Here is a 113,403-nt window from a genome sequence, read left to right as displayed (position 1 = left end):
GGTGTCGGCCCCGGACAGCGCTACGGCTACCGGGTGCACGGGCCCTGGGCCCCGGCGGCCGGCGACCGCTGCAACCCGGCGAAGCTCCTCCTCGACCCCTACGCCACCGCGGTGGACGGCCAGATCGACAACCACCCCTCGCTGTACGAGCGTGCCCCGCACGGCCCCGACCCCTCCGACAGCGCCGGACACACCATGCTCGGCGTGGTGACCGACCCGGCCTTCGACTGGGGCGACGACACCCGGCCCGGCCGCCCCTACTCCGACACCGTGATCTACGAGGCCCACGTCAAGGGCCTCACCCGCACCCACCCCGACGTCCCCGCCGAACTCCGGGGCACCTACGCCGGACTGGCGCACCCCGCGGTGGTCGGGCACCTCACCTCGCTGGGCGTCACCGCCGTGGAGCTGATGCCGGTCCACCAGTTCGTCCAGGACGGCGTGCTGCAGGGCCGTGGCCTGGCCAACTACTGGGGCTACAACACCATCGGCTTCTTCGCCCCGCACAACGCCTACGCCGCCCGCGGCACCCGCGGTCAACAGGTCACCGAGTTCAAGGAGATGGTGAAGACCCTGCACGCGGCCGGCCTGGAGGTGATCCTCGACGTCGTCTACAACCACACCGCCGAGGGCAACGAGAAGGGCCCCACCCTCTCCTTCCGGGGCATCGACAACTCCTCGTACTACCGCCTGGTGGACGGCGACTGGCGCCACTACTACGACACCACCGGCACCGGCAACAGCCTGCTGATGCGCCACCCCTACGTCCTCCAGCTGATCATGGACTCGCTCAGGTACTGGGTCACCGAGATGCACGTCGACGGCTTCCGCTTCGACCTCGCGGCCACCCTGGCCCGGCAGTTCCACGAGGTCGACCGGCTGTCCGCGTTCTTCGACCTCATCCAGCAGGACCCCGTGATCAGCCGCGTCAAGCTGATCGCCGAACCCTGGGACGTGGGCGAGGGCGGTTACCAGGTGGGCAACTTCCCCCCGCTGTGGTCGGAGTGGAACGGCCTGTACCGGGACGCCGTACGGGACTTCTGGCGCGGGGAGGAACACACCCTCGGCGAGTTCGCCTCCCGGCTGACCGGCTCCTCCGACCTGTACGCGCACCACAGGCGCCGCCCCCGCGCCAGCGTCAACTTCGTCACCGCGCACGACGGCTTCACCCTGCGCGACCTCGTCTCGTACAACGACAAGCACAACGAGGCCAACGGCGAGGGCAACCGGGACGGCGAGAGCGTCAACCGGTCCTGGAACTGCGGCGCCGAGGGCGCCACCCGCGACCCGGCCGTGCTCGAACTGCGCGCCCGCCAGCAGCGCAACTTCCTCGCCACCCTGCTGCTGTCCCAGGGCATCCCGATGCTCTCCCACGGCGACGAACTGGGCCGCACCCAGCGCGGCAACAACAACGCCTACTGCCAGGACAACGAGACCAGCTGGATCGACTGGCGGCTCACCGGCGAACAGCGCGACCTGCTGGACTTCACCCGGAGGCTGATCGCGCTGCGCCTCGCCCACCCCGTACTGCGCCGCCGCCGTTTCTTCCGGGGCGAGACCGTGCGCCACGCCGACCAGCCGCTGCCCGACCTGGTGTGGCTGCTGCCCGACGCGCGGGAGATGACCGGCGACGACTGGCGGCGCTCCGACGCCCACTCGGTCGGCGTGTTCCTCAACGGCGACGCCATCGCCGAACCCGGCCCGCGCGGCCGGCGCCTGGTCGACGACTCCTTCCTGCTGCTGCTCAACAGCCACTGGGAGCCCGTCCGCTTCCGGCTGCCGGACGCCTCCTACGGCGAACGCTGGACGGCCCTGATCGACACCGTCGACCCGGAGGGCGTCCCCGACGAGGCGGAGCACAAGGCGGCCACCACCCTCACCGTGGGCCCCCGGGGCCTGGTCCTGCTGTCCCGTCCGTCCCGCACGGCACGCTGACCGGCGGGACCGCACCCGGTGTCAGCGCTCGCGGCGTGACGTCACCGTGAACTGGGCACCCTCGTTGTCGCGGAGCACGGCCTCGTCGGCGCCCAGGGACAGCACGCTGCCGCCGTGCCGCTCGGCGGCGCGGGCGCAGGCGGCCACGTCCCGCACCGCGAAGTGCACCTGCCAGTGCGGCCGGATCGCCGGGTCGGGAGCCGACTCCGCCGCCCCCGACTCGATCCGCGCCACCACGTCCCCGCCGCTGCGCAGCACCACTTCCTCGCCCTCGTACTCCACCTCGACACAGCCCGGCTTGTCGGACGCCCAGTCGAAGACCCCGCCGTAGAAGATCGCGGCGTCGAAGGCGTCACGGGTGTGCAGCCGGACGAACGCGAGCTGGGCACGGCGCCAGGTGGGCCAGTCGCTGAACAGCTCGCCCTCCCAGACCCCGAACGTCGCCCCGTCCCGGTCGGCCAGCAGCGCCGCGCGCCCGGGCGGCAGGGAGATCGGGCCGACCGCCGCGGTGCCGCCGCGCTCCTGCACCCGCGCCGCGGCCTCGTCGGCGCTGCGCACCGCGAAGTACGGCGTCCACGCCACCGCCATCTGCCACATGCCGGCGACCCCGGCGATCCCGGCCACCGGCCGGCCCTCGGACAGGGCGATGCGGAACCGGTCGCCGAGGCGCACCGGACGCCACTTCCAGCCCAGCACCGCCCCGTAGAACTCCTCGGTCGTCTTTATGTCACGGCTGGTCAGGCTCACCCAACAGGGCGCCCCGAACACGGAGTGCGTCGAGAAGACGTCCGTCGCGCCGGCGGGGGAGGGCATGTCGTGGTTCATGGCAGTCGCGTCCTGATCTCGTCGGCCTGGCAGCCACCCGGAGGGCACCAGTGTCCGCCGGGTACCCCTCCGGGCGCCTGCCGAGTACCCCGGCGGCGGCACCGAAACGGAAGGCCCCACCGCCCCGGGCCACCCCAGTGGCGCAGGGCGGCCCCAGTGGCGACGATGGATGGATCGGACACTGGGTGAAGGCACTCAAGCACTATGCGAAGGCACCACGAGAGCGGCACACCGGACCCGGAGGTGACCATGCCCACGGACGGGGGCGCGGACCGCATCCTCCAGCTGGAGGAAGAGGTACAGCAGCTGAAGGACGCGGTCGTCTCGCACGCGGTGGTGGACCAGGCGATCGGCATGGTCGTCGCGCTCGGGCGGGTCTCGCCCGACCAGGGCTGGACCGTGCTGAAGGAGGTCTCCCAGCGCACGAACATCAAGCTGCGCAACGTGGCCGACCTGATCCTCGTCTGGGGGCGCACCGGGCTCCTGCCGGCGGAGGTGCGGACGGTGCTGGAGGAGGTCCTGGACCGGCTCGGCCCCACCCAGATCCCGGGCGCGCCGCCGGAGGACTGACGCGCCCCGCCGGAGGACTGACGCGCCCCGCGGAGCCCGCCCGGCTCAGCCGGTCTCGGTGAGCAGTTCCTCGCGCAGCTGGGTGAAACAGCTGTTGAGCAGCCGGGAGACGTGCATCTGCGAGATGCCGAGCTGTTCGGCGATGCCGCTCTGCGTCATTCCCCGGAAGAACCGCAGGTAGAGGATGATCCGCTCACGCTCCGGCAGCGCCTCCAGACAGGGGCGTACCGCCACCCGGTCGACGACGGTGTCGTAGGCCGGGTCGGGGCCGCCGATCGCGTCGCCCAGGGCGTAACCGTCGGTGCCCGGCATCTCCGCCTCCAGCGACAGGGCGGAGAAGCACTCCAGGGCCTCCATCCCGGTGCGCACCTCGCTCTCGGTCAGCCGGGTGTGCGCGGCGATCTCGGCGACCGTGGGAGAGTGGCCCGGAGTGGTCTGCGCCAGCTCCTTCGCCGCGTGCCGCACACGGTTGCGCAGGTCCTGGACCCGGCGCGGCACGTGCAGCGTCCACATGTGGTCGCGGAAGTGGCGCTTGATCTCGCCGGTGACGGTCGGCACGGCGTACGCCTCGAAGGCGTTGCCGCGCGCCGGGTCGTAGTGGTCCACGGCCTTGACCAGACCGAGGGCCGCCACCTGGTACAGATCCTCCAGGGCCTCACCGCGGCCCCGGAAACGGACGGCGATGCGCTCGGCCATGGGCAGCCAGGCCGTGACCAGCGCGTCACGCAGCATCCTGCGTTCGGGTCCTTCGGGCAGCCGGGCCAGGCGCGCGAAGTCCCCTGCCGTGTCGGGGGCGTCGTCGTGGGAGTGCTGCTTCCTGGGACTGACGGTACGCATCACGCGCACCTCCCTGAGCGGGGTGCCGAATGGACAGAACCCGTGGGAAGAGGCGGCTCGGACCACGACAGGCCCGCGGCCGGCGAAGCGGTTCCCACGGACGTGCCTCCTGTCCGAAGCACTGAGAGTCCCCTTCCCCGTGGTCCGTCATTCCAAAACTTTTCCCGGAATTCGGTGGGGGAAATTGCCGGAGGGTGCACGGTGGGAAATCAAGTGAATTCATGGCGTGAAATTCCCCGCGGCGGGGCGGATGGCTCCGGGGCGGTCCGTCCCCACCGTCGCGGACCGCCCGGACGGCGCGCCGGTGATCACGGCGCCGGACGTGATGTGCGGCACGCCCTCGCCGGCCGTCGGCCGGCCGGCCGGGGGATTCCTCCAGCGCAGCGCTTGATCGCCGATCAGCTCGGGCGAACTGCCTGACCACAGCGCATTCCGCTCATTTGACAGTGCGCCGAGGCCGCAGATAGGAAGCATCGGACAGAAGTCGAGAGGTGCACTGTGTACGAGCCGAACGTGGTCGGGGACTGGCAGGAGTACGACGAGCATGCCGGTCTGCGGGTCCGCGTCCACCGTCTGGAATCCGGCGAACCGCCGAAGGGACGGGACGACGCCGCCGAGGGGCTGACGTACTTCAGTGTCCGCGTGACCGTCGAGAATCGCGGCGACCGGCCTTTCTGCATTCACGTCGAGGACGGCCAGATCGACGTACGGACCGGTCCAGACGGTGAGAGCGCGTTCATCGACTGGCGCAACTCGCAATTCATCGAGGGCTTCGACGTCTACCCGCTGCGCCGCGCCACCGCCGTCCTCTACGCCGCCGGTCCCGAGGCGGCCCTGAGCCAGGTCGACGTCCAGGTCCAGCTGCGCGTCGACGAGGAGTGGGCCGGGCGCCGGCTGTGGGCGGGCGGCATCGGCGTGCACGAGGGGTCCGCGGGGGCGCCCGCGGGCGCGTGCCGGGACAGCCTCGCCCAGCAGGTGAGCGTCTTCCTGCAGGAACAGGCGGAGGAAGGCACCGCCTGAGCGCCGCGTCAGTGCGGGATGCCGTCGATGATCTCGCGGGCGCCCTGACGCAGCAGCGCCACGGCGACCGAGGTGCCGAGCGTGGCCGGGTCGAGCCGTCCCGCCCACTCGTGCGCGTTCAGCCGGGTCTTGCCGTCCGGGGTGAAGACACACGCCCGCAGGGACAGTTCGCCGCCGCGGTCCACCCGTGCGTAGCCGGCGATCGGGCTGTTGCAGTGCCCCTGCAGCACGTGCAGGAACATGCGTTCGGCGGCGGCCTCGCGATGGGTGTCCGGGTGGCCGAGGGCGCCGACCGCGTCGATCAGGCCGGTGTCGCCCTCACGGCACTGCAGTGCGAGGATGCCCGCGCCGATGGGCGGCATCATGGCCTCGGGGGAGAGCACCTCGCTGATCACGTCGGTGCGGCCGATCCGTTCCAGGCCGGAGACCGCCAGCAGCAGGGCGTCCGCCTCCCCGGCCGCGAGCTTCTCCAGCCGCCGGTTGGCGTTGCCGCGCAGCGGTACGCACGTCAGGTGCGGATGGGTGGCGGCCAGTTGGGCGACCCGGCGCACCGAGGAGGTGCCGATCCGGGTGCCGGGCGCGAGTTCGTCCAGGGTGAGGCCGTCCGGGTGCACGAGGGCGTCGCGGATGTCGTCCCGCTCCAGGAACGCGGCGAACACCGTGCCCGCCGGGAGCGGCCGGTCGGCGGGCACGTCCTTGACGCAGTGCACGGCGACGTCCGCCTCACCGGCGAGCAGCGCGGCGTCCACCTCCTTGGTGAACGCGCCCTTGCCCTCCACCTTCGACAGATCGCCGAGCCACTTGTCCCCGGTCGTCTTCACCGGTACGACCTCGGTGCGCACACCGGGACGGGCGGCGGCCAGCTCGGCCCGGACGCGCTCCACCTGGGCGAGCGCCATGGGCGAGTCGCGGGAGACGATGCGGATCAGTTCGGGGGCGGACATGCCGACACGATAGACCTTCGAAGGGCCCGCCCGGGCCGGGACGCCGAACGGCGCCCCGGCGTCAACGAGCCGTGTGCGTTCAGGCGTTCGGGTCGAACGGGATGCCGGAGGGCTTGGCCGCGGCGAGGTGGGAGGCGAAGCTGCCGTCCTTCAGCCCGAAGTGGGCGCTGCCGAAGTCGTACGAGCTGAGCTTGTCACGCAGTCCCGCCGGGTAGCCGTTCCAGCCGACCAGCGCCGGGTACTGCCAGCTGCCCCTGTGGTTCTCCGGCGGCTCGTCGCCCGAGCCGGCGAGGCGGAAGCAGTGGGTGCCGATGCCGTCCTTGTGGTACACGATCTTCGGATGCGTGCCGTCGAAGCGGACCGCCGACCGTGCGTGGACCGTGAACGAACCGTGGTTGGACGTCGAGACGTACTGGACGGTGTCGTTCTGCACCCACACCACGACGTGCTCCCAGTCGTGGCGGTGGCCCCCGAGGCTGGTGCCCGGCAGGGCCTGGTCCTTCTCGAAGTACAGGCCGTAGACGACGGCGCACCAGCCGTTGTTGCACTTGGCGCGGGAGTAGCCGTTGGTGTTGTCCAGGTCCGAGGCGTCACGGCAGTTGCCGTTGAGGGCGCCGGTCGGGTTGAGGCCGGTGTTGACGGAGCCGTCCGGGCCGATCGCCGCCGTCGGGTAGCAGCCGTCGGTGTCGTAGTCGTAGGCGGGCTGGTACGTCCGCTCCAGGGCGTCCGCGTTGGCCGGCAGGGCGGGCGGGGGTGCGGCGAAGGCGGTGGCGGGGAAGGCGATGACGAGCGCGGCCGCGCCGGCCAGGCCGGTCAGCCATCTCCTGCGGTGCGTTCGGAACGTGCTCGACGGCACTGCGTCCTCCTCATGGTCCGGGCGCAGCCAACGGCTGTGGGGGAATGGGGAGTTCAGCATTCCGGCTGGACGTATACATGCCAAGAGGGTGCAGGCGTACCGCTGGTGAAGCGCGGCCCAACACTCGCCGCGCCGGGTTCCGGATCGGGCCGGGTCGCCCGGAATGCCGGCCGCCGCCTCCTCGGGCGCGAGGTGCGGTCCCGGGCGCGGCCGGGACGGTTGCCGCGGTGTCGCCCCGGCGGCCGGGGGTGTGGGCGATTGATTGAGTTACGCAATGAGATGGTAAAGTGCGGTGCATGTCCACACCCGACGTCCCCGCCCCCGAGGAAGTGGCCGAGATCGAGCGCGCGCTCCACCGCCTCACCTATCTGAGCACGCGCGCACGTCAGCACGAGCGGCTGATGGCCCTGGCGGGTGTGCCGCTGGACCGGGCCGCCGTCGCGCTGCTGCGGCAGATGGCGGACACCGAGCCGATGCGGCCGGGGGAGCTGGCCGCCCGGCTGGGAGTGGAGGCCTCGCACGTCACGCGCACGGTGCAGCAGCTGCAGAAGACCGGCCATGTCACCCGCGTCCCGGACCCCGACGACCGCCGAGCCCAGCGCATCGAGCTCACCGAGGCCGGCCGGGAGGCCATCGCCCGGATCCGGGAGGCGGGGGTCCGGGGCATGCAGGTGGCCCTGGCCGACTGGTCGCCCGACGACCTGCGACAGCTCGCCGCCCTCTTCCACCGCATGGTGGACGACTTCCTCGCCCACGCCGCCGAGGAGCCGGAACCCGCCCGCGGTACCTGACGGCAGGCGTTCCGGGCGCTCGGGGCCGGTTTCGTCCGGCGCTCATCGTGCGTCCGGCTCGCGCGTCCTCGGCGGGGCCGGGGCCGGGGCGGGCTCACGCAGTCCCCACAGCAGCAGACGGCCCAGCAGGGGCAGGGCGATCAGGGGGAGCAGGGCCGTGCGGAGGGAGGTCGTGTCGGCCAAGGCGCCGAGGACGGGTGCCGACAGGCCGCCGACACTCACCGCCAGACCCAGGGTGACCCCGCTCGCCGTGCCGATCCGCCGGGGAAGGTAGTCCTGGCCGAGGGTGAGGTGCAGGGAGAAGGGCACGTACAGGCCCGCCGACGCCAGCGCCACGCACCCGTACACCGCGGGCCCCGGCACCAGCGCCACTCCGGCGACCGCGAGCACGGTCAGCGCGTACGAACGGCGCACCACCGTCAGCCTGCCGTACCGCTCGGCGAGCCGGCCCCCGGCCACCGTGCCCGCCGCCCCGCCGGCGTAGAGCACGCACAGCGCGGCCGTGCCGGCCGCCTCGCCGCCCCCGGTGCGCTCACGGACGTACAGCGAGACGAACGCGCTCAGCCCGACGAAGACGACCGACCGGCAGGCCACGGCGCCGGACAGGCGCAGGAAGGACGGCCAGTCGTCCCGCCCGGCCGGGACCGGGGCACCCGCGCCGCCCGCGCCGGGCCCCGCCGACCGTACGACCGCCGCGCACAGCGCCGCGCCCACCAGGGCCGGGACCACCAGCAGGGGAGAGGCGCGCAGCCCGCCCGTCGCGGCCACGGCGGCGACCAGCAGCGGCGCCAGGGCGAAACCCACGTTGCCGCCCAGGGAGAAGCGGCCCATCGCCGTATGGCTGCCGGCGGCCGCCGCGCGCGCCGCACGCGCGGCCTCCGGGTGGTAGGCGGCGACACCCGCTCCCGACACGGCGACCACCGCCAGCGTCAGCGCGTAGGAACCGGTGACCCCGCTGAGGGCGACACCGGTCCCGGCGGCCAGCGCGCTCACCGGCAGCAGCCACGGCATCGCCCACCGGTCGGTGAGCGCCCCGAACAGCGGCTGCACCAGCGACGACAGCAGGGAGGCGGCCAGGACGACCCCCGAGGCGGCGGCGTACGAGTAGGCGCGCTCGGCGACGAAGTACGGCACCAGGGCGGCCACGGCTCCCTGGTACACGTCCACACAGGCGTGTGCGACGGACATCAGCGCGATGGGGCGACGGCGGCCCACGGAGAGGAGATCTGCGGTCACCCCGCGATCCTCCGCGGGCGTCCGCCCGTCCCGCTTCCGTTAATCTGCCGACTTGTGTCGTACATCCGCCACGATCCGACCGCCCCCACCCGCGCACGGCACCTGTCCGCGGGGGAGCGGATCGACGCCCACCGGCACGACGACCACCAGATCGTCTACGCGGGCTCCGGCGTCGTCGAGGTGACCACCGACGCCGGCACCTGGTTCGCGCCCGGCACCCGCGCCATCTGGGTGCCCGCCGGGACCGTGCACGCCCACCGGGCGCACGGCAGGCTGGAGCTGTACCTGGTCGGGCTGCCCGCCGACGACAACCCGCCGGCCCTGGACTCCCCGGCCGTGCTCGCCGTCGGCCCGCTGCTGCGCGAGCTGATCCTCGCGTACACCCGCGACCCCGCCGACGACAGCCCCGAACGCGGTCGCCTGCTCACCGTGCTGCGGGACCAGCTGCGTGTCTCGCCCCAGCAGCCCCTGAAGCTGCCCGCGCCCGCCGACCCGCGGCTGGCCGCGGTGTGCGCGCTCGTCCACGCCGACCCGGCCGACGGGCGCACCCTGGCCGACCTCGGTGCGGCGGCCGGTGTCGGCGAACGCACCCTCAGCAGGCTCTTCCGCCACGAGTTCGGCATGACGTTCCCGCAGTGGCGCACCCAGTCGCGGCTCTACCACGCCCTGCGGATGCTGGCCGACGGACTGCCGGTGACGACCGTCGCGCACCGCTGCGGCTGGGCCTCCGCCAGCGCGTTCATCGACGTCTTCCGCCGCTCCCTGGGCTACACGCCGGGCGTGCACCGGCGGCGGTCCTGACGGGTCCGGAACCCGTCCGCCCCGCCACTACTTACCGTCGGGTAATATCGCGCGGCAGGTCATCAGAGGAGGAACCGTGTCCCGGTCCGAACGCTCGCCCCTGCTGCTCGCCGGCCTGCTGGCCGCCGCGGGCACCGCCCACTTCGCCGCCCCCCGGTGGTTCGACCACACCGTGCCGCGCTCCCTGCCCGGCTCGCCCCGGACCTGGACCTACGCCAGCGGCGCCGTCGAACTCGCGCTGGCCGCCGGGCTGGCGCTGCCCCGCACCCGCAAGGCCGCCGCACTGGCCGCGGCGGCCTTCTTCGTCGGCGTGTTCCCCGCCAACGTGAAGATGGCCGTCGACTGGCGGCACCGCCCCGCCCCGCAGAAGGCCGCGGCCCTCGGCCGGCTGCCCCTGCAGGTGCCGCTGGTGCTGTGGGCGCGCGGCGTCGCCAAGGGCGCGGAGGGCCGGTCGTGAGCGGGCGGGTGGAGAAGGGCGACACGGCTCCGGACTTCGCGCTCCCGGACGAGACCGGCACCGTCCGCCGGCTCTCGGAGCTGCTCGCCGAGGGGCCGGTGGTGCTGTTCTTCTACCCGGCCGCGCTGAGCCCCGGCTGCACCGCGCAGGCCTGCCGCTTCCGCGACCTCGCCGCCGAGTTCGCCGCGGTGGGCGCGCGGCCGGTGGGCATCAGCTCGGACGCCGTCGAACGGCAGGCGGAGTTCGCCGGACGGCACTCCCTCGGCATGCCCCTGCTGTCCGACGCCGACGGCACGGTCCGTGAGCGGTTCGGCGTGAAGCGGGGGATCGCCCTGGCGCCGACGAAACGGGCCACCTTCGTCATCGGCCGGGACCGCACCGTCCTGGAGGTCGTGCGCAGCGAACTGCGGATGAACACCCACGCGGACCGGGCGCTCGCCGCGCTCCGCGATCGCACCCCCTAGCCCGCCGGGGCACCCGGCCGCGGTTGAGAGCGGATGGCGATGGGCCGATGCTGGACCAATGGAAGATGCCTCCGCCGCGGTGGTCGTCGATGCCCGCGGCACCGTGACGGGGTGGAGCGAGGGCGCCCGGAGGCTGACCGGGTTCCCCACCGACGAGGCCGTGGGCCGCGGCGTGCGGGAACTGCTCGCCGGGGACGCGCCGCCCGGCACCCCGCCCGTGCCCTCCGGAACCGTTGCGGTGCGGCACCGCGATGGCCGTCTCGTACCGCTCCGGCTGACGGTCTGCCCCGTCTCCGGCGCGGGGGAGGCACCGAGCGGGTACGTGATCACCGCAGAGCCGGCCGAGTCCGCCGGACCGGCCGAGAGGTCGCTGGCGGGTCGGGCATTCCAGCAGGCGTCCCTGGCGGTGTCCGTCCTCGACGCCGAGCAGCGCTTCGTACGGCTCAACGACGCCGCCTGCGAGGTACTGGGCGGGCCCGAGGAGAGCCTGCTCGGACGGACCTACCTCGACACCGTGGGGCGGAGCGAACAAGCCCGCGGCGTCGACCGGCAGCTGCGCCGGGTCGCCGAGACCGGCGAGCCCCTGCACCACGAGAGCTTCGGCCGGGCGCCCTCCAGCTCCCGGGGCCATGCCTGGAACATCGAGATGTGGCCGGTGCGCGACCTCACCGGCGAGGTGGTCGGCACCGCGATGGCGGGCCTGGACAGCACCGAGCAGTACTACGCCCGACACCGGCTGGCGCTGCTGAACGAGGCCGCCACCGCCATCGGCACCACCCTGGACGTCGTACGCACCGCCGAGGAGCTCGTGGAACTCCTCGTGCCGACGCTCGCCGACTACGCCGCCGTCGACCTCTTCGACTGGGTCCTCCACGCCGACGAACCCCCGGTCCGGCCGGACACCGGGGTCGTACTGCGCCGGGTGGCGCACGGTTCCGCCGCCGAGGGCGCCCCCGAGGCGGCCGTGCGCCTCGGCCAGACGGACGTCTACCCGCCCTCCTCCCCGCCCGCGCGGGCGCTGCGCGAGTGCAGGGCGGTGCTCGCCCGCGCCGGCGAGCCGGACTTCGACCGGTGGATGGCCGAGCGCGGCGCCCCCGAGTGCGTCGCCGGCGTCCACTCGCTGCTGGCCGTGCCGCTGCGCGCCCGCGGCACCACCCTCGGCGTCGCGGTCGCCCTCCGCAACGTCCACCCCGAGGGGTACGCCGACGACGACGCCGCGCTCGCCGAGGAACTCGCCAGCCGCGCCGCCGTCTGTGTCGACAACGCCCGCCGCTTCGCCCGCGAACGCACCACCGCGCTGACGCTCCAGCGCAGCCTGCTGCCCAGGGAGCTGCCCGGCCAGGCCGCCGTCGAGGTCGCCCACCGCTATCTGCCCTCCGGGTCGGCGGCCGGCATCGGCGGCGACTGGTTCGACGTGATCCCGCTGGCCGGCAGCCGGGTCGCCCTGGTCGTGGGCGACGTCGTCGGCCACGGCATCCCCTCCACGGCCACCATGGGCCGGCTGTGCACGGCCGTACGCACCCTCGCCGACGTGGACCTCCCGCCCGACGAACTCCTCACCCACCTCGACGACCTGGTCACCCATCTCGCCTCCGACGACCGCGACGACGTCGGCGAACTCGGCGCCACCTGCCTGTACGCGGTCTACGACCCGGTCTCGCGCTTCCTCAGCGTGGCCGCCGCCGGGCATCCCCCGCCCGCCCTCGTCCTGCCCGACGGCACCTGCCGGCTCATCTCCGTGAACGCGGGCCCGCCGCTGGGTGTGGGAGGGCTGCCGTTCGAGGCGACGGAGCTCCAGCTGCCCGAGGGCTCCGTCGTCGCCCTCTACACCGACGGCCTGATCGAGGACCGCGACCGCGACATCGACCGTGCCACCGACGAGCTGCGCCGTGCCCTGTCGGTGCCCGCCGACTCGCTGGAGTCCCTGTGCGACGGCGTGCTGAAGGACGTACTGCCGAAGGAGCCCGGCGACGACGTGGCGCTGCTCCTGGCCCGCACCCGGGCCCTGGGCGCCGACCGGGTCGCCACCAGGAACGTGCCGCCGGACCCCGAGGAGGTGGCCGCCGCCCGGCAGTGGACCACCGACATGCTCACTGTGTGGGGACTGGACGAGATCGCCTTCATCACCGAACTCGTCGTCAGCGAACTGGTCACCAACGCCATCCGGTACGGCGCGCCGCCCATCCAGCTGCGGCTGATCCGCGACCGCACCCTCATCTGCGAGGTCGCCGACGCCAGCTCCACCTCACCGCATCTGCGCCGCGCCCACGTCTACGACGAGGGCGGCCGCGGACTGCTGCTGGTGGCCCAGCTCACCCAGCGCTGGGGCAGCCGCCAGACGGACGGCGGCAAGACGATCTGGGCGGAACAGCCGCTGCCGCAGCCCTGATCCGCCGCCCGGTCCCCGTCGGGCCCGGCCCCGGCACCGGGTCAGAACTCCTCGTGCACCTCCGGGTCCCCGCCGATCCGCCGGTGGGCGCGGTCGGCGATCGTCCGCATCTGGGCGGCGTCCAGTTCGAAGCCGAAGACGTCGAGGTTCGCGCGCTGCCGCCCCGGATCGGACGACTTGGGGACGGGGAGCACGCCCAGCTGGACGTGCCAGCGCAGCACCGCCTGGGCCGGGGTGACCCCGTGCGCCTCGGCGACGGCGGCCACGGCCAGGTCGTCCAGGAGCGTCGAGCCGCGGCCGAGCGGGCTCCAGCTCTCGACCAGCACGCCCTTGTCGGCGTGGTACGCGCGCAGTTCCTCCTGCGGGAAGAAGGGATGCAGCTCGATCTGGTTGACCGAGGGCAGCACCCCGGTCTCCTTCTCCAGCCGCTCGATGTGGGCGGGCGTGAAGTTGGAGACGCCGATCGACCGGACCAGGCCGTCCTCCCGCAGCCTGATCATGGCCTTCCAGGAGTCGACGTACCTGTCGACGCGGGGGAGCGGCCAGTGGATCAGGTAGAGGTCGACGTACTCCAGGCCGAGCCGGGCGCGGGACTCCTCGAAGGAGGCGAGGGTCTCCTCGTAGCCGTGGTGCCGGCCCGGGAGCTTCGTCGTCACGACGATCTCCTCGCGCGGGACGCCGGCCCGGGCCACGGCACGCCCGACACCGGTCTCGTTGCGGTAGTTGGCCGCCGTGTCGACGAGGCGGTAGCCCATCTGCAGGGCCTCGGCCACCGCCCGCTCCGCCTCGGCGTCGTCCATCGGCCAGGTGCCCAGGCCCAGGGCGGGGATCGTGGTGCCGTCGTTGAGGGTGTGACTCGGGATGCTGCTCACCAGGGTGCCTTCCCGTTGACAGTGTCGTCCTCCCAGCGTCGGGGACGAGGGGGTCAATGATCAACCGGACGGGTAGGGAGACCGGTGGTGACGACCGACGGAATGGGGGACGCATGACGACGCGCAGGGACGGCACGGGGGAGGGCACGGCGGTGGAGGTGCGTCCGGCGGCCGGGCACATCGGGGCCGAGATCACCGGCGTCGACCTCGCCGGCGATCTCGACGACGCCGTGACCGCCGCCATCAGGGCGGCGGTGCTCCGCTGGAAGGTGGTGTTCTTCCGCGGACAGCGCCTCGACCACGCCGGACACGTGGCGCTGGCCCGCCGGTTCGGCGAACCGGTCGTGCTGCCCCGGCGCGGCAGGGCCTCGCCGGCGGACTTCCCCGAGATCGAGACCACCGCCGACCGGCTGGAGCTCGGCGGACGCTTCGGCATGGAGCACGACGAGTGGCTGCGGCGCCGCCGTCACACCCTGCTGCGCGGCTGGCACTGCGACCACGGCGCCCGCGTCGACCCGCCGGCCGCGACGATCCTGCGCGCCGAGACCGTCCCGCCCTACGGCGGCGACACCACCTGGTCGAACCTGGCCGCGGCGTACGCCGGACTCTCCGCCCCGGTGCGGGAGTTCGCCGACCGGCTGCGCGCCGAGCACCGGCTGGGGGTCGGCTACCAGCCCCGCCCCGGCGACGACGCCTACCTGCGCCACCTGCTGGACCGTCAGACCGCCTCGGAGCACCCCCTGGTGCGCGTCCACCCGGAGACCGGGGAGCGGTTGCTGTTCGTCAACGGCTACTACGTCGAGCAGATCACCGGTCTGTCCCGCCCCGAGAGCGCGGCCGTCCTGGAGATGCTGCTGGAGCAGGCGACCCGGCCCGAGTACACCGTGCGGTTCCGCTGGGAGCCGGGCAGCGTGGCGTTCTGGGACAACCGGGCCACCATCCATCTGGCCCCGGGCGACACGGCCCACCTCGACCATCCGCGGATCATGCACCGGGTGATGCTCGCCGGTGACGTCCCGGTCGGCGTGGACGGACGGCCCTCGCGGCCGGTCACCGGTACCGCGCCGGGCCGCTGGTAGCGGTCCCGCGCCGGCATGAGGACCTCGGCACCAGGACCGGGTGGCCGGTCCGCCCGCCACCCTCACTCGAACTCGCTCGAACTCACTCGAACCGCGAGACGTCGCCCGCGCCTCGTCGTACGATCTCCGCCTCGCCGCCCGAGAAGTCGATCACCGTGGTCGGCTCGGTGCCGCAGTCGCCGGAGTCGAGCACCGCGTCCACCTGGTGGTCGAGCAGGTCCTTGATCTCCCAGCCCTGGGTCATCGGCTCGTCCTCGCCGGGCAGCAGCAGGGTGCTGGACAGCAGGGGCTCACCGAGTTCGGCCAGCAGGGCCTGGGTGACGACGTGGTCCGGGATGCGCACGCCGACCGTCTTCTTCTTGGGGTGCAGCAGCATCCGCGGCACCTCCTTCGTCGCGGGCAGGATGAACGTGTAGCTGCCCGGGGTCGACGCCTTCACCGCGCGGAACACGTCGTTGTCGATCCGTACGAACTGGCCGAGCTGCGCGAAGTCCCGGCACATCAGGGTGAAGTGGTGCCGGTCGTCCAGCTTGCGGATCGTGCGGATCCGGTCGATGCCGGCCCGGCTGCCCAGACGGCAGCCGAGTGCGTAGCAGGAGTCCGTGGGGTACGCGACCAGGGCGTCGGAGCGGATGCTCTCGGCGACCTGCGCGATGGTGCGCGGCTGGGGGTTGTCGGGGTGCACGTCGAAGTACTTCGCCATTCACCGAGCTTATGCCGCCCGCACGCGAGGACCGCGCACGCCGTCCCGGAGGCACGGTGCGCCGACGCGCCGGGATGAGCCGCGCGCACGGGTGAGGTAACGTCCCTGACCTGGGCGAAGACGGGTGAATGAGGGGAAGGCCGAGGTGGCAGGCCGTAGGGACGGAATCCGGCGGACGCCGGCGGCGGCCGGGGAGCATCCGGTGTGGGCGCGGGAACTGCTCGAGCATCTGCGTCCGGCCGGGCGTGACGTCGGCCGGGTCGTCGACTGGCTGGCCGCCACCGCGCACGCGGAGGTGTCCCTCCAGGACGCCGCCGGCACACTGCTCGCCGGGGCCCGGCTGCCGCTGGACGACTCCCTCGTCGCCGGCATCGGCTCCGGCCGGATCGCCTCCGCCGCCTGGGAGGGGGAGGGGCGCCATGTGCGCCTGGTGAAGATCGGACACCCCTCGGGGACCTGCGTGCTGGCCGTCTCCCGCGAGGCCCCCTTCGACCGGCACGCCTCCGACGTCGTCACGCACACCGCCCAGGTGATCGAACTCCTGCTGACCGCCCACGAGACCACCGCCGCCGGACACCGGCTGCGGCGGGCCACCGCCGATCTGCGCCTCGCGATCCTGCAGCTGCTCATGGTCGAGGACACCGTCGCCGCCCGCCGGGTCGCCGCCGGACTCTGGCCCGGCCTGCTCGACGCCGACACGGCCTGCGTCTACGTCGTCGAGTCCGCGCCCGCCCTGCGCGACCGGCTCGCCGCGGAGTGCCTGGACACCACGCGGGAGGAGGCGCTGGTCGTGCGCTGCCCGGCGATGGACGGGCACGTGATCGTCGTCAGCCCCCGCGAGGCCACCGCCGGCGAGCTGCGGTCGCTGGTCGCACGGCACCCGGACACCTTCCTCGGCGGCAGCGTGTGGCAGAGCCTCGCCCGTACCGCCACCGCGTACGGGCAGGCCGTCAGCGCCCTGGCGGTGGCGCGCTTCCGCGCCGACAAGACGGCCGTGTACGCCGAACGCACCCACCCGGAGCGGCTGATGGACCCCGCCGCGCTGCGCGGCTGGGCGGCCCGGGTGCTGCGCCCGCTCGACGCGCTGCCGCACCACACCCGCGCCGAACTCCTCGCCACCACCCGCCTCGGCCTGGAGTTCACCGCCGTCAACACCGCCAAGATCCTCGGCGTCAGCCGCAACACCGTGCGGGCCCGCATGGAGCGCGTCGAGACCATGCTCGGCGTGGACTTCGACGACGTCACCGTCCGCGCCGTGGTGCACCTGGCGCTCCACACCCAGATCAACCTCCTGGACGGGCAGGCGGGCGGCGACCCCGCGGCGCCCTCCCCGGGCCTCGCCGGCCTGCTGGCCGGCCCCGCCCTCGGCGGCTGGGCGCGGGAGCTGCTGGGGAGGCTGGAGGGGGACACCCGGAACGTGCGCCGCACCCTGTGCACCTGGATCGCCGCCGGGGGCAACGCCGAGCGGGCCGCGCAGAGCCTGGGCGTGCACGCCCAGACCGTGCGTGAGCACGTGCGCAGCGCCGAACCGGTCCTGGAACGCCAGTTGCTGGCCACCGGGGCCGACCTGTACGAGGTCGTGCTGGCCCATCTGGCGGTGGGTGACCTGGAACAGCCGGTGCTCACGGACGGGTGAACCGGGCCTTTCGGACTCAGTTGTGCACGGATGAGCCCTCCGGCGGCCACAGCGGGCATCGGTGCGCTACACAGCACCGCTCCGCAGCGCATAGTTTCGGCACACGGCGGGGGCACGACCGGAACGGGGGACCGGTCGCGCCCCGGCCCTTTTTGTCGCCGTGTGCCTTCGGCGGGGACGGGTACCCGACCGCCGCTGTGGAGGCCCGCGCCCCGGCACCGTGCGCCGGAGCGGGCGGGCCCGTAACGAGCACCGCGACGAGGAGGCCCGGATGACCAGCGAGACGGAGACCGGCGGCGTCACCGGCACGCAGGACAAGGACTACAACCTGATCTGGTACGTCGAGGCGTGCCTGAGCAACGCACTGCGCCTGGAGAGCTACATCCAGGACGCCGAGCGCGCCAAGGACACCGAGGTCGCCGATCTGTTCCGCAAGGCCCAGGCGGACAGCCGCAAGGGCGCGGAACTCGGCAAGGGGCTGCTGCGCGCCCGCCTGAACGGCGGCTGAGCACGCCGCTTCGCGAGGGCCCGGCCGCCGCGCACGACCGCGGCGGCCGGGCCCGTGCCGTCGCGGGCCGCCTCCCGCGCACGGCCTGACGCAACCGGCGGCTCCCCGAGTCGCCGACCGCGGTGATGCGCGGCAGCATGACCCTCGTACGCGCCACCGCGGGGGGTCGAGCAGCTCAAGGAGCCCACGATCATGACGGACGTTTCGAGCCGGGGCCCCGCTCCGGGCGACGACCGCAAGGTACTCACCAACCGGCAGGGCCATCCGGTCTACGACAACCAGAACCAGCGCACCGTCGGCTCCCGCGGCCCGGCCACGCTGGAGAACTACCAGTTCCTGGAGAAGATCAGCCACTTCGACCGGGAGCGCATCCCCGAACGCGTGGTGCACGCCCGCGGCGTCACCGCGTACGGATACTTCGAGGCGTACGGGAAGTGGGGCGACGAGCCCGTCTCCCGCTACACCCGCGCCAAGCTCTTCCAGGAGCAGGGCAAGCGCACCGACCTGGCCGTCCGCTTCTCCACCGTCATCGGCGGACGCGACTCCTCCGAGGCCGCCCGCGACCCCCGCGGCTTCGCGGTGAAGTTCTACACCGAGGACGGCAACTGGGACCTCGTCGGCAACAACCTGGGCGTCTTCTTCATCCGGGACGCGATCAAGTTCCCGGACGTCATTCACGCCCTCAAGCCCGACCCGGTCACCTTCGAGCAGCAGCCGCGCCGCATCTTCGACTTCATGTCGCAGACGCCCGAGTCGATGCACATGCTGGTCAACCTGTTCAGCCCGCGCGGCATCCCGGCGGACTACCGCCACATGCAGGGCTTCGGCGTGAACACCTACAAATGGGTCAACACCGAGGGCGACACCAAGCTGGTCAAGTACCACTGGATGCCCAAGCAGGGCGTGCGCAGCATGACCGCCGAGGACGCGGCGAACGTCCAGGCGGACGGACTCGGCCACGCCACCAAGGACCTGTACGAGGCGGTGGAGCGCGGCGAGTACCCCGAGTGGGAACTGCTCGTCCAGATGATGGACGACCACGACCACCCCGAGCTGGACTTCGACCCGCTGGACGACACCAAGACCTGGCCCGAGCAGGACTTCCCGCCCAAGCCGGTGGGCCGCATGGTGCTGAACCGGATGCCGGAGAACTTCTTCGCCGAGAACGAGCAGATCTCCTTCGGCACCGGCGTCCTCGTCGACGGACTGGACTTCTCCGACGACAAGATGCTCGTCGGCCGGACCTTCTCCTACAGCGACACCCAGCGCCACCGGGTCGGCCCGAACTACCTCCAGCTGCCGGTCAACCAGGCCAAGCACGCGGACGTGCGCACCAACCAGCGCGACGGGCAGATGACGTACCGCCAGGACAGCGCGGGCGAGAACCCGAGCGTGAACTACGAGCCGTCGATCACCGGCGGTCTGCGCGAGGGCCAGTACCCGACGCACGACGAGCAGGGCCCGGAGATCCGCGGCCGGCTCACCCGCGCGCGCATCGAACGCACCAACGACTACCTGCAGGCGGGCCAGCGGTACCTGCTGATGGAGGACTGGGAGCGCGACGACCTGGTGATGAACTTCGTCGATCTGATCTCCCAGTGCGACCGGCCGGTCCAGGAGCGCATGGTGTGGCACTTCCTGCTGGTCGAGAACGACCTCGGCCGCAGGGTCGGCGAGGGCCTCGGGATCATGCCGGAGGACGTCGCCCACCTGGAGCCCCTGGCGAGCCAGGACCTCACCGAGGAGGACCGCAAGCGGCTGGCCAGCCTCGGCGACAACCCGCCCCGCGACGTGCAGGGACTCACCATGACCCACTGCGTCCCCGACGAACGGCACGTGGTGACCCGCTAGAGACGGTCCGCCGACCGCGCCACCGCGAGCGCCTGCTCGGCGTAACCGCGCCCGAACAGCACGGCGTGCACCAGCAGCGGGAACAGCTGGTGCACGCCGACGCGCGTCCGCCACCCGCCGGCGAGCGGCGCCACCTCCCGGTAGCCGTCCAGCACCGCGTCCAGATGGGGGCAGCCGAAGAGGGCGAGCATCGCCAGGTCGGTCTCCCGGTGCCCGCCGTGGGCGGCCGGGTCGATCAGCCGGACGTGTCCGTCGGCGCCCCAGAGCACATTGCCGTTCCACAGGTCGCCGTGCAGCCGCGCGGGCGGTTCGGCGGGCCCGGAGAGCTCCGGCAGCCGCTCACAGACCCGCTCGACGACGCCCGCCTCACCGGTGGTGACGGTGCCGTCGTCGACCGCCCGGCGCAGATACGGCAGCACCCGGTGCCCGGCGTACCAGCCGGGCCAGTCGTCCCCGGTGACGTTGCGCATCGGGGCGAGCCCGATGAACGCCTCCACCGGGCCGCCGGGCGGCGGCGCCCCGAAGGCCGGCGCGCCGGCGGCGTGCAGCGCGGCCAGCTCCCGGCCGAACCGCAGCGCCGCCTCCCGGCCGGGCGGCCCCTGCGCCACCCGGTCGACGACCAGCCGGTGCGCGTCGTGACCGTGCACCGCCGGTACCCGCACCGTCCCGGTCCCGGCCAGCCAGCGCAGCCCCGCCGCCTCGGCGCGCACGGCCCCCGCCCCGTCGGCGCTCTTGACGACCACCACCCGGCCGTCGTCGAGGACGGCCTCGGCGAGTGAGCCGGACAGCGTACGCACACCGGTCACCGCCCGCCCGGTGAACCGGGCCGCCACGGCCCCGGGCCCGTCACCGTCCCGGGCGGCCGGACCGGGAGGGAAGCTCATGGGCGGACTCCTCACGTACGGGTGCGCGGGCGAGCGGTCGTGCCCAGGATACGAACTCCCCGCACGCCCGCGTTCGCCGTCGGCCGGTCACGCGGGACGGTGAAATCCCGGCCCCCGCCGATCGAAGGAAACCGCGCCGGGGGAGCACTCGGAGCATGACGAGTTCATCGTTCCAGCGCACCCTCACCCTGCCCGCCGCGCTGTGCGAGCAGGCCGCACAGCATCTGGAGCAGGCCGCCCGGCGGACCGTCGACGGCGCCGGAATCCCGCTGAAGGCGTTCCGCGCGGCCGCCGACAGCGACTACACCCTCCCGGTGTCCGTGGTGGAGCAGGCGGCGGGCTGCCTGCTGGTCCTGGCCACGGAGACCGCCCAGACCGTACGGCCCTCGGTCCTGCGCACCACCATCGGCGTCGCCCTGTGCCTGCGCGACGCCGTCCAGGCCGTCCACCGGCCCGCGCTCACCACCCGCTTCTGGTGAGGGCGCGCCGAATGGTCCCCGCCCGGCGGGGAACCCGGCGCACCTCCACCACCCACATCTCCAGGAGAAGGCATGAGTCTGTTGCGCGTCCTCGGCCGGCCGATGCTGGCGTCGATGTTCGTCGCGGGCGGACTGGATTCCGTCCGCAACCCCCAGAACGTCGCCCCGATCGCCGAGTCCGTCGTGAAGCCCCTCACCGACCGCGTCGCGGTGCTGCCGGACCGCACCGAGGACGCCGTGCGCCTCAGCGGCGCCGTCCAGGTCGTGGGCGGGCTGCTGCTGGCCACCGGACGTCTGTCCCGCCCGGCCGCGCTCGCGGTCGCCGCCACGCTCGTGCCCACGACGCTGGCCGCCCACCGCTTCTGGGAGGAGGAGGACCCCGGTCAGCGCATGCAGCAGCGCATCCACTTCCTGAAGAACCTGTCCATGCTCGGCGGCCTGCTGATCGCCGCCGACGACACCGGCGCGGCCCCCTCGCTGCTCTGGCGGAGCCGGCACGCCGCCCATGATCTGCGCCGCGACGCCCACCTCGTACGCCGGTCCGTCCGGGCCGGGGCCGGACCCGCCGCGGCGGCCGGCCGGGTCCGGGCCAAGCTGTCCTGCTGACCCGCCGGACCGCGTTAGCTCCCCGGAGGCGGGGGGACTCGTGGGCGGGTGGCCCCGGCCGGGTGCCACCACGAACCGGAGGTGAAGGACATGGGACACGGAGGCAACGTCATCGACGAACTGGTGACCGATCACCGGGAGGTCGAGGAACTCTTCGGCAAGATCGAGGAACTGCCGCCGGGCCACAAGGACCGCAAGACGTACGCCGACCAGGTCACCATCGAGCTGATCCGGCACTCGGTGGCCGAGGAGGCGTACCTCTACCCGGCCGTGCGGGAGCACGTGGAGAACGGGGACGCGCTGGCCGATCGTGAGCTCGAGGACCACGCCACGGCCGAGCGGACGATGAAGGACCTGGAGGGCTGCGACGCGGGCGACGCCGAGTTCGACCGGCTCATCGGCATGCTGATGAGCGAGATCCGGGAGCACATCGCCGACGAGGAGCAGAACCTGTTCCCGATGCTGCGCGCCGCCTGCTCCCCGGAGCAGCTCGACCGGCTCGGCGACAAGGTCCGGCAGGCGAAGAAGACGGCCCCGACCCGGCCGCACCCGGCCGCCCCGGACAAGCCCCCGGCGAACAAGCTGCTGGCACCGGGCGCCGGGATGGTGGACCGGGTCCGGGACGCGCTGAGCGGACGCGGAAAGCTCGGCTGACGCGGGGGCGCGGAAGGGGCATGGGGTGGGGCCCGTCACCACGGTGACGGGCCCCACCCCATGCCCGTCCCCGGCCGCTGTGAGCAACCACACTCACACCCCAAGTCCCCCGCGTCACCGCCCTTTTGACGCCCGCATCCCCATGATCCCCGGCCGCTCGGAAACGACTCGGCGGTCCCTTCTGCCACGATGGGCCGCGCCCTGTCCGGGTGACGGGAGCCGCCGCGCAGCGCAGCCGGCGTTCCGCTTCCCGCGCCCCCTCCGCTGAGTCCTTCGACTCGTCCTCCCGAGTGGCGCCCCTGTGTCTTCCCCGCCCACCCCTGCCCAGCCCGAGTCCCGCTCGCCCTGGCGCTCCCTGCGGCACCGCAGCATGCGTTGGTGGTCCGTCGCGAACTTCGTGTCCAACGCCGGTACGTGGATGCAGCTCACGGTGCAGAACCTGCTGGTCCTCCAGATCACCGGGTCCGCCGCCGCCACGGGTCTGTCCATGTCCGTGCAGGCCGCCCCGGCCCTGCTCATGAGCGTCCTCGGCGGCGCGGCGGTCGACCGCTGGCCGCGGAAGCTGACGGCCGCCGTCAGCCAGGCGCTGCTGGCCGTGATCGCGTTCACCACGGCCACCCTGGTGGCGCTGGACCGGCTCGACATGACGTCCCTGATGGTGCTGGCCGCCGTCACCGGCGTCGTCGCCACCGTCGACAACCCGGCGTGCGCCCTGCTGGGCAACGACCTCGTCCCCGCCGAGGACGTGCCCTCCGCCATCGGCGTGGGCGCGCTGGTGTTCAACGCGGGCCGGCTCGCGGGCGCCGCGCTCGCCGGGGTGACGGTCGGGTTCCTCGGCACGGCCGCCGCCTACTTCGCCAACGGGTTCTCCTTCCTCTTCGTGACCGCGGTCATCCCGTTCCTGCGCCCGGCGGCAGGGGCGGTCCGGCACGTCGTCGAGAAGGGCGGGAAGAGCAAGCGCCCGCAGCCCGCCATGACCGTCCGCGAGGGGATCGCCTTCTTCGCCCGCCGCCCGCGGCTGCTCGCGCTCGCCGGGGTGACCGGCGTCAGCGCGGTCTTCGGCCGCAACTACGGGCTCACGCTCGCCGTCCTGGTCACCGGACCGCTCGCGGGCGGAGCCGGGGCGTTCGGCACGGTGTCCACCGTCCTCGCGGTCGGCGGCATCCTCGGCGCGGTGCTCGGCGCACGGCTGCGCCGGCCGTCCGTGCGGCTGGTCGGCGCCCTCGCGGCGACGGGCGCGCTGCTGCAGGTGGTGGCGGGGATGTCACCGTCGCTGGCCGTGCTGCTGGTGCTGGTGCTGCCCATGGCCGTCGTCGAGTCCGTCTCCGACACCGCCGGAACGGCCGTCCTGCAGACCGACCCGCCCGCCCACCTGCGTGGACGCGTGCTCGGCGTCTGGGGAAGCATCGGCACCGTGTGGAGCCTGGGCGGCCCGCCCGCCCTGGGCCTCCTCATGGAACTGGCCGGCCCGCGCGGCGCCCTGATCACCGGCGGTCTGATCATCGCCGCGTCGATCGCGGCAGGCCACCTCCTCCACACCCGCCGCACTCAGGCCCCGGTGATTCTCCGCCGGGCCACCCTGGAAACAGCGGCGTGACAACCAGCCCCTCCGGCGTTTGAGGAGCGGGGTCCGGGGCAGAGCCCCAGGTCGGGACGGGAAGGGGCGGCGGGGGCGAAGAACCTCCCCGCCCCACCCCCGCTCACCCGTCCGGCGCCCGAAGGGCCACCGCCGCCGCCTCAGCCGCCCGCCGGGCCAGCGCGGTCGTGGACCGCCCGTCCAGATACGGCAGCACCACCGCCTGCCCGCCCCAGGAACGCAACACCTCTGCCTCCGGCAGCTCCTGCACGGAGTAGTCCCCGCCCTTCACCCACACATCGGGCCGCAACCGCCCCAGCACCGCCTCGGGCGTGTCCTCCTCGAAGACCACCACCGCGTCCACGCTCCCCAGCGCCGCCAGCACCCTCGCCCGGTCCGCCACCGGCGTCAGCGGCCGCCCCGCCCCCTTCCGCCGCGTGACCGACGCATCGGAGTTCAGGCACACGATCAGACAGTCACCGACCCGCCGCGCGCTCTCCAGCAGCCCGACGTGTCCCGCGTGCACCAGATCGAAGCAGCCCCCCGTGGCGACCACCGTCCCTCCGCGCGCCCGCACCCCCTCCGCCAGCTCGAACGCGTCGGCGGCCGGATCGTGCGCGGGACCGGGCACGGCCGGCGCGTGCCACAGCTCCGGGTTCCCCGCCCCGCCCGCCGCGACGAACGCCGCCGCCTCGGCGACCGCCCGCTGCAGCGCCTCCTCCGGCAGCAGCCCGTCGGCCAGCGCCGCGACCGTCGTCGCCGCGAAGCAGTCACCTGCGCCGCACGGATCCCCGTCCGCCCGGAACGGCGCCGGGATCAGCATCGGCGTACCCCCGCCGGGCCGGGTCAGCAGCACCCCGCGGTCCCCGAGCGTCACCGCGACCCCCGCCGCCCGCCAGCGCTCCGCCAGTTCCGTCCCGCGCGCGGCGAAGGCGCCCAGCGACACGCCGGACACCCCCGGCGCCCCCGGCGCACCCGCGCACAGGGCGACCGCCTCCGCCGCGTTGGGCGTGACGAGGCGCGCCCCCGGTACCGGCGGGTCGCCCTTGGGATGCGGGTCCCACACCAGGGGGGTGCGCCGGGCCGCGTCCGCCAGATGCGGACGCACGGCCCCCGCGGTGTGCCGTCCGTAGTCCGCGACGAGGACGGCGTGCGCGCCCGCGAGCGCCTCGCGCACCGCCTCGTCCGGCTCGCCCGGCGTCCCGCCGCCCCGGTCGATGCGCACCACGGGCCGCCCGCCCGCCAGCACCCGCGTCTTCACCGGCAGCGTGCCGTGCAGCGGCAGCTCCAGCAGCCGGACCCGGCCGCCGAGCTCCCGGCGCACGGCCTCGCTGGCCGGGTCGTCGCCGAGCGCGGTCACCAGCACCACGTCCCGGCCGCCGCGGGCCGCGAGCGCGGCGGCCAGCCCGGCCCCGCCCGGATGCCGGCGGTCACCGGTGACGTCGACGACCGGGGCGGGCGCGTCCGGGGCCAGCCGGGTCGCGACCCCCTCGATGTCCTCGTCGAGCAGGACGTCCCCCACCACCACCAGCGGCTTCGGGCCGGTCATGACATCCTCCCGGGGACGGTCGCCGCACTCCGAGCGAGCGGCGCGGCCACGGCGGCGTCGAAACACTCGCAGAGCAGGTGCACGGCGACCAGATGCGTCTCCTGGACGGTCGCGGTGCTGCCCGCCGCCACGCACAGCGCCTCGTCCGCGGCCTCCGCCAGCGGGTTCGGGCCGGGCCCGGTGAGCGCCCAGACCCGCAGCCCGGCCCGCCGGGCCGTCACCGCCGCCGCGATCAGATTGGCGCTGCGTCCCGAGGTGGACAGCAGCATCAGCACGTCGCCGGGGCGCCCGTGTGCGGTCACCTGGCGGGCGTAGACGTGGTCGAAGCCGTAGTCGTTGCCGATGGCGGTGACGCTGGAGGTCTCCGCGTGCAGGGCGAGCGCCGAGTAGGCGCGCCGCTCCCGGCGGTAACGGCCGACCAGCTCGGCGGTCAGGTGCTGGGCCTGGGCGGCGCTGCCGCCGTTGCCGGCGGCCAGCAGCCGTCCGCCGTCGGTGAGGACGGCGGCGAGGCGCCCGCCCCAGTCGGCGATCCGGGGCAGGCCGCTCCGGCGGAAGCCGTCGAGGGCCTCCTGGAGCGACCGGCAGTGCAGTTGGGCGGCGTCGAGCGCGGGGTGTTCGGTCATGGTGTTCCGGGCGTGCCGCCTCGGGGGGACGACGGCGGGACCCGCACCTCCTTCCAGGGTCGGGCACCGGCGGGTCAGCCGGTTCCGGTCGCGGCGGGCTCGGCGTCGAGGACCTCGCAGTACGCCTCCTCGGTGGCCGCGGCGATCAGCGGCCAGCCGTAGCGGCTGAGCACCCGGCGGCGGCCGGCCGCCCCGCAGACCCGACGGGCCGCCGGATCGGCGAGCAGGCCGGCCACGGCCCGGGCCAGTGCCTCGGGGTCGCCGGGCGGCACCAGCCGGCCGGTGCCGGGATCGGCGACCGTGTCGAGCTGACCGCCGACCGCGGTGGCCACCACCGGACGGCCGCAGGCCATGGCCTCCAGCGGGACGATCCCGAAGGGCTCGTAGTCGGCGGGGCACAGCACCACGTCGGCGGAGCGCAGCAGCGCCGGCACCCGCCCGGCGTCCACCCCGCCGGTGAACCGGACCCGGTCGGCGACCCCGGCGTCCCGCGCGACGCCGCGCAGCCGGCGCACCTCCGGGTCGTCGTCGAGGCGGTCCGCGGGGGGACCGCCGACCACCAGCAGCTCGGTGCCGGGCAGCCGGGCCAGCGCGGCCAGCGACACCGCGGCGCCCTTGCGCGGCACCAGCCGCCCGAGCTGCACCAGCCGGTACCGGAACGGGCCGCGCGGCGCGACCGGGCCCACCGGCGTGAACCGGTCCGTGTCGACGCCGCACGGCACGACGCCGATCCGGTGCGCCGGCACACCCATCCGGATCAGCTCGGCGACCTCGTCCCGGCAGGTGGCGACGACCCGGTCGCAGCCCAGCCCCACCTCGATCTCGCAGCCGATCCGTTCCGGCGGACTGGTGTCGGCGAGCCGCTGGTGCCGGCGCTTCACCGTGCCCAGCGCGTGGTACGTGTGCAGCAGGGGCAGCCCCAGCTCCCGGGCCGCCCCCAGCGAGGCCAGCCCCGACATCCAGTAGTGCGAGTGCGCCACGTCCGGGGGGCGCGCCCGCCACGCCCGGGCCAGCAGGCGCCCGAACTCGCCCATGTACGGCAGCAGCCGGTCCTTGGGGACCGGCTCGGCGGGGCCCGCCGGGACGTGGTGCACCTCGACACCCTCGCGCAGCGTCACCCGGTCGGGCAGGCCGGGCGCGTCGCGGCGGGTGTGCACGGTGACGCGGTGACCGCGGTCGGCGAGCGCCCCGGCCAGGGCGGCGACATGGACGTTCTGCCCGCCGGCGTCCACCCCGCCGAGGGTGGCGAGCGGGCTCGCGTGCTCCGAGACCAGGGCGATGGACAGCACGCCCGGGGCGAGCGGGCCGGAAGCGGGGGTCATGGGCGCACCTCCGTGGGGAGAGACGTCAAGAGGGGAGCCGTTCGCCGGCCGACGGGGGGTGCGCGGGCGCGGGGCTCCCGGCCCGGTGCGGGTGGGGTGGTGCCGCGCGGTGCAGGGCATGGCCGCGCAGCCAGTGCCAGGCCGCGGCGGGCGGGACGAACACGCTGGTGAGGGACATGGTGACGATCTCCTCGCGGGTGCGCGGACCCGGCAGGATCCGGGCGAGGGCGAATTCGGCGGTTCCCGCCAGCCACCCGACGGCACACGCCACCGCCGTACGCGGCCGGCCGGACAGCAGACAGCCCGCTGCCGCCAGGCCCGCCGCGGTCAGCGCCAGATGCGCGGGCAGACGGCCCCGCGGTGCCTGCGCCCGCCGCCACCAGCCGCGCCCGTGCAGCCGGGTCATCAGCACGTCGTCGGCGTTGCCCGCCTGGAGCCGTACGGAGATCCAGCGCCCGGCGGGCCGTACCGGATGGGTGGTGGTGCGGCGGCCCTCGGACAGCGTCCAGCCGGCGTCGAGCACCCGCAGCGCCAGGTCCGCGTCCTCCCGGAAGGCCCTGCGGAACCGTTCGTCGAAGCCGCCGACGGCCTCCAGCGCCCGGCGGCGGTACGCCATGTCGGCGGTGATCCAGCGGGCCCGGGCGAGCCCGGCGGTGCTCCGCTCCCAGTCGGTGGGCGGCCGGTCCGGCGGCAGGGGCACCTCGATCCGGGCGGCGATCCCGGCGGTCGCGACGCTCGCCCCGGCGAGATCGAGCGCGAGGTCGTCGGCCCAGGTGGGGCCGGGCACCACGTCGTCGTCGAGGAAGACGATCCACGGCGCGTCCCCGGCGGCCCGCCACCCGGTGTTGCGGGCGGCGGCCGGACCCCGCGCCCCGCCGGGCACGACGAGGGTGCGCGAGCGCAGCGACGGCGGAACGGCGGCGGTCAGCGGCGCACCGGCCGCATCCGGGCGGTCGTCGACCACCACGACCCGTACCGGGCCGGGCCCGTCCGCCTCGGCCAGCGCCCGCAGGCACCTGCCGAGGCAGGGCCGGCCGAGCGTCGGCACCACCACCGCGTACTCCCCGTCCGGGGCGGCCGGCCCGGTCACCGGGAGACCTCGCCGTCGTCGGAGCGGAACAGATCGCCGCGCCGGACCGCGTACGGGCCGATGGCCAGGAGGTCGACGGGGGAGGAGCCGAAGCACTCCAGGGCGTCGCGCGGGTCGTCCACCATCGGCCGGCCCGCCGTGTTGAGGCTGGTGTTGACGACCACGGGCAGCCCGGTCAGCCGCTCGAACTCGCCCAACATCCGCGCCACCAGGGGCTCGCGCGCCGGATCGACCGTCTGGATGCGGGCGGTGCCGTCGACGTGCACCACGGCCGGGATGCGGTCCCGCCAGGCGGGCGCCACGTCGTGCACGAACAGCATGTACGGGCTGGGCAGCGGGCCGTCGAAGATCCCGGCGGCCCGGTCGGCGAGCACCATCGGCGCGACCGGCCGGAACTGCTCACGCCCCTTGACGTCGTTGAGCCGCTCCAGATTGCCCGCGTGCCCGGGGTGGGCCAGCAGCGAGCGGTGGCCGAGCGCCCGGGGGCCGTATTCGGCGCGCCCCTGGAACCAGGCGACGATGCCGTTGTCCGCAAGCGCCCGGGCCACGGTGGCGGCGATGTCCGCCGGCCGTTCGAAGGGTACGGCGGCCGTCTTCAGCCACGCCCCCAGCTCCGCGTCGGACCAGTCCCGGCCGAGGTCGGCGCCGGTCATGGGCTCGGGCCCGTCACCGGCGCCGGCGGACAGCAGCAGGGCGCCGCCGAGCGCGGTCCCCGCGTCCCCGGCCGCGGGCTGCGCCCACACCCGGGAGAACGGACCCTCACGGGCGATGCGGGAGTTGGCGACGCAGTTCAGGGCGACGCCCCCGGCGAGGGTGAGCACGGAGTCGTGGGTACGGCCGTGCAGCCAGCGCACCAGGTCCAGCAGGGTCTCCTCCAGGACCGCCTGCGCGCTCGCGGCGGCATCGGCGTGGTCCCGGGTCCACGGTTCGTCCGGGCCGCGCGGCGCGCACAGGTCGTGCCAGGGCACGCCGGTGGCGTGGAAGCCGCCGTCGCCGGTCGGATACACGTACCGGCGCAGTTCGGGGAGCATGCGCGGGGTGCCGTGGGAGGCGAGGGCCATCACCTTGAACTCGTCGGAGGAGCGCAGGAAGCCGAGGTGCTCGGTGAGTTCCTCGTAGACGAGGCCGAGCGAGTGGGGGAGGTCCTGTGCGCGCAGCGGTTCGAGCCGGTCACCGACACGGCGGGCGGCGAGGTGGGAGGCGCGTTCGCCGCGGCCGTCCAGCACGAGGACGGAGCAGTCCCCGGCGTCCGGTGCGGCGAAGGCGCCGGAGGCGGCGTGCGCCATGTGGTGCGGTACGAAGCGGACGAGGCCGGGGTCGAGTCCGGGCAGCGCGGTCCGCAGGAAGCCGGGGGCCTCCCGCGCGTAGGTGAGCCGCAGGTGGTCCCACGGGTCGTCCAGGCCCATGGCGTCGGCGGGGCGGGCCAGCGCCGGGTCGAAGGAGTAGGCGACCGCGTCGAGGTCCTCCGGGCGCAGCCCGGCCCGCTGCAGACACCAGGCGGCGGCCCGCTCGGGCAGCTCCCAGGCGGAGAACGGCAGCGGGCGCTTGCCGTGCTTGCGCCGGGAGAACCTCTCCTCCTCCGCGGCGGCGACGGTCCGCCCGTCGATCACCAGGGCGGCCGCGGGGTCGTGGAAGAGGGCGTTGATACCGAGGATGCGCATGGGCGGACGGGCCTTTCACGGATCGGGCGGCCGGGTGGTGGGGCCGCGGTGTCCCGGGCCGGCGGGGACGGCCGCGCTCAGCGGCGTGCTTCGGCGCGGAACCAGTCGATCGTGCGGCGCAGCCCCTCCTCGGCGCCGACCAGGGGCTCCCAGCCGAGCTTGTCGCGGGCCAGCGTGATGTCCGGGCAGCGCACGGCCGGGTCGTCCACCGGACGGTCGATGTAGCGGATCTCCGAACGGGAACCGGCGAGTGCGACGACGAGACGGGCCAGGGCGAGCATGGTGATCTCACCGGGGTTGCCGATGTTGACGGGGCCGCGCATGCCGTGGCCGGCCGCCGCGAGGACGCCGGCCACCGTGTCGTCGACGTAGCACAGCGAGCGGGTCTGCAGGCCGTCACCGGTCACGGTGAGGGGTTCGCCGGCCAGGGCCTGCCGGACGAAGGTCGGCACGGCGCGGCCGTCGTGGCCGCGCATCCGCGGGCCGTAGGTGTTGAACAGCCGCACGATGCAGGTGTTCGTGCCGTGGGTCTCCGCGTAGGCGGTGGTCAGCGCCTCGCCGAAGCGCTTGGCCTCGTCGTAGACACTGCGCGGGCCGACCGGGTTGACGTGGCCCCAGTACCGCTCGTCCTGCGGATTCTGCTGCGGGTCGCCGTAGACCTCCGAGGTGGAGGCGAGGACGAAGCGGGCCTCGGCGTCCTGGGCGAGCCTCAGGGCGTTGCGGGTGCCGAGACTGCCCGTCTCCATGGTGTGCAGCGGCAGCCGCAGATAGTCCGCCGGGGAGGCGGGGGAGGCGAAGTGCAGCACCAGGTCGGGCGGCCGCTCGACGGGCAACTCCTCGGCCACGTCGGCCCGTACGAGCGTGAACCCGGGCCGCTCGAGCAGCGGGGCGATGTTCTCCGGCCGGCCGGTGCTGAGGTCGTCCACGCACGTGACGGCGGCGCCCGCGTCGAGCAGGGCGGCACACAGATGGGAGCCGACGAATCCCGCGCCACCGGTGACGACGGCGTGCTCCCACTTCCGCGATATGACGGTGCTCATGCCGCCCAGCCTGAACCCGTCCCCCACCCCCGGCACGGCCGCCTACTGCATTCCAGTGAATGACACCACGTGACCCCCGCCCTCCGCGGACACCCCCTCCGGGGGAGGCACCCCGCAAGCGCCGGGTTGCGCGACCACCCCCCCGGCGAGCCCACCCAGGGCCCGACGCGGAAGTCAGCCCACCAGGGTGACGTCCGGATCCAGCCGGCTCAGCAGCGTCGAACGGTGGAGGCCCGCCACCGGAAGCAGCAGATCCGGATGACGCAGCAACGCCGCCGCCCGGCGATCCGCCTCATCGGGCGCCACCAGCCGACGGAACTCGGCAGGCGCGGCACCCCCCGTGAGCGCGGTCACCGCGAGACCGGACAACGCGAGGTCGGCGAGCAGACACGCCGCCCAACTCGCCACCACCTCGTCGACCCACGTACGCCAGGCCTCCCCCTCGTCCGAGCCCGCCGCGTCCGCCCCGGTCACCCAGTCGAGCCGCGCCGAACCCCCCGGCCCCGCCAGCCCGACCAGGGCGACGTCCATCTCCGTCGGATACCGCAGCCGCGCGGCGACGGTCACCGCCTGCCGCGCCTGCACCTCGCACAGGGCGGCCGCGAGCGCCCCGCCGGGCGCGGGAAAGGAACGGGTCAGCCACTGCGCGGTCGCCGCGATGACCGGGGAGAGATCTGCTTGCACTGCCGGGCCGTCCGAGCTGCTGGGGTGAGGGAACCGCACGGAACGCTAGCCGCCGGCCCCCGGCCCCGATGTGACCCCGACCTCCTTCGGCACGTGGTCTCGGCCACATCCGCACGTGGTCTCGGCCACATCCGAACGGGTGGTCCCGGCCCCGGTCGGAGTGTCGCGGCATCCCCCGGGGCACCCGGCAGTCATGGACGTACTCAGCCGCCCCATGATCGACCGCACCCTGCCGCTGCTGGCCGAGGGCTACGCCTGGCTGCCCAACCGGATGCGCGACACCCCCGGTCCCGTGGTCCGCACCCGGATCCTGGGCCGGCCCGCACTCGCCCTGCGCGGCCCCGAAGCGGTGCGGTTCTTCTACGACGAGCGGAACGTGCACCGGCACCGCGCCATACCCGAACCCGTGCTCGCCACCCTGTTCGGCCACGAGGCGGTGCACACCCTCGACGGCGTCGCCCACCGCGCCCGCAAGTCCCTGTTCCTGCCGCTGCTCGCCCCGGGCCGGATCGCCGGCCTCGTCGACCACACCACCGCCGCCTGGGACGAGGCCGTCCCCGCGTGGGGCCGGCGCGGCTCCGTCGTGCTGTTCGACGAGGCGAGCACGGTGCTCGCCACCGGGGTCCACCGGTGGGCCGGCATACCGCTGGACGACGCCGACGCCGAGGCGACGGCCCGCGACATGATCGCCATGGTCGACGGTTTCGCCACCGCCGGACCGCGCCACCTGCGGGCCCGGCGCGCCCGCGCCCGGCAGGAGGACCGGCTGGGCCGGCTGGTGCGGGACGTGCGGTCCGGCGCGGTCACCGCCCCCGCGGACTCGGTCCTCGACCTGGTGTGCCGGCACCGCGACGCGGACGGCGAGCCGCTCGACGAGAAGACGGCCGCGGTGGAACTGCTCAACGTCGTCCGTCCGACGACCGCCGTCGCCTGGTTCGTCGCCTTCACCGCGCACGCCCTGCACAAGTGGCCCGAGCACCGCGCGCCCCTCGCGGACGGGGACGTCCCGTTCGCCGCCGCGTTCGCGCACGAGGTGCGCCGCTTCTACCCGTTCGTGCCGTTCCTCGGCGGCCTGGCCGCCCGGGACCTGTACTGGCGGGGCGAGTGGGTCCCGGCCGGGGGGCTGGTGGTGCTCGACGTGTACGGCCAGAACCACGACGAGTCGCTGTGGGGCGATCCGTACGCCTTCCGCCCGCAGCGCTTCCTCGAACGGCCCGTGGAGCGCGACGAACTGATCCCGCAGGGCGGCGGCGACCCGGGCGCCGGCCACCGCTGCCCCGGTGAGGGCATCACCGTCGGCGTGCTGGAGGCGCTCGCGGTGCGGCTCGCCCGAATGGAGTACACGGTGCCGGAACAGAATCTCACGATCCCGCTGAACCGGGTCCCGACCCGCCCGCACAGCGGCGTACTCCTGTCCGGCGTGCGCCCGCCCGCCGCCTCCTCGTGAAGCCCTGGCGCCCGGCCTGTTGAAGAAGTGACGAAAGTAAGTCCTGAGAAAAGTGGCGCAGTTTGTCCGATATGGGCGAGTCTGGGGAGAGAAGGTACTCGCTACATCTCAGGGAGATGGTGTCATGCGTCCCGACGAGAAGGTCACCGAGGAGCTCACCGGAATCCAGAGCGCCGACATCGAGGCGGCACTCGACCCGGTCGAGACCGACGGTGTGTACCGCGACAGCCGGCAGAGCGCCGCTCTGGCCCTGTTCATCGGCGGAGGCGCGCTGCTGCTGTCGCCGCCGACCCCGCGTCCGAAGAAGGGCTGAACGGACCGACCGGAGCAAGTGACATGGAGCAGTCAGGCGCTTCGACCCGTTTGCAGGCCGCGGTGCAGGACCTCGCTTCCGGTGTGGTCTCCGCCCTTCGGGACGGGGGCCACACCCGCACGGTCCTCCCTGCGGGGACCGACGGGGAAGCGGGAGACCTCGTGCTCGCCGCCGTACGGGTCCTGGGCGCGGACGCGATGCTGCCGGGCCTTCTGCTGGGCACGCCCCCCGATCCGGCGGAAGTGGCCGTCTTCCGCAAGGCGGTCGAGGCGTACCCGCCCCGCGCGGACGCCGTGCCGACCGTCCGCTGGAGCCACTGGGGCATGGCACGCACCCTGCGGCGGATCGACCCCTCCTTCTCCTCCGGACCGCCGGACGAGCCGGATACCGACTGGCTCGACGAGGCGAACTGGCAGTCCCTCACCCATCGACTCGCCGTACTGGCCCCGCTCGCCCTGCCCGATGAGGACTGCGCGGTGAGAAGAGCCGCCGGGCGCCGCCCCGTCGACGTCGCCCGCGGATTCGTCCGGGCGGTGCGCCGCCGGGACTGGCGGCAGGCCGCCGGAGCCGGCCGCTGGCTGACCCTGCTGCCCGGCGTCCCGGACACCCTCGGCCTCGAAGCCGGCCTCGACTTCGTGGAGCTGATGGGGGAACGGGACCCGCACGTCGCGCTCCAGGTGCAGGCGGCGCGGCTGATGCGGACCGGAGCACGCGGGTGACCGCGCCCGGCACCCGGGACGTCCGGCGGGTCGCCGAGGACGCCCTCGCATGGGTGACCGCCCACCACGCCCGCTTCGCACTCGGCGAGGACGCGCTGGCGGCCGACGGCCGGGTCGACGGCACCTGGAAGCCGCTCGGCGAACTGGCCAGGGTCTGCGCGACCGTGATCCGCCGCACCGCCCCCGCCGACCCGCTGCACGCCCGGGCGGGCGCGCTGCTGGAGTTCGCCTGGCGGCAGACGCGCGACGGCGAACTGTTCGCGCTGCTGCAACGGCTGGAGCCGTTCGCCACCTACCCGTTGGAGGTGTACGCGGCCTTCGCCTCGGCCGGGTACCGCCACCCCGCCTACGAGGAGGCCGCCACCGTGGTCGCCCGCACCCGGGGCTGGCGGCTCACCGAGCAGGACCCGACCCGGCGCCTCGGCGTCCTGAAGGCCGAGGAACGCTGCGGCATCCACCGACCGGGACAGGCCCCGGCCCTGCTGCCGCGCACCTGGCTCGGCGGACTGCCCGAACCCTGGACCTTCGAGCGCGCCGCCGGATACGCCCTCACGCACGTCGTCTTCCACCTCACCGACTGGGGACGCGCCGACGGCGCGCTGCCGCCGGACCTCGCCGGCTATCTGGCCGACTGGCTGCCGGCCTGGCTGGACACCTGTCTCGACGCCGAGATGTGGGACCTGGGCAGCGAGTTGCTGGCCGTGGCCGCGACCCTGCCCCGCCGCCCCCTCGACGACGTCGTCCCACCGGACGCCTGGCAGCGCCTGAGGGCGGCGCAGGACCCCTCGGGCGCGATCCGGGAAGAGGGCCGTGACGACGGGGACGGCGAAGCCGCCGACCCCGAGCGGTACTTCGCCCACCACTACCACTCCACCCTCCTGGCCGCCTTCGCGGCCGTACTCACCACCGCGCGCCCGGCCGGCGCACCCTCCGGCACCGGAACGCGGCACGGCCGACAAGGAGCGCCGGCATGACCGACACCCGCCTGATCCACGCCGTCGGAGCCGGCGCCGTGGAATGGCTCTGGGCCCACCGCGACGGCTTCCGGCTGGAACCCGACGCGGACCCGGAGACGGGGTTCCTGGATCGCTTCAAACCGGTCGGTGAACTCGCCCTGATCTGCGCCGTACTGTTCCGCGAGGGCGTGGCAGGCTCCCGCCAGGCCGGACTGGCCCGCCGGCTGATCGACCACGTCTGGCGCGACACCCTGGACGGCGGCCGCATGCTGGTGCGCGGACAGCGCACCGAACCGCTCTCCCCCATCCCGTTCGAGGTGTACCTGCCGTTCCGGGAACTCGGTTACAGCCAGCCCGAGTTGGAACGCGCCGTCGTGCTCGACCACCGCCTCGTCAGCTGGCAGGCGTTCGAGACGTCCCCGACCCGGCGGCTCGCGCTCTCCGCGTTCCAGCGCCGCTACGGACTCACCCCCCGGCCCCCGGAGTCCGAGGCCCTGCGCGTCACCTGGCTGGCCCGCACCCCCGAACCCTGGACCGTCGAGGGCCACATCGCCTACGACATCACCCACTGCGTGTTCCACCTGACCGACTGGGGAGAGAACCCCGGCGGACTGCCCCCGGACATCGCCGACTACCTCACCACCTGGCTGCCGGCCTGGATCGACGACTGGCTGGACCTCGAACGCTGGGACCTGCTCGGCGAACTCCTGGTGGTCGACGCCTGTCTGCCCCGGCCCACGCTGGACGAGCCGGCCTGGAAGGCCTTCGCCGCCGCACAGCAGCCGGACGGCGCCATGCCCGCGGTCCGGACGATGCCCGAGGGCGACGGGGAAGCGGTGTTCGACCTCGTCTACCACTCGACGCTGGTCGCCGCCTTCGCCTCCGTCCTGGCCACCTCCCGCGCCCTGACCGAACTGGCCCGCGCCTCATGACGACGACGTACCGCACGCCCTGGCCGGGCCTTCCGCCCGACGGCGGGACCCCCGCACACCGGGCGGAGCCCGGCGCCGACGAGCGCCTGTACGAGCGACTCGGCGACGCCGTCGTCGCGGCCGACGCGCCCGACGCGGTCTTCGCCGTGTCCCGGCACGGCCGTCGCACCGTACGCACCGGCGGTACCGCCCCGCCCCCAAAGCACCCGCGCGACACCCTCCGCTACGAGATCGGCTCGGCCACCAAGACGTTCACCGGACTGCTGCTGGCCCGCCTGACGGACAGCGGCCGGCTCTCCGGCGGTGAACCGGCCCGCACCCTGCTGGACGGCGGCCGGTCCGCCGGGCCGGCGCCGGCGACGCTCGTCCACCTGATCACCCACACCGCCGGACTGCCCCGCCTCCCGGCCGGCTTCCACGTCCGGGCCCTGCCCGCCTGGCGCAGCAACCCCTACGCCCGCTACCCCGACGCGCGCGTCGTCGACGCCTTCCTGCGCCACCGGCCCCGGCACCGTCCCGGCACCCGCTGGCACTACTCCAACTTCGGTGTCGCCGTGCTCGGCCACGCCCTGGCCGCCGCCACCGGCACACCGTGGCCGGACCTGATCACAAGACAGCTGCTCGAACCCCTCGGCCTCGGCGACACGGCCCTGCGGGCGGACGCCGACGGGCCCGACGCCACCGGGCACGGCAAGGACGGCGGGACGACCGTCCCGGCCTTCGACGCGGGCGGCTTCCAGGCGGCCGGCGCCGTCCGGGCCACCCCGCACGACCTGCTCACCTTCCTCGAGGCCCATCTCGACCCGGCCCGCGCACCCGGCCTCGCCGGCGCGCTGCGCGCCGTGCGCACGCCCGTGCTCCGCCGCGGACTCGGGCACCGGCACGTGCACACCGCCGCCTGGTTCCGGCACCCGACGGACGGCGGCCCCCTGTACTTCCACACCGGGGCCACCCTCGGCCAACAGGCCTTCCTCGGCTTCCGGCCCGACACCGGGACCGCCCTGGCCGCGGTGTGCACCCGCCGCTTCCGCGCCCACGACCCGTTCCAGGCCACGGCGTACGCCCTGCTCGCGGAGGGGTGACGCCGCCCTCGCACGAACGGCGCCGGCGCGGCCCGGGGCCGCGCCGGCGCCGTACCGTCACACGGTCAAAGCCGCTGCCACAGAGCCGGGGTCCCGGCGGGCGCCCACGCGCCCTGCGCCTGGTGGGTCTGCAGGCACTGGTAGCGCACACCGTCACGGATCACCGTGGTGCCCACCTCGTAGACCCGGCCCGCGGCCCACGCCTGCGCTCCGTCGTCCTGCTGGTCCGGCGTGGTCTGCGCCGCGGCGGTGGTCAGGGTGAGACCGAAGTCGCCGAGGATCGGGTTGACCGGCTGGTAGAACGTCGTACCGCCGCTCGTACAGTCACCGGACCCGCCGGAGGTGACCCCCTGCGCCTGCGCGCCCGTGACGTACGGCCCTCCGGAGTCGCCCGGCTCGGCGCACACCGTCGTCCGGGTCAGCCCGTCGACCCTGCCCTCGGCGTATCTGACGCTGGTGCCGTGCTGCTGGATGGTGCCGCAGTGCCATCCGGTGGTCGAGCCGGAACGGCACACCGACGCCCCTACGAGCGCCTGCGCCGAACCGGTGACCTGCACCTCCTGGCCCGCCTGCGCCTTGACGCCGGGCGTGGGCGTCCACTGGTCGTCGGTGGCCACCCACGCCATGTCCTTGCCGGGGAACGTGGAGGCCTGGAAGACGCCCTGCGCGGTGCGGTCGTACCCGGTCGTGGTCGCGCCGGGGCTGCCGCAGTGGCCGGCGGTGGCGAAGCCCGCCTGCTCGCCCCTGGTGACGGAGAAACCGACGGAGCACCGCGCGGAGTCGTCGATGTAGAAGGCGTCGCCGCCGGTGATGTCCTGCAGCAGGCGCGGCCGTTCCGTCGTCATCCGGATGCCGACGTCCTCACCTTCGAGCCCCGCGGCCTTGACGAAGGCGGTGCCGGCCGCCTGGCTGGTCGCCTGCACCATGACCCGGTTCTCCGGTACGTCGACGTACCAGACGGGCGTGTCGAGGGTCTTGACCCGCTCGGCCGCCGCGTCCAGCTTCTCCTTGGCCTCCTCCAGGTGGGCCAGCGTCCGCCGGACCACCTTGGCCGTGGCGCCCTCGGCCTCGATGGCCGGCGCGTCCTTGGCGTCGGTGGTCGCGACCATGAGCTCCCCGGCCGTCTTGCCGCGCACCCAGGCACCGGCGAACCGGTCGCCGAGCGCGTTGCGCAGCCGGCCCGCCCGGGTGCCCGCCTCCGCTTCGTTGACCAGCCGTTCGGAGGCCTGCGCCGGGTCCAGCCCCAGGTCGCGCCGGAGCGCCGCGAGCAGGTGGGGCGAGGGCCGGTCGGCGCCGAGGGTCTGGGCGGCACCGGGCGCCGGCCCCGCCACGGGCGTGGGGTCGGCCGCCGCGGCGTAGGGGAGTCCGGCGAGGACGAGGGCGCCGAGCGCCGTGAACGCCGACCGGCGCACGGCCCGGGCGTGTCTGAGGACCATTCGGTACGTCTCCTTCATGCGTGGTGCGAAGCTGCGGAGGGAGACTCAGTCCTTGCCCGCGGCATCCGGCACGATGTCAGGACACGCCGGGGTTACCGCGTTCGTGGCACGTGCGGACGCCAAGTGCAGTACACGCGTACGACTCCGGACACCCGGACGGGTGGGGCCGGCGTCAGACCGGCGTCAGACCGGGCGAGCCCGCCTCGGTGACGAAGGAGGCGGCCGTGGAGACGGGGGCGCCGGGCGTCGTCACGGCCGGGACGATCCGGTAGTCGGCCCGGGCGTTCGCCCGGCCCAGCTCGATGCGCACATAGCCGCGCCGGCCGTCGTAGAACCTCAGATGGGGGTTGGCCCGCATGTAGGTGTCCCAGTTGGCCGGGTGCTCCGCGCCGTCGCGGCCGCTGGCGACGGAGGTGCAGGTCAGCTCCGTGCCCAGGACGGCGGAGTCGGGGTCGTCGAAGTCGTCCTTGATGTCGAAGGCGTACGCGACGTGGACGTCGCCGGTGAGGACCAGCCAGTTGGCGACACCGGCCGCCTTCGCGCCCGCGACCAGTCGGCCGCGACTGGCGCGGTAGCCGTCCCAGGCGTCCATGGAGACCTTCGCCTCGGCGTTCAGGTCCAGCTTGCGCTGCGAGAAGCACACCTGCTGGGGCATCACGTTCCACAGCGCCGTCGACGTGCCCCATCCGTCGAGCAGCCAGCGCTCCTGGGCGTCTCCGGTGAGGGTGCGCGCCGGGTCGTCCGACTCGGGCCCGGGAACGTGCGGGGTGTCGCCGTAGGCCTGGTCGGAGCGGTACTGCCGGGTGTCGAGGATGTCGAACTGGGCGAGGCCGCCCCAGTGCAGCCGGCGGAACAGCTGGGCGTCGGGGCCCTCGGGGAACTGGTCGGCGCGCAGCGGCTGGTTCTCCCAGTAGGCGCGGTAGGCGGCGGCGCGGCGGGGCAGGAACAGCGCCGGGTCGCTGCCGTTCTCGTCGATCGCGCCCGCGTAGTTGTTCTCGGTCTCGTGGTCGTCCCAGGTGACGACGAACGGGTGCGCGGCGTGCGCGGCCCGCAGGTCGGGGTCGCTCTTGTAGAGCGCGTAGCGCATCCGGTAGTCCGCCAGCGTCGTCGTCTCGCGGTTGAACACGGCCGGCAGCGCCACGTCGGTGTAGCGGCGGGCGCCGCCCGCGGAGTCGACGGCGTACTCGTACAGGTAGTCCCCGAGGTGGAACACCACGTCGACGTCCTCCTGCGCGAGGTGCCGGTGCGCCGTGTAGTAGCCGTCGTGGTACGCCTGGCAGGCGACCGCCGCCAGTCTCAGGCTCGCGGTGTCGGCGCCGGCCGGGGGAGCGGTACGGGTGCGGCCGGTGGGGCTGATCCAGGTGCCCGTGCGGAACCGGTAGTAGTAGTGGCCGCCCGGCTCCAGGCCCTGCACGTCGACGCGCACGCTGTGCCCGTACTCGGGGTGGGCGAGGGCGGTGCCCCGCCGCACGACCAGGGCGAAGGACTCGTCGGCGGCGACTTCCCAGGCGACCTCCACCTGCTGCTGTCCGAGGCCCCCGTCCGGCGTGAAGGGGACCGGGGCCAGCCGGGTCCAGATGAGCACCGAGCCGGGCAGCGGGTCCCCGGAGGCGACACCGAGCGTGAACGGGTCCTCGGTGATCCGGGCCGCGTCGAGCCGGGGCGCGGCGAAGGCGCCGCGCGCGGGGAGGTTGGTGGTGAAGGCGAGGGCGGCGGCCGCGGCGGTGACGGTGAGGAAGCGACGGCGGGCCAGGTGCCGTGCCGCGGTGCGCAGTTCGGCGTCGTGCGGGGTGAGGGCGGGCGCGGACGGCGGTCCGGTACGGCCCGACAGTGCCATCTGGTGTCCTCTCGTACGGGTCGGGGATGGACGACAGGCGCGGGCCGGCGGCGGCGCGGGCAGGCGAGCACGGCCGTGCCCCGGGCGCGTGCGCGGCGACGCGGACCACGGGACCCGGAGCCTGCATGCTAAGCAGGTAAAATGCGCAAAAGGCGCGCGCCTTGCGGGGTGTTCACACGAGAGGCCCTGTGCGGACCTGTTCCCGGGGCAGAGAAAAGCGCCGCCGGTGCGACCGGCGGCGCTGGGGCGGCGGGGCGGTGGGCTAGGCGGTCGCCGCCCCCGTGGCGGCGCCCACGCGGTCGTGGACCGGCAGGTGGTAGACGTGGAAGGCGCGGCCGATGACCGGCTGGGCGACGTTGCGCACCTTCACGCCTCCCGTCGTCATGCCGTGCTCGCTGCCGGCGTGCGCGTGCCCGTGCACGGCGAGATCGGCGCCGGCCGTGTCGATCGCCTCGGCCAGCAGATAGCTGCCCAGGAACGGATAGATCTCCAGCGGCTCCCCGGCCAGGGTCTCCGGCACGGGGGAGTAGTGGGTGAGGGCGATCCGGGCGTCGCAGCCCTCCTCGTCCAGCTTCTCCAGCGAGGCCCGCAGGCCGTCGGCGCACCGGCGGGAGAGGCGCACGAACTCCTTCATCACCGGCTCGCCGAACTCCCCGGCGCTCGCTCCGACGAACCCGCCGCCGAACCCCTTGGTGCCGGCCACCCCGACGCGCGCGTCGCCGGCCCGCACGACCGCCGACTCCCCCTCCAGGACGTGGGCGCCGGCGTCCCGCAGAACGGCCGTGACCTCGTCCTGCCGGTCGTCGTGGTGGTCGTGGTTGCCGAGCACGGCGACCACGGGGACGCCCAGGCCCCGGATCTCGTCGGCCACCACCCGGGCCTCCTCGACGGTGCCGTGCCGGGTCAGGTCCCCGGCCAGCAGCAGGAGGTCGGCGCACGCGGGCAGGGTGTCGAACGCGGGGCGGAGCGTGCCCCGGGTGTCGGGGCTCATGTGGATGTCCCCGACGGCGGCGATCCGGATCATGACAGTTCCTCCGCGTGGTCGGGTGACGAGGTCTCGCTGAGTACGACGTCGCAGTGCACCTCGAGCCCGGTGAGCTCCTCCCGTACGGCGCTCAGGACGTCCTCGCGGCACTGGGCGGAGGGGACGGTCCCGGTGACCAGTACGGCCTTGCCGCGCACCTCGACCCGCACGCCGAGTTCGCCGAGTTCGCCGGAGGCGAGCCGGTCCTGGAGGTGGGCGACGCGGTACTCCGGGCTCTGCGCCGCCGGTGTGCCGCCTGCGGATCCGGCGTCGTGGGTGTTCATGAGCGTTCCCTTCCGCGGGCGTTCAGATGACGTTCAGGCGTTCCAGGAGGAAGAAGAAGGCCGCCGGCATGGGCTCGTCCCCGCAGTCGCGCCGTACCCGCTCCCAGTCGACCTTCTCGCGCAGGGCGCGGGCGATGGGCAGGACGGCCCCGAAGTCGCAGTGGTGCTCCGAGAAGGCGGCCAGCAGGCCGGTCAGCAGATCGGTGGGCGCCAGGACCGGCATGCGCACCGACTCCACCGGGAGTTCCCGCGCCCGCCGGAGCATCTCGGTGGAGACGGGCCGGTGCGCCAGCTCGAAGATGAGGTCCACGTCCTGGCCGAAGCACGTGGCCTTGATCAGCCAGTCCTCGGGCGGGGTGTACACCGTCAGCCCGGCCTCGCGGAGCGTGGCGGCCACCGACTCGGCGTCCTCGGGCCGGACGCAGAAGTCGACGTCGTGCTGGAGGTTCCCGCTGCCGCCGTGGGCGTGGACGGCGACGCTGCCGGCCAGCGCGAACAGGTGCCCGCCCCGCTTGAGCACCGCGCCGACCTGCTTGGCCGCCTCCAGGATCGCCTGATTGCGGTCGCGGGGCAGTTCCGGGTCGTCCTCCGGAACCCGGGTGCCGCTCCGCGCGGCGTGCGCCGGTACCGGTCCCGGGGCGTCCGTGGCCAGACGGAGTTCCCGGGTCCCCGGGGGCCGGGCGAGCGTGGCGTCCTCGCCGTTCTCCGTCATGACCACTCCCTTCGCCGACCGGACGGTCCGCACGGCCGCTGTGTGCCTGCACCTAGTACCCGGCGTGCCCGTTCCGACACGGGCACGGAGGAAAGGCGGCGGCCCGGACCGGGGGCGCTGTGCGGCGCCCTCGCCGTCACGGGCGTACAAGAAGGGCGCTTTTGTCGGTCGCGACTGAATATGGGGCAAAAGGTAGGGAAGGTGATGAGTGCCCATGAGGGACTCGCTCGTGGAGGTCGGCATGGAGCAGCACACGTCTCGTCCGTCTGATCTTCCGGGGCCCCTGCGGACCGTCGCCTCGGGCCTGCGGCATCTGCCGGGCGCGCAGCAGGTGGGGAAGGTGGCCGGCGGCGCCCTGGACGCGATCGGCGCGGTGTCCCCGCGCGGGCGCCGGATGGCCGTCTACGCCGGAGCCGGGGTGCTCGGGGTGGCCGGTGTCGTCGAGTGGCCGGTGGCGCTGACCGGCGCGGCCGTCGCCTGGCTCACCCGGCCGCGCCCCGCACAGCGGCCCGACGGTGAGCCGGGCACGGAGTCACCGGCCGGCGCGGACGGACACCACCGGACACCGGCTGGGAGCGGCACCCCCGACGACCGGCCGCCGGCGGGTCCCGGCGACCGGCTCGCCCCCTCCCGCAAGCGCAACGGCCAGGCGGAACACCCCGTGCGCGAACAGCCCGCCAAGGTGGGCGACACCGCCACCGCCTCGGCCCTCAAACAGGTCGCCGAGGCCACCCAGCACCACGGCGCGCACCCGGACCCGGGCACCGCGCCCGGCCGGCCGCGCGACTCCCGCCACACCGGCTGAGCCACGACCAACGGGACCCCACAGATGCTCACACGCTTCGACGTCGCCCCCCTCGCCGGGGCCGTGGCGGGAGCCGCCGCAGGCGCCGCCCGCGGCACCGCACAGGGCATGACGTCCGTCCACGACACGACGCGCCGCCTCGGCCACGTCGCCCGCAACGCCCTCGGCGGCGGCCGGCACTGGCGAGCCGGACACCACGTCCACCTGGCCCTGCGGCACCCGGACGGCGCCACCGCCCCGCTCGCCCGCAAGGTCGCCGCCGAGCTGCTCGACCACCCCGACGTGCTGACGGCGTACTGGGACGAGGGACTGTCCCGGCTCGTGGTGACCGCCGTGACGGACGTGGCCGGCGACCGTGTGACCGAACGTGCCGTCGCGCTCGCCGCCCGCCTCGGACTGACCGAGGACGCCGGCCCCGAGGAGGACGACACGGCCCACCCCGGCGACCCCCGCGAGGTACGGGTCGCCGCCACCGCGCTGCTGCTGGACGCCGTCGGCGCGGCCGGCGCCCTGGCGGGCCGGTCGCTGCGCCTGCCGCCCAGCCCCAAGGCGGTCACCGCCGCCGTCACCCTGCTGCGCGAGAACCCCCGCTTCCGCGCCCTGCTGCGGCAGCGGTTCGGCCGCAGCGGCATGGAACTCCTCCTCGCCGCCGCCAACGCCGCCGTGCACGGCGCCGGACAGTCCCCCGTGTCCCTGGTGCTCGACGGACTGGTGCGCACCGGCCAGCTGACCGAGGCGACGGCCCGGGCCGCCGCCTTCGAGGCCCTGCACGACGCCGTCTGCCTCGAACGGCGCACCAGCATCCCCTGCCCCGTCGGCACCCGCCCGCCCCTGCGGGTGACGCCCGCCCAGGCGTACGCGGCGCACGCCGGCACCGGCAGCGTCGCGGGCGCCGCCGCCACCTTCCTCGTCACCCACGACACCAGGGAGGCGGCCGAGGCCGTCCTCGCCGGATCCCCCAAGGCGGCGCGCTACGGCCCCGCCGCCTTCGACGCGTTCCTCGGCACCCATCTCGCCCGGTCCGGGGTCCTGGTCCGCAGCGCCGACCGGCTGCGGCAGCTGGAGATCGCCGACTCCCTGGTCCTGCACGCCGACGCCCTGCGCGGCCGGGCACGGTCCGCCGACGGCGCGCCCGCGGTGTTCGAGGACCCCGTCGACCCCTGCGCCGAAGCGGTCCTCGACGCGGCCCGCCGGGCCGGGCTGCACGTCGTGGTCACCGGCGGCTCCGACCTGAAGGACATCACCCGCCTCGCCGACGAGGTCGCCCCCGCCGACCTGCCGTTCGGCGACGTCGTACGGGCGCTGCAGAACGACGGGCACATCGTGGTGAGCGTCGCCCGCGTGGCCGCGCACGGCGGCGACGACGTGGCGGCCGGACTGCCCGCCGGCGACGTGGCGATCGCCCTCACGGACGCGCGCTCGGCGCTCGCCTGGGGCGCCGACGCGCTCGCCCCGAACGGACTGGCCGACGTCTGGCGCCTGCTGACGGCCGTCCCGGCGGCCCGCCGGGTCGGCCGCCGCTCGCAGACCCTGGCCCGGGCCGGCGCCGCCCTGTCCGGGCTGATGGTGGCCCGCGGCGGCACACCCGGCGGCCGGCTGTGGCAGCGGCTCACCCGGCACGCCCCGGTGAACGTCGCGGCGGCGGGCGCCCTGCTCACCGGCTGGACGGAAGGCCTGCGCGTGGCCCGCGCCACGCCGCCCGAGCCCCGGCTGCACGTGCCCTGGCACGCCCTGGAACCGCACGAGGCACGCGAGCTGCTGCGCGACACCCGCACCGACGTGGAACCCGGCGGACTCGCCCTGCTCGCCGAACGCTCCCGGCAGCGGGCCGCGCGGCTCGCCCGCACGCCGGCGGCCGCCCCCGCCCGCTGGACCTGGCAGGCGGCCGGCGCCGTCCGTCGCGAGCTCGACGACCCGCTCACACCGGTCCTGGCCACCGGGGCGCTCGCCTCGGCGCTGCTCGGCTCCCTCGTCGACGCGCTGCTCGTCGTCGGGGCCATGGACATCAACGCGGTGGCGGGCGGCCTCCAGCGGCTGCGCGCCGAACGGGCGCTGGCCCAGCTCGCCGCCCACCAGCGGCCCAAGGCCCGCCGGCAGATCACCCGCGACCGCACGGTCACCGTCGACGCCGCCCGGCTGCGGCCGGGGGACCGGATCGGTCTCGGCGCCGGCGACGTCGTACCGGCGGACGCACGGCTGCTGGAGGCGGACGGGCTGGAGGTCGACGAGTCGTCGCTCACCGGCGAGTCGCTGCCCGTGACCAAGGCCGTGGAAGCGACCCCGGGCGCGCCGGTCGCCCAGCGGACCTGCATGGTCTTCGAGGGCACCACCGTCGTGGCCGGCCGCGCCGACGCGCTCGTCGTGGACACCGGCGACCGCACCGAGGCGGGCCGCGCCGTCGCCCTGGCCGCCCGCACCCCGCCGCCCGCCGGAGTCCAGGCGCGCCTGCAGGAGCTGACCCGCAAGGCCCTCCCGGTGACCCTCACCGGCGGTGCGCTGGTGACCGGCCTGTCCCTGCTGCGCGGCAGCCCGATACGGCGTGCCGTCAGCGGCGGTGTCGCCGTGGCCGTCGCCGCCGTCCCCGAGGGGCTGCCGCTGGTCGCGACCGTCGCCCAGATGGCCGCCGCCCGCCGGCTCTCCCGGCGGGGCGTGCTGGTCCGCACCCCGCGCACCCTGGAGGCGCTCGGCCGGGTCGACACCGTCTGCTTCGACAAGACCGGCACCCTCACCGAGAACCGGCTCCGGCTGGTCCGGGTGGCCACCGCCGGCGGCACCGTCCTCGCCCCGGACGCCGAGGACGCCGTACCGGTCGTACGGCTCGCCGCGCGCGCCTGCCCGCAGGAGGAGACCGGCGAGGGACGCCGGGTCGCCCACGCCACCGACGAGGCCGTCCTCGACGTGGCCCCGCCCGACGCCGGCTGGACCGCCGACGGCGAACTGGCCTTCGAGGCCAGCCGCGGCTACGCGGCGGCCGTCGGCCGGGACGGCGACGCCGCGCTCCTCGTCGTCAAGGGGGCCCCCGAGACGGTGCTCCCCGCCTGCCGGGACCTTCCCGAGGAGGCGGCCGGCACCGCCCACACCCTGGCGGGCCAGGGACTGCGCGTCCTCGCCGTCGCCCGGCGCCCGTGCCGGGGGTCCGACGCGGACGCCGAACTCGACGCCGACCTCGCGGACCTGGAGTTCGCCGGCCTGATCGCCCTCGCCGACGTGCCGCGCGACACCTCGCGGGAGCTGCTCACCGCACTGCGCCGGACCGGCATCCTGCCCGTCATGCTCACCGGCGACCACCCGGAGACCGCCCGCGCCATCGCCCTGCAACTGGGCTGGCCCGAGGAGACGGAGGTGGTCACCGGGGACGACCTGGTCGCCATGGGACGCTCGGAGCGGGTGCGCGCGCTGCACGGCGCCGGAGTCGTCGCCCGGGTCGCCCCCGAGCAGAAACTGCACGTCGTGGAGGCCCTGCAACAGGCCGGCCGGGTGGTGGCGATGGCGGGCGACGGCGCCAACGACGCCGCCGCCATCCGCGCCGCCGACGTGGGCGTCGGCATCGAGGCCCGCGGCTCCGCCGCCGCCCGCAACGCCGCCGACCTGGTGCTCACCACCGGTGACCTGTCCGTCCTGGTGGACGCCGTCGGCGAGGGCCGCGCGCTGTGGCGCAGCGTCGCCGACGCGGTCAGCATCCTCATCGGCGGCAACGCGGGCGAGGTCGGCTTCAGCGTGCTGGGCACCCTGCTCGCCGGGTCCTCACCGCTGTCGACCCGTCAGCTGCTCCTGGTCAACCTGCTCACCGACATGTTCCCCGCCATGGCGGTGGCGGTGACACCGAGCGACGACCCGTCGACGGCGGCGCACGCCGCGAGCGGCCCGATGGGCCTCGACGTCCTGGGCGCGCCCCTGCTGCGCTCCATCCGGCGCCGGGGCATCACCACCTGCCTCGGCGCGGTCACCGCCTATCTGATCGGCCTCCTCACCCCCGGCACCGAACGCCGCTCCACCACGATGGCCCTGTGCGGAGTGGTCGGCGCCCAGCTGGTGCAGACCCTCTCCGGGCGCCGCCGGAGCCCCCTGGTGTGGGTGACGGCCCTGGGCTCCGCGGCCGTGCTCGCCGCCCTCGTCCAGACGCCGGGCGTCAGCCACTTCTTCGGCTGCACCCCGCTCGGCCCGGTCGCCTGGACGGGCGTCGCCCTGGCCATCACCCTGTCGGCCCTCGCCCCGCGCCTGGAACGCCTCGAAGCGGTACGGCACCTGTACGACGCCGCGTCCCGCCTCGTCCTGCGCCTCGGCGACTCCGTCGGCCGGACCCGCCACCTCCTGGACACCGGCATCGCCCGCCCGGTGGCCTGACGACGGGTCACGCACCGGCGGATCCACCCCCGTGCGCCCAGACTGGAAGAGCAGGGCGGTCCCGGGACCCAGCCGGGGCCCCGCCGACGCAGGCGGGCGCGGGCGCGCCCGGCGCCGCGGCCCGCCGCCGAGCGAGAAGGGTGAGGATCGGCATGAAGGGCTACGTCTTCCACGGCCCCGGGCAGTCCGCCTGGGAGGAGGTTCCCGACCCGGCCGTCGAGGAACCCGGCGACGCCATCGTGCGCGTCGACGCCGTCACCATCTGCGGCACGGACCTGCACATCCTCAAGGGCGACGTGCCCGAGGTCCGTCCGGGCACCGTCCTGGGCCACGAGGCGGTCGGCGAGATCGTCGAGACCGGCGGCGACGTCCGCACCGTGCGCCCCGGGGACCGCGTCCTGGTCTCCTGCATCACCGCCTGCGGGCGCTGCGGCTACTGCCGCGAGAGCGTGTACGGCCAGTGCCGGGGCGGCGGGGGCTGGATCCTCGGCCACCTCGTCGACGGCACCCAGGCCGAGTACGTACGCGTTCCGTACGCCGACCTCTCCGTGCACCCGCTGCCCGGCGCCGTCGCCAACGAGGACGCCGTACTGCTGGCCGACATCTTCCCCACCGCCTACGAGGTGGGCGTGCTCAACGGGCGGGTGCGCCCCGGTGACACGGTCGTCGTGGTCGGCGCCGGGCCCGTCGGGCTCGCCGCGATCGCCACCGCCCGGCTGTTCGGTCCCGAACGCATCGTCGCCGTGGACGTGGCCGCCTCCCGGCTGCAGGCCGCGAAGGAGTTCGGAGCCGAGGCCGTCGCCGACGCGGGCGAGGGCCCCGAGCAGCTGATCGCGGACCTCACCGGCGAGCTCGGCGCGGACGTGGTCATCGAGGCGGTGGGGCTTCCGGAGACCTTCGAACTGTGCGCCCGCGTGGTGCGGCCCGGCGGGCACCTGGCCAACGTCGGCGTGCACGGCGCGCCCGCCACGCTGCACCTCGAGGACCTGTGGATCAAGAACGTCACCATCACCACCGGACTCGTCGACACCCGCTCCACCCCCACCCTGCTGCGGATGGCGGCCGCCGGCCGGCTGCCCACCCGTCGGCTGGTCACCCACACGTTCCCGCTCGACCACATGCAGGAGGCCTACGACGTCTTCGGCAACGCCGCCGAGACCGGGGCGCTCAAGGTCGTCCTCGGCGTCCCGCAGCACGAGGTGGTGCCCGTGCACCCGACGGTCTGACGGGCACCGGCCGGACCGGGCCGTCCGGCCGGTGCGGGAGCGGGGCGGCCGGGTCCACCCTGGAGTGAGGCGCCGTTCGTCACCCGCGCGAGGAGGTGACCTCCGATGGCGAGGACGCAGGGTACGAGGCCCCGGAGGGTGCGGCTGTGGCGGTGGCGGAGGAACCCGCTGCGCCGCCGCAGTGATCTGGCCGAGGCCTGGCTGGTGCTCGTCACACTCCTCCTCGCCCTGCTGCTCGGGGTGTTCTCCGGGCTGACGGCGGCCGCGGCCGTGGACGGGTCGCTCGCCGAGCGCCGGGAGCGGACCACCCCCGTCCCCGCCGTACTGGCCGAGGACGCCGCCGGGCTGTCGGCGTCGGTGACGGAGAACGGGGACGGCGGCGTATGGGCCAAGGTGCGGTGGACCGCCCCCGACGGCACCGGTCGCACGGGCCGGGCCGAGGTCGACCCGGGGAGCCCGGCGGGCACCGGGGTCACCGTGTGGACGGACCCCGCGGGCCGGCTGGTCTCCGCACCGCCCGACGGCGCGGAAGCACGGTTCCAGACCGTCATGGCCGGTGTCACGGTCGCCGTCGCCGCCGGGGGAGCGGTCCTGCTCGGCGGATGCCTCGTCCGCTTCCGGCTGCGGCTCCGGCGCCTGGCCGAGTGGGAGGCCGAGTGGCGCCGGGTCGAACCGTCGTGGCGCAGGCGCATGACGGGCTGAGGCGATGCCGGGGCGGAGCGTTCACCGCCGTGGTCACCGGGACCTCGGCGGCCGTGTCCGGCGGCCTCGGCCTCCCGGTCTCCAGGTCTCCAAGGCAGGTCTCCGGGGCGCACGGGGCGGGCCGAAGCCCTGCCGCAGACGGCCGCGGTCCCGGCCCGAAGGCCGGGACCGCGGGGGCCGTCGTGCCGGACGGGGCCGGGACGACGGGGGTGCGGGGCGGCGCCCGGGCGGCGCCACCCCGCGCAGGTCAGACCTCGCCGCGCCAGGCGCCCGTCTCCAGGCCGCGCCGCTCGATGAACTCCTTGAACCGCTTCAGGTCCCCGCCGACCTGCCGCTTGACGAAGCCGAGCTTGTCACCCACGTTCTCGGCCATCCCCTGCGGGTCGAAGTCCATCTGCAGCATCACCTTGGTGGTGGTGTCCCGCACCCGGTGGAAGGTGACGACCCCGGCCTGCCTCGCCTCGCCGTCGACCGTGGTCCAGGCGACGCGCTCGTCCGGGATCTGCTCGGTGATCTCGGCGTCGAACTCCCGCTCCACACCCCCGACCCTGGTCACCCAGTGGGTCAGCGTGTCACTGCGCTGCTCGATGCGTTCCACGCCGCCCATGAACTCCGGGAAGCTCTCGAACTGGGTCCACTGGTTGTAGGCGGTGCGGACCGGGACGTCGACCTCGATCGATTCCTCTACCTGCGACATGCGTCGGCTACCTCGCTTTCCGATGGGGAACGGAAGACGGGTACCTGATCCGGCGCCGGTCAGTCCTGACGATCCGTCACACCGGCCGGCCGAGGGGTCACGCCTCCTCGCGGCGGCAGTGCAGGAAGAGCTGCGGCTCCGGCCGGGCGTCGGGATGGGCCGGGGTGAACATCACGCTCTCCTGCGACTCCACCGCCAGGCCCGCCGCACGCACGAGGGCGACGACGTCCTCGGCCGCGAAACTGGTGACGCGCACGTCCTGTCCCATGAAGACGCCGTCGAACCCCTCGACGTCCAGCGGCACGGTGGCCAGCGCCAGTAGGCCGCCCGGCCGCAGCGCCCGCGCCAGCCGGCGCACGAGTTCCGACTGCTCCGCCCGGGTCATCTGCAGCAGCGCGAAGTACACGCAGACCGCGTCGAACGAACCGTCCTCGAGCGGCATCCGGCGGATGTCGGCGCACCGGAACCCGGCCCCGGGCACCTGCCGGGAGGCGATCTCCACCATCACCGGGGACACGTCGACGCCCAGCACCCGGTGCCCGGCCCCGGCGAGCGCGGCGGCCGTGGGACGGCCCGTCCCGCTGCCCACGTCCAGCACCCTGCTGCCGGGCGCCAGCCCCTCGAGCAGCCGGTCCAGCGACGCCCGGTGCGCCGGCGAGGAGGCGAACGCCTTCTCGTACTCGCCGCCCAGCGCGTCGAACACCGCCGCCGCCGGTGACCCGTGATCCTCGTCGACCAAGACGCACCCCGTCTCCACGTACCGATGCGGGGCATCGTGCCATCCCCGTCCCGCCGTCACAACGGGACACCGCCCGTGGCGGCTTGCGGGCACGCGGACCGGCACGGCAGGGTCGGGGGCGTGCCGACTCTGCTGATCGTCCATCACACGCCCTCGCCGAACTGCCAGGCGATGTTCGAGGCCGTCCTCTCGGGCGCCACCACCGAGGAGATCGAGGGTGTCCGGGTGGTGCGGCGGGCGGCGCTGTCCGCCACCGCCGCCGACGTCCTGGACGCCGACGGCTACCTCCTCGGCACCCCGGCGAACCTCGGCTACATGTCGGGCGCGCTCAAGCACTTCTTCGACCAGGTCTACTACCCGTGCCTGGACACCACCCGGGGGCGGCCCTTCGGTTACTACGTGCACGGCGGGAACGACGTCACGGGCGCGGTGCGGGGCATCGAGTCGATCACGACGGGCCTCGGCTGGCGGCGCGCCGCCGACGGCGTGACCGTCACCGGCGAACCGGACCGGGCCGCCGTCGAGCGGTGCTGGGAGCTGGGCGCCACGGTCGCCGCGGGCCTGATGGACTGAGCCCCGCCGACGACACCCTCAGGTCTCGTCCATGCGCCGTCGGTCCTGCTCGTCCCAGGCCCGGGTGTCGCGCGGCTGCGTGTACGGCTCCGCCTCGGGCGGATGGCCCCCGGCGATGGCCCGCTGCCTGGCGATCTCCGCGTCGAACTCCAGCCCCAGCAGGATGGCCAGATTGGTGATCCACAGCCAGATCAGGAACACGATGACGCCGGCCATCGTGCCGTACGTCTTGTTGTACGACCCGAAGTTGGCCACGTAGAGGGCGAACCCGGCGGAGGCGATCAGCCAGATCACCAGCGCCAGGAAACTGCCCGGAGTGATCCACCGGAACCCCTTGACCCTGGCGTTCGGAGCCGCCCAGTACAGCAGCGCGATCATGATGACGACCAGGACGACCAGCACCGGCCACTTGGCGATCGACCACACGGTCAGCGCGGTGTCGCCCAGGCCGAGCAGGTCGCCCGCCTGACGGGCCAGCCCGCCGGTGAAGACCACGATCAGCGCACTGATCACGGCCATCACCATCAGGACGACCGTCACCCCGAGCCGTACCGGCAGCACCTTCCACACCGGGCGCCCCTCGGGCATGTCGTAGACCGCGTTCGCCGCGCGCATGAACGCCGCCACGTAACCCGACGCCGACCAGACGGCCAGCACCAGACCGATGATCGCCACGATCGACCCGATGCCCGCCCTGCCCTGCAGTTGCTGTACCGCCTGGGTGAGGATGTCGCGGGCCGCGCCGGGGGCGGTGAGCTCCTGGAGGTTCTCCAGCACCTTGTCCGTGGTGGACCTGCCGGTGAGGCCCAGGATCGACACCAGGGCCAACAGCGCCGGGAACAGCGCCAGCACGCCGTAGTACGTCAGGGCGGCGGCCCGGTCGGTGAGCTCGTCGTCCTTGAACTCGCGCACGCTGCCTTTCAGCGCCGCGCCCCACGCTCCTTTCGGCAGCTTGCCCGGTGTGTCCGGTGCCGCCCGCTCCACCTCGTCGCTGGGCCCGGGTTCGTCCGCCGCCGCGTCGCTCCCGTAACCCGGACGGGGTTCGTCCGTCGCGCTCTCGTCGGTCTGCCGGTCGTTCCGCCCCGGGATATGCAGCTTCATGCCCCCCGGGTAACCAGGGACCAGCGGGCTAAGCCGGGAAACAGGTCCCCGGCCCGGCCGGAAAGGGGTTGTGGGAGCGCTCCCAAGTGGGCAGGATGCCCAGCATGACCGAGTCCCCCAGGATCCGCCCGTACCTCCGCGAGGACCGGCCGGCCCTCGACGACATCTGCATCCGCACCGCGCACAACGGCCAGGACAGCCGCCCCCACTACACCGATCCCACCGTCTTCCCCGACACCTTCGCCGCGCCCTACGTCCATCTGGAGCCGGAGCTGGCCTTCGTGCTGGACGACGGCCGGGGCCGGGCGGTCGGCTACATCGTCGGCACCGCCGACACCGCCCGCTTCGCCAGGGCCTTCCGCGCCGCGTGGCTGCCCCTGGTGGCCGACCGCCACCCCGAGCCGTCCGGCCCGCCGGCCACCCCGGACGAGGCGATCGCCCGGCTCCTGCACCACCCCGAGCGGATGATCGTCCCGGAACTGGCCGCCTGGCCGGCCCACCTGCACATCGACCTGCTGCCCGACTGGCAGGGACGTGGCTACGGACGGCAGCTGATGCGGACCTTCCTCGAGGCCCTGCGGGACGGGGGAGTGCCGTCCGTCCACCTCGTCATGGCGACGGCCAACAAGCCCGCCCGGGCCTTCTACGACCGCATGGGCTTCGAGGAGATCGACACCCAGATGGACGACTCGGTCGTCTGCCTCGGCCGTACGACGCACGATCTCGACGGGCTCTGACGGGCTCTGACGGGCTCTGACGGGCTCTGACGGGCTCTGGACGGGCTCTGGACGGGCTCTGGCGGGCCGGCGCCGGTCTCTATCGAACGCATCGAATGCGCCACCGCCCGTGCGGAAGTGGCGCAAATGCGCATTGCTGCTCCGCTTCGGCGGGCGCAGCCTGTGCGTTGGGAGCGCTCCCATGGTCGCCGCGGGAGCGCGTACCCGCATCCCCGCAACCCCACAGCGGAAAGAGGGAATCCATGACTTGGCATGGCCATGATGTATTACCGCTCCGGTCCCGTCTGTCGCTCGCCCTGACCGTGGCCGTCGCCGCGCTGCTCTGTCTGATCCCCTGGAGCGGTACCGCCGTCGCCCACGGCTCGGTGATCGACCCCGCGTCCCGCAACTACGGCTGCTGGCAGCGCTGGGGGAGCGACTTCCAGAACCCGGCGATGGCCCAGGAAGACCCGATGTGCTGGCAGGCGTGGCAGGACAACCCCAACGCCATGTGGAACTGGAACGGCCTCTACCGCAACGGCTCCTCCGGCAACTTCCAGGCCGTCGTCCCCAACGGTCAGCTGTGCAGCGGCGGACACACCGAGGGCGGGCGCTACAACTCCCTCGACGCGGTGGGCGCCTGGAAGACGACGAACGTGAACGACGACTTCACCGTCAAGCTGTACGACCAGGCCAGCCACGGCGCGGACTACTTCCTCGTCTACGTCACCCGGCAGGGCTTCGACCCCACCACCGAGCAGCTGGGCTGGGACGACCTCCAGCAGGTGGCCCGCACCGGCTCGTACGCGCCCAGCCAGAACTACTCGATCCCGGTGAGCACCTCCGGCCTCAGCGGCCGCCACGTCGTCTACACGATCTGGCAGGCCTCGCACATGGACCAGACGTACTTCCTGTGCAGTGACGTGAACTTCGGCTGAGTCACCGGCCCTTGACCGCTCCCGTCCCCAAGTCCCCGCCGGACCGCACGGGTCCGGCGGGGACCGGTGCGTACGGGACCGGGGTTCTCCGAGATTCCGCGAAGAATCCGTGAGGCCTTTGAACACGCGGCGGTCCGCCTGCGTATGGGGCGTGGGAATCCCCTGCCCACCCCCCGCGACAGAAGCGTAGGAGTACCGCCTTGGCACGCAACACACGCAGACGCCCCAAACAGCGCGCGACGCTCGCCGCCTTCGCCCTGATCCTGGGCGGAGGCGGGATGATGGCGGCCAACGTCTACGCTTCCGCGACGGAGGAGGGCGCGCCGGGCGGCGGCCAGGTCCTCTCGGGCGCCACGATCGACTGTCCGGACGTGGCCACCGAGCTGACGTCGGTGCCGCAGGAGGCGCGGGCGGAGGTCGACAAGGAACTCGCCGCGCTCGACGCGCAGATCGCCGATGCCTACAAGAGGCTCGGGGAGTCGGCCGAGGCTCTCCGGCAGGACCCGGGCTTCGCGGACAACGCGATCGCCGGGCCGCTCGAGGAGAAGCGTTCCGCGACCCTCGCGCGCATCGCGACCGCCATCGGCCGGGTCGGCGACCGGCCCGCCGGCCTCGAGGAGCTCGCCGCCTGTGCCGTACGCGAGTCCGGCAACGCCGCACAGCCGGACGCCGGGCAGGAGGGCGCCGGCGACGAGGGCGCCGGCGACGAGGACGCCGGCAACGAGGGCGAGCAGGCGGGTGACGGAGGCGACGGCCAGGACCAGCAAGGTCAGGGCCAGGGCGGAAACGGCGGTCAGGCCGGCAACGGGCCCGTCGCCGGCGACTACGTCGACATCGAGAGCGTCCAGCCCAACGTCACCGAGCCGCAGCAGACGGGCAACGCCTCCCGCGGCACCTTCACCAGCGAGTGCGGCGTCAACGAGAACGGCCTGTTCAACTCGGACAACGTGATCGCCGCCCCGGGTGTCGGCAACGGCGCCCACCACTTCCACGACTACATCGGCAACCAGGCCACCAACGCCTTCTCCAGCGACGAGGACCTGGCACAGGCGGACACCAGCTGCGCGGACCAGGGCGACAAGTCGTCGTACTACTGGCCCGTGCTGCGGCTGCAGAACGGGACCCAGGAGCAGGACGCCGAGTCCCCGGGCGGCGGCATCGAGGGCAACGTCGGTGAGATCGTCACGCCCAAGGAGGTCACGCTGACCTTCGAGGGCAACCCGCAGGGCGAGGTCACCGCCATGCCCCGGCTGCTGCGCATCATCACCGGCGACGCCAAGTCGTTCGTCAACGGCCCCGCCAACGCCAACGCCTCCTGGAGCTGCACCGGTTTCGAGGACCGGCAGCTGACGGACAAGTACCCGCTGTGCCCGCAGGGCAGTGACGTGGTGCGCACGTTCGACTTCCAGAGCTGCTGGGACGGCCGCAACATCGACAGCGCCAACCACCGTACGCACATGGCGTTCGCGGACGCCGAGGGCGCCTGCCCGTCCGGCTTCAAGCCGGTGCCGCAGCTGGTGCAGCGCATCGTCTACGACGTCGACGCGCCGAGCCTCGACGACGGCGGCAAGACGACTCCGCTGTTCGCGGTGGACTCCTTCCCGGAGCAGCTGCACAAGCCGATCACGGACCACGGCGACTTCATCAACGTCTTCGACGAGGACCTGATGAACGAGATGGTCGACTGCATCAACGAGGGCCGCACCTGCGGTGCCGGCGGCGGCGACGGCGACGGCGACGGCGGCGACGATGGCAACGACGGCGGGAACGACAGCGGCAACGGCGGCGGCGAGCCGGGTGAGGAGCCCCAGCAGCCGGAGGAGCCCACGGCCACGCCCGACGACCCGGGCCAGGGCGGCGACGGCGACGGCAACCAGGGTGACGGTGGCGACAAGCCCGGCGACGACGGCAACCAGGGCGACGGCGGGCAGGAGCAGCCGTCGGATCCCCCGGCGGCCGAGGAACCCCCGGCCGCCGAGGAGCCCGCGGAGGGCGAGGAGCCCGCGCAGGGCGACGGCACCGCCCGGCCCGAGCAGCCCGATGTGAAGGCTTCCACCCCGGCCGAGGACGCCGGCGCCGGGAACCGGGACGGCGACAAGGGCGGCAAGGACGAGGGCGGCCAGGCGGCCCAGGCCGCCGAGGTGCCCGGCAGTCTCCCGGAACTCGGGTCCGAGGACGGGACCGAGGCACAGGCCGAGACCGGCAGCCTCGCCGAGACCGGGGCCCAGCTCTGGCCCGCCGCGCTGGGCGGAGTGCTGGTGATCTTCGGATTCCTCGTCCTGCGGAGCGTGAGGCGCGGGGCCTGACCCGACGCGGCACGTGAACGGCGGCAGGACCCGGCCCGGGTCCTGCCGCCCCGCGTTTCCCTCTCCCTCCGCACCGATGCGGAGCAGGAGCGGGAGGTCGCGGGCTCACCGGTTCGGGGCGTCGACCAGGGCGTCCGGTTCGGCGGCCGTGGAGGAGCAGCCTCGTTCGGGCAGGGCGGCACGGAACCGGCGCAGGCCCGCCGGCACACTCAGCGCGCCGGACCCCAGGGCGACCCCGGCGCCGACCAGGGCGCTGCCCACCGCCTGGGCCGCACCGTAGGAGCCGGTGCCGACGAGCGGCGCGGTGCACGCGGCCGCCACCGGGATCAGGCCGGAGAACAGGGTGGCCCGTTCGGCGCCGATCCGCTGCATGCCCATGTACCAGCACACGAAGCCGATCACGGTGACCACCACCGCCTGCCACAGCAGCGCCGTCGCCTCGACCCCGTCCGGGCGGCGCAGCCACGCGGACCCGTCGAGCAGCAGCCCGGCCGCCGCCGACTCGACCGCGGCGACTCCGCACACCGTGGCGGACAGCAGACGGGGGCCCAGGGGCCGCAGCACGGGCACGGCCAGTACGGCGAACCCGACCTCCCCGACGAGCGCGCACAGCGAGAAGGCGATGCCCACCCCGTCCGTACGCCCCCAGCCCTGCACGGTGAAGGCGCCGACGGCCACCGCCGACGCCCCGTACAGCACCGCCCGTTGCGGCCGCCGGCCGTCCAGCAGGGGGACGAGGACGGCGACCACGACGGGCGTGCAGCCCACGAAGACGCCGGGCACCGCCGGTTCCGCGGTCCGCTCCGCGGCCAGGACGGCCAGGTTGAACCCGACCATGCCGACCGCGGCGAGCAGCGCCAGCCGGGCCCACAGGCGCGGCGGGAGCGACCGCAGCCTGGCGGCCGCGCCCCGGCCGGCCAGGGGGACCAGCAGCAGACAGGCCAGCGCGTACCGCAGGAACTGACCGCCCGCGTACGGGTAGTCGCCGAGGACGCTGTTGGCGGTGAAGGAGCCTCCGACGAGGACACAGGCGAGCGCGGCGAGCAGGGCCCCGCGCGTGGTGACGGCGTTCATGACACCGACGCTAGAAAGAACGGCGGCCCGCCAAGGGGTCCACTTCCACCCCGTTGTCGGGGACCAATCCGGCCGGGAAGCCGCTCCTCCGGGGAAGCTACTCCTTCTTCTTCCAGGGGCCGACGCCCAGCTTCCCCGCCGTCCCGAGGTCGAGTTCGGGGACGAGCGTCACCGGGTCCGCGCCGGACTTCGCCCGCACCCGTACGTAAGGGACGTCGACCGCCGCACCCGCCTCGACCGTGTTGCGCCACACCAGGCCGACCCAGGCACCCTCACCCGGCTTCAGCACGAGCGGCAGGGCCGGGCCGTCCGCCCCCGTGCCGCCGACGACGGAAGCGCCGTCGCGCAGGACCCGGACACCGTCCACCGGTTCGTGGTCCTCGTCGAAGAGCCGGACGTCGGGACAGCCGTGCAGCGAGTAGGGCCGGGTGCCGCAGTTCTCCAGCTTCCGGTCACCGGTGTGTGACACTTGGCGCCAAGGACGCGGTGCTGTCCGAGGGGGAGCGCCGGCCGGCCGCGAGAGGGGAGTCGCCGTGGACAAGGGGACGGTTCGCACACACGAGGGCACGGACACGGGCACGGACGCGGCGGCGACCGCGCGGCACGCCCGCTTCGGACGCCTCCCGGAGCCGGTCCGGGTGGAGGACATGGTCGAGGAACGCCCGGCCGTCGCGCCGGACCCGGCCCGCGACGCCTACGACCCGGACGAGTGGCTGGTGCGCTACTGCCTGTGAGGCCGCCGGCGGCGAACGGCCGGCGGCCGGGCGCCGGTCAGCGGCCGGGCCGCCAGTCGTAGGCCGTCAGCAGCAGCGCCACGTCGTCCGGGCGGTCCTCGGTCCGGCGGGCCGTTCTGATCAGCCGGTCGGCGAGCTCCTCGACCGAGTCGGTGCGGCTGCGCGCCAGGCAGCGGCGGATCATCCCGATGCCCGTCTCGATGTCACCGCCGGGCGTCTCGACGAGCCCGTCCGTGTACAGCGCGAGAACGCTGCCGGGGGCCAGGGTGAGTGCCGTGACCGGGTAGACGGCCTCCGGCAGCACCCCGAGCAGCACGCCACCGGGCAGGTCCAGGCTCTCCGTGTGCCCGTCGGGGTGGCGCAGCAGGGGCGGGGGATGACCCGCCCGGACGGCCAGGGCACGGCCGGTGGCCGGGTCGAGCTCGATGTAGCAGCAGGTGGCGAAGACGTCCGTCTCCAACTCCACCAGCAGCCGGTTGGTGTGGGTGATGACCTCCTGCGGCGGCCGGCCGCTGGCGGCGAAGGCGTGCACCGCGCTGCGCAGCTGTCCCATGACGGCGGCGGCCCCGACGCTGTGCCCCTCGACGTCGCCGATGACCAGTGCCACCCCCCGCCCGGTCCTGATCACGTCGTACCAGTCGCCCCCGATGGCCATGCCCTGGGTGCCGGGCAGATAGCGGCCGGTGGTGAGCATCCGGTCGATGGCGGGCAGCCGGTGCGGCAGCAGCCCCTCCTGCAGCCCCCGTGCGACGGCGGACTCCGCGTCGTAGAGCCGGGCTCGCTCTAGCGCCTGCGCGGTCAGACCGCCCAGCGCGGTCAGCGCGGTGCGCTCCTCGGGAGTGAACCGGTGCGGTGCGGTCCAGCCGAGGATGCAGGAGCCGACCGGATGGCCGGAGGCGATCAGCGGCAGGAACGCCCAGGCGTTCATCGGGTCCAGGAGGAGCTGGGGGTAGGCGTTGACCAGTGCTTCCGGTGACTCGAAGAAGAGCGGGAGCCGGGTGGTCAGGGCGTGCACACCGGGCAGGTTCGCGTTGAGCGGCACCCCTTCGAAACTGTCGAGGAAGTGCTCCGGATAACCGGACTCCCACAGCAGGTGCATCCCGTTGTCGCGGATCGTGTACAGGGCGATCTCCTGCGCGCCGAACGCGGGCAGCAGCTGTTCGGCGACGGCCAGGCAGACGTCCCTGACGGTGACGGCCTCGGTCAGCACGCTGGCCATCTGCACGACGTGGTAGAGGGCTCCCGCGCGGGCCGTCGCGACCAGCTCCGAGGGGGCCGCCGCGCCGTCCCCGCCGGTCGGCGCCAGGGAACGGCCCGGCTCGGCCCCGGCGGGGGCGCTGGTGCGGAACACGCGGCCGGTCAGCCCGTGCACCCCGGGATAGAGCACGAACCCCAGCCAGACGCCGTCCGGGTCCTGCACCAGGTACGACACCTGCTCCTGCGACAGCATGGCCGCCCGGTAGCGGTCCTCGTAGGCCGGATCGCGCAGCCAGGTGAGCACGTCCCACGGGTAGTGGCCGAGCATGTGCTCCAGGTCGCAGCCCAGCAGCTCCTGGCAGCGGAGGTTGGCGTAGACGATCCGGCCGTCCTGGTCCAGGGAGAACACGCCGTCGGGCAGCCGCTCGGAGGCCTCCGCCGCGGTGACCCCGCCGGCCGCGTCGACGAGGGCGCCCACCAGGAGCCGGGCGGCCCCCTCCGCCCGCACGACGTGCCCCCACAGTTCGACCGGCCGGTAGCGGATCCGCCCGTCCTCCCCGGCCTCGTCCAGCACCCTGAAGTGCCGGCCCCTGATCTGCCCGGTGTCCGCCGCCTCCCGCCGGGCCGCCCGCAGTTCGTACAGGTCCTCGGGGGACACCCGGCCCTCGACCTCCGCCATGGTGCCGCCGAACTCCTCCCGGCCGACACCCAGGAGGGACAGCGCGTCGTCGTCCCCCGACCACCGGTCGCTGTCCAGGTCCCACTCGACCATGCCGACCGACACGGCCCGGGCGGGCGGCGTGGGCAGCCGCACGCTGACCGGCTGGTCGTCGTAGTCGATGCCGTACGCCACGGCGTCCGCGCCCTCCCTGCCGGGCATCCGGCGGGCGAACGCGGTGAGGCGCTCCTCCATGTCCCGCCCCGCGTCGTGCAGCGCCGCCCGCACCGTCTGCTCGTCCACCGGCTCCCGGGCGGCCGACCGCAGGACGGACAGGACACCCACGGGTTCGCCGTCGACGTGCACCGGGTGGAAGGCGGAGCCGAACGAGTACGGCAGCGCGGCGGTGAACTGCGGGAAACGCAGCATCATGGCCCGCTCGTCCGGCAGCCACATGCTCTCGCCCCTGCGGTACGCCTCGGACATGGGCAGCGCGCCGCCCACGGGCACCCGCCACCAGGTCATCAGCAGCGACCGCGGGACGCCGGCCACCACGCACAGCACCAGCGAGCGCCGGTCCCGCGAGCGCAGGTACACCAGTCCGCCGTACCCGCCGATGTCCTGGACCGCCGCCACCACGGGCTCCGCGAGCGCGTCCTCGATCCGGCCCGCCGGATGCGCCGTCCGGAGCTCGTCCGCTCCCGCGCTCTCCCCGGCGCCGCGGCCGGGCACGTCCGCCGGCCGCTCCCCGCGCGGTACGGCGGCTGCATCATCCATGTCGCGTCCTCCCGGTGCGGACGCACGGGTCATCCGTTCGCTCCTCACCAGGATGTGCCATGCCGGACGGTCCGGCGCGGCGGAGCCGCAACCTTCCGGTCATCTCGGTCGTCTCACCCGATACCAGAAGGATGCGAGCCCAGGGGGCCGAAAATGCTTCGAAAGCGAACAATCTGCGCGACCCTCGTGCTCGTGGGCGCCACGCTGACCACGGCGGCGGTACCGGCCGCCGCCACCCCGGCGACGGCGACGGCGACCCGGGCCACGGCGTGCCCGACCGGCTGGGGCAGCCTGCCCAAGGCCGCCTCCGACAGCACGACCACGCCGGTACGGGACATCAGGACCGGCCGGCACGCCTGCTACGACCGCATGGTCGTCGATCTGCCCGGTGCCGCGCGCGGCGGCCTCGGCCACTCCGTCCGGTACGTCGACCGTCTCCACCAGGACGGATCGGGCCGGCACATCCCCGTCTCCGGCGGCGCCGTCCTCGAGGTGCGGGTGGCCGCGCCCTCGTACGCCCCCGAGAGCGGCGAGCCCACCTATCCCGCGCGCGCCGGACGCCCCCTGCCGGGCGTGGACCTCACCGGGTACCGCACGTTCAGGGACGCGCGGTTCGCCGGCAGCTTCGAGGGCGAGACCCAGATCGGGCTCGGTGTGCGGGCGCGGCTGCCGTTCCGGGTGCTGCAGCTCGACGGCCGCCTCGTGATCGACGTCGCCCACGGCTGGACCGGCAGCCGCTGAGCGCCCGCCGCCGGACGGTCACCGGCCCGGGGCGCCCGTCTCGCAGACCTGGCGCGCCACCTCGCGCAGTTTGGTGTTGGTGCGCTGGGACCGGGTGCGCAGGAGATCGAAGGCCTGGTCCTCCGTCATCTGGTGGCGGCCCATCAGGATGCCCATCGCCTCGCCGATCAGATGCCGCGTGGCGATGGCGTCCTGCAGCTGGGCGTCGGTCCTGGCGGTGGAGAAGGCGACCGCCGCGTGGGAGGCCAGCAGCCAGCCGGCCGTCTCGCTGTCCTCGGTGAACATGCCCGGCTTGTGGGAGTACATGTTGAGGGCTCCCAGCTCCTCCTCCCGGGTGTACAGCAGGAAGCCCATCATGCTGCCCACCCCGAGCTCCCGGCAGCGCGGAACGAAGGACGTCCAGCGTTCGGGGTCCGCGGTGAAGTCGGGGATGCGGAAGACGCGTTCGGCCCGGTCGGGCCGGGCCGCGTCGAAGCAGGGCCCTTCGCGCAGGCGCTCCTGGAGGTGGTCGCTGTCGGTCACGAGCTGCGCGGTCGGCGCCAGCGAACTCACCCGGTCCCCCCGCAGGACGAGGATCCCGGAGGCGTCGCAGCCGTCGACGAGCTCCACCGCCTTGCGCGTGATCTGCTCCAGGGTCGAGTCGAGGGTGTGCTCGGCCAGGAGATCACGCGCCATGGAGGCCATCTGCTGCGCGAAGTACCGCCAGTCCATCGTCCGCCTCCCTGGTCGCCGCAGTCAGCACACACCGCCTCTACCCCGCGCCGATGTGCGGCACGCCGGTGAACGGCCCGATCCGGGGCAGACGGCGTACGTGATCTTCAGGAGTCCCGTGGACCCCCGGCGCACGTCCTGCCGGCCGCGAGAGAGGAACCACCAGGGTGACCATGCCCCAGCGCCGTGTACGTCCGAGGCACCACGGGCGGCGCTTCGACCTGCGGGCGACGGCCATGTTCTTCGGCCTGCTCGCCACGGCCCTGATCGTCGCCGGCTTCGCGGTGCGCGCGCTGGCCCCGGTCGTGCAGCGGCGCCCGGTGTGGGCCGTCGTCCTGCTGTGCGTGGCCGTCGCGGCCCTGCTGGCCCACGGACGCAGACGGCGGCGGCCGTCCGCGGCGAGGATCGCCCGCCGGGCGGGTGAGGCCCTGGAACAGGCCACGTCGACGGCGCTCGACGCCCTGGACGACCCCGTCCCGTCCCCGCTCCCGCCCGCGGTCCCCGCACCGGCCGGGGCGTACGACGACGTCCTCCCCACGGCCGTCGCGCCCGCCGCCCCGGTCATCGACCACGACGCCCTGAGCCCCGAGGAGTTCGAGGCGGCGATAGCCGGCCTGTGCGTGCGGGACGGCTGCGCGCGGGTCGAGGTCGTCGGGGGAGCGGGGGACCTGGGCGCCGACGTGACGGCCCTGACCCCCGACGGCCGCCGCCTCGTCGTCCAGTGCAAGCGCTACGGCGACGACAACAAGGTGGGCTCGCAGGACCTCCAGCGCTTCGGCGGCACCTGCTTCACCGTCCACGGGGCGGACGTCGCCCTCGTCGTCACCACCAGCGACTTCACCGCGCCGGCCGTCGAGTACGCCGAGCAGTGCGGCATCGTGTGCGTGAACCGCGACGCCCTGCTCGCCTGGAGCGAGGGACGGGCGCCGGCACCCTGGGCGGCGGGCGCGGACGGGGCGTAGGCCCGGTTGTCAGTGCCGGATGCCACCCTGCCGGTATGGACGAACTGGAGTTCATGCGCGGCAGGGTCTACGGGGCGGACCACGACGATCCGGGCCCGCGCGCCGGGCGGTCGTACGTGGAGCTGGCCGGGGGCCCGCTGGACGGTCTGCTGCTGGACGTCACCGGCCGCAGCGAGACGGAACTGAGGCACGGCGTCGGCCTGCCCACCGAGATGGGCCGCTACGGTGCGGGCGGCCGCGCGGTGTACGCGCCCCGCGGCGACGGCGCCCGGGTGTACGACTGGCGGGGCGACGTTCCCTAGCCGCCCGGCCGGGTACCGGGCAGGTGCGGCCGTGGACGCCGACGGGGCGTCGGGGTGCGCGAGGAAGTGGGGCGAGCCATGGGAGTGCTGGCGGAAGGCGGCGCGGTGCTGCGCGACCGGATCGGTCAGGCGATCTTCTCCCGGGTCGCAGGACCGGACGGCCCGGACAACCGCGCACGCATCCACGGCACGCCCGGCCCGCGCTGGTACGGTCCCGACCGGCCGGTCAGGAGGGTGCACGGGGACGCGTCGATGTTCATCGGCGGACTCTCGGCCCTGCTGCTGCAGTCGCTCCACCCGCTGGCCATGGCCGCCGTCGCCGGGCACTCCGGGTTCCGCGGTGACCCCTGGGGGCGCCTGCAGCGGACCAGTACCTTCCTCGCCGCCACCACGTACGGCACCGCCGACAGCGCCCAGCGGGCCGTCGACCGGGTGCGGGCCGTCCACGAGACGGTGCGCGGCACCACCGCCGACGGCGAGGAGTACCGGGCGTCGGACCCCCGTCTGCTGTGCTGGGTGCACATCGCCGAGGTCGACATGTTCCTGCGCGCCCACCAGCGCTACGGCGCCCGCCCCCTGGACGACGAGGGCTGTGACGCGTACGTCGCCGACATGGCGCGCGTCGCCACCGCGCTCGGCGTGCCCGACCCGCCGGTCGACCGCGCCGGACTCGCCGAGCGGCTGGCCGCCTACCGCGGCGAGCTGCGCTCCACCCCCGAGGCGCGCTCCACCGCCCGCTTCCTGCTGCTCAACCCGCCCGTCCCGCTGCTCGCCCGGCTGCCGTACGGCGTCCTCGCCGCCAACGCCGTGTCCCTGCTGCCGGGCTGGGCCTCCCGCGCGCTGTGGCTGCCCCGCATACCCCCGGCCGAGAGCGTCTGCGTACGCCCCCTCGGCACCGCCGTCACCGCAGTCATCCGCTGGGCCCTGGCCCCGACCCGCGACACGACGCCCTGACCCCGAACGCGCTCACCGTGCTGGCCGCGCTCACCGCGGGCAGTCGTGCCGCTGGGGCGGCACGGGTGGGTGCGCCGGCACCCCGCAAACGCCGGGCTGCGAGAACCCACCCCCGTCCCACACCGATGCAGGGTCCCCGCAAACACCAGGTCCGTCGCCGGTTGACGCGCCCCAGAGAGGGCACTCAGTGCTGACTGACGTCACTCGCGGACACGGGAGGTCGAAGTGGCGGTTCGCCATCATCTGATCAGCGCGAGCCCGCAGTCCGTCTGGACCGTCCTGGAGGACGGCACCCGGTACGCGGACTGGGTGGTGGGCACCTCCTCGTCGAAACCGGTGCGCGGCCACTGGCCGCAGCTCGGCTCGGCGATCGGCTTCGAGGTGCGGTTCGGGCCCCTGCGCCTGTGCAACGAGACCGTCGTCCGGCGCTGTGTGCCGGGCGAGGCGCTGGAGCTCGAGGCCAAGGCCGGCCCCCTCGGCACGGCCCGCATCGCCATCGAGCTGCGGCCCTGGGGCGACCACTGCCTGGTCATCGTGGACGAGCATCCGCTGAAGGGCGTCGGCGGCACGGTGCACAACGTGGCCGTGGAGGCCCTGATCCAGATCCGCCACCGCGCCATGCTCGCCAGGCTGGCGAAGATCTGTGAGGCGGACGCGGCCGAGGCCGAGCGGCGCCGTCCCCTCGGCCAGGTGGTGTCACCGGTCCCCGACGACGGAGGCGCCCGTGCCTGACGCCGTGGTGATCGGGGCCGGTCCCAACGGACTGGTCGCGGCCAACCTGCTCGCCGACGCCGGCTGGAGCGTCGAGGTGCTGGAGGAGCAGCCGGAACCCGGGGGCGCCGTGCGCCACGACCGGGGCGCCGACCCCGAGTTCGTCAGCGACCTCTGCAGCTCCTTCTACCCGCTCGCCGCCGCCTCCCCGGTCGTCTCCGGACTGCGCCTGGAGCGTCACGGGCTGCGCTGGAGCCACGCCCCGCACGTGGTCGCGCACCCCCTGAGCGACGGCCGGTGCGCGGTCCTCGACCGTCGCGTCGACGTCACCGCCGACTCGCTGGAGGCCTTCGCGCCGGGCGACGGGGCCGCCTGGCACCGTCTGCACGACATGTGGGAGGCCCTCCGGCCGGACCTCCTGGACGCCCTGTTCACCCCTTTTCCGCCCGTCCGCTCCGGGCTCCGGCTGGCCGTCAGGCTGCGCGGCACGGGCGGGCTGCGCATGGCGCGCACCCTGGTCCTGCCGGTGCGCCGGATGGCGGAGGAGGAGTTCCGGGGCGAGGGCGGAGGACTGCTGCTGGCCGGGAACGCCCTCCACGCCGACCTGGCACCGGAGGCCGCGGGCAGCGGCGGCTTCGGCTGGCTGATGTCGATGCTCGGACAGACCTACGGCTTCCCCGTGCCGGCCGGCGGCGCCGGAGCCCTCACCGAGGCCCTGGCGCGCCGTCTCGAGACGCGCGGCGGGGTGCTGCGCTGCGGCAGGCGCGTCGACCGGATCCTCGTGCGCGACGGCCGGGCGGCGGGGGTGCGCACGGCCGACGGCGAGACGTTCGCGGCCGGCCGCGCCGTCCTCGCGGACGTCGCGGTGCCCGCCCTGTACCGCGAACTCCTCGGCCCCGAGGACCTTCCCGCCCAGCTGCTGTCCGACCTGCGGCGCTTCCAGTGGGACTTCGCCACCTTCAAGGTCGACTGGGCGCTGGACGGCCCGGTTCCCTGGAGCTGCGAGCAGGCCGCGGGCGCCGGCACCGTCCATCTCGCGGACGGCCTCGACGAACTCACCCGCTTCGCCGCCCAGCTCGCCACCGGCACCGTCCCGGACCGCCCCTTCTGCCTGTTCGGCCAGATGACGACCGCCGACCCGTCCCGCTCCCCGCGGGGCACCGAGTCCGCGTGGGCCTACACCCACGTGCCCCACGACGTCGCCGGCGACGCGGGCGAGGACTCGCTCACCGGGACCTGGGACGTCAAGGAGCGGGAACTCATGGCCGACCGCGTGGAGCGCCAGGTGGAACGCTTCGCGCCCGGCTTCCGGTCCAGGATCCGGGCCCGGCGCGTCCTCGCCCCGCCCGCCCTCCAGGCCCTCGACCGGAACCTGTACGGCGGTGCCATCAACGGCGGCACCGCGGCCATGCACCAGCAGCTGTTCTTCCGCCCGGCCCCCGGCACCGGGCGTCCCGAGACCCCCGTCAAGGGCCTGTACCTGGCGTCCGCCGGCGCCCACCCGGGCGGCGGCGTGCACGGCGCGCCGGGCGCCAACGCCGCACGCGCCGCGCTGCGCCGGTCCCTCGCGCCGGGCCTGGCCGGGGCGCAGCGGCTGCTGGCCCGCCGCGACCGCACCGGCCGCCGGCAACCCGACAAGGGCGGCAGCGGCGGTGGATGACCGACGCGCACGAACCCGACGACCACGACCGACGGAGGCGGGACGATGACCCCACACGACGACGGCCCCGACCGCGCCCACCGGCGCCCCGAAGGCGTGAGCGACGAGACGGTGGAGGCGCTCGGCTCGCTGTCGAAGGCACTGGAGACGACCGAGCGGGCCCGCGGCCACCTCTACAGCTTCCACCAGCTCACCGGCACCGCCGACCTCGAACTCGACCGGACGGTCGAACTGCTGCACAAGGCCGGGCACCCGGACTGGGCGGAGGCGGTGCGGACCCAGGTGCTGGGCCGCAACGTGATCCCCGGGCACTGGACGTTCCAGATCGTCGAGGCCTACGACGCCACGTACTACCGTCCGTTCAAGGAGCTCGAACAGGCCGCCGTCGAGGAACTGGCCGAGGGCCGGGACCACCTCTACGAGGCCGAGATGAAGGAGGCCCGCCGGACCGTCGGCCACCCCGACCACACGGCCCGCCCCGACACCGGCCCGCCGCCCGGCGAAGGGGACGGCCGGTGAGCGGCGGCCCGCTGCGCGGCCGTACCGTCGTGGTCACGGGCGCCGCGCGCGGGGTCGGCGCCGCCCTGGCCCGCGACCTCGCCCGGCGCGGCGCCCGGATCGCGCTGCTCGGGCACGAGCGGGCCGGGCTGGAAGCGGTGGCGGACGGCCTGCCCACGCGGGCATGGGTGTGCGAGCTCGACATCACCGACGAGGCCGCGCTGGAGCGGGCCGCCGAACGGGTCAGGACACACCTCGGCACCCCCTCCGCCGTCGTGGCCAACGCCGGTGTCGCGGAGGGCGGCCCGTTCGTCACCTCGGACCCGGCCCTGTGGCGCCGCGTGATCGACGTCAACCTGACGGGCAGCGCGGCCACGGCCCGCGCCTTCCTGCCGGATCTGCTGGCGACGAAGGGCTACTACCTCCAGGTCGCCTCGCTGGCCTCGATCGGCGCCGCCCCGATGATGAGCGCCTACTGCGCCTCCAAGGCGGGCGTGGAGGCCTTCACCCACTCCCTGCGCGCCGAAGTGGCGCACCACGGCGTCGCCGTCGGCATCGGCTACCTGAACTGGACCGACACCGACATGATCCGCGACGCGGACCGCTATCCCGTCCTGCGGGAGCTGCGCGGCCACATGCCGCCGCCGGCCCGGCGCCTGTACCCGGCGGACCAGGTCGCCGCCCGGCTCGGAGCCGCGGTGGAACACCGCAGCACGGCCGTCTACGTGCCCCGTTGGCTGCGTCTGGCACAGGCGGCGCGTGCCGCACTGCCCCCGGTCGTGCTGCGGGTGGCCCGCCGGGAACTGGCCCGGCTGGAGGCCGAGGACCCCCTGCGGCACACCGGGCTCCTCGGCGCCGGCGGCGAGGCCGACCGCACCGCGGCCCGGACGCGTCCCTGACCGGGCCGTCCGCTCAGCCCGGGAAACGCCCCGAGGAACGCAACGACCAGCGGCGCTCCGCGTAGGCCAGGTCGTCGCGCCACAGCCGTCCGGCGGCGGCCCGTACGAGCGGACGCAGCAGCGGCGCCGCGCCGCGCGCCAGGACGAACCCCGGACGGTCGGACGCCGCCACCACCGCCTCGACGACCGCCGTCCGGGGCCGTCCGCGGTCGTCGGGCCCCAGGGGAGTGGCGTGCGTCTCCACCACGGACCCCACCCCCTCGCCCTCGGTGATGCGCATGACGACCGTGCGCGGCTCGGGAGCGGTGAACACCGCCCGCACCGGGACCACCAGCCGTCCCGCCACCTTGAAGGACACGTCCACGGTGAAGCCGTCCCCGTCCCCGCCCCCGTCCGGGCCGTCCGGCGTGCCGGCCACGGTGAGGTCGACGAACGAGTAGGGGTGGAACCAGGCCCCGTGCCAGGGGTCCAGACGGTTGGCCACGACGTCCTCGGGCTCACAGACCCCCACGCCGGTGTACACCGCCGTCAGGGCGCGCGCCGGGGCCGGCCGCCGCGGCACCACCGGACCGTCCAGCGGCGCCTCGCCGCCCACCGCGTCCAGCCGGACCCACAGCAGGACGCCGTCGTCGTACGCCGGGAACGGCTCCCAGCCCGCGAAGGACCCGCCGTCCAGGGCGAGTCCGTGCCAGTGGCACACCAGCGTGCCGCAGCGCACCGGACTGTCCCGCAGCGGAGCGCCCAGGTGCGGGCAGATCCCGGGCCCGGCGACCGGCCGGCCGGCCGCGTCCCGCCACACCACCACCTCCTGCCCCGCCACGGTCCGCGCCAGCGGCCGGTCACCGCCCATGTCGCGGGAGGCGCCGACGACGTACCAGTTGCCGGACGGACGCGCCTGCGCCCGCTTCAGCGCCCCGGCGATGACGGCGGGCCGGGCCTCGCGCCAGGTGGGGGGCTGCCGTTCCCACGGCACCGCGCGCCGGCGCAGGGACAGCGGCAGACGCCGGCGCCCGCTTCCGGATCCGGTGCTCACGCGACCTCCCCGGGAACCGGCGGGCACGGGGCGAGCGGACGGACGTCCGGGTGCCGGGCGCTCCCGCGGGCGCGCAGCCGGGCGGCGGCCACCCGGGCGAGCCCGTCGGCGGCGACCACGGCACGCCGCCGCCGGGGGACCACCGCCCGCCGGTGCAGCACCGACCAGCCGTCCCGCGCCACCGCGTCCAGGATCCCGCCGTACAGTACGAACGCCGCCCGGACGCACGGCCGGGACACCGGTTCGAGCATCGCGAGCCCCGGTGCCGCCTCCCGGTACACGCCCCGCGTCAGCGCCTCGAACTCCCTCAGCGCGGCAGTGACGCGCCGGTCGCGGCGGCCGGTGTCCCGGCTCCACCGCAGCAGCGCCCGGTGGGCGCCGTGCGCGGCGAGCAGGTCCGCGGGCAGGTACACCCGCCCCCGGTCGAGGTCCTCGCCCACGTCCCGCAGGAAGTTGGTCAGCTGGAAGGCGATCCCGAGGGCCGCGGCGTGCGGCGCGGCCGCCTCGCGCGGGGCGACCGTGCCGAGCACCGGCAGCATCTGCAGCCCGATGACCGCCGCCGAGCCGTGCATGTACCGGCGCAGGGCCGCGTAGTCGGCGTAGTCGGTGACCACCAGGTCGGAACGCATGGCGGTCATGAAGTCGGCGAAGTGCCCGTGGTCGATGCCGTACCGGCGCGCCGTGTCGGCGACCGCCCGCACCACGGGTTCGGTGCTGTTCCCGTCCCGCAGGCCCTGGTCCAGTTCCCGCTGGAGCGCGGAGAGTTCGGCGTCCCGGCGTGCGGTGTCCGCCCCGGTGCCGAGCGCGTCGACGATGTCGTCGGCCCAGCGGGCGAAACCGTACAGGGCGTGCACGGCGGGGCGCCGTTCGACGGGCAGCAGCCGGGTGGCGAGGAAGTACGTCCTGCCGTGCCGGGCGTTCAGTGCCCGGCAGCGGTGGTACGCCTCGCGCAGCGCCGGATCGGTGACGCCGGCCGCGTCGAGTTCACGGTCGGTCATACGGAGGCCTCCTGCGGGGCGTGAGAGAAAGACGCGGCCGGCGCGGGCCGCCGGTGATCCGTGCCGCGGCCAGCTTCCCGGACAGCAGCACGGTCGGCACGCCGACACCGGGGGTGGTGCCGCAGCCGGCCAGCACGGCGTTCCCGGTGCCGCGGACCAGGTTGCGGGGCCGGAACGGGCCCGTCTGGGCGAAGGTGTGGGCCGTGGCGAACGGCGTACCGGCCGCGTGCCCCCGCGCGTGCCAGTCGGCGGGCGTGACCACGCACTCCGTCTCGACGGCGGCCCCGAGCCCGGCCAGCCCGCGCCGCTCCAGCTCCCGCAGCAGCGCGTCCCGGTAGCCCGGTGCCAGGTCCGTCCAGGCGGCGGGGCCCGGCCCGACGTCGGTGTTGGGGCACGGGGCGAGGACGTAGTGCAGATGGCGTCCCGGCGGGGCGAGGGACGGGTCGGTGGCGGTGGGCCGGGTGACGAGCAGCGACGGGTCGCTCATCAGCCGGCCGGTGCGGGTGAGCTCGTCGAAGGTGCCGCGCCAGGCGGCGCCGAAGAACAGGGTGTGGTGCGCCAGCTGCGGCCAGGTCCGGTCGGTGCCGAGGTGCAGCACGACCGCGGAGGGGGAGTGCCGCAGCCGTACGGGGCGCCGTGGCCGGCGGCCGAGGAGCGCGTAGGCGACGGGCAGGTCGGGGGTGAGGACGACCGCGTCGCAGGGAATGCGGCCCTGGTCGGTGACGACGGCGGTGATCCGCTCGCCGGAGCGTTCCAGCCGGGTCACCTCGTGGCCGAACCGCAGGTCGGCGCCCGCGTCGGCGGCGGCGTCCGCCATGGCCCGGGGCAGCGCGTGCATCCCGCCGCGCGGGAAGTACACGCCGGCGACGGTGTCCATGTAGGCGATGACCGCGTACGCGGCCAGCGCCCGGGCCGGCGGGACGCCCGCGTACAGCGCCTGGAAGGAGAAGACCCGGCGCAGCCGCTCGTCCCGCAGGAAGCGCCCGATGCGCGCGTCGAGCCGTCCGAAACCGCCCAGCGCCGCCAGCCGGACGAGGTCGGCGTTCAGCAGGCCGAGCGGGGAGTCGAAGTTGGCGTCGATGAAGCGGCGCGCCTGCGCCCGGTACAGCCGCTCCAGCCAGTCGCGCAGCCGCAGATAGCCCGCGGCCTCACGGGCACCGGCGAACCGCTCGACCTCCGCGGCCATCGCGTCGGCCCCGGTGTGCACGTCGAGGCTGCTCCCGTCGGCGAAGCGGGCCCGGTACGCCGGGTGCAGCGGCACGAGCTCCACGCGTTTCCGCAGACTGTCGCCGACGGCGGCGAACGGCTCGTCGGCCAGGTCGGGCATGGTCAGCACGGTGGGACCGGTGTCGATCCGGTAGCCGTCGAGGTCCAGGCGTCCGGCGCGTCCACCGGGCGACGCGTCCCGCTCGACGACGGTGACGCGGCGGTCCGCGCCCAGCAGGTGCAGCGCCGCCGACAGCCCGGCCAGCCCGGCCCCCACGACGACGACATGATCCGTACGGCCCGTCACGGTGCGCGTCACCGGCCGGCCTCCCGGCCGCCGGCCGCCCGCGCGGGTTCCGGCCGGGTGCCGCGGGGGTGTGCGTCCCGCACGGGCCCCTCACCCGCCGCGGAGGCCAGCAGCAGCCGCAGCCGCTCCCCGCCGTGCGGATCGAGGAGGGCACCGTCGACGTGCCGCAGCCCCTGGGCCACCAGACGGTCGATCATCGCCTCGACCGCGGTCCGCGCCCCGGTACCGGCCAGAACCTCCCGCACCTCCTCCAGCCCCTCCTCGGTGAGCGCCCCGTGGCCGAGCGAGCGCTCGAGCACGTCCAGGGCCCGGCGGTCGCCGGCGGCCGCGGCACGCCCGTGGGCGAGCGCGACCAGACAGGTCGGTTTCCCCTCGCGGACGTCCCCGCCCGCCGGTTTGCCGGTGCACCGGGGATCACCGAACACGTCGCTGAGGTCGTCGCGGAGCTGGAACGCCGTGCCCACACAGCGCCCGGCCGCGCACAGGGCCGCCGTGGTGCCGTCGTCCGCGCCCGCGAGCGCGGCCCCGAGGGCGATCGGCCGTTCGACCGAGTACAGGGCGCTCTTGAGGCGAGCGGTGCGCAGCGCGCGCGGCAGGGACCGCGACCCGGTCGCCTGCCCGTGCAGGTCCAGGTACTGGCCGGCCACCATCTCGGTGCGCATGTCGCTCCAGAGCCGGCGCACCGTCCGCGAGGTGCCGCCTTCCAGCGGGACCTCGGCCAGGAGATCGTCCGCCCAGGCGAGCGCCAGGTCGCCGGTGAGGACGGCGGTCCCGCCGCCGAGGCGCTCGGCACGCCCGGCCGGTGCCGCGTCCGCGTACTGGGCGGCGACGTCGACGTGGACGGTGGGCCGCGCACGGCGCAGTACGGAGCCGTCCATCACGTCGTCGTGGACGAGCGCACAGGTCTGCAGCAGCTCGAGTGCCGCGCCGATCCGCAGGGCCGCCGCGACCGGGGCGGCGCCCTCCCCGCCACAGGCGCGCAGCGTCCACCACAGGAAACGCGAGCGGGTGCGCTTGCCGCCCGCCCGGGTGAAGCGCGCGACGCGTCCGGCCACGTCGTCGCCGAACAGGGGGTCCAGGTCGTGTGCGCGGTTCACCCGGTCGGCCAGCACGTGGTCGAGCACGCGTCCGACCGCGCCGGCCACGTCCCGGTCCACGGCGGACGCGTCCTCGTCCCACGGCGGGCGCGCCGTGCGCGTCGCGTCGTACCGGGCACCGGGCCGCGCGCCGTCGTACCGGGCACCGGGCCGCGCGCCGTCGGGCCGGGCCCGTGCCGACGCCGGCCCCTCGACGAGCCGAGGCCCCGCCGTGTCGTGACCCTCCGTCTGCATGCGGCCCATCCCGGTTCCTCTCGTCCTGAACGCCGATCGTTCCGTCCCCGATGTCCTTCCGCCCGCGCGCCACGCGCGGATGCGGTACGAGCCGGAACGGTCCGACGGACTGCCGCCGCATGCCTTCCCTCTGAGTGCCCCGTCTCACCGGTGGCGGTTCGTCACACGTTCGAGTGACCTGAATCCGATCGGGCACACAAGCAGGAATGCTGACGAGGCGCGTGTGCCGAGGAGCGGGAGGAGAGTGCCGTCGTGCTGGACGCCGAGGTGGCGATCGTCGGGGCGGGCGCCGCCGGACTGTCCCTGGCCCACCGTCTGTCGCGGACCGCGCCGGGGTCCCGGGCCCCGTCGGTCGTCCTGGTGGACGCCCCGCCCGGTCCGCTGCGTCCCCCGCGCCGCACATGGTGCTTCTGGGAAGCCGGCGTGGGCCGCTTCGACGCCGCCGTCACGGCGACCTGGCGGCACCTGCGGGTGCGTCCCCCCTCCGGCCCCGCGATCGCGGGGGACATCACCCCGCTGCGTTACAAGATGATCCGGTCCGACGACTTCGAGCACCTGGTCGGCCACGACCTGGCCGGCAGCCCGGTCGTCCACCGGCTGGAGGCGACCGTCGAAACCGTGGAGGACGTGCGCGGGGGAGCCCTGCTGCACCTGCGGGGCACCGACGGCCGCGCCCGGTCCCTGCGGGTCCGCTGGGTGTTCGACTCGCGTCCCCCGGGCAGCCTGCCGGCCGCCCGCACCACACTGCTGCAGCACTTCCACGGCTGGTTCGTCCGCACCGCCCGCCCGGTCTTCGACCCGCGGACCGCCGACCTGATGGACTTCCGCACCCCCCAGCCCGCCGGCGGACTGTCCTTCGGCTACGTCCTGCCCGTCGGCCGCCGCGAGGCGCTGGTGGAGTACACCGAGTTCTCCCGGCGCCCCCTCACCGCCGACGGATACGAGTCGGCGGTACGGCAGTACACCGAGGACGTGCTCCGACTGGGGGAACTGCGGGTCCTGTCCACCGAGACGGGCGTCATCCCGATGACCGACGCCGCGGTCCCCCGCCGGGTCGGTGCCTCCGTCTTCCGCATCGGTGCCGCGGGCGGCGCCACCCGCCCCTCGACCGGCTACACCTTCGCCGGGATCCAACGGCAGACGAGGGCTGTCGCCGACGCCCTCCGCCAGGGCCGCACCCCTGTGCCGCCCCCCGCCCACTCGGCCCGCTCCCGGGCCATGGACGCCGTCCTGCTGCGCGCCCTGGACAGCGGCCGGGCCGACGGACCCGCGCTGTTCTCCCGGCTCTTCACCCGCGTGCCCATGCGGCGCCTGCTGCGCTTCCTGGACGGCCGCACCCGGCTCCACGAGGACCTCGCCGTCGGCCTGCACGCCCCGGTCGGCCCGATGCTCCGCTCGGCGCTGGAACTGCCCACCCTGCCCCGCCGCCCCTTCGACGGCCCCTGACCCGGACCGCCCGCCCCGACCCTTCTGTACCGGGAGACCGCATGACCCTGCTGCGCGACGAGAACCTCGCCGCCGCGTTCGACCACGCCGCCCGTGGCTACGACGCCCTGGTGGCCGCCAACCCCGGCTACCACTCCCACCTCCGCCGCTCGGCACGCCGCCTGGGACTGCCGCGGCGGGGCGAGGGACTGCGCGTCCTGGACCTCGGCTGCGGCACCGGCGCGTCGACCGCCGCACTCGCCGCCGTGCTGTCGGGCGCGCGGATCACCGGCGTGGACGCCTCCGCAGGCATGCTCGAACGGGCCGCCGCCAAAGCCTGGCCGGACGGGGTGAGCTTCGTCCGGGCACCGGCGGAAGGGCTGGCGGAGGCCGGGGTGAAGGGGCCGTTCGACGCGGTGTTCGCGGCCTACCTCTTCCGCAACGTCTCCGATCCCGACGCCGTGCTCGCCACCGTGCGCGATCTGCTGGCCCCCGGCGGGAGACTGGGCGTGCACGAGTACACGCTCGGCGGACGCCGCGTGGACCGCGCGGTGTGGACCCTGGTGTGCCGCGGCATCGTCCAGCCGGCGGCCACCGTGCTCGGGGACGCCGGGCTCTACCGCCACCTGTGGCGCAGCGTCGTGGAGTTCGACACCGCCGGCCGTTTCGCCGGCCGTCTGCGCGCGGCCGGCTTCGAAGCGGTGCGCGCCCTGCCCCTGCCGGGATGGCAGACGGGCATCACCCACACCTTCGTCGGCCGACGGCCCCGCACGGAGAGCGAGGACGAGGGATGACCCCCTTCCGCCGCCCGGACGCCACCCGGCACGGCCGGGACCGCCGCGCCCGTGTGCTCACGCCCCCGCCCGGGGCGCGCCGGATCGAGGGCGCCCGCCCGACGACCGCCGTCGTCGGCGGCGGCATCGCCGGCCTGGCCGCGGCGACCGCGCTGGCCGAACGCGGCGTGGCCGTGACGCTCTACGAGCGCGAGCCCTTCCTGGGCGGACGGGTCGGCGGCTGGCCGACCGGCCTGGCGGACGGCACCCCGGCGACCATGAGCCGGGGCTTCCACGCCTTCTTCCGCCAGTACTACAACCTGCGCGGTCTGCTGCGCCGCACCGACCCCGGTCTGGAGCGGCTCACCGGCCTGCCGGACTACCCGCTGCGGCACAGCGACGGGCTGAGGGACGGCTTCCGCCACGTCCCGCGCACCCCTCCGTGGAGCGCGCTCGGCTTCGTCGCCCTCAGCCCGTCCTTCCGCGTGCGCGACCTGCGCCGCATGAGACCGCTCGCGGCCCTCGAACTGCTCGACGTGCGCGTGCCCGAGGTGTACGAACGCCTGGACGGCATCAGCGCCCACGACTTCCTCGACGCCGTAGGCTTCCCGCACAGCGCCCGCCACCTGGCCTTCGAGGTGTTCTCCCGCAGCTTCTTCGCCGACCCCCGGCGGCTGTCGGCCGCCGAGATGGCCCTGATGTTCCACATCTACTTCCTCGGTTCCGCCGAAGGACTGCTGTTCGACGTGCCCGACGCGCCCTTCCCCGCCGCCCTGTGGGACCCCCTGGCCGGCTACCTGCGCCGACACGGCGCCCGGATCCGCACCGCCACGGCCGTCGAGCACATCGCCCCCACCGGCGACGGCGGTTACGAGGTCGCCACCACCGGGGAGGAGAGCCGTCACGAGACCGTCGTCCTCGCCCTCGACGCCGCGGGACTGCGCTCCCTGGTCGCCCGCTCCGGCCGGCTGGGCGACGGCCCGTGGCGGGAACGGGTCGCCCGCCTGCGCACCGCCCCGCCGTTCCTGGTCAGCCGCCTGTGGCTGGACCGGCCCGTCGCACCCGACCGGCCCGCGTTCCTGGGCACGAGCGGATACGCCGGCCTCGACAACATCAGCGTGCTGGAGCGCTACGAGGACGAAGCGGCCCGCTGGGCCGCCCGTACCGGGGGCTCGGTCGTCGAACTCCACGCCTACGCCCTGCCCCCGGACGCGTCCCGGGACGTCGAGCAGAAGCGGCTGATCGAACAACTGCGCCGCGTCTACCCGGAGACACGGGCGGCCACGATCGTCGACGCCCGGCACGAGCGGCGGGCCGACTGTCCCCTGTTCCCCGTGGGCGGCTACGCCGACCGGCCGACGGTGCGCACCCCGGAGCCCGGCGTGATGATGGCCGGCGACCTGGTGCGCACCGATCTGCCCGTCGCGCTGATGGAACGCGCGGCGACGACCGGGTTCCTGGCCGCGAACGCCCTGCTGGAACGCTGGGGGGTGCGCGGACAGACGCTGTGGACCGTGCCCGGCCGGGGGCGGAGCGCCGTCCTGCGGGGACCGGCCCGGTGGGCCCGACGGCTCCCGGCCTGACCGGACGGTGCGCTCCCACGGAGGTGCGCCGGGGACCACAGAGGTGCGCCGGGGACCACGGAGTGTGCGGCAGGCCGTCGCCGCGGTCACGTCGAGCAGCAGGCCCTCCTCGTCCCGTCCGGCCCTGAGAGCGGCACGGACGATGCCGACGGCGTCGTACTCGTCGCCGTCGGGCACCGGCTGCCACAGCGTGTCGCGCAGGCCGGCGGCCGGTGTCAGGGTGCGGTCACGGCCTCGAACACGGCGCGGTGGACGGCGCGCGCCAGCCGTGCGCCCCACAGGGAACGGGGCCCGGCGAAGGCGTACTCCTCCTCGTCCGGGCCCGGCGTGCGGGCGGTGACACACACCGCGTCGGTGGGCGTGCCCGAACAGTCGAGGCCCGCCTCCAGGAAGGCCTGCACCTTCGCCTCGGTGGCCGTGGTCACCGCGTTGACCAGGGCGGCGTCGCTCAGCGGCACCGGCACGGCGACGACGATGTTGACCGTGCCCGGACCCTGGAGTCCGCTCGTGCCCTCCCCGGGCCGTGCGGCCCAGCCGCGCACGTCGACGCCCGCCGTGACGCAGGCCTCCACACCGGCGTCCGCCGCGCGCGTGAACGCCGAGACGTCCGCCGCCGTCATCAGCCCCACCCCCGGCCCCCGCGCACCCGCGGCGGCGGCGAGATCCGCCAGGTGCCGGTCGGGGTCGGTGCGCCGGTAGCCGTGGGAGACCTGGGCGTTGAGGATCCAGGTCCGCTCGCCGATGCCTCCGCCCAGCACCGCGCTGCTGATCATCCGCCGGCCCGGTCCCGCGGTCCACAGCAGCGCGTGCAGCCGTTCGCCGTTCTCGACCCGGGTCAGGCACCGCGGGGACGGCAGGGCGGGGGTGGTGCGGGGCTGGGGGAGAACGGCGGTCACCGTGCGGGGCTCCTTGCGAGGGCGGACCGACCGATCCTAGGGCCCGCCGTCCGCCGCGCACGGGGCGGGTCAGCGCCGTGCGCCCTCCGGCAGCCGGAAGCAGGCCGTGACGGTCTTGCCGTGGGGGCAGGGGCGGGCCTCCCAGGTGTCGGCCAGGGCGTCGACCAGCAGCATGCCGCGCCCGCCGACGCGTTCGGCGCTCGGTTCCCGGGGCGCCGGCAGGGTGGCGGACCTGTCGTGCACCGAGATGTGCAGACAGCGGCTGTCCCACGACATGACCAGCTGCGCGCTGCTGCGGGCGTGGACGTGCGCGTTGGTGACCAGTTCCGAGACGGCCAGCAGCACGTCGTCCGCCGTCTCGGGAGCGGTCGTGTCCCAGCCCAGCGCGACGAGGTGCTCGCGCGCCCAGTCGCGGGCCGCCTTCACCCCGCGGTCCATCGGCAGTGAGCGCGCCCAGCCCACCGTCCGGACCGACGACTCGTTCATGGAGGTCCTCCCCGGTGATCGCCGCGCGGCCCGGACGGGTACGTCCCGGACCGCGCGGAAGCAGAAGCGGAACGGCTCAGCGGTGGCCGCCGCGGAGCCGGCCCAGCAGACGCTGTGCCTGGGCCCGGCGCCGGGGGTCGGCCGCCGCCCGCCGCACCTGCTCGGCCGTACGCCGCCCCTGAGGGCTCCTGGCGAACTGTTTGATGCGCTCCACCATGCTCGGCATGGGTGCTCCCTTCCGCGGTCCGGTTCGTCCTTGCTGTTCTCCGCCTACCCCCTGCGGGCGGGGTCAGCCCTCGGGCGGCCGGACGGGCTCACGTCTCCTCCAGCGGCTCGTACGCCTCGGCTCCGAGGCCGAACGTCCACGCCACCCCCTCCCGGGCCGTCCGGGTCGTCGGCGGCACACGGAGCCAGTACGTGCGGTGGGTGCCGTCCGGTTCGGGCGTGGAGTTGAGGACCTCGACCATGACGACCGGTTCGTCGTCGGGCAGCGCGATGCGCCACAGCGTGCCCGTGCCGTCCCGGTGCAGCGGCTGCGCCCCGGAGTCGGACAAGTAGCGGTCGTAGCCGTAGTACTCGAGCATCACCCGCCGCAGTTCGGCGTTCTCCTCCTGCCGGATCCGCTCCGGGGTGAGGGTGCGCAGCTCGTCCAGGAAGGCGCGCGTCACCGGCATGCCGCGCCAGGCGCACAGGGCGAACCCGTCGGGGAACTCCAGCGCCGGGCCGTCGCCGTGGTCGAGCCGGCCGGCCTCGTCCCGGTGCAGGGCGACGGGCCGCTCGCACACCACCGCCACCTTCTCGAACGGCCACCACCAGCCGGCGCTGCGGCACACCCGGGCCGGCCCGGCGAGCGGGGACCCCTCGGTGTCCAGGGCGGCCAGCCACGGCGCGTCGTGCTGACCGAGCAGGGCGTCCAGCAGGACCAGACGTATCTCCGTGCGAGCGGCCGCGTCGTCGGGGGCGAGGTCGTCGAGCACGCCGGCGCGGATCCGGTCGACCAGCGCCTGCGTGGCGTCCCACAGGGCACCGCCGGTCCCCGACCAGTGCCGGGACCAGCCCGCCGGGCCCAGCTCCTGGTACAACCGGTCGCGTTCGGCCGCCCACGGTGCGGTGCGCACCGCCTCGCGCACGCTCGCCCCGAAGTCCGTCCCCTCCCGGACCAGCGTCACGCCCTCGCGCGGCGACCCGGCCCAGATCACGCGCTCCGGCTCGGCCAGCCCGGCGCTGCGGTAGGCCAGCCGGACGCCCTCCTCCGCCGCCGCCCGGTCGGCGGGCTCGGCGGACGCGGCCCACGCGCGCCAGCGCGCCGTTTCCTCCGTGAAGCCCCCGGTCACGGCCGCCGGCCCGCTCTCCTGCGCGATCGTCATCGTCAACGTCCCCTGTTCCCTGCTGTGGTGTGGTGTGGTGTGGTGTTCCGTACGGTCGTCGGCGTCCGTCAGTCCGCCACCAGCCGCACCGAGCCGGGCACGTACTCACGCTGCCGGATCACCCGGAACCACCCCTTCGGCAGCGCGATCGCCGCGTGCTCCTCGTGGACGACCCGGCCGCCCTCGGGCAGGTGCAGCAGGAACGGCCCGAAGGGGCCCGGCTCACGGATCAGTTCGCCCCGCCCGAGCACCGCGTGTGCGTGTCCGGTGACCTCCCCCAGGGCCAGCACCAGCCGGCCCCTGGCGTCGCGCGGCTCCTTGGGCGCGTCCGGGACGTGGGACGGCACCGCCTCGTCCGCGACGGGCACGATCAGCACGTCTCCCTGCCGGTACATGGCTCTCCCCTCCGCTCCGGCGCACGGTGCCCCGGAGTCCATGCGCAGACAGTACGAGCGGGCACTGACAACGGACCGTCACCGGGCCCGCCGCCGGGCGTTGTCAGTCCCTGTTGGTAGAACTGCTGCACGCATCGCCGAACGGCCCGCCCCCGGTGCTCCGTGACGGCCTCGCCCACGCACCACCTCCCTTTTCCCGTGTCGCACGACAGGAGCAGCGCCGATGTTCAGCGGTAGCCACCTCAAGGAGCTGTACGGCCTTCCCGCCTTCACCTTTCCGGGGCGCGGCGAATCGGCGAAGCTGCCCGAACCCGACGCCGTGGCCTGGCGGATCGCCGCCGGGGTGTACGGCGACGAGGAGGGGTGGGTGGAGACCTTCGACCGCTTCTGCTCCGCGGTCGACACCACACGGGTCCGCGCCCTGATCGTCGGCATCTGGGAGGACGCGTACGACTCCGGCCCTTCCGACGTCATCGAGGCGCTGGTGGCCGCGCGTGACCGGCTGCCCGCCCTGCGGGCGGTGTTCCTCGGGGACATCGAGAGCGAGGAGTGCGAGATCTCCTGGATCACCCAGACCGATGTCACCCCCCTGCTGGCGGGCTTCCCCGCACTGGAGGAACTCGGCGTGCGCGGCGGCCAGGAACTGGAGTTCCCCGCCGTGCGCCATGATGCGCTGCGCAAGCTGGTCATGGAGACCGGAGGCCTCCCGGTGGGGGTCGTCCGCGGGGTCGCGGCCAGCGAACTGCCCGCGCTCGAACACCTCGACCTGTGGCTCGGCACCTCCTGGTACGGCGCGGACAGCGAGGCCGCCGACCTCGCGCCGATCCTCTCCGGCGCCCGGCTGCCCCGGCTGCGGCACCTGGCCCTGCGCAACAGCGAGATCCAGGACGAAGTCGCCGCCGCCGTGGCGTCCGCCCCCGTGGTCGCCCGGCTCGAGGTGCTCGACCTGTCCATGGGCACCTTCGGCGACGAAGGCGCCACCGCCCTGCTCGGCGGACAGCCCTTGACCCACCTCAAGAAGCTGGACCTGCACCACAACTACCTGAGCGAGCCGCTGAGGCAGCGCATACGCGAGACGCTCGAACCCGCCGGCGTGGAGCTGGACCTCGACAAGGACGACGCCGACTGGGACAAGGACGACGACGGCACCGTCCACCGCTACGTCAGCGTGGGGGAGTGAGCACCCGCGTGCGCTACCACCCCTCCTACCTGGAGCACTTGCACGGCCTGCCCGTGCACTACTTCGCCGGCCCCGACGACGGGCCGGGCCCCGGCCCGCACCTGCCCCCTCCCGCCTCGGTCGCCTGGCGGCTCACGGCCGACCGGGAGGTGCCGTTCGAGGAACGGTGGAGCTCGTTCCTGGACCGGGTCCGCACCGACGAGGTCGTGGCCCTCGTCATCGGCGCCTGGTGGCAGGAGTGGGACGAGCACGGCATCGGTCCCGTCCTCGACCTGATCACGGCCGAGGCACACCGGCTGCCGAGGCTGCGGGCGGTCTTCCTCGGGGACGTCGAGCCCGAGGAGGCGGAGATCTCCTGGATCAAACAGGGCGACGTCGGCCGGGTGCTGCGCGCCTGGCCCGGTCTGTACGAGCTCGGTGTGCGCGGCGCCGAGAACCTGGTGATCGAGCCGCTGCGGCACGAGGAGCTGCGCGGGCTGCGCATCGAGTCGGGCGGTCTGCCGCCCGAGCCGGTACGCGGCCTGGCGGCCTGCGACCTCCCCGCCCTGCGCCACCTGGAGCTGTGGCTGGGCACCAGCTGGTACGGCGGCGACTGCACCGCGGCCGACGTCCGGGCGCTCCTCGCCATGCTGGATCGCAGCCCCCGACTCGCCCACCTGGGCCTGCGCAACAGCGACATCCAGGACGAGATCGCCGCCGCCGTGGCCGCCGCGCCCGTCGTCGCGGGTCTGGACTCCCTCGACCTGAGCATGGGCACGCTCAGCGACGACGGGGGTGCCGCGCTGCTCTCGGGGCAGCCGCTGACCCATCTGCGGGCGCTGGACCTCGGGCACCACTTCATGAGCGAGGGGATGACCCGCCGCGTGCGCGAGACGCTGGGAGCGCACATCCCGGATCTCGGCCTCACACCCGCCCACCGCAGCGCGCGCCGGCCGGAGGAGCGTTATGTCGCGATCGGGGAATGAACCGGGGCGGGCCGGCGCACCCGTGCGCCTCGCCGTCGTGGGCAACCCCGAGAACCGCAGGACGGCCCTCTTCGCCGACGCCGCCCGCGCCGCCGGACTGCCCGCACCGCGCGTCGTGCCCTGGGAGCGGGTCCTGCGCGAGGGCGGAGCCGACTTCGCGGCCGACGAGACCGTCCGACTCGACTCGCCCGGCGAGAACCCCGAGGTCGACCGGCTGCTGAGGGGCGTCCGGGATCCCGCCCGCGTGGAGGGATCGGCACGCTGGTACGCGCGGTTCACCGAGGCCGCCCGAGGACTGCGGGGCGGGGCCCGCCTCGACGACGTGGACGAACTGGCCGTCATGTTCGACAAACGGCGCTGCCACGCCGCCCTCGACGCGGCGGGCGTCCCCGTGCCCGGGTCACCCACCTCCGGCCCGGACGCCGTACGGGTGACCGGCTGGGACGACGTACGCGCCGCGATGCGCGAGCACCGCATGCCGAGACTCTTCGTCAAGCTCGCGCACGGCTCCTCGGCCTCCGGGGTGCTCGCCGTCGAGTCGTCGGGCCGGGGGCGGATCAGAGCCACCACCTCGGTCGAACTCACCCCGGACGGAAGGCTGTTCAACTCCCTGAAGGTGCGCCACTACGAACGGGAGCAGGAGATCGCCGCCATCGTGGACGCGCTCGCCCCCGACGGTCTCCATCTCGAACGCTGGCTGCCCAAGGCCTCCCAGCGGGGCCGCGCCGCCGATCTGCGGGTCGTGGTGGTGGCCGGCCGCGCCACCCACGCCGTCGTGCGCACCAGCACCTCACCCCTGACCAACCTCCACCTCGGCGGCACCCGCGGCGACCTCGACGCGGTGCGCGACGCCGTCGGGGCGGCCGGCGGCCGGTGGGCGGACGTCCTCGCCGTGTGCGAGCGCGCGGCGGCCTGCTTCCCGCGCACCCTGTGCGTCGGCGTCGACCTGCTCCCGGCCGTCGGCTGGCGCCGGTTCGCCGTCGGCGAGGTCAACGCCTTCGGCGACCTGCTGCCCCGGCTCACCGGACTGCCGGGCAGCGGGGCGGAGGGCCTCGACACCTACGCGGCCCAGGTCGCGGCGGTCCTGCGCCGCACCACCGGTCCGTCCCACCCGCACCACCAGTACAGAACGGGAACCACCCATGTCAGCGCCTGAACCGACGCCCGCGCCCGGCCCCCACGGGGCCACCGCACCGGACCACGACCCGGACATGAACGAGATCGTCGGCAGCCACGACATCCTCCTCGTCACCCTCGACACCCTCCGCTTCGACGTCGCCGCCGAACTCGCCGCCGAAGGACGCATTCCGAACCTGGCCCGCCATCTGCCCGGCGGCCGCTGGGAGCGGCGGCACGCCCCCGGCAGCTTCACCTACGCCTCCCACCAGGCGATCTTCGCCGGTTTCCTGCCGACGCCCGCCGAACCCGGCCCGCATCCGCGCCTGTTCGCGGCCCGCTTCGCCGGCAGCGAGACCACGGCCGGCCGCACCTTCGTGTACGACACCCCCGACCTGGTCTCCGGCCTCGCGGCGGAGGGCTACCGCACGGTGTGCGTCGGCGGGACCGGCTTCTTCAACAAGCGGGGCCCGCTCGGCTCGGTGCTGCCAGGGCTGTTCCAGGAGTCGCACTGGGAACCGGAGTTCGGCGTCGCCTCGCCCACGTCGTTCGAGGCCCAGGTGGCCCGCGCGGAACACGTCGTCCGTGAACTCCCCCACGAGCAGCGCCTGTTCCTCTTCGTCAACGTCGCCGCGCTGCATCAGCCCAACTGGTTCCACCGGCCCGGCGCGACCCGCGAGGACGGTGACACCCGCGCCACCCACGCCGCCGCCCTGGAGTACGTGGACCGGCACGTCGGCCGGCTGTTCGCCGCCGCGAGCAGCAGACGCCGCTGCTTCGCCGTCGTCTGCTCCGACCACGGCACCGCCTACGGCGACGACGGCTACACCGGCCACCGCATCGGCCACCCGTCCGTGTGGACCGTGCCCTACGCCCACTTCTTCCTGGACCACACCCCCGCCGAGGCCGCCCGATGACCACCGCGACCCCCGCCCGCACCGGCACCGACGCCCCGGCGAGCCCGTACCAGAGCTACGTCTACGCCTACCCGCACAAGACCGCCTACCGCCGACTCGCCGACCGCCCCCGCCTCGACACCCTCTGGGCCGGCGAACCCAAGGACGCCCTCTCCCTCTACCTGCACATCCCGTTCTGCGAGGTCCGCTGCGGCTTCTGCAACCTGTTCACCCGCATCGGCGCCCCCGACGGCCTGACCGGCGCCTATCTGGACGCCCTGGACCGACAGGCGGCCGCCGTGCGGGAGGCGCTGGGGGAGCGGGAACCGGCGCGGTTCGCGACCGCGGCCTTCGGCGGCGGCACCCCCACCTTCCTCACCGCCACCGAACTGCAGCGGCTGTGCGACATCGCGGAACACCGCATGGGCGCCGACCTGCGCGCGGTACCGCTGTCCGTGGAGGCCTCGCCCGCCACGGCCACCGCCGACCGGCTCGAGGTACTGGCCGCGCGCGGCACCACCCGCCTCAGTCTGGGCGTGCAGAGCTTCGACGACACCGAGGCCCGGGCCGCCGTACGCCCGCAGCGCCGCGCCGACGTCGAGGCGGCACTCGGCCGCGTCCGTGACGCCCGGATCCCCGTTCTCAACATCGACCTGATCTACGGCATCGACGGACAGACGGAACACAGCTGGCTGCGCTCCCTGGACGCGGCCCTCGCCTGGCGCCCCGAGGAGCTCTACCTCTACCCTCTCTACATACGCCCCCTGACCGGCCTCGGCCGCCGCGCCGGCGAGACGGACCCGGCCTGGGACGAACAGCGGCTGCGCCTGTACCGGCTGGGCCGCGACCACCTCCTCGCCCACGGCTACGCGCAGCAGTCCATGCGCATGTTCCGCCGCGCGGACGCCCCGCCGCAGGGCGCGGACGACTACGCCTGCCAGACCGACGGCATGATCGGCCTCGGCTGCGGCGCCCGCTCCTACACCGCCGGCCTGCACTACTCGTTCGACTACGCCGTCGGCATGCACGAGATCCGCGGCATCGTCGACGACTACGTCTCCCGCCCGGCCGCCGACTTCGCCCACGCCGAGTACGGCCGCCGCATCGACACCGACGAGGCGCGCCGCCGGCACCTGCTGCAGTCCCTGCTCCAGGCGGAAGGCCTCGACCTCGCCGACTACCGGGCCCGGTTCGACGGCCGCACCCCGGCGGACGACTTCCCGGCCGAGCTGTCCCGCTTCGCCGGCCGCGGCTGGCTGGAGGAGGACACCGGTCCCGGCGCCACACGCCTGCGCCTGACCCCCGAGGGCCTGGCCCACTCCGACGCCATCGGCCCGGAACTGTTCTCCCCGGCCGTGCGGGCCGCCATGGCCGCCTACGAGCGGAAGTGAGTCCGCAGCCGATGGACCTGACCCTCCTCTACCGGGGCCCGCTGGCCTCCTGCGACTACGACTGCCCGTACTGCCCCTTCGCCAAGCGCCGCGACAGCCGCGAGCAGCTCCGCGCGGACCGCGCCTGCCTGGAGAGGTTCGCCGACTGGGCCGAGGCGCAGACCACCGACCGGCTCTCCCTGCTCTTCACCCCCTGGGGCGAGGGCCTGGTCCGCTCCTGGTACCGGAACACCCTGACCCGGCTGTCCCACCGGCCGCACATCCGCCGCGTCGCCATCCAGACCAACCTCAGCTGCCGCACCGACTGGCTCGCCGGCGCCGACCTGGACACCCTCGCCCTGTGGTGCACGTACCACCCGGGCCAGACCCCCTACGACCGCTTCCTGGCCAAGTGCCGCGAACTGGACCGCCTCGGCGTCCGGTTCAGCGTCGGCGTCGTCGGGCTGCCCGAGCACCTCGACGCGGCCCGGCGGCTGCGCGCCGACCTGCCCGAGAGGGTGTACCTGTGGGTCAACGCCGCCGAGGGACACACCTACGACGACACCGAGGCCGATGTGTGGACCGCGCTGGACCCCCTCTTCCCCTACAGCCGCCGCCCCCACGCCAGCGCGGGCCTGCCCTGCCGCACGGGGGAGTCGGTGATCTCGGTCGACGGCGAGGGCACGGTCCGCCGCTGCCACTTCGTCCGCGCCGAACTCGGCAACCTCTACGACGGCAGCTACCGCGAGGCGCTGCGCCCCCGCCCCTGCCCCCTCACCACCTGCGACTGCCACATCGGCTACGTCCACCTCGAAACGCTGCCGCTGTACGACGTGTTCGCGGGCGGTGTGCTGGAACGGATACCGGCCCCGGCCGGGTAGCGGCCCGCGCGCGGGAACGTGTTTGCCGCGGGAGCCAGCGGCAAGTCGGTGTCCATGAGCGAACAGAACAAGAACGCGCATCAGAAGGCCACGTCCCCCCGGTCCGCCGCGACCAAGGCACGGGAGACCACGGACAAGGCGACCGCCTCCGCCGGGCGGGCGGCCGGCAACGCCGCGGACAAGGCGGGTGACGCCGCGTCAGGGGCCGCGTCGGGCGCCGAGCGCGCGGCCCGGGTGGCGAGCGGCGCCGCGCAGACCGCGGCCAAGGGCGTCGAGGCGGGCCGCCGCGCGGTCGTCGCCACCTCGGGCCAGGTCGCCGCCGGCGCCAAGACCGCCTGGACGGTCATCGCCAACCGCAGGCTCGTCGCCGCCGGTGCCGCGGCCGGCCTGACCGCCCTGACCGCTGCCTCCTACGCGGTGGGGCGGCGCGCCGAACGCCACACCCACGGCCCCCTCACCCGGATGACCGGCGGCCGGATCTGACACCGGGGCGGCGGGCAGGGCGGCGCGGAGCCGGGTCCCACTCGCGCGGTGCGGCCCCGAAGAGGAAAGATGTCTCCGCAAGCGAAGAATCAACCCATGCGGAGGAGTGGGCACATGCAGCACGAGCGAGCGGGCGGCCCGGCCGGCCCGGAGGATCTCGTCGACGTCGCTCGGCTGGTCACGGCGTACTACGCCCTGCACCCCGACCCCGACGACCCGGGGCAGCGCGTCGCCTTCGGGACGTCGGGGCACCGCGGCTCGTCCCTGACGGCCGCGTTCAACGAGGACCACATCGCCGCGACCAGCCAGGCCATCTGCGAGTACCGCGCCGGCCAGGGCACCGACGGGCCGCTCTTCCTCGGCGCCGACACCCACGCGCTGTCCGAACCCGCGCGGGTCACCGCCCTGGAGGTGTTCGCGGCCAACGGGGTCACGGTGCTCATCGACAGCGCCGACGGCTACACCCCGACCCCGGCGGTCTCGCACGCGATCCTCACCCACAACCGGGGCCGCACCACGGGCCTCGCGGACGGCGTCGTCGTCACCCCGTCCCACAACCCGCCCGCCGACGGCGGGTTCAAGTACAACCCGCCGAGCGGCGGCCCCGCGGGTTCGGACGCCACCGGCTGGATCCAGGACCGGGCCAACGACATCATCCGGGGAGGCCTCAAGGACGTCCGCCGCATCCCGTACGCCCGCGCCCTCGCCGCACCCGGGACCGGCCGGTACGACTTCCTCGGCACCTATGTCGCGGATCTGCCGGACGTGCTGGACCTGGACGCGATCCGCGCGGCCGGCGTACGGATCGGCGCCGACCCGCTGGGCGGGGCGTCCGTCGCCTACTGGGGCCGGATCGCCGAACAGCACCGCCTCGACCTCACCGTGGTCAACCCGCTGACCGACCCCACCTGGCGGTTCATGACGCTGGACTGGGACGGGAAGATCCGGATGGACTGCTCGTCGCCGCATGCCATGGCGTCCCTCATCGGGCAGCGGGACCGCTTCGACATCGCCACCGGCAACGACGCCGACGCCGACCGGCACGGGATCGTCACCCCGGACGCCGGGCTGATGAACCCCAACCACTACCTCGCCACGGCGATCGGCTACCTCTACGCGCACCGTGAGCAGTGGCCGTCCGCCGCCGGTGTCGGCAAGACCCTGGTCTCCTCCGCGATGATCGACCGGGTCGCCGCCGACCTCAAGCGCGAACTCGTCGAGGTGCCCGTCGGTTTCAAGTGGTTCGTGGACGGACTGGCCGGCGGCACCCTCGGCTTCGGCGGTGAGGAGTCGGCCGGCGCCTCCTTCCTGCGCCGGGACGGCTCGGTGTGGACCACCGACAAGGACGGCATCATCCTGGCGCTGCTCGCCTCCGAGATCACGGCCGTCACCGGGAAGACGCCCTCCGCGCACTACGCCGCGCTCACCTCCCGCTTCGGCGAGCCCGCCTACGAGCGGATCGACGCCCCGGCGACCCGTGAGGAGAAGGCCCGCCTCGCGAAGCTGTCTCCCGCCCAGGTCACCGCGGACACCCTGGCCGGGGAGGCGGTCACCGCGGTGCTCACCGAGGCACCGGGCAACGGCGCGTCCATCGGGGGCATCAAGGTGACCACGGACAGCGCCTGGTTCGCCGCCCGTCCCTCCGGCACCGAGGACGTGTACAAGATCTACGCCGAGTCCTTCCAGGGTCCCGACCACCTCCGCCGGGTGCAGGAGGAGGCCAAGGCCGTGGTCCTCGCGGCACTGAGCGACTGAGCCGCACCCCGGTCGGGCACGCCCCGGTCACCCGCCACGGTGGCCGGGGCGCGTCAGCCGGCCCGGAGGCCGGGGGCGGACGGGGGCGGGGAGGTGAGCTCCGGCGGCAGGGACGTCGCCGTGGGCAGCTCCGCCGGCGCCTCCTCCGACTGCTGCAGAACGGTGTCGCCGGGCTCCCCGTCCGGTGTGCCCGCACCGGTGGACAGCTGCGACCAGACGCCCAGCGCCAGGGCGATCGCGGCGGCCGTGCCCACCACGCGGCCGACACGGCGCAGCCTGGCGCGCCGGTCCATCTCCCGCCAGGACGGGCCGTCCCACGGATCGTCCGGATGCCACAGATCACCGACCGCCTCGACGTCGGCGTCCTCCCGCGGCGCACCGCCGTCGGCGCGCGCCCGCTGCAGCGCGGAGGGCTCCCTGGGGGCGGTGGCCCGGATGGCGCGCTCGTTGTCGGTGAGGAACCGCTGCCAGACGTCCTCGGGCAGCGACGGCGTACCGTCGTCCCGCTCCTTGGGCGTTCCGCCGTCGTCCGGCCTCTGCGCGGTCACGTCCGTTCATTCCTCCCGAGGATCCCACCAGGATGATTGCACAGCGCAAAATCGGATGAACAGCGGCCCGCGGAACCGAACATACGGCTGAGACGGTGCGGCCCGGGTGCGGACTCGATCGGATAAAGGTCCGCCCGGGGGAGCGGGGAGCGGCCGATCTTTGCATAGTCTAAAGGTGAGGGAGGGGCGTCCGCGGAGGAACCGGGCGGCTCTCGAGTGCCCTCGACACCGCTGGAGCAGGACATGACCGACGAGAGACCGCCATCGATCCCCTCGGCCCAGTGGGTGCTGTCCTGGATGCCGATCGTGGTGATGGCGGTGATCGCGGTCGTCGACGTCGTGGCCGGTCCGGGGGTCGGACTGCTTCCGCTGGTGTCGCTGGGACCCGCCTTCGCCGGCCTGGTCGGCGGCTGGCGCCGCACGGCGGTGATCGGCGTCCTGGCACTGCTGCTCTGCGCCGGGCTGGGCCTGTACAACGAACTGTTCCCGGCGCGCCGCGGCTACACCGCCATGGCGTCGGTCGCCGGAGTCACCGGCGTCGGCATCGCCGCCGCGGTGATGCGCTCGCGCCGGGAGGCGGAACTGGCCGGCGTGCGGTCGATCGCCGAGGTCGCCCAGCGGGTGCTGCTGCGGCCGGTGCCGCTGACCGTCGGCCCCGTGCAGGCGGCCGTGTCCTACACGTCCGCCGTCGCCGAGGCGCGGATCGGCGGTGACCTCTACGAGGTGGTGGCCTCGCCGCACGGCGTCCGGGTCATCCTCGGTGACGTGCAGGGCAAGGGCCTGGCCGCCGTGGAGACGGCCGCCGTGGTCCTCGGCGCCTTCCGGGAGGCCGCCTACGACGAGCCGGACCTCGTCAAGCTGGGCGAGCGGGTGGAGCGCAGCGTGGCCCGGGAGCTGGAGGACGAGCGGTTCGTCACCGCGATCCTCGCGGAGATCGGCGCCGACCAGGAGGTCGTCCTCCTCAACTACGGCCATCCGGCCCCGATGCTGCTGCGCCGCGACGGCGGCGCCGACTTCCCGGAGCCGCCGTCGTTCGCGCTGCCGCTGGGCCTGTCCGCGCACGGCACCGGGGGACCGGAGCCCTACCGGGTGGCGTTCGCCCCGGGTGAGCAACTGCTGCTCTACACCGACGGCGTCACCGAGGCCCGCGACCGGGACGGACGCTTCTACCCGCTGGGCGAGCGCACGCACCTGCTGAAGGAACCCGACGCGCACCGCGCCCTGGAGGCCCTGCGCGAGGACCTGGTCCAGCACGCGGGAGGACCGCCCGGCGACGACGCCGCGATGCTCCTCCTGCGCTACCACCGCCACCAGGACGCGGAGTCCGCGCCCCCCGGGTGAGGGGGCGGTGATCACCGCGAGGTACAAGCGGCGATCACCGCGAGGTACAAAGGACACATGCCTCAGGACGAACCCCCCGGCGGGGCCAGGGACGACGTCGAGGCGGTCACCCGTGCGGTGCTGACCGCCTCGCGGCTGCTGGTGGCGGTGTCCGCGCGGTCCCTTGCCGCGGTCGAGGACCGGGTGACGCTGCCGCAGTTCCGGATGCTGATGGTGCTCTCCACCCGCGGCGCCACCAAGCTGGTCACGCTCGCCGACCTGCTCCACGTCGCCCCGTCCACCGCGATGCGCATGGTCGACCGGCTGATCGCGGCCGGTCTCGCCGACCGGCAGACCAACCCCGCCAACCGCCGGGAGACCCTGCTGCGGCTCACCGGCGAGGGCCGGCGCACGGTCGAGGACGTCACCGCACGGCGCCGCGCCGAGATCGCCGCGATCGTCGAGCGGCTGGCCCCACCGCAGCGGGCGGCGCTGGTCGGCGCCCTCACCGCGTTCAACGAGGCCGGCGGCGAGCCCCCCGCCGCCGAGCCGCAGCCGTACCCGCTCGGGTGGGCGGTGGACGGCGGACCGTGACCGGCACCACCCAAATCTGCATGCTAGGTTCGCATTTGAAAGGCGACCGGGACGGCCGGCGCGTCCACGCACCCGGGACGGTGACATCTCATGACGTCGGAAAGCAGTGACACCCCCGGCGAGGACCTCCCGCTCCCGCGGGTCCTGTGTGACACGGCCGCCCTGGCCGCCCTCGACGACGCGTCCGCCGGTGCCCTGTGGCGGCTCGCCGAGCCGGGCCGTCAACTCGACGCCAACGTCGTACGCATCCCGCCCGGACGCGGGGTCGACACCCACCGCGAGCCCGACCTCGACGTCCTCCTGCTGGTCCTCGCCGGCCACGGCACCCTCACCGCCCCCGACGGTCCCCACGCCCTCCCCGCCGGCGCGCTGACCTGGCTCCCGCACGGGTCCACCCGAAGCCTCACCGCCGGCCCCGAGGGCCTGACCTACCTCACCGTCCACCGCCGCCGGCCCGGCATGCGTATCCAGCGCGGGAATCCGGCAGTTCAACAACAGTGATCATCGCGGCAACAAACTGATAACAGCAGACAACTCCTGAACGTCTCATGCGGTCTGGACCGCTATGAAGATCTCTTTTCTGATCCACAACGCCTATGGGATCGGAGGCACGATCACCACCACGTTCAACCTGGCGGCCGCGCTGGCCGAACGGCACGACGTGGAGATCGTCTCGGTGCTACGGCACCGGGAGCACCCCAACCTCACTCCGCACCCCGGAGTGCGGCTGCGGGCGCTGGTGGATCTGCGGCGGGAGAAGGACCACCCCCTGCACGGCAGACCCGCCAAGGTGTTCCCCGCCGCCGAGTACCGCCACCACCAGTACAGCGAGCTGACGGACGAGCGGATCGCCGAGTGCCTGGCGGACACCGACGCCGACGTCGTCATCGGCACCCGGCCGGGACTCAACGTGCACCTCGCCCTCCAGGCCCCGGAGCACGTCGCACGCGTCGGCCAGGAACACCTCACCCTGGACAACCATCCGCCCGCGCTGCGCACCGCGCTGCGCCGCGCCTACCGCCGGCTCGACGTGCTCACCACCGTCACGGAGGCCGACGCCGACTCCTACCGGCGCAAGACGCGGCTGCCCGGCGTCCGGGTGGAGGCACTCCCGAACAGCGTCCCCGACCCCGTGCTGCCCGCCGCCGACAGCACCGCCAAGGTCGTGGTCGCGGCGGGCCGGCTGGTCCCGGTGAAACGGTTCGACCTGATCATCGAGGCGTTCGCCCGGGTCGCCGCGGAGTTCCCCGACTGGCAGCTGCGCATCTACGGCAAGGGCGAGGAACAGGACCGGCTGCGCGCCCTGATCGAGACGCTCGGCCTGTGGAACAACGTCTTCCTCATGGGCGCGGCGACCCCCATGGAAGCCGAGTGGGTCAAGGGCTCGATCGGCGCGGCCGCGTCGAACTTCGAGCCGTTCGGCATGACCCTCGTCGAGGCGATGCGCTGCGGACTGCCCGTGGTGAGCACCGACTGCCCCTACGGGCCCGGCGAGATCATCAAGGACGGCGAGGACGGCCGGCTGGTGCCGGTCGGGGACGCCGCGGCCTTCGGCACCGCCCTCCTCGACCTGGTACGCGACGACGAGCGCCGCCGCCGCATGGGCGAGGCGGCCGTGGCCAACGCGCGCCGGTTCGCCCCCGGCCCGGTCGTGGCCCACGCCGAACGCCTGCTCCAGGAGGCGATCGAGGCCAGGAACGGCGGACCGCGCGGCACCCCGGAGCACGGCGGGACGCACCACACCCTCGCCAGCCGGGGCCACGCGGCCCGTGACCTCGCCATCGCCGCCGCGTCGAACGCGCTGCGCACCGTACGGAAGGGACGCCGATGAACACGGCCCCGCGCACCCACTGTTCCATCGACGCGGACGGCCGGATCACCTTCCGCCTGCGGCCGCCGACGGCCACGCACCCCCGGCTGTCGCTGGTGCTGCGCCCCAAGAAGGGCCGGCCCGAGGAGACCACCCACACCCTCGACCTCGAACCCCACGGCGACGACGGCGAGTTCCGCGCCGTGCTCGAGCCGCTGCCCCGGCTCGCGGAGGGCCGCTGGGACACGTATCTGCTGCCCGGCCCGGACGCCGCACGGGAGCGGCTGCGCCCCGGCCCGCGGGACCTGCGGGCGCTCGTCGACGGCGGCCCGCCCGACCGGCCGTCACCGGTGGCCGTCCGGGTGCCGTACACCACCAAGGACGGCTTCCTCGCGATACGGACCTGGCTGCGCACCGCCCACGCGGAGGCGGGCCCCGTCGACATCGCCGACGGGACGATCACGGTCCGCGCCCGTCTGCACGGAGCCGAACTCTCCGAAGGGGCGGAGGCGGTGCTGCGGTTGCGGGGCACCAGGGACACCCTGCACGGCGTCCCGGTACGGCCCGCCCAGGACGGCGGCTTCGCCTTCACCGTCGCCTGCGCGGACCTCGTGGCCTCCGACAGCCGGATCTGGGACGTGTTCCTCCGCCCCGCCGCCGACGCGCCGTTGACCAGGGTCGGCCGCCTCCTCGACGACGTGGCGGACCGCAAGGGAGTGTTCGTGTACCCGCGGGTCACCGCGGGCGGGTCCGCGGTGCGCCCCTACTACACGGTCGACAACGACCTCGCCGTCGAGGTGACCGCCCTCGGCTGACCACCGGCGCCCGGCCCGCACCGGTCCGTGTGACCGGCCGCACACGTCCGGGTGCCCCGCGCGCGTCACGTCCCGGTGTCCTGTCCGGTCGTCGGGGTGACGGACGAGGAACAGAGGTCACCGTGCGAGAGATCCTGATCGTCGGCGGCGGTCACACGGGCCTCTCCACCGGGCGGGCCCTGGCCGTCCGGCCAGGGCCCGGGGCGGCTGACGATCGTTATGATGCCCGTATCGTTCAAACGAACATTCAGGTGCGGGGAGGGGCCTCATGCGGGAGCCGGTCGAGCTCAGGAGGCAGCGGATCCTGGCGGCCGTCGAGTCCCGGGGTTCGGCGCGGGTGAGCGACCTCGCCGCCGAACTCCAGGTGTCGGTGGTGACGGTGCGGCGGGACGTGGAGGAGCTGGCCCGCGAGGGCCGGCTGCGGCGCGGCCACGGCGTCGTGCGCTCCGCCCTCGCCGCCCAGGACCTGCCGGCCGCCCCGGCGCCGGACGGCGAGGCGGTGGCCGTCGTCGTCCCGGAGCGGCACAGCTACCTGTACGAGTCGCTGCACGGCGCCCGCTCGGTGCTCGAAGCGGCCGGCAAGCGGATCGCCCTGCACATCGCGCCGCAGGTGGCCGGCGCCGAGCGGCCCCTGGTGGAACGGGCCCTCGCGGACGGCGCCGCGGGCCTGCTGCTGGCCCCCCGCTGGCGCACCCGGGCCGACGAGGAGGGCGACTACGGCTGGCTCGCCGCGCTGGACGTGCCCGCGGTGCTGATGGAGCGGCGCCCCCGGCCGGGCGGCGCGCTGCACGCGATGGACTCGGTCTGCTCCGACCACGCCTACGGCGTCCATCTCGCCGTGCAGCACCTGGTGGGGCTCGGCCACCGGCGGATCGTGTTCGCCACCCGCGACGACAGCCCCACCGCGCGCACCCTGCGGTCCGCGTGCGCCCGGATCGCCGGCGCGCATCCGCTGGTGGAGGAGTGGGCGTGGACGCTGTGCGCCCCGGAGGTCGGTCACGACGGGCCGTACACGGCTCAGGAGACGGCGGAGCTGCCCGCGCTGCTGCGCGAGGTGGGGGCCACGGCGGCGGTGCTGCACGGGGACGTGGACGCGCTGATGCTCGTACAGCGGCTGGCGGACAGCGGCGTACGCGTGCCGGAGGACTGCTCGGTCGTGGCGTACGACGACGTGGTGGCCGGGCTCGGGACCACGCCGCTGACGGCCGTCGCCCCGCCCAAGGCCGACGTCGGCCGGGCCGCGGCGGAGCTGCTGCTCCAGCGGCTCGCCGCACCGCACGGCGCCGGGGGACCGGTGCGGCGGACCGAACTGCTGCCGGCGCTGAGGGTGCGCGGATCGACCCGGGCGTGGGCCGGCACCGCCGGACGGCATGAATGAGCGTTTGAACGTTTCATTTTCTTCTGATCGATCTATTGACCGTTTGCCGGTCGGGCGTTGAGGATTCCCGTGTCCCGAACAGCCGTGTCCCCGGACACGCAGGAGCCGCGGGAGGCACCATGCCCGGACGACCCAGCCGTCGTTCCGTGCTCGCCGCGACGGCCGCCGTACCGCTGACAGGAGCCGTGAGCGCCTGCAGCGGGGAGAACGGTGCCTCGTCGGCGCGCACGGGCACCACCACGCGCATCACCTTCTGGTCCGCCCTGCGCGGCAGCCAGGAGGTGGTCGACGCGTTCAACCGCACCCACCGGACCGTCCAGGTGGAGTTCCAGCAGATCCCCTCCGGCGGGCAGGGCGGCTACGCCAAGCTGAGCAACGCCGCCCGGGCCGGCAACGCCCCCGACGTCGCCACCATCGAGTATCCGCAGGTCCCCGGGTACGCCATCGACGGCGTCGCCCGCGACATCACCGACCTGGTCGGCGAGCGCCTGCGCCGCAAGCTGCTGCCGCAGGCGCTCGGGCTGACCACCTTCGAGGGCCGGGTGTTCAGCGTGCCGCTGGACGTCGAGCCGATGGTGATGCACTACCGCGCCGACCTGTTCGACCAGTACGGGCTGCGGGTCGCCCGCACCTGGGACGAGTACGCCGAGCAGGCCGCGACCGTCCGCCGCGAAGCCCCCGACCGGCGGCTGGTGCTGTTCCCCACCGACGGCATGACCCAGTTCGCCGCGTACGCCTGGCAGGCCGGCGCCCGGTGGTTCGACACCTCCCGCGGCGCCTGGAACGTCTCCCTCGCGGACGCACCCTCGCGGAAGGTCGCCGACTACTGGCAGCAACTCATCGACCGCGACGACGTCTTCGTCAACGCCGTCGAGAGCCGTCAGTCCGACGCCCAGATCGGGGGCGGCCTGGTCCTCACCCGGCTCAGCGGCGCCTGGGACGCCGGCGCGCAGATGAACGCGCGGCCGGGACAGAAGGGACAGTGGCGGATCGCGCCGCTGCCGCAGTGGGACACCGGCAGCCCTTCCGTCGGCACGCACGGCGGCTCGACCTTCGCGGTCACCAAGGACAGCCGGCATCCCGAGGCCGCCATGGAGTTCATCGAGTGGCAGGTCTCCCACCCCGACGCCCTGCGCGCCCGCCTGTCCAGCGGCACCAGCAGCCAGTACCCGGCCGCACCCGGCCTGGTCGCGGTGGGCCGCGACGCGTTCGACCGCTCGTACTACGGCGGACAGGACATCTACACCCTGTTCGAGCAGGAGGCCGGGAAGATCGGCGAGAACTGGCTCTGGGGACCGCGGATGAGCGCGACGCAGAAGGTCATGCAGGACGCCTTCGCCCGCGTCGGCGGCGGCCGGGGCTCCCTCGTCGAGTCCCTGCGCACCGCCCAGGAGGGCACCATGCCCGATCTGAGGGCCCTGGGCCTGTCCACCACCCAGCACAGCACCTGAGCCGACGAAAGGCAGGTGACACCCCATGACCACGACCACCCACACCCGGGTGCCGGCCGGCGCTTCCCGCGCCGGTGCCCCGGCCCCCTCCGCGTCGGGCCCGCGTGCCCGCAGAGCGGCCAAGCGCCGTCAACTGACCGCCGCGGGCGTTTTGATGACGCCGTTCTTCGCCCTGCTGGTCACCGTCTTCCTGATCCCCGTCGGCACGGCCGTCTACCTGAGCTTCTTCAGCGACGACCAGCCCGGCCTGGGCTTCGGTCCCGAGCGCCGGATCTTCGTCGGGCTGCGCTCCTACGCGGCCGTGCTCACCGACCCGACCTTCCTCGGCGGGCTCGGCACGGTCGCCCTGTACTGCCTGATCTACATCCCGCTCATGGTCGTCGGCGCGCTCGCCCTCGCCCTGCTGCTGGACTCCGGCGTGGTCCGGCTGCGCGCCCTCGCCCAGCTCGGCCTGTTCCTGCCGCACGCGGTGCCCGGCATCATCGCGGCGCTGATCTGGCTGTACCTGTACACGCCCGGCATCAGCCCGGTCATCGAGCTGTTCGCCCAGGGCGACATCACGATCGACTTCCTCGGCGTGCACACGGTGATCCCGTCCATCGTGAACATCGCCCTGTGGAGCAACCTCGGCTACAACATGGTGGTCTTCTACGCCGCGTTGCAGGCGGTGCCGCGCGAGGTGATCGAGGCGTCCGTGGTGGACGGCGCGGGGCCGGTGCGCACCGCGCTCCAGGTGAAGACGCCACTGGTGCGCGCCTCGATCGTCATGGTCTCCCTCTTCACCCTGATCTGGGCGCTCCAGCTCTTCACCGAGCCGATGCTGCTCAGCCAGTCGTCGCCGATGATCAACTCACGGTTCTCGCCGAGCATGTACATCTACGACGCGGCCTTCACCCGCAACAACTACAGCCTCGCGGCGGCCGCCTCGGTCGTCCTGCTCGTCTGCACCATCGCCCTGTCCTACGGCGTCACCCGCTTCACCAGTCGCGCCGACGTCTCCCAGGAGGCCCGATGAGCGCCGCCGACAGCTCCCTGCTCCGCCCGAAGCTGCTGGGCCGCGCCACCGTCAACGTGGTCGTCGCGGTCTCCGTGCTCTACACGCTGCTGCCGGTGCTGTGGCTGGTGCTGGCCGCCTCGAAGAACCGCGACGCGCTGTTCGGCAGCGACCTGCTGTCCCTGGGCGACTTCTCCTTCCTGCAGAACCTCGAGGACCTGTTCGCCATGGACGGCGGCCTGTACGGCCGCTGGTACGTCAACAGCCTGCTGTACGCGGTCCTCGGCGCCGCCCTCGGCGCGCTGGTGAGCGTGGCCTGCGGCTACGCCTTCGACAAGTACCGCTTCCGGCACAAGGAGAAGCTGTTCGGCCTGGTCCTGGCGGCGGTCATGGTGCCGCAGACGGTGCTCGCGCTGCCGCTGTACCTGATGGCCTCCGGGACCGGCCTGGTCAACACCTTCTGGGCGGTGTTCGTCCCGGTGCTGTTCAACCCCTTCGGCGTCTACCTCGGCCGCGTCTTCGCGCGGGGCTACGTGCCCGACGAGGTGCTGGAGGCGGCGCGGGTGGACGGGGCCGGCGAGCTGACCACCTACGTCCGGGTGGCGTTCAGGATGCTCGGCCCCGGCCTGGTCACCGTCTTCCTCTTCCAGCTGACCGCGATCTGGAACAACTTCTTCCTGCCCATGGTGATGCTGTCCGACCAGGACCTGTATCCCGTCAGCCTCGGCCTGTACCAGTGGAACAGCTCCGCGTCCGTCTCGCCGGAGTACTACCCCGTCGTCATCATGGGGTCACTGCTCGCCGTGCTGCCGCTCATCCTCGCCTTCACCCTGCTCCAGCGCTTCTGGCGCAGCGGTCTGACCGCCGGCGCCGTGAAGTGACCCCGCCCGCACAAGGAGTTCCGCCGCCACCATGACCGAGTCCACGCCCGGCCCCCGCCCCCGCGCCGCACTGGCCATGTCCCCGGACGTCGCCTCGGCGGTCCTCGACGACGAGTCGCTCGCGGCCCTCGCCGCGCTGTGCGACCTCGCACCGCTCCCGGTCCTGGACGACCTGACCACGCCCCGTGCCCGCACCGTGCTCGCCGACGTCGACCTACTGGTCACCGGCTGGGGCTGCCCGCCCCTGGACGCGGACGTGCTGCGCGCGGCACCCCGGCTGCGGGCCGTCGTGCACACCGCGGGCAGCGTACGCGGCCATGTCACCGACGCCTGCTGGGAACGCGGCATCGAGGTGTCCTCCGCCGCCGCGGCCAACGCCGTCCCGGTCGCCGAGTACACCCTCGCCATGATCCTGCTCACCGCCAAGCGGGCCCTGGAGAGCGCGCGCGACTACCGCGCCTCCCGCACCCGGCCGGACTGGCTGCGCACCTCCCGTTCGGTCGGCAGCCACCGCCGCACCGTCGGCGTCCTGTCGGCCTCCCTCATCGGCCGCCGGGTCATCGACCTGCTGCGCCCGCACGACGTCGACGTGCTGCTGTACGACCCGTTCGTCGACGAGGCAGGGGCGAGGGAACTCGGCGTCGAGCGCGTCGGGTTGGCGGAGCTGTTCCGGCGCGGCGACACGGTCAGCGTGCACACCCCGCTGCTGCCCGAGACCCGCGGCCTGGTCGGCCGTGAACTGATCGACTCCATGCGCCCCGACGCCGTACTGATCAACACCGCGCGCGGCGCGGTCGTCGACCAGGAGGCGCTCACCGACGCCGCGCTGGCCGGCCGCATCCGCGCCGTGCTCGACGTGACCGATCCCGAAGTCCTGCCGCCCGACCACCCGTTGTGGGAGTGCGACAACGTCCTCCTCACCCCCCACCTCGCCGGCTCCCAGGGCAACGAGTGGCGCCGGCTGGCCGATCTCGCCCTCTCCGAGATCGCGCGCTGGACCTCCGGCGAGGGCTTCCTCCACCCCGTACGACGCGAAAGGCTGGCCTTCCTGGCATGAGCGACCCCTTCGAACTGCCCGCCGACGACCACGACATCAGCCCCCGCACCGGTTACACCCGCGCCCACTGGGAAGCCGTGGCGGACGGGCTCCTCACGGCGGCCTGGCGCTGGAGCACCCCCGGCTGCGCGCTGCTGGACCTGCCGGGACGCCCCTCCCGCTCGGGAGTGCGCTCCGACGGACTCGAGGGCTATGCCAGGACGTTCCTCGCCGCCGCCTTCCGCGTCGCGGGCGCGGACGGGGACGACCCGCACGGCCTGCTGGAGCGGTACGCGAGCGGACTCGCCGCCGGCACCCGCACCCCGGGCCGCGACGACACCGAGTCCTGGCCGCTGATCCTCGACCACGACGTACAGGGCCAGCCGATGGTCGAGTCGGCGTCCGTCGCGCTCGGCCTGCGGCTGACCGCGCCCTGGCTGTGGAAGCGGCTCGACGCCGGTGTGCAGGACCGGGCGGAGGAGTGGCTGCGGGGGGCGCTGCGGCACACCCCGGCGCCCAACAACTGGTACCTCTTCCCGTACACGGTGGCCGGGTTCCTGGAGTCCGTCGGACGCGGCGACGCCGAGACGGCGGCGGCCCGGCAGCGGGCGCTGGACCTGCTGGAGAGCTGGTACCGGGGCGACGGCTGGTACGCCGACGGGGACGGACGCGCCTTCGACCACTACAACGGCTGGGCCCTGCACCTGTACCCGGTCCTCGACGCCCATCTCGCGGGCGACGAGGAGGCCTCGGCCCACCACGGCGAACGGCTCCGCGCCCACCTGGAGGGCTTCGCCCTGATGTTCGGCGCGGACGGGGCGCCGCTGCACTTCGGCCGGTCGCTGACGTACCGCTTCGCCGCCTCGGCGGCCGTCGCGCTGGGCGCCGTCACCGGCCACACCCCGCTGACCCCGGGCGCCTCCCGGCGCATCGCCAGCGGCAGCCTGCGTCACTTCCTGGACCGGGGCGCGCTGACCGCCGACGGCCTGCTGAGCCTGGGCTGGTACGGCCCGCACGAGGCCGGTCTGCAGGGCTACTCCGGCCCGGCGTCACCGTACTGGGCGTCGAAGGCGTTCGTCGCGCTGCTCGCCCCCGCCGGCCACGCGTTCTGGACGGCCCGCGAGGAGCCGGCACCGGTGGAGGAGTCCGACCGCGTGCTGGCGCTGCCGGCGCCGGGGCTGCTCGTCCAGGCGACGCGGGCCGACGGGATCGTACGGCTGCACAACCACGGCAGCGACCACGTGCGCCCGCACGAGGGCGAGACGGCGGCCGAGGACGACCCGCACTACGGGCGCCAGGCCTACTCCACCCGCACCGGCCCCACCGCACCGGGGAACGTCGCCGACAACCACCTGTCGGTGGAGACCGGCGGCCGGCACAGCGTGCGCCGCCGCATCCACCCCCTGGGCGCGGGACACGGCGACGGCTGGGGCTGGGCGGCCTCGTGGCACCGCCCCGTGTTCGCCGGCGGTCCGCCGATGGTCCCGGGCCTGCGGGTGGAGAGCGTGACGGTGGCGCGCGGCCGCCACGAACTGCGCGTGCACCGCGTCGTGGGGGCGCCGGAGGGCGCCCGGCTCACCCACACCGGCTGGGCCACCGGCCCCGAGGAGCCGCTGGTCTCCGCCCTGTACGGCCTGTACGGCTGGGACGACCCGTCCCCCGGCCCGGTCCGCGCCCCCCAGGGCACGGCCTGGACCCGCTGGGCCAGCGTCCCGCGCCTCACCGGCAGCTGTGCGGGCACTTCCGTGCACATCAGTCTGGCCTCCCTCACGGCGGACGCGGACGCCGCGCCCCTGTCGGAGGCGGTCGAAGAGGTCCGGGTGGACGACGGGACGGCCGAGGTCGTCTGGGCCGGCGGCACGGCCCGTACCCGGATCACCTTCGAGCCGGTGGAGGTGCGTCACACGGAGCGGTGAGCGGCCGGGACGGCGTCAGGACCGCGCCGCGTCCTCGGCCTTCGGGGCCTGCTCGGTGCTGTCGGGCGTGGTGTAGAAGACCGACGAGCCCTGCTTGGTGCGCTGGGCCTGGTTGCGGGCGACGAGGCCCTCCAGGGTGCTGCGCACGACCGTGGTCTTGATGGCGCGTTCGGGGTGGGCCTGCCCGAGCGCGCCGGCGACCTCCGCCGCCGAGCGGGGCTCGTTCTGCTCCTCCAGGTGCCGGCGGACGAGCTCGACCAGCTTGGGGCCGTCCGCCTTGGGCTTCTCCGCCTTCGCGGCGGGCGGCTTGCGCGTGGACTTCCCCGACGGGGCGGACTTCCCCGACGAGATGGACTTCCCCTTCCCCGACGGGGTGGACTTCCCGGACGCGGTGCGCGCGGCCGTCTTCCTCGCCCGCTTCGGCTTCTCCTCGCCCGACGTGGCCGCCGGCCGGGCCCCGCCCCTCTTGCGCGGCGCCGGCACGGTCGCACCGCCCGGCGCCGTGTCGGCCTCCGGCGCCTCCACGGCCTCCGGCGTGCCCACCGGCTGCGACGTGCCTACGGCCTCGGGTGCGACCGCGGGCTCGGGCGTGCCCACGGCCTCGGCGGGCGCCGAGGCGAGGCCCAGCGCCTGCCGCATGTTCACCAGGAGGGTGTGGTCGTGCTGAAGCACGGTCAACTGCTCCTGCAGCGCCGCGATCTCCGCGGTGACCCGCTCCTGCTCCTTGACGTTGCGCTCGAGATCACCCGCGACCTGAGCGGAGTACTGGGACGTGAGGTCGGTGGCCGCGGTCGAGTTCTCGGACATGGCGGTGCCCCTTTCTGCCTGTTGGTTCCCCCGGTGGCCAGCCATGGTACGGCCGAGCGCGGTTGACCGTTTCTTCTGCGCGGCCATCGGTTGACATTCTCACGCGGCGCGAGGGCGGCACCAGAGACGGCACGGCCCTCAAGGACGTTGTGTGCGTGCCATTGACAAGAGGGACGCGAGCCGGAAACTTCAATCCGGAAGCCGCAAGAAATGAACTCCCCCGCGCAAAATCCATACTTGGCCATGGCAATCCGTGGCAGGAGCACCGATTGCCCGGTTGGCCACCCTCCAGCACCCGCCGTGGAACGAGGACTTCATGAGACGGAAGCGTTTCGGCCTACGGACGATCACCGGCCTGCTCCTGGCCGGCCTGGTCGCCGTCGGCCTGCAACCCGATACGGCCGACGCCGCCCCGAAAGCGGTCCGTGGCCCCAACCTGGCGCTCGGCAAGAGCGTCACGGCCGGCGGCTCCCACGCCGGCTATCCCGCCGCCCATGTGACCGACGGCAGCCAGCTGAGCTACTGGGAGGGCCCGGCAGGGGCCTTCCCGCAGTGGATCCGCGTCGACCTCGGCGGCACCGTCGAGGCCGAGCAGGTGGTCCTCGAGCTGCCCACCGCCTGGGAGGCCCGCACCCAGACCCTCTCCGTCGAGGGCAGCACCGACGGCTCCACCTTCACCACGCTGTCCGGTTCCGCCGCCCACCGCTTCGACCCCGACGGCGGCAACACGGTCACCGTCGGCTTCCCCGCCCGCGACGTGCGCCACATCCGCGTCCGGGTGAGCGCCAACACCGGCTGGAACGCCGCCCAGTTGTCGGAGATCGAGGTCTACGGCGGTGACGACGGCGGCAACCCGGAGGAACCGCCGGTCGACGGCACCAACCTGGCGCTCGGCAAACCGATCGAAGCCTCCTCCACAATTCACTCGTTCGTGGCGACCAACGCCAACGACGGGCAGCTGGGCACCTACTGGGAGTCCACCGGCCACCCCGCCACCCTCACGGTCGACCTGGGTGCCGACGCGGACCTCGGCGCAGTCGTGGTCAAGCTCAACCCCGAACCGGCCTGGGCGAAACGGACCCAGAGCATCGAGGTCCTCGCACGCGAGCGGGCGTCGGGCACCTTCACCTCGATCAAGGCCCGCGCCGACTACACCTTCGACCCCGGCGCGGGCGGCAACACCGTCACCATCCCGGTCACCGGCCGCTACGCCGACGTGCGGCTGAGGTTCACGCACAACACCAGCGGATACGGCGCCCAGGTGGCCGAGTTGCAGGTCGTCGGCACCGCCGCCCCCCACCCCGACCTGGTCGTCCCCGACCTCTCGTGGACGCCCGCGTCGCCCACCGAGACGGACGCCGTCACCGTCCGCGCGACCGTGCGCAACGCGGGGACGGCCGCGTCCGCCGCCGTCACCGTCGACGTCAGCCTGGAGGGCACCGTCGCGGGCAGCGCCCCCGTCGGAGCGCTCGCCGCGGGAGCCTCCACGACCGTCTCCGTGGACGTCGGCAAGCGCGCCCGGGGCAGTTACACCGTGTCCGCCGTGGTCGACCCCACCGACACCGTCCCCGAGCAGGACGACACCAACAACAGCCGCACCGCGACCGACAAGCTGACCGTCGCGCAGAGCCCGGGCCCCGATCTGGAGGTCCGGAGCATCAGGACCGATCCGGCGAACCCCGCCACGGGCGCGCCGGTGTCCTTCACCGTCTCCGTGCACAACCGGGGCACCTCACCGGCCCCCGCCGGCTCCGTGACCCGTCTCGCCGTCGGCGGCAGAACCCTCGACGGAACGACGGGGACGATCGCCGCGGGCGCCACCGCCGAGGTCGCCGTCGACGGCACCTGGACCGCCACCGCCGGCGCGAGCCTCCTCACCGCGACCGCGGACGCCACGGACACCGTCGACGAGACCGACGAGAACAACAACGTCCTCACCCGCCCGATCGTGGTCGGCCGCGGCGCCGCCGTGCCGTACACCGAGTACGAGGCGGAGGACGGCACGTACCGGGGCACCCTCCTCACCGCCGACGCCAAGCGGACCTTCGGCCACACCAACTTCGCCACCGAGTCCTCCGGACGCGAGTCGGTCCGCCTCGACTCCACCGGCCAGTACGTCCAGTTCACCTCCAGCGGCCCGACCAACTCGATCGTCGTACGCAACTCCATCCCGGACGCCCCGGGCGGGGGAGGCACCGAGGCCACCCTCAGCCTCTACGCCGACGGCGAGTTCGTGCAGAAGATCGGCCTCAGCTCCAAGCACAGCTGGCTGTACGGCAACACCGACGCCCCCGAGGGACTCACCAACACCCCGGGGAGCGACGCCCGCCGCCTGTTCGACGAGTCCCACGCGCTGCTCGGCGCGACCTACCCGGCGGGCACCGTCTTCCGGCTGCAGCGCGACGCCGGTGACACCGCCGCCTTCTACGTCGTCGACCTGGTCGACCTGGAGCAGGTGGCCCCGCCCACCGACAAGCCCGCCGGATGCGTCTCCATCACGGAGTACGGCGCCGTCCCCAACGACGGCATCGACGACACCGACGCCCTCCAGCGCGCCGTGACCGCCGACCAGAACGGGCGGATCGACTGCGTGTGGATCCCGCCGGGCCAGTGGCGCCAGGAGCAGAAGATCCTCACCGACGACCCGCACAACCGCGGCCAGTACAACCAGGTCGGCATCCGCGACGTCACCGTCCGCGGCGCCGGCATGTGGCACTCCCAGCTCTACACGCTGACGCCACCGCACCAGGCGGGCGGCATCAACCACCCCCACGAGGGCAACTTCGGCTTCGACATCGACGACAACACCCGGATCTCGGACATCGCCATCTTCGGCTCGGGCACCATCCGCGGCGGCGACGGCGGAGCCGAGGGCGGGGTCGGCCTCAACGGCCGGTTCGGCAAGAACACGAAGATCAGTAATGTGTGGATCGAGCACGCCAACGTCGGTGTCTGGGTGGGCCGCGACCACAGCAACATCCCCGAACTGTGGGGCCCGGCCGACGGACTGCGCTTCAGCGGCATGCGGATCCGCGACACCTACGCGGACGGCATCAACCTCGCCAACGGAACACGCAATTCCGAGGTGGAGAACTCGTCATTCCGCAACACCGGCGACGACGCGCTCGCCGTCTGGGCGAGCAAGTACGTCAAGGACCCGTCGGTCGACATCGGCCATGACAACCACTTCCGCAACAACACCGTCCAACTGCCCTGGCGCGCCAACGGCATCGCGATCTACGGAGGCCACGGCAACACCATCGAGAGCAACCTCGTCCAGGACACGATGAACTACCCGGGCATCATGCTGGCGACCGACCACGACCCCCTGCCCTTCTCCGGGCAGACACTCATCGCCGACAACGGCCTGTACCGCACCGGCGGTGCCTTCTGGAACGAGGACCAGGAGTTCGGGGCGATCACCCTGTTCGCCCAGGGGCTGGACATCCCGGGTGTGGTCATCCGGGACACCGACATCCACGACTCCACCTACGACGGCATCCAGTTCAAGTCGGGCGGGGGAGCGGTGCCGGACGCCCGGATCACGGGCGTCACCATCGACAGGTCCAACAACGGGTCCGGCATCCTCGCCATGGGCGGCGCCCGCGGCAGCGCCACGCTCACGGACGTCACCATCACCGATTCGGCCGAAGGGGACGTGCTGATCGAACCCGGCTCGCAGTTCGTGATCAACCGGTAGCGCCACCCCGCGCGCCACTCCGTCCGGCGGGCCCGTACTCCACTCGGAGTGCGGGCCCGTCACCCGGACGGACCCCCTCCCGCGCGCCTCCCGGGCAGCGCAGATGGGGGACTTCGGCGGACTCGCGCGGGGAGCTGACGCGATTCCGGGAAGTCGAAGTCAGGCTGGGGACATGGCTTCATCGATCGACTGCCCGACCCGTCCGCGTCACCGTGCTCCGTACCGTGCCGGGCGGCGGGCCGGTGCCTTCGTCCGTGTGCGCGGCCGGGCGGCGTGGGCGGCCGTCGCCCTCGTCGTGCTGGCGGCACTGAGCGGATGCGGAGCGGGCACCGGAACCACGACGCGGGACGTCCCGGCGGCCGGCGCGCCCGGTACGGCCCGCACCGCGCCCGGCACCGCCGACACCGCGCCCGGCACCGCCAACACCGCACAGGGCCGGCCCGGTACCGGGGCGGAGACACGACCGCTCACCCGGATCCCCGGCCTCGGCCCCCGGACCCGGGCCTGGATTCCCGCGAACGCCCGCCAGGTGGTCGTCGTCACCGGCCGCCACAAGGACGCCAACCGCTCCCGGGCCGTGCTGTACCAGCACACCGGCTCCGGATGGGAGGGCGGCCCGGCATGGCCCGCGCACAACGCCCTCAAGGGCTGGACCGACGACCACCGGGCGGGTGACCTCCGCTCGCCCATCGGCGTGTTCACCCTCACCGACGCCGGGGGGCTGCTGCCCGATCCCGGCACCGAGCTGCCGTACGACCAGTCGGAAGGGTTCACGGCCGGTGGCACCGGCTTCGAGGGCGAACCGCTGGAAGGCTCCTTCGACTACGTCATCGCCATCGACTACAACCGGGAGCCGGGCACGTCCCCGCTGGACCGGACCCGTCCGCTCGGTGCCGACCGGGGCGGCGGCATCTGGCTGCACGTCGACCACCAGGGGCCCACCCAGGGCTGCGTCAGCCTCTCGGAGCGCCACATGGAGGAACTCCTGCGCACCCTCGACCCGGACCGGCACCCGGTGATCGTCATGGGCGACGCCGACTCCCTGGGCGAGTGAGCGGCCCGCCCGGCCGTGCGGGTGAACGATCCGGAACCGTAGGGGAGCCGGCGTACCCGGACGTGCTCGGCACGCTGTGTTCGCCCCCGTGCCCGCCCCCGCTCCTCGAACGCCGGAGGGGCTGACATCAGCCCGTCCGGCGTTCGAGGACGAGGCCCGTTCAGGGCCGAAAGGGACCCTGGGGGCGCAGCCTCCGGGGTCGGGACGGGAAGGGGCGGCGGGGGCGAGAGCGATCAGTCCGTGTTCCGCGGCCGCCCGCCCTCGTCCCGCGGGGGACGCGCCGCCGCTTCCCCCGCCGTCAGATGCTCCAGCACCTCGACCAACTCCTGACAGGCCCGCTCCACGGAGCGCCGGGTGTTGCGCTGCTCCGTGATCACCGCGGAGAGCAGCAGCGCGGTCAGGGCCAACGCCCCGTTGAACGCATGAAGGTTGACCAGGACCTCCACCTCGGTCAGGTGCTCGAACGGTCCGACGCGGTCGGTCGCCGCGACGGTGGCCATGACGGACGCGAACAGGGCGCACACCATGCTGCCCCCGAGCTGGAACCGCAGGGCCGCCCAGATCAGCAGCGGGTAGATGACGAACAGCAGACTGGCCCGGCTGTACGTCGCCAGCGGTACGAGGCAGCCCGCGATCACCGCCAGACCCACCGCCTCCCTCCACCTCGACCAGTGCACCGGCCGCACCGGCGCGCGCACGCGGTACAGCAGGAGCAGCAGCGGGGTGACGAGCAGCACGCCCATCGCGTCGCCCACCCACCAGGCCAGCCCCACCCGCCAGACGTTGCGCGCCGGCAGGTCACCCGTGGCGACGAGGAGGCCGGCGCCGATGGACGAGCTGATGAGCATGGCCGCGAAGGCGCCGAGGAACACCAGATGGAGACAGTCCCGCACTCGGGTGAGATCGGTGCGGAAGCCCACCCCGCGCAGCAGGAGACAACCGCACACCGGGGCGGCGGTGCTGCCGGCGAGGACGCCCAGCGAGGACAGCCGCAGCGAGGTGAGGTGCGTGAGGACCAGCAGGGCGCCGAGTGCGACGCCCACCCAGCAGCGCAGCCCGAAGATCAGCAGACAGGCGACGGCCACGCCCGTCGGCAGCCAGATGGGCGAGACCACCGCACCGTCGATGTGGAGCTCGCGCAGCAGCCCCAGTCGTCCCCCCGCGTAGTAGCAGGCGGCGACGGCCAGCGTCTCCAGCACGAAGACGGCCGGTGCGCGAAGATCCTGGCGGGCCACCACACAAGCCATCAGACACCGAGGCCGCCGCGTCGGCGAGGTGGGACGCGCGGGTCTGCGGCCCTATGGCGGAGTGGCCGGTCCGTCGTGCCCGATCACCATGACGGCCGCGTCGTCGTCGTGCCCCACCTGCTCGGCCTGCTTGATCACGGCGGCGGCGAGCGCGTCCGTGTCCAGGCGCGCGACCGCCGCGACGCCGGCGAGCCGCACCACCTGGTCCAGTCCCTCGTCGAGGTGCATGGACGGGCCCTCCACGACCCCGTCGGTGAGCATCACGAACACCCCGCCCGTGTCCAGCCGGTAGCGGGTGACGGGGTAGACCGCCCCGGACAGGACCCCCAGCGGCGGACCTCCCTCGTCCTCGGTCACCCCGGACCGGCCGTCCGCGGTGGCCCACACACACGGCAGATGCCCGGCCCGCGCGCTCTCCAGCAGCCGGGTGGCCGGATCGAGCCGCATGAAGGTGCAGGTGGCGAAGAGATCCGAGCTGAGGGACAACAGCAGTTCATTGGTCCGGGCGAGGAGCTCGCCCGGTTCACTGTCGACGGAGGCGAGCGCCCGGAGCCCGACCCGGACCTGCCCCATGAAGGCGGCCGCCTCGATGTTGTGCCCCTGGACGTCGCCGATCGACAGACCGATCCGGCCGTCGGGCATGGTGAAGGCGTCGTACCAGTCACCGCCGACATTGAGACCCTGGTACGCCGGTGAGTACCGCACGGCCAGCCGCACACCGTCGGCGACCGGCAGCCCTCTCGGCAGCATGCCGCGCTGCAGGGCGACGGCCAGTTCCACCCGGGAGCGCTGCACCTCCGCCTGCGCACGCGCCTGTGCCGTCAGCGTCCCGAGCCTGACCAGAAGCTCGTCGCCGTCGTCCGTGGGGCGGGTGCGGGACATGGATCACTCACTCGGGCGAGGACACCCGCACGCGGCAGCCGCCCTCGAGGGACAAAGCTCTCATTCATATAGGTAAAGGATGATAGTCGGAAGCGGTTCGGCCGGGCCAGTCCATGTCTAGGCTGTGCCCATGGAGCAGCGGGAGATCATGCAGCGGGGTGTGGGGATCCTGACCGAGGCCCTCGAGATGCGGCGGCGGCTCCGCGCGGACCCGGACGCCGACGTGACGGGGAGCGGAGCCGTCGCCCAGCTCCTGGAGGAGATGCTGCCGCGGATCCAGCTGCCGGCCGACGCGAGCGCGCGCGAGGTGGCGGACATCGTCACCGAGAAGCTGGGCCCCGCCATCGTGCAGATCACCTCCGCGCTCACCTTCGCCTTCGTCCAGCTCGCCGAGATCCACGACGAGGGCCGCACCGACGTCTCCTCCGCCGACGTCCTGCGCTCCATCTCGCTGCACTACGAGAGGGGCGGCAAGGGGTAGTTCCGGCCGACTGCCGCGTGCGCGGCGGAGATTGAAGAGCCGACAGCAGGGAAGGGATCTCACGGAACCAAGGATGACAACGATGTCACGTCTCTTGGACGGAGGCCCATCCGTGCTCAGACCGTCGCGTACGTCGCCAGGCGGTTCGCGTCAGACCTTCCTCCCCGCCTGTCTCACCCTTCTCCTCGGCGTCATGCTCGCCGTCGGCACCCTCACCGCACCGGCGCACGCCGTCGGACGCGGCGGGGGAAGCTGGACCGTGCACCAGCCCCGCGAGCAGCGGGACGGCGTCACCGCCGTCGTCCGTCTGGACGCCGCCGACGGCACGGTGACCCTGGCCGCCCGCAAGGGCGCCACCACGGTGCTCGAACCCGCTCCGGTCGGCCTCGTCACCGCCGACGCCGACCTCACCTCGGATCTGCGGCTCGCCTCCCGGCACACCCGGCGGGTGACCGAGCACTACACCATGACCACCGGCAAACAGCTCCGCCGTACCGTCCGGGCGACCGAGACCCGGTTCTCCTTCAGGGGCCGGGGCGGTGCCCGCCTCGACCTGCTCGTCCGGGTCTCCGACGACGGCATGGCCTATCGCTACGTACTGCCCGGCGAGGGTGAGGTCACCGTCGAGCGCGAGGCGTCCGCGTTCCGGCTCCCCGGCTCCGCACGCGCCTGGCTCACGCCGTACACGCCCAACTACGAGCGCCTCTACGCCCCGGCCACCGCGGCGGGCGCCGCCGACGGCTCCTACGCGTACCCGTCCCTCTTCCAGGTCGGCGACACCTACGCCCTGCTCACCGAATCGGACGTCGACGGACGCTACGACGCGAGCCGCCTCGTCCACGAGGAGGGCAGCGGAGAGTACGCGGTGCGCCTGGCCGACGCCTCCGTCACGTCCACCGGACCGCTCGCCACGCCCTGGCGAACGGCGGTCATCGGCGACCTCGCCACCGTCACCGAATCCACCCTGGTCGACGATCTCGCCCCGGCTTCCCGCATCGAGGACACCTCGTGGATCCGGCCCGGCAAGGTCGCCTGGTCCTGGCTGGACGGGTTCGCCGCCGCCCAGCGCAGCCTCGCCGTCCAGCAGCGCTTCGTCGACTACAGCGCGGCACACGGCTGGCCGTACACCCTGGTCGACGACGGCTGGAAGACCACGGACTGGATGCCCGAGCTGATCGACTACGCCCGTGAGCGGGGCGTGGGCGTGCTGCTGTGGGTGCACTACAGCGACCTGGACACCGAGGCGGAGCGCGCCGAGTTCCTGCCCCGGGTGAAGAAGTGGGGCGCCGCCGGACTGAAGATCGACTTCATGGACTCCGACTCCCAGGAGCGCTTCCGGTGGTACGACGACATCCTCCGGGACACGGCCCGTGAGAAGCTGCTCGTCAACTTCCACGGCGCCACCCTGCCCAAGGGCATCCAGCGGACCTGGCCGCATGTGATGACCCTGGAGGCGGTCTACGGCGCCGAGCAGGGCAACGTCCCCGCCGACGGGCTGACGACGCTGCCGTACACCCGCAATGCCGTCGGCTCGATGGACTACACCCCGATGGCGTTCCAGTTCGGCACCCGCACCGTCTCCGACGCGGCCGAACTCGCGCTGTCCGTGGTCTACGAGTCCGGTTTCCAGAACTTCGCCGGGTCGGTGAACGCCTACCGGGAACGCCCCGAGCTGGAGCGGTTCCTGGAACAGGTGCCGACCGTGTGGGACGAGTCGCGGCTGCTGTCCGGACGGCCCGGTGAAGGGGCGGCGTTCGCCCGGCGCCACGACGACCGCTGGTTCCTCGGCAGCGTCGCCTCCGGGCCGGCCGGGACGCAGGACGTGGCGCTGGACTTCCTCGGCGGCGGACGCTGGCTGGCCGAGGTCGTACGGGACGGCGGCGACGGCGGCGGACTGGTCCGCGAACGGCACGTCGTCACCCGCCGGGACACCCTGAAGGTGCCGGTGGTGGAAGACGGCGGCTTCGCCGGAGTCGTCTGCCGGGCCGTGCCCGGGCGGGACACCTGCGACCGGCCGGTGACACGGCTGCCGCTGACCTCGCTGACCGCGGGGCCGGCGAGGACCGAAGCGGACCCGGGCGCCTCCGTCGGCGTCACCGGGCGGTTCGAGGTGGAGGACGCCGGGCCGGCCACGGAGGTCAGGCTGTCGCTGCGGGCCCCCGAGGGCTGGACGGTACGGGGCGACGATCCCGCGGCCGCCGAACTGCCCGTCGGCCGCGATCTGTCGGGCGACTGGACGGTGAGCGTGCCGCAGGACGTGGGCCACGGCAGTCATGAGCTGGTGGTGAGCGCGGAGTACCGGGCTCCGGGCCGGCCGGGCACCGGAGTGCTCCGTGTCGAGCGCACGGTCCGGGTGTTCGTGTCCCCGCCGGGTGTCGACTACGTGAGTGATCTGCCGTTCACCACCGAGCGCAACGGATGGGGACCCGTCGAGCGCGACCTGTCCAACGGCGAACGGGACCCGGCCGACGGAGGGCCGTTGAGCATCCGGGGCACGGAGTACGACAAGGGACTCGGTGTGCACGCCGCCTCCGAGGTCGTCGTCGAACTGGGCGGCGGCTACCGGAGGTTCACGGCCGCCGTGGGAGTCGACGACGAGGTCGGCGGCAAGGGCAGCGTGTCCTTCGAGGTCCTCGCCGACGGGAGGGCCGCGGCGGTCACGGAGGTGCTCGACGGCACCGACGAGGTCCGGCGGATCGACCTCGACGTCACCGGCGTCCAGCGGCTGACCCTGCGGGTCACGGACGGCGGGGACGGCGTCGACTCCGACCACGCCGACTGGGCGGACGCGCGGCTCATGACGTAGGACCGCGGGTCCGGCGGGGAAGGGGCACGCGGTCCGGCCGGTCCGGGTGCCCTTCCCCGGCGGCCCTCGCGGCTGCGGGCCGTACGGCTCAGGCGGGCGCCCCGCCGAAGCCGGACTCGTTCCCGTCGGGATCCCGGTGCGTGGCCTTGCGGACGCCGTTCGCGCAGGTCTCCCGCCGCACGGGTTCGAGCCCTCGCGCGGCGATCCGGGCGACCCGGTCGCCGAAGTCGTCGACGAAGAGGCCGGGAGCCACGGGGTGACGCCATGGTCCCGCGGCTTCTCGTGAGGGGCCCGGAGCGGACGGGTGACGCGCGCGCACTTGACGCCGTACGCGCCAGTAGCGATTCTCGCCCCATGGCTTTGCACCGGTCATGACAACTCCGCGACGGAGGGACGTGCGTAATGGCCACGTACCGCACCCGACGACACCTCGGGGTCGTATCGCTGCTCCTCCTCGTGCTGGCCGCGGCCCTCGTGCCCACGTCCAGTTCCGCCGCCGGCGGCGACTGGTGGGATCCGGTCGCCCGG

Annotated in this window: 107 protein-coding genes (2 of these 107 running past the window's edge); 66 read left to right on the top strand and 41 right to left on the bottom strand. The window is 74.2% G+C overall.

What is annotated here, in order from left to right; genetic code table 11:
• On the top strand, positions 1-1,935 hold the 3' portion of the coding sequence (gene glgX / locus KUM38_RS27010) for a glycogen debranching protein GlgX (protein WP_217132749.1). It extends 210 nt beyond the left edge of the window; the window shows 1,935 of its 2,145 coding nt (coding positions 211-2,145); its start codon lies off the left edge, out of view; it ends in the stop codon at positions 1,933-1,935.
• A gap of 21 nt (positions 1,936-1,956) precedes the next feature.
• On the opposite strand, the gene KUM38_RS27005 is transcribed toward glgX, so the two are convergent.
• Positions 1,957-2,760, bottom strand: coding sequence for a VOC family protein (locus KUM38_RS27005; protein WP_217132748.1), 804 nt, complete (start codon positions 2,758-2,760; stop codon positions 1,957-1,959).
• A 204-nt stretch (positions 2,761-2,964) separates the two neighbouring features.
• Here KUM38_RS27005 and KUM38_RS27000 point away from each other — a divergent pair, with 204 nt between their 5' ends.
• A complete protein-coding gene (locus KUM38_RS27000) occupies positions 2,965-3,330 on the top strand; it encodes an ANTAR domain-containing protein (RefSeq protein WP_374227083.1) in 366 nt (121 codons plus the stop codon).
• Between the two features lie 45 nt (positions 3,331-3,375).
• Here KUM38_RS27000 and KUM38_RS26995 read toward each other — a convergent pair whose 3' ends face one another.
• Positions 3,376-4,167, bottom strand: a complete 792-nt coding sequence (locus KUM38_RS26995) for an RNA polymerase sigma factor SigF (RefSeq protein ID WP_217132746.1) — start codon at positions 4,165-4,167, stop codon at positions 3,376-3,378.
• 498 nt (positions 4,168-4,665) lie between these two features.
• Between KUM38_RS26995 and KUM38_RS26990 the strand changes: the two genes are divergently transcribed.
• Positions 4,666-5,187, top strand: coding sequence for a hypothetical protein (locus KUM38_RS26990; protein WP_217132744.1), 522 nt, complete (start codon positions 4,666-4,668; stop codon positions 5,185-5,187).
• A gap of 8 nt (positions 5,188-5,195) precedes the next feature.
• On the opposite strand, the gene hemC is transcribed toward KUM38_RS26990, so the two are convergent.
• Positions 5,196-6,131 carry a hydroxymethylbilane synthase gene (gene hemC, locus KUM38_RS26985; RefSeq protein WP_217132742.1) on the bottom strand — a complete coding sequence of 312 codons (936 nt, stop codon included), beginning with the start codon at positions 6,129-6,131 and terminating at the stop codon, positions 5,196-5,198.
• Between the two features lie 79 nt (positions 6,132-6,210).
• Positions 6,211-6,987, bottom strand: coding sequence for an NPP1 family protein (locus KUM38_RS26980; RefSeq protein WP_217132739.1), 777 nt, complete (start codon positions 6,985-6,987; stop codon positions 6,211-6,213).
• Between the two features lie 296 nt (positions 6,988-7,283).
• Between KUM38_RS26980 and KUM38_RS26975 the strand changes: the two genes are divergently transcribed.
• Positions 7,284-7,778 carry a MarR family winged helix-turn-helix transcriptional regulator gene (locus KUM38_RS26975; RefSeq protein WP_217132737.1) on the top strand — a complete coding sequence of 165 codons (495 nt, stop codon included), beginning with the start codon at positions 7,284-7,286 and terminating at the stop codon, positions 7,776-7,778.
• Positions 7,779-7,820: 42 nt separating this feature from the next.
• Here the strand turns inward: KUM38_RS26975 and KUM38_RS26970 are convergent, their stop codons facing one another.
• Positions 7,821-8,966 (bottom strand): MFS transporter, encoded by a 1,146-nt coding sequence (locus KUM38_RS26970; protein WP_217132829.1) that lies wholly within the window; start codon positions 8,964-8,966, stop codon positions 7,821-7,823.
• A 102-nt stretch (positions 8,967-9,068) separates the two neighbouring features.
• On the opposite strand from KUM38_RS26970, the gene KUM38_RS26965 reads away from it, so the two are divergent.
• The 4 genes from KUM38_RS26965 to KUM38_RS26950 all read left to right on the top strand — a co-directional run bounded on the left by KUM38_RS26965 (position 9,069) and on the right by KUM38_RS26950 (position 13,125).
• On the top strand, positions 9,069-9,815 hold the full coding sequence (locus tag KUM38_RS26965; RefSeq protein ID WP_217132735.1) for a helix-turn-helix transcriptional regulator: 747 nt from the start codon (positions 9,069-9,071) through the stop codon (positions 9,813-9,815).
• Between the two features lie 76 nt (positions 9,816-9,891).
• The gene (locus tag KUM38_RS26960) at positions 9,892-10,272 is read left to right on the top strand and encodes a DoxX family protein (RefSeq protein WP_217132733.1); all 381 of its coding nucleotides are present in this window, start codon (positions 9,892-9,894) and stop codon (positions 10,270-10,272) included.
• Positions 10,269-10,736, top strand: a complete 468-nt coding sequence (locus KUM38_RS26955; protein WP_308409053.1) for a peroxiredoxin — start codon at positions 10,269-10,271, stop codon at positions 10,734-10,736. The genes KUM38_RS26960 and KUM38_RS26955 overlap by 4 nt, the downstream gene beginning before the upstream one ends.
• A 58-nt stretch (positions 10,737-10,794) precedes the next feature.
• Complete coding sequence (locus tag KUM38_RS26950; RefSeq protein ID WP_217132731.1) at positions 10,795-13,125, top strand: SpoIIE family protein phosphatase; 2,331 nt, start codon at positions 10,795-10,797, stop codon at positions 13,123-13,125.
• 41 nt (positions 13,126-13,166) lie between these two features.
• On the opposite strand, the gene KUM38_RS26945 is transcribed toward KUM38_RS26950, so the two are convergent.
• Entirely contained in the window at positions 13,167-13,997 is an 831-nt protein-coding gene (locus KUM38_RS26945; RefSeq protein ID WP_217132730.1) for an aldo/keto reductase, read from the bottom strand.
• 113 nt (positions 13,998-14,110) lie between these two features.
• Here KUM38_RS26945 and KUM38_RS26940 point away from each other — a divergent pair, with 113 nt between their 5' ends.
• Positions 14,111-15,076: a TauD/TfdA family dioxygenase gene (locus KUM38_RS26940; protein ID WP_217132728.1), complete on the top strand. Its 966-nt coding sequence runs from the start codon at positions 14,111-14,113 to the stop codon at positions 15,074-15,076.
• Positions 15,077-15,158: 82 nt separating this feature from the next.
• On the opposite strand, the gene KUM38_RS26935 is transcribed toward KUM38_RS26940, so the two are convergent.
• The gene (locus KUM38_RS26935) at positions 15,159-15,779 is read right to left on the bottom strand and encodes an L-threonylcarbamoyladenylate synthase (protein WP_217132725.1); all 621 of its coding nucleotides are present in this window, start codon (positions 15,777-15,779) and stop codon (positions 15,159-15,161) included.
• A 145-nt stretch (positions 15,780-15,924) separates the two neighbouring features.
• Here KUM38_RS26935 and KUM38_RS26930 point away from each other — a divergent pair, with 145 nt between their 5' ends.
• From KUM38_RS26930 to KUM38_RS26920, 3 genes are all read left to right on the top strand, one after another.
• Positions 15,925-17,415 (top strand): helix-turn-helix domain-containing protein, encoded by a 1,491-nt coding sequence (locus KUM38_RS26930; protein ID WP_217132723.1) that lies wholly within the window; start codon positions 15,925-15,927, stop codon positions 17,413-17,415.
• A gap of 271 nt (positions 17,416-17,686) precedes the next feature.
• Positions 17,687-17,923, top strand: a complete 237-nt coding sequence (locus tag KUM38_RS26925) for a hypothetical protein (RefSeq protein WP_030869562.1) — start codon at positions 17,687-17,689, stop codon at positions 17,921-17,923.
• 192 nt (positions 17,924-18,115) lie between these two features.
• Positions 18,116-19,774 (top strand): catalase, encoded by a 1,659-nt coding sequence (locus KUM38_RS26920; RefSeq protein WP_217132721.1) that lies wholly within the window; start codon positions 18,116-18,118, stop codon positions 19,772-19,774.
• On the opposite strand, the gene KUM38_RS26915 is transcribed toward KUM38_RS26920, so the two are convergent.
• Entirely contained in the window at positions 19,771-20,658 is an 888-nt protein-coding gene (locus KUM38_RS26915) for a fructosamine kinase family protein (RefSeq protein WP_217132719.1), read from the bottom strand. The two genes, KUM38_RS26920 and KUM38_RS26915, sit on opposite strands and share 4 nt — an antisense overlap.
• 155 nt (positions 20,659-20,813) lie before the next feature.
• Here KUM38_RS26915 and KUM38_RS26910 point away from each other — a divergent pair, with 155 nt between their 5' ends.
• The 4 genes from KUM38_RS26910 (at position 20,814) to KUM38_RS26895 (ending at position 23,994) form a co-directional block, all read left to right on the top strand.
• A complete protein-coding gene (locus tag KUM38_RS26910; RefSeq protein ID WP_217132717.1) occupies positions 20,814-21,137 on the top strand; it encodes a hypothetical protein in 324 nt (107 codons plus the stop codon).
• A gap of 72 nt (positions 21,138-21,209) precedes the next feature.
• On the top strand, positions 21,210-21,743 hold the full coding sequence (locus KUM38_RS26905) for a DoxX family protein (RefSeq protein ID WP_217132715.1): 534 nt from the start codon (positions 21,210-21,212) through the stop codon (positions 21,741-21,743).
• A 90-nt stretch (positions 21,744-21,833) separates the two neighbouring features.
• Entirely contained in the window at positions 21,834-22,397 is a 564-nt protein-coding gene (locus tag KUM38_RS26900; RefSeq protein ID WP_217132713.1) for a hemerythrin domain-containing protein, read from the top strand.
• A 301-nt stretch (positions 22,398-22,698) separates the two neighbouring features.
• Positions 22,699-23,994: an MFS transporter gene (locus KUM38_RS26895; RefSeq protein WP_217132711.1), complete on the top strand. Its 1,296-nt coding sequence runs from the start codon at positions 22,699-22,701 to the stop codon at positions 23,992-23,994.
• A 103-nt stretch (positions 23,995-24,097) separates the two neighbouring features.
• Here the strand turns inward: KUM38_RS26895 and rfaE2 are convergent, their stop codons facing one another.
• The 7 genes from rfaE2 to KUM38_RS26860 all read right to left on the bottom strand — a co-directional run bounded on the left by rfaE2 (position 24,098) and on the right by KUM38_RS26860 (position 31,942).
• Positions 24,098-25,522, bottom strand: a complete 1,425-nt coding sequence (gene rfaE2, locus KUM38_RS26890) for a D-glycero-beta-D-manno-heptose 1-phosphate adenylyltransferase (RefSeq protein ID WP_217132709.1) — start codon at positions 25,520-25,522, stop codon at positions 24,098-24,100.
• Positions 25,519-26,145 (bottom strand): SIS domain-containing protein, encoded by a 627-nt coding sequence (locus tag KUM38_RS26885; RefSeq protein ID WP_217132707.1) that lies wholly within the window; start codon positions 26,143-26,145, stop codon positions 25,519-25,521. The genes rfaE2 and KUM38_RS26885 overlap by 4 nt, the downstream gene beginning before the upstream one ends.
• Positions 26,146-26,219: 74 nt before the next feature.
• On the bottom strand, positions 26,220-27,467 hold the full coding sequence (locus KUM38_RS26880) for a glycosyltransferase (protein WP_217132705.1): 1,248 nt from the start codon (positions 27,465-27,467) through the stop codon (positions 26,220-26,222).
• Positions 27,468-27,492: 25 nt separating this feature from the next.
• Positions 27,493-28,557: a glycosyltransferase family 2 protein gene (locus KUM38_RS26875; protein ID WP_217132704.1), complete on the bottom strand. Its 1,065-nt coding sequence runs from the start codon at positions 28,555-28,557 to the stop codon at positions 27,493-27,495.
• Positions 28,554-30,218 carry a carbamoyltransferase C-terminal domain-containing protein gene (locus KUM38_RS26870; RefSeq protein WP_217132701.1) on the bottom strand — a complete coding sequence of 555 codons (1,665 nt, stop codon included), beginning with the start codon at positions 30,216-30,218 and terminating at the stop codon, positions 28,554-28,556. The genes KUM38_RS26875 and KUM38_RS26870 overlap by 4 nt, the downstream gene beginning before the upstream one ends.
• A 77-nt stretch (positions 30,219-30,295) precedes the next feature.
• Positions 30,296-31,258 (bottom strand): NAD-dependent epimerase/dehydratase family protein, encoded by a 963-nt coding sequence (locus KUM38_RS26865; RefSeq protein WP_217132700.1) that lies wholly within the window; start codon positions 31,256-31,258, stop codon positions 30,296-30,298.
• Between the two features lie 174 nt (positions 31,259-31,432).
• The gene (locus KUM38_RS26860) at positions 31,433-31,942 is read right to left on the bottom strand and encodes a hypothetical protein (protein WP_217132698.1); all 510 of its coding nucleotides are present in this window, start codon (positions 31,940-31,942) and stop codon (positions 31,433-31,435) included.
• Positions 31,943-32,135: 193 nt separating this feature from the next.
• Between KUM38_RS26860 and KUM38_RS26855 the strand changes: the two genes are divergently transcribed.
• From KUM38_RS26855 to KUM38_RS26830, 6 genes are all read left to right on the top strand, one after another.
• Positions 32,136-33,389, top strand: a complete 1,254-nt coding sequence (locus KUM38_RS26855) for a cytochrome P450 (protein ID WP_217132696.1) — start codon at positions 32,136-32,138, stop codon at positions 33,387-33,389.
• Between the two features lie 124 nt (positions 33,390-33,513).
• Complete coding sequence (locus KUM38_RS26850; protein WP_217132694.1) at positions 33,514-33,702, top strand: hypothetical protein; 189 nt, start codon at positions 33,514-33,516, stop codon at positions 33,700-33,702.
• 23 nt (positions 33,703-33,725) lie between these two features.
• Positions 33,726-34,421, top strand: a complete 696-nt coding sequence (locus KUM38_RS26845; protein ID WP_217132693.1) for a hypothetical protein — start codon at positions 33,726-33,728, stop codon at positions 34,419-34,421.
• Positions 34,418-35,395 carry a hypothetical protein gene (locus tag KUM38_RS26840; protein WP_217132691.1) on the top strand — a complete coding sequence of 326 codons (978 nt, stop codon included), beginning with the start codon at positions 34,418-34,420 and terminating at the stop codon, positions 35,393-35,395. Before KUM38_RS26845 ends, KUM38_RS26840 begins: the two co-directional genes overlap by 4 nt.
• Complete coding sequence (locus KUM38_RS26835; protein WP_217132689.1) at positions 35,392-36,309, top strand: hypothetical protein; 918 nt, start codon at positions 35,392-35,394, stop codon at positions 36,307-36,309. Before KUM38_RS26840 ends, KUM38_RS26835 begins: the two co-directional genes overlap by 4 nt.
• Positions 36,306-37,391, top strand: coding sequence for a serine hydrolase (locus KUM38_RS26830; RefSeq protein ID WP_217132686.1), 1,086 nt, complete (start codon positions 36,306-36,308; stop codon positions 37,389-37,391). The genes KUM38_RS26835 and KUM38_RS26830 overlap by 4 nt, the downstream gene beginning before the upstream one ends.
• 65 nt (positions 37,392-37,456) lie before the next feature.
• Here the strand turns inward: KUM38_RS26830 and KUM38_RS26825 are convergent, their stop codons facing one another.
• The 5 genes from KUM38_RS26825 to KUM38_RS26805 form a co-directional block, all read right to left on the bottom strand.
• On the bottom strand, positions 37,457-38,827 hold the full coding sequence (locus tag KUM38_RS26825) for an alpha-lytic protease prodomain-containing protein (RefSeq protein WP_217132684.1): 1,371 nt from the start codon (positions 38,825-38,827) through the stop codon (positions 37,457-37,459).
• A gap of 172 nt (positions 38,828-38,999) precedes the next feature.
• On the bottom strand, positions 39,000-40,664 hold the full coding sequence (locus KUM38_RS26820; RefSeq protein ID WP_217132682.1) for an alkaline phosphatase: 1,665 nt from the start codon (positions 40,662-40,664) through the stop codon (positions 39,000-39,002).
• 262 nt (positions 40,665-40,926) lie between these two features.
• A complete protein-coding gene (locus tag KUM38_RS26815) occupies positions 40,927-41,688 on the bottom strand; it encodes a metallophosphoesterase (RefSeq protein WP_217132680.1) in 762 nt (253 codons plus the stop codon).
• Positions 41,685-41,972: a BON domain-containing protein gene (locus tag KUM38_RS26810; protein WP_217132677.1), complete on the bottom strand. Its 288-nt coding sequence runs from the start codon at positions 41,970-41,972 to the stop codon at positions 41,685-41,687. Before KUM38_RS26810 ends, KUM38_RS26815 begins: the two co-directional genes overlap by 4 nt.
• A gap of 22 nt (positions 41,973-41,994) precedes the next feature.
• Positions 41,995-42,684, bottom strand: coding sequence for a nucleotidyltransferase family protein (locus KUM38_RS26805; RefSeq protein ID WP_217132675.1), 690 nt, complete (start codon positions 42,682-42,684; stop codon positions 41,995-41,997).
• A 214-nt stretch (positions 42,685-42,898) separates the two neighbouring features.
• Between KUM38_RS26805 and KUM38_RS26800 the strand changes: the two genes are divergently transcribed.
• The 4 genes from KUM38_RS26800 (at position 42,899) to KUM38_RS26785 (ending at position 49,761) form a co-directional block, all read left to right on the top strand.
• Complete coding sequence (locus KUM38_RS26800) at positions 42,899-43,489, top strand: hypothetical protein (RefSeq protein ID WP_254397740.1); 591 nt, start codon at positions 42,899-42,901, stop codon at positions 43,487-43,489.
• Positions 43,490-43,513: 24 nt separating this feature from the next.
• Complete coding sequence (locus KUM38_RS26795) at positions 43,514-47,833, top strand: cation-translocating P-type ATPase (RefSeq protein ID WP_217132673.1); 4,320 nt, start codon at positions 43,514-43,516, stop codon at positions 47,831-47,833.
• Between the two features lie 152 nt (positions 47,834-47,985).
• On the top strand, positions 47,986-49,059 hold the full coding sequence (locus KUM38_RS26790; RefSeq protein ID WP_217132671.1) for an alcohol dehydrogenase catalytic domain-containing protein: 1,074 nt from the start codon (positions 47,986-47,988) through the stop codon (positions 49,057-49,059).
• A 105-nt stretch (positions 49,060-49,164) separates the two neighbouring features.
• Positions 49,165-49,761 (top strand): hypothetical protein, encoded by a 597-nt coding sequence (locus KUM38_RS26785; protein ID WP_217132669.1) that lies wholly within the window; start codon positions 49,165-49,167, stop codon positions 49,759-49,761.
• Between the two features lie 247 nt (positions 49,762-50,008).
• Here the strand turns inward: KUM38_RS26785 and KUM38_RS26780 are convergent, their stop codons facing one another.
• Positions 50,009-50,458 carry an SRPBCC family protein gene (locus KUM38_RS26780; protein WP_217132667.1) on the bottom strand — a complete coding sequence of 150 codons (450 nt, stop codon included), beginning with the start codon at positions 50,456-50,458 and terminating at the stop codon, positions 50,009-50,011.
• 97 nt (positions 50,459-50,555) lie between these two features.
• The gene (locus KUM38_RS26775) at positions 50,556-51,197 is read right to left on the bottom strand and encodes a class I SAM-dependent methyltransferase (protein ID WP_254397739.1); all 642 of its coding nucleotides are present in this window, start codon (positions 51,195-51,197) and stop codon (positions 50,556-50,558) included.
• Positions 51,198-51,317: 120 nt separating this feature from the next.
• Between KUM38_RS26775 and KUM38_RS26770 the strand changes: the two genes are divergently transcribed.
• Entirely contained in the window at positions 51,318-51,770 is a 453-nt protein-coding gene (locus KUM38_RS26770; protein WP_030869489.1) for a flavodoxin family protein, read from the top strand.
• Between the two features lie 18 nt (positions 51,771-51,788).
• Here the strand turns inward: KUM38_RS26770 and KUM38_RS26765 are convergent, their stop codons facing one another.
• Positions 51,789-52,871: a YihY/virulence factor BrkB family protein gene (locus KUM38_RS26765; RefSeq protein WP_217132663.1), complete on the bottom strand. Its 1,083-nt coding sequence runs from the start codon at positions 52,869-52,871 to the stop codon at positions 51,789-51,791.
• Between the two features lie 104 nt (positions 52,872-52,975).
• On the opposite strand from KUM38_RS26765, the gene KUM38_RS26760 reads away from it, so the two are divergent.
• The 3 genes from KUM38_RS26760 to KUM38_RS26750 all read left to right on the top strand — a co-directional run bounded on the left by KUM38_RS26760 (position 52,976) and on the right by KUM38_RS26750 (position 56,831).
• Complete coding sequence (locus KUM38_RS26760) at positions 52,976-53,608, top strand: N-acetyltransferase (RefSeq protein ID WP_217132661.1); 633 nt, start codon at positions 52,976-52,978, stop codon at positions 53,606-53,608.
• Positions 53,609-53,850: 242 nt separating this feature from the next.
• On the top strand, positions 53,851-54,525 hold the full coding sequence (locus KUM38_RS26755) for a lytic polysaccharide monooxygenase (RefSeq protein ID WP_217132654.1): 675 nt from the start codon (positions 53,851-53,853) through the stop codon (positions 54,523-54,525).
• Positions 54,526-54,806: 281 nt separating this feature from the next.
• Positions 54,807-56,831, top strand: coding sequence for a DUF1996 domain-containing protein (locus KUM38_RS26750; protein ID WP_217132823.1), 2,025 nt, complete (start codon positions 54,807-54,809; stop codon positions 56,829-56,831).
• A gap of 105 nt (positions 56,832-56,936) precedes the next feature.
• Here KUM38_RS26750 and KUM38_RS26745 read toward each other — a convergent pair whose 3' ends face one another.
• Both KUM38_RS26745 and KUM38_RS26740 read right to left on the bottom strand, forming a co-directional pair.
• Positions 56,937-57,905, bottom strand: coding sequence for a DMT family transporter (locus KUM38_RS26745; protein ID WP_217132652.1), 969 nt, complete (start codon positions 57,903-57,905; stop codon positions 56,937-56,939).
• A 97-nt stretch (positions 57,906-58,002) separates the two neighbouring features.
• Positions 58,003-58,374 (bottom strand): DUF4232 domain-containing protein, encoded by a 372-nt coding sequence (locus KUM38_RS26740; protein ID WP_217132838.1) that lies wholly within the window; start codon positions 58,372-58,374, stop codon positions 58,003-58,005.
• 64 nt (positions 58,375-58,438) lie between these two features.
• Between KUM38_RS26740 and KUM38_RS43355 the strand changes: the two genes are divergently transcribed.
• On the top strand, positions 58,439-58,639 hold the full coding sequence (locus KUM38_RS43355) for a hypothetical protein (protein WP_217132650.1): 201 nt from the start codon (positions 58,439-58,441) through the stop codon (positions 58,637-58,639).
• A 37-nt stretch (positions 58,640-58,676) separates the two neighbouring features.
• Here the strand turns inward: KUM38_RS43355 and KUM38_RS26730 are convergent, their stop codons facing one another.
• Complete coding sequence (locus KUM38_RS26730; RefSeq protein WP_217132648.1) at positions 58,677-61,271, bottom strand: SpoIIE family protein phosphatase; 2,595 nt, start codon at positions 61,269-61,271, stop codon at positions 58,677-58,679.
• A 153-nt stretch (positions 61,272-61,424) separates the two neighbouring features.
• On the opposite strand from KUM38_RS26730, the gene KUM38_RS26725 reads away from it, so the two are divergent.
• Entirely contained in the window at positions 61,425-62,012 is a 588-nt protein-coding gene (locus tag KUM38_RS26725) for a hypothetical protein (protein ID WP_217132644.1), read from the top strand.
• A gap of 18 nt (positions 62,013-62,030) precedes the next feature.
• Here the strand turns inward: KUM38_RS26725 and KUM38_RS26720 are convergent, their stop codons facing one another.
• Entirely contained in the window at positions 62,031-62,723 is a 693-nt protein-coding gene (locus tag KUM38_RS26720) for a GAF and ANTAR domain-containing protein (RefSeq protein ID WP_217132642.1), read from the bottom strand.
• Between the two features lie 167 nt (positions 62,724-62,890).
• On the opposite strand from KUM38_RS26720, the gene KUM38_RS26715 reads away from it, so the two are divergent.
• The 7 genes from KUM38_RS26715 to KUM38_RS26685 all read left to right on the top strand — a co-directional run bounded on the left by KUM38_RS26715 (position 62,891) and on the right by KUM38_RS26685 (position 68,709).
• Entirely contained in the window at positions 62,891-63,685 is a 795-nt protein-coding gene (locus KUM38_RS26715) for a restriction endonuclease (protein WP_308409052.1), read from the top strand.
• 35 nt (positions 63,686-63,720) lie between these two features.
• Positions 63,721-63,987: a hypothetical protein gene (locus tag KUM38_RS26710; protein WP_217132636.1), complete on the top strand. Its 267-nt coding sequence runs from the start codon at positions 63,721-63,723 to the stop codon at positions 63,985-63,987.
• Positions 63,988-64,065: 78 nt separating this feature from the next.
• The gene (locus KUM38_RS26705) at positions 64,066-64,941 is read left to right on the top strand and encodes an oxygenase MpaB family protein (protein WP_217132634.1); all 876 of its coding nucleotides are present in this window, start codon (positions 64,066-64,068) and stop codon (positions 64,939-64,941) included.
• Between the two features lie 225 nt (positions 64,942-65,166).
• A complete protein-coding gene (locus KUM38_RS26700; protein WP_217132632.1) occupies positions 65,167-65,673 on the top strand; it encodes an SRPBCC family protein in 507 nt (168 codons plus the stop codon).
• Positions 65,666-67,312: an NAD(P)/FAD-dependent oxidoreductase gene (locus KUM38_RS26695; RefSeq protein WP_217132630.1), complete on the top strand. Its 1,647-nt coding sequence runs from the start codon at positions 65,666-65,668 to the stop codon at positions 67,310-67,312. The genes KUM38_RS26700 and KUM38_RS26695 overlap by 8 nt, the downstream gene beginning before the upstream one ends.
• 45 nt (positions 67,313-67,357) lie before the next feature.
• Positions 67,358-67,831 (top strand): hypothetical protein, encoded by a 474-nt coding sequence (locus KUM38_RS26690; RefSeq protein WP_217132628.1) that lies wholly within the window; start codon positions 67,358-67,360, stop codon positions 67,829-67,831.
• Positions 67,828-68,709 (top strand): SDR family oxidoreductase, encoded by an 882-nt coding sequence (locus KUM38_RS26685; protein WP_217132626.1) that lies wholly within the window; start codon positions 67,828-67,830, stop codon positions 68,707-68,709. The genes KUM38_RS26690 and KUM38_RS26685 overlap by 4 nt, the downstream gene beginning before the upstream one ends.
• A 13-nt stretch (positions 68,710-68,722) precedes the next feature.
• Here KUM38_RS26685 and KUM38_RS26680 read toward each other — a convergent pair whose 3' ends face one another.
• The 4 genes from KUM38_RS26680 to KUM38_RS26665 are packed head-to-tail and all read right to left on the bottom strand — an operon-like array spanning position 68,723 to position 73,593.
• Complete coding sequence (locus KUM38_RS26680) at positions 68,723-69,742, bottom strand: DUF5914 domain-containing protein (RefSeq protein WP_217132624.1); 1,020 nt, start codon at positions 69,740-69,742, stop codon at positions 68,723-68,725.
• On the bottom strand, positions 69,739-70,740 hold the full coding sequence (locus KUM38_RS26675) for a phytoene/squalene synthase family protein (RefSeq protein ID WP_217132622.1): 1,002 nt from the start codon (positions 70,738-70,740) through the stop codon (positions 69,739-69,741). The genes KUM38_RS26680 and KUM38_RS26675 overlap by 4 nt, the downstream gene beginning before the upstream one ends.
• The gene (crtI, locus tag KUM38_RS26670) at positions 70,727-72,265 is read right to left on the bottom strand and encodes a phytoene desaturase family protein (RefSeq protein ID WP_217132620.1); all 1,539 of its coding nucleotides are present in this window, start codon (positions 72,263-72,265) and stop codon (positions 70,727-70,729) included. The genes KUM38_RS26675 and crtI overlap by 14 nt, the downstream gene beginning before the upstream one ends.
• Positions 72,262-73,593, bottom strand: coding sequence for a polyprenyl synthetase family protein (locus KUM38_RS26665; protein ID WP_374227082.1), 1,332 nt, complete (start codon positions 73,591-73,593; stop codon positions 72,262-72,264). The genes crtI and KUM38_RS26665 overlap by 4 nt, the downstream gene beginning before the upstream one ends.
• A 243-nt stretch (positions 73,594-73,836) precedes the next feature.
• Here KUM38_RS26665 and KUM38_RS26660 point away from each other — a divergent pair, with 243 nt between their 5' ends.
• Genes KUM38_RS26660 through KUM38_RS26650 form a run of 3 tightly spaced genes read left to right on the top strand, consistent with a single transcriptional unit; the run spans position 73,837 to position 77,365 of the window.
• Positions 73,837-75,030, top strand: a complete 1,194-nt coding sequence (locus KUM38_RS26660; protein ID WP_217132616.1) for a lycopene cyclase family protein — start codon at positions 73,837-73,839, stop codon at positions 75,028-75,030.
• A gap of 41 nt (positions 75,031-75,071) precedes the next feature.
• Positions 75,072-75,803 (top strand): class I SAM-dependent methyltransferase, encoded by a 732-nt coding sequence (locus tag KUM38_RS26655; RefSeq protein ID WP_217132614.1) that lies wholly within the window; start codon positions 75,072-75,074, stop codon positions 75,801-75,803.
• On the top strand, positions 75,800-77,365 hold the full coding sequence (locus KUM38_RS26650; RefSeq protein ID WP_217132612.1) for an FAD-dependent oxidoreductase: 1,566 nt from the start codon (positions 75,800-75,802) through the stop codon (positions 77,363-77,365). Before KUM38_RS26655 ends, KUM38_RS26650 begins: the two co-directional genes overlap by 4 nt.
• A gap of 215 nt (positions 77,366-77,580) precedes the next feature.
• Here the strand turns inward: KUM38_RS26650 and KUM38_RS26645 are convergent, their stop codons facing one another.
• From KUM38_RS26645 to KUM38_RS26625, 5 genes are all read right to left on the bottom strand, one after another.
• Entirely contained in the window at positions 77,581-78,261 is a 681-nt protein-coding gene (locus KUM38_RS26645; protein WP_217132610.1) for an adenosylcobinamide amidohydrolase, read from the bottom strand.
• A gap of 69 nt (positions 78,262-78,330) precedes the next feature.
• A complete protein-coding gene (locus tag KUM38_RS26640) occupies positions 78,331-78,747 on the bottom strand; it encodes an ATP-binding protein (protein ID WP_217132608.1) in 417 nt (138 codons plus the stop codon).
• A gap of 76 nt (positions 78,748-78,823) precedes the next feature.
• Complete coding sequence (locus KUM38_RS26635; protein ID WP_179167355.1) at positions 78,824-78,973, bottom strand: hypothetical protein; 150 nt, start codon at positions 78,971-78,973, stop codon at positions 78,824-78,826.
• An 88-nt stretch (positions 78,974-79,061) separates the two neighbouring features.
• Positions 79,062-80,114: a DUF6745 domain-containing protein gene (locus KUM38_RS26630; RefSeq protein WP_217132605.1), complete on the bottom strand. Its 1,053-nt coding sequence runs from the start codon at positions 80,112-80,114 to the stop codon at positions 79,062-79,064.
• Positions 80,115-80,182: 68 nt separating this feature from the next.
• A complete protein-coding gene (locus KUM38_RS26625; RefSeq protein WP_217132603.1) occupies positions 80,183-80,509 on the bottom strand; it encodes a hypothetical protein in 327 nt (108 codons plus the stop codon).
• A gap of 223 nt (positions 80,510-80,732) precedes the next feature.
• On the opposite strand from KUM38_RS26625, the gene KUM38_RS26620 reads away from it, so the two are divergent.
• The 8 genes from KUM38_RS26620 to pgm all read left to right on the top strand — a co-directional run bounded on the left by KUM38_RS26620 (position 80,733) and on the right by pgm (position 89,155).
• Positions 80,733-81,689: an STM4015 family protein gene (locus KUM38_RS26620; protein ID WP_217132601.1), complete on the top strand. Its 957-nt coding sequence runs from the start codon at positions 80,733-80,735 to the stop codon at positions 81,687-81,689.
• On the top strand, positions 81,686-82,654 hold the full coding sequence (locus KUM38_RS26615; protein ID WP_308409051.1) for an STM4015 family protein: 969 nt from the start codon (positions 81,686-81,688) through the stop codon (positions 82,652-82,654). The genes KUM38_RS26620 and KUM38_RS26615 overlap by 4 nt, the downstream gene beginning before the upstream one ends.
• On the top strand, positions 82,635-83,810 hold the full coding sequence (locus tag KUM38_RS26610; protein ID WP_217132599.1) for an STM4014 family protein: 1,176 nt from the start codon (positions 82,635-82,637) through the stop codon (positions 83,808-83,810). Before KUM38_RS26615 ends, KUM38_RS26610 begins: the two co-directional genes overlap by 20 nt.
• Before the next feature lie 55 nt (positions 83,811-83,865).
• On the top strand, positions 83,866-84,687 hold the full coding sequence (locus KUM38_RS26605) for an STM4013/SEN3800 family hydrolase (protein ID WP_217132818.1): 822 nt from the start codon (positions 83,866-83,868) through the stop codon (positions 84,685-84,687).
• Positions 84,684-86,057, top strand: a complete 1,374-nt coding sequence (locus tag KUM38_RS26600; RefSeq protein ID WP_217132597.1) for an STM4012 family radical SAM protein — start codon at positions 84,684-84,686, stop codon at positions 86,055-86,057. Before KUM38_RS26605 ends, KUM38_RS26600 begins: the two co-directional genes overlap by 4 nt.
• Before the next feature lie 11 nt (positions 86,058-86,068).
• Complete coding sequence (locus KUM38_RS26595; protein WP_217132595.1) at positions 86,069-86,917, top strand: STM4011 family radical SAM protein; 849 nt, start codon at positions 86,069-86,071, stop codon at positions 86,915-86,917.
• A gap of 54 nt (positions 86,918-86,971) precedes the next feature.
• On the top strand, positions 86,972-87,400 hold the full coding sequence (locus KUM38_RS26590) for a hypothetical protein (RefSeq protein WP_217132593.1): 429 nt from the start codon (positions 86,972-86,974) through the stop codon (positions 87,398-87,400).
• A 114-nt stretch (positions 87,401-87,514) separates the two neighbouring features.
• Positions 87,515-89,155 (top strand): phosphoglucomutase (alpha-D-glucose-1,6-bisphosphate-dependent), encoded by a 1,641-nt coding sequence (gene pgm / locus KUM38_RS26585; protein WP_217132584.1) that lies wholly within the window; start codon positions 87,515-87,517, stop codon positions 89,153-89,155.
• Positions 89,156-89,208: 53 nt separating this feature from the next.
• Here the strand turns inward: pgm and KUM38_RS26580 are convergent, their stop codons facing one another.
• Positions 89,209-89,703: a hypothetical protein gene (locus tag KUM38_RS26580; RefSeq protein WP_217132582.1), complete on the bottom strand. Its 495-nt coding sequence runs from the start codon at positions 89,701-89,703 to the stop codon at positions 89,209-89,211.
• Positions 89,704-89,946: 243 nt separating this feature from the next.
• Here KUM38_RS26580 and KUM38_RS26575 point away from each other — a divergent pair, with 243 nt between their 5' ends.
• From KUM38_RS26575 to KUM38_RS26525, 11 genes are all read left to right on the top strand, one after another.
• Positions 89,947-91,044 (top strand): PP2C family protein-serine/threonine phosphatase, encoded by a 1,098-nt coding sequence (locus KUM38_RS26575; RefSeq protein ID WP_217132580.1) that lies wholly within the window; start codon positions 89,947-89,949, stop codon positions 91,042-91,044.
• Positions 91,045-91,101: 57 nt separating this feature from the next.
• Complete coding sequence (locus KUM38_RS26570) at positions 91,102-91,617, top strand: MarR family winged helix-turn-helix transcriptional regulator (RefSeq protein WP_217132578.1); 516 nt, start codon at positions 91,102-91,104, stop codon at positions 91,615-91,617.
• Positions 91,618-91,707: 90 nt separating this feature from the next.
• Complete coding sequence (locus KUM38_RS26565) at positions 91,708-92,118, top strand: hypothetical protein (RefSeq protein WP_217132575.1); 411 nt, start codon at positions 91,708-91,710, stop codon at positions 92,116-92,118.
• Positions 92,119-92,182: 64 nt separating this feature from the next.
• Positions 92,183-93,448 carry a glycosyltransferase family 4 protein gene (locus KUM38_RS26560; protein WP_217132573.1) on the top strand — a complete coding sequence of 422 codons (1,266 nt, stop codon included), beginning with the start codon at positions 92,183-92,185 and terminating at the stop codon, positions 93,446-93,448.
• Positions 93,445-94,242 (top strand): transferase, encoded by a 798-nt coding sequence (locus tag KUM38_RS26555; RefSeq protein WP_217132572.1) that lies wholly within the window; start codon positions 93,445-93,447, stop codon positions 94,240-94,242. Before KUM38_RS26560 ends, KUM38_RS26555 begins: the two co-directional genes overlap by 4 nt.
• Before the next feature lie 268 nt (positions 94,243-94,510).
• Positions 94,511-95,620 carry a substrate-binding domain-containing protein gene (locus KUM38_RS26550; protein ID WP_217132570.1) on the top strand — a complete coding sequence of 370 codons (1,110 nt, stop codon included), beginning with the start codon at positions 94,511-94,513 and terminating at the stop codon, positions 95,618-95,620.
• A 119-nt stretch (positions 95,621-95,739) separates the two neighbouring features.
• On the top strand, positions 95,740-97,071 hold the full coding sequence (locus tag KUM38_RS26545) for an ABC transporter substrate-binding protein (RefSeq protein ID WP_217132568.1): 1,332 nt from the start codon (positions 95,740-95,742) through the stop codon (positions 97,069-97,071).
• A 25-nt stretch (positions 97,072-97,096) separates the two neighbouring features.
• Positions 97,097-98,086 carry a carbohydrate ABC transporter permease gene (locus KUM38_RS26540; protein WP_217132566.1) on the top strand — a complete coding sequence of 330 codons (990 nt, stop codon included), beginning with the start codon at positions 97,097-97,099 and terminating at the stop codon, positions 98,084-98,086.
• Entirely contained in the window at positions 98,083-98,946 is an 864-nt protein-coding gene (locus KUM38_RS26535) for a carbohydrate ABC transporter permease (RefSeq protein ID WP_217132564.1), read from the top strand. Before KUM38_RS26540 ends, KUM38_RS26535 begins: the two co-directional genes overlap by 4 nt.
• Positions 98,947-98,977: 31 nt before the next feature.
• Positions 98,978-100,003, top strand: a complete 1,026-nt coding sequence (locus KUM38_RS26530; RefSeq protein WP_217132562.1) for a hydroxyacid dehydrogenase — start codon at positions 98,978-98,980, stop codon at positions 100,001-100,003.
• Complete coding sequence (locus KUM38_RS26525; protein WP_217132559.1) at positions 100,000-101,898, top strand: DUF2264 domain-containing protein; 1,899 nt, start codon at positions 100,000-100,002, stop codon at positions 101,896-101,898. Before KUM38_RS26530 ends, KUM38_RS26525 begins: the two co-directional genes overlap by 4 nt.
• A 15-nt stretch (positions 101,899-101,913) precedes the next feature.
• Here KUM38_RS26525 and KUM38_RS26520 read toward each other — a convergent pair whose 3' ends face one another.
• Entirely contained in the window at positions 101,914-102,705 is a 792-nt protein-coding gene (locus KUM38_RS26520) for a hypothetical protein (RefSeq protein ID WP_217132557.1), read from the bottom strand.
• Between the two features lie 316 nt (positions 102,706-103,021).
• Here KUM38_RS26520 and KUM38_RS26515 point away from each other — a divergent pair, with 316 nt between their 5' ends.
• Positions 103,022-106,405: a CARDB domain-containing protein gene (locus tag KUM38_RS26515; RefSeq protein ID WP_217132555.1), complete on the top strand. Its 3,384-nt coding sequence runs from the start codon at positions 103,022-103,024 to the stop codon at positions 106,403-106,405.
• Between the two features lie 172 nt (positions 106,406-106,577).
• Positions 106,578-107,459 (top strand): L,D-transpeptidase family protein, encoded by an 882-nt coding sequence (locus tag KUM38_RS26510; protein ID WP_217132553.1) that lies wholly within the window; start codon positions 106,578-106,580, stop codon positions 107,457-107,459.
• 233 nt (positions 107,460-107,692) lie between these two features.
• Here KUM38_RS26510 and KUM38_RS26505 read toward each other — a convergent pair whose 3' ends face one another.
• Entirely contained in the window at positions 107,693-108,706 is a 1,014-nt protein-coding gene (locus tag KUM38_RS26505; RefSeq protein WP_217132551.1) for an MASE1 domain-containing protein, read from the bottom strand.
• 51 nt (positions 108,707-108,757) lie between these two features.
• Positions 108,758-109,588, bottom strand: coding sequence for a PP2C family protein-serine/threonine phosphatase (locus tag KUM38_RS26500; RefSeq protein ID WP_217132549.1), 831 nt, complete (start codon positions 109,586-109,588; stop codon positions 108,758-108,760).
• Positions 109,589-109,718: 130 nt separating this feature from the next.
• Here KUM38_RS26500 and KUM38_RS26495 point away from each other — a divergent pair, with 130 nt between their 5' ends.
• Entirely contained in the window at positions 109,719-110,069 is a 351-nt protein-coding gene (locus KUM38_RS26495) for a hypothetical protein (RefSeq protein ID WP_217132547.1), read from the top strand.
• Between the two features lie 193 nt (positions 110,070-110,262).
• Positions 110,263-112,875: a glycoside hydrolase family 97 catalytic domain-containing protein gene (locus KUM38_RS26490; RefSeq protein ID WP_254397792.1), complete on the top strand. Its 2,613-nt coding sequence runs from the start codon at positions 110,263-110,265 to the stop codon at positions 112,873-112,875.
• A gap of 88 nt (positions 112,876-112,963) precedes the next feature.
• Here KUM38_RS26490 and KUM38_RS26485 read toward each other — a convergent pair whose 3' ends face one another.
• On the bottom strand, positions 112,964-113,128 hold the full coding sequence (locus tag KUM38_RS26485; protein ID WP_254397736.1) for a hypothetical protein: 165 nt from the start codon (positions 113,126-113,128) through the stop codon (positions 112,964-112,966).
• 149 nt (positions 113,129-113,277) lie between these two features.
• Here KUM38_RS26485 and KUM38_RS26480 point away from each other — a divergent pair, with 149 nt between their 5' ends.
• A protein-coding gene (locus tag KUM38_RS26480; protein ID WP_217132543.1) for a discoidin domain-containing protein crosses the window boundary here: on the top strand, positions 113,278-113,403 show its start. The gene runs 1,926 nt beyond the window's last position; only the first 126 of its 2,052 coding nucleotides appear in the window; the start codon lies at positions 113,278-113,280; the stop codon falls past the right edge of the window.

The organism is Streptomyces sp. AC558_RSS880 (assembly GCF_019049255.1).
Classification (GTDB): domain Bacteria; phylum Actinomycetota; class Actinomycetes; order Streptomycetales; family Streptomycetaceae; genus Streptomyces.
The sequence above is the reverse complement of the archived record's forward strand: the minus strand, read 5'-3'. Positions and strand labels throughout refer to the sequence as shown.

Coding starts and splice junctions, on each gene's coding strand:
- KUM38_RS26825 (WP_217132684.1), bottom strand. CDS start 38,827: ATGGTCCTCAGACACGCCCGGGCCGTGCGCCGGTCGGCGTTCACGGCG.
- KUM38_RS26570 (WP_217132578.1), top strand. CDS start 91,102: ATGCCTCAGGACGAACCCCCCGGCGGGGCCAGGGACGACGTCGAGGCG.
- KUM38_RS26530 (WP_217132562.1), top strand. CDS start 98,978: ATGACCGAGTCCACGCCCGGCCCCCGCCCCCGCGCCGCACTGGCCATG.
- KUM38_RS26850 (WP_217132694.1), top strand. CDS start 33,514: ATGCGTCCCGACGAGAAGGTCACCGAGGAGCTCACCGGAATCCAGAGC.
- KUM38_RS26510 (WP_217132553.1), top strand. CDS start 106,578: ATGGCTTCATCGATCGACTGCCCGACCCGTCCGCGTCACCGTGCTCCG.
- KUM38_RS26655 (WP_217132614.1), top strand. CDS start 75,072: ATGACCCTGCTGCGCGACGAGAACCTCGCCGCCGCGTTCGACCACGCC.
- KUM38_RS26835 (WP_217132689.1), top strand. CDS start 35,392: ATGACCGACACCCGCCTGATCCACGCCGTCGGAGCCGGCGCCGTGGAA.
- KUM38_RS26595 (WP_217132595.1), top strand. CDS start 86,069: ATGGACCTGACCCTCCTCTACCGGGGCCCGCTGGCCTCCTGCGACTAC.
- KUM38_RS26690 (WP_217132628.1), top strand. CDS start 67,358: ATGACCCCACACGACGACGGCCCCGACCGCGCCCACCGGCGCCCCGAA.
- KUM38_RS26630 (WP_217132605.1), bottom strand. CDS start 80,114: ATGACGATCGCGCAGGAGAGCGGGCCGGCGGCCGTGACCGGGGGCTTC.
- KUM38_RS26745 (WP_217132652.1), bottom strand. CDS start 57,905: ATGAACGCCGTCACCACGCGCGGGGCCCTGCTCGCCGCGCTCGCCTGT.
- KUM38_RS26540 (WP_217132566.1), top strand. CDS start 97,097: ATGACCACGACCACCCACACCCGGGTGCCGGCCGGCGCTTCCCGCGCC.
- KUM38_RS26705 (WP_217132634.1), top strand. CDS start 64,066: ATGGGAGTGCTGGCGGAAGGCGGCGCGGTGCTGCGCGACCGGATCGGT.
- KUM38_RS26555 (WP_217132572.1), top strand. CDS start 93,445: ATGAACACGGCCCCGCGCACCCACTGTTCCATCGACGCGGACGGCCGG.
- KUM38_RS26765 (WP_217132663.1), bottom strand. CDS start 52,871: ATGAAGCTGCATATCCCGGGGCGGAACGACCGGCAGACCGACGAGAGC.
- KUM38_RS26760 (WP_217132661.1), top strand. CDS start 52,976: ATGACCGAGTCCCCCAGGATCCGCCCGTACCTCCGCGAGGACCGGCCG.
- KUM38_RS26720 (WP_217132642.1), bottom strand. CDS start 62,723: ATGGACTGGCGGTACTTCGCGCAGCAGATGGCCTCCATGGCGCGTGAT.
- KUM38_RS26515 (WP_217132555.1), top strand. CDS start 103,022: ATGAGACGGAAGCGTTTCGGCCTACGGACGATCACCGGCCTGCTCCTG.
- KUM38_RS26940 (WP_217132728.1), top strand. CDS start 14,111: ATGACGACGCGCAGGGACGGCACGGGGGAGGGCACGGCGGTGGAGGTG.
- KUM38_RS26725 (WP_217132644.1), top strand. CDS start 61,425: ATGCTTCGAAAGCGAACAATCTGCGCGACCCTCGTGCTCGTGGGCGCC.
- hemC (WP_217132742.1), bottom strand. CDS start 6,131: ATGTCCGCCCCCGAACTGATCCGCATCGTCTCCCGCGACTCGCCCATG.
- KUM38_RS26610 (WP_217132599.1), top strand. CDS start 82,635: ATGTCGCGATCGGGGAATGAACCGGGGCGGGCCGGCGCACCCGTGCGC.
- KUM38_RS26795 (WP_217132673.1), top strand. CDS start 43,514: ATGCTCACACGCTTCGACGTCGCCCCCCTCGCCGGGGCCGTGGCGGGA.
- KUM38_RS26905 (WP_217132715.1), top strand. CDS start 21,210: ATGAGTCTGTTGCGCGTCCTCGGCCGGCCGATGCTGGCGTCGATGTTC.
- KUM38_RS26910 (WP_217132717.1), top strand. CDS start 20,814: ATGACGAGTTCATCGTTCCAGCGCACCCTCACCCTGCCCGCCGCGCTG.
- KUM38_RS27005 (WP_217132748.1), bottom strand. CDS start 2,760: ATGAACCACGACATGCCCTCCCCCGCCGGCGCGACGGACGTCTTCTCG.
- KUM38_RS26500 (WP_217132549.1), bottom strand. CDS start 109,588: ATGTCCCGCACCCGCCCCACGGACGACGGCGACGAGCTTCTGGTCAGG.
- KUM38_RS26920 (WP_217132721.1), top strand. CDS start 18,116: ATGACGGACGTTTCGAGCCGGGGCCCCGCTCCGGGCGACGACCGCAAG.
- KUM38_RS26520 (WP_217132557.1), bottom strand. CDS start 102,705: ATGTCCGAGAACTCGACCGCGGCCACCGACCTCACGTCCCAGTACTCC.
- KUM38_RS26805 (WP_217132675.1), bottom strand. CDS start 42,684: ATGACGGAGAACGGCGAGGACGCCACGCTCGCCCGGCCCCCGGGGACC.
- KUM38_RS26845 (WP_217132693.1), top strand. CDS start 33,726: ATGGAGCAGTCAGGCGCTTCGACCCGTTTGCAGGCCGCGGTGCAGGAC.
- KUM38_RS26970 (WP_217132829.1), bottom strand. CDS start 8,966: ATGTCCGTCGCACACGCCTGTGTGGACGTGTACCAGGGAGCCGTGGCC.
- KUM38_RS26565 (WP_217132575.1), top strand. CDS start 91,708: ATGACGTCGGAAAGCAGTGACACCCCCGGCGAGGACCTCCCGCTCCCG.
- pgm (WP_217132584.1), top strand. CDS start 87,515: ATGCAGCACGAGCGAGCGGGCGGCCCGGCCGGCCCGGAGGATCTCGTC.
- KUM38_RS26855 (WP_217132696.1), top strand. CDS start 32,136: ATGGACGTACTCAGCCGCCCCATGATCGACCGCACCCTGCCGCTGCTG.
- KUM38_RS26525 (WP_217132559.1), top strand. CDS start 100,000: ATGAGCGACCCCTTCGAACTGCCCGCCGACGACCACGACATCAGCCCC.
- KUM38_RS26935 (WP_217132725.1), bottom strand. CDS start 15,779: ATGGCGAAGTACTTCGACGTGCACCCCGACAACCCCCAGCCGCGCACC.
- KUM38_RS26575 (WP_217132580.1), top strand. CDS start 89,947: ATGACCGACGAGAGACCGCCATCGATCCCCTCGGCCCAGTGGGTGCTG.
- KUM38_RS26495 (WP_217132547.1), top strand. CDS start 109,719: ATGGAGCAGCGGGAGATCATGCAGCGGGGTGTGGGGATCCTGACCGAG.
- KUM38_RS26995 (WP_217132746.1), bottom strand. CDS start 4,167: ATGCGTACCGTCAGTCCCAGGAAGCAGCACTCCCACGACGACGCCCCC.
- KUM38_RS26975 (WP_217132737.1), top strand. CDS start 7,284: ATGTCCACACCCGACGTCCCCGCCCCCGAGGAAGTGGCCGAGATCGAG.
- KUM38_RS27000 (WP_374227083.1), top strand. CDS start 2,965: ATGCGAAGGCACCACGAGAGCGGCACACCGGACCCGGAGGTGACCATG.
- KUM38_RS26635 (WP_179167355.1), bottom strand. CDS start 78,973: ATGCCGAGCATGGTGGAGCGCATCAAACAGTTCGCCAGGAGCCCTCAG.
- KUM38_RS26710 (WP_217132636.1), top strand. CDS start 63,721: ATGGACGAACTGGAGTTCATGCGCGGCAGGGTCTACGGGGCGGACCAC.
- KUM38_RS26550 (WP_217132570.1), top strand. CDS start 94,511: ATGCGGGAGCCGGTCGAGCTCAGGAGGCAGCGGATCCTGGCGGCCGTC.
- KUM38_RS26640 (WP_217132608.1), bottom strand. CDS start 78,747: ATGAACGAGTCGTCGGTCCGGACGGTGGGCTGGGCGCGCTCACTGCCG.
- KUM38_RS26755 (WP_217132654.1), top strand. CDS start 53,851: ATGACTTGGCATGGCCATGATGTATTACCGCTCCGGTCCCGTCTGTCG.
- KUM38_RS26780 (WP_217132667.1), bottom strand. CDS start 50,458: ATGTCGCAGGTAGAGGAATCGATCGAGGTCGACGTCCCGGTCCGCACC.
- rfaE2 (WP_217132709.1), bottom strand. CDS start 25,522: ATGACCGGCCCGAAGCCGCTGGTGGTGGTGGGGGACGTCCTGCTCGAC.
- KUM38_RS26625 (WP_217132603.1), bottom strand. CDS start 80,509: ATGTACCGGCAGGGAGACGTGCTGATCGTGCCCGTCGCGGACGAGGCG.
- KUM38_RS26730 (WP_217132648.1), bottom strand. CDS start 61,271: ATGGATGATGCAGCCGCCGTACCGCGCGGGGAGCGGCCGGCGGACGTG.
- KUM38_RS26545 (WP_217132568.1), top strand. CDS start 95,740: ATGCCCGGACGACCCAGCCGTCGTTCCGTGCTCGCCGCGACGGCCGCC.
- KUM38_RS26830 (WP_217132686.1), top strand. CDS start 36,306: ATGACGACGACGTACCGCACGCCCTGGCCGGGCCTTCCGCCCGACGGC.
- KUM38_RS26600 (WP_217132597.1), top strand. CDS start 84,684: ATGACCACCGCGACCCCCGCCCGCACCGGCACCGACGCCCCGGCGAGC.
- KUM38_RS26865 (WP_217132700.1), bottom strand. CDS start 31,258: ATGAGCACCGTCATATCGCGGAAGTGGGAGCACGCCGTCGTCACCGGT.
- KUM38_RS26800 (WP_254397740.1), top strand. CDS start 42,899: ATGAGGGACTCGCTCGTGGAGGTCGGCATGGAGCAGCACACGTCTCGT.
- KUM38_RS26885 (WP_217132707.1), bottom strand. CDS start 26,145: ATGACCGAACACCCCGCGCTCGACGCCGCCCAACTGCACTGCCGGTCG.
- KUM38_RS26785 (WP_217132669.1), top strand. CDS start 49,165: ATGGCGAGGACGCAGGGTACGAGGCCCCGGAGGGTGCGGCTGTGGCGG.
- KUM38_RS26490 (WP_254397792.1), top strand. CDS start 110,263: ATGCTCGCCGTCGGCACCCTCACCGCACCGGCGCACGCCGTCGGACGC.
- KUM38_RS26750 (WP_217132823.1), top strand. CDS start 54,807: ATGGCGGCCAACGTCTACGCTTCCGCGACGGAGGAGGGCGCGCCGGGC.
- KUM38_RS26870 (WP_217132701.1), bottom strand. CDS start 30,218: ATGCGCATCCTCGGTATCAACGCCCTCTTCCACGACCCCGCGGCCGCC.
- KUM38_RS26605 (WP_217132818.1), top strand. CDS start 83,866: ATGAACGAGATCGTCGGCAGCCACGACATCCTCCTCGTCACCCTCGAC.
- KUM38_RS26675 (WP_217132622.1), bottom strand. CDS start 70,740: ATGACCGACCGTGAACTCGACGCGGCCGGCGTCACCGATCCGGCGCTG.
- KUM38_RS26505 (WP_217132551.1), bottom strand. CDS start 108,706: ATGGCTTGTGTGGTGGCCCGCCAGGATCTTCGCGCACCGGCCGTCTTC.
- KUM38_RS26900 (WP_217132713.1), top strand. CDS start 21,834: ATGGGACACGGAGGCAACGTCATCGACGAACTGGTGACCGATCACCGG.
- KUM38_RS26915 (WP_217132719.1), bottom strand. CDS start 20,658: ATGAGCTTCCCTCCCGGTCCGGCCGCCCGGGACGGTGACGGGCCCGGG.
- KUM38_RS26820 (WP_217132682.1), bottom strand. CDS start 40,664: ATGGCACTGTCGGGCCGTACCGGACCGCCGTCCGCGCCCGCCCTCACC.
- KUM38_RS26590 (WP_217132593.1), top strand. CDS start 86,972: ATGAGCGAACAGAACAAGAACGCGCATCAGAAGGCCACGTCCCCCCGG.
- KUM38_RS26950 (WP_217132731.1), top strand. CDS start 10,795: ATGGAAGATGCCTCCGCCGCGGTGGTCGTCGATGCCCGCGGCACCGTG.
- KUM38_RS26810 (WP_217132677.1), bottom strand. CDS start 41,972: ATGAACACCCACGACGCCGGATCCGCAGGCGGCACACCGGCGGCGCAG.
- KUM38_RS26620 (WP_217132601.1), top strand. CDS start 80,733: ATGTTCAGCGGTAGCCACCTCAAGGAGCTGTACGGCCTTCCCGCCTTC.
- KUM38_RS26535 (WP_217132564.1), top strand. CDS start 98,083: ATGAGCGCCGCCGACAGCTCCCTGCTCCGCCCGAAGCTGCTGGGCCGC.
- KUM38_RS26925 (WP_030869562.1), top strand. CDS start 17,687: ATGACCAGCGAGACGGAGACCGGCGGCGTCACCGGCACGCAGGACAAG.
- KUM38_RS26665 (WP_374227082.1), bottom strand. CDS start 73,593: ATGGGCCGCATGCAGACGGAGGGTCACGACACGGCGGGGCCTCGGCTC.
- KUM38_RS26880 (WP_217132705.1), bottom strand. CDS start 27,467: ATGACCCCCGCTTCCGGCCCGCTCGCCCCGGGCGTGCTGTCCATCGCC.
- KUM38_RS26650 (WP_217132612.1), top strand. CDS start 75,800: ATGACCCCCTTCCGCCGCCCGGACGCCACCCGGCACGGCCGGGACCGC.
- KUM38_RS26790 (WP_217132671.1), top strand. CDS start 47,986: ATGAAGGGCTACGTCTTCCACGGCCCCGGGCAGTCCGCCTGGGAGGAG.
- KUM38_RS26815 (WP_217132680.1), bottom strand. CDS start 41,688: ATGATCCGGATCGCCGCCGTCGGGGACATCCACATGAGCCCCGACACC.
- KUM38_RS26560 (WP_217132573.1), top strand. CDS start 92,183: ATGAAGATCTCTTTTCTGATCCACAACGCCTATGGGATCGGAGGCACG.